The 115,343-nt window shown below is 43.1% G+C and carries 67 protein-coding genes and 2 pseudogenes (2 of these 69 cut by a window edge); 27 read left to right on the forward strand and 42 right to left on the reverse strand.

Annotation, left to right across the window (positions count from 1 at the left end; all coding sequences use genetic code 11):
- Positions 1 to 432: the 3' portion of a tRNA (adenosine(37)-N6)-dimethylallyltransferase MiaA gene (gene miaA / locus HMPREF1532_RS04365; RefSeq protein WP_005925356.1), read on the forward strand. The gene continues 477 nt to the left of window position 1, outside the view; 432 of the gene's 909 nt are visible here — the last part of the coding sequence; its start codon lies off the left edge, out of view; the stop codon is at positions 430 to 432.
- A gap of 24 nt (positions 433 to 456) precedes the next feature.
- Here miaA and HMPREF1532_RS04370 read toward each other — a convergent pair whose 3' ends face one another.
- The 9 genes and pseudogenes from HMPREF1532_RS04370 to HMPREF1532_RS04405 form a co-directional block, all read right to left on the reverse strand.
- On the reverse strand, positions 457 to 2,493 hold the full coding sequence (locus HMPREF1532_RS04370; protein ID WP_005925359.1) for a tetratricopeptide repeat-containing sensor histidine kinase: 2,037 nt from the start codon (positions 2,491 to 2,493) through the stop codon (positions 457 to 459).
- Positions 2,494 to 2,740: 247 nt separating this feature from the next.
- Entirely contained in the window at positions 2,741 to 4,888 is a 2,148-nt protein-coding gene (locus HMPREF1532_RS04375) for a M56 family metallopeptidase (RefSeq protein ID WP_005925362.1), read from the reverse strand.
- Positions 4,889 to 4,912: 24 nt separating this feature from the next.
- Positions 4,913 to 5,281 carry a BlaI/MecI/CopY family transcriptional regulator gene (locus HMPREF1532_RS04380; RefSeq protein ID WP_005925365.1) on the reverse strand — a complete coding sequence of 123 codons (369 nt, stop codon included), beginning with the start codon at positions 5,279 to 5,281 and terminating at the stop codon, positions 4,913 to 4,915.
- Positions 5,282 to 5,483: 202 nt separating this feature from the next.
- Complete coding sequence (locus HMPREF1532_RS04385) at positions 5,484 to 5,681, reverse strand: type II toxin-antitoxin system antitoxin (protein ID WP_025819216.1); 198 nt, start codon at positions 5,679 to 5,681, stop codon at positions 5,484 to 5,486.
- An 80-nt stretch (positions 5,682 to 5,761) separates the two neighbouring features.
- Positions 5,762 to 7,039 carry an alpha/beta hydrolase gene (locus tag HMPREF1532_RS04390; protein WP_374693090.1) on the reverse strand — a complete coding sequence of 426 codons (1,278 nt, stop codon included), beginning with the start codon at positions 7,037 to 7,039 and terminating at the stop codon, positions 5,762 to 5,764.
- Between the two features lie 21 nt (positions 7,040 to 7,060).
- Positions 7,061 to 7,192 (reverse strand): annotated as a pseudogene (locus HMPREF1532_RS22005) (SPFH domain-containing protein); the annotation flags it as partial.
- 449 nt (positions 7,193 to 7,641) lie between these two features.
- A complete protein-coding gene (locus HMPREF1532_RS04395; protein ID WP_005925374.1) occupies positions 7,642 to 9,243 on the reverse strand; it encodes a sensor histidine kinase in 1,602 nt (533 codons plus the stop codon).
- A 564-nt stretch (positions 9,244 to 9,807) separates the two neighbouring features.
- The gene (locus HMPREF1532_RS04400) at positions 9,808 to 11,046 is read right to left on the reverse strand and encodes a PLP-dependent transferase (RefSeq protein WP_005925377.1); all 1,239 of its coding nucleotides are present in this window, start codon (positions 11,044 to 11,046) and stop codon (positions 9,808 to 9,810) included.
- A 37-nt stretch (positions 11,047 to 11,083) separates the two neighbouring features.
- A complete protein-coding gene (locus tag HMPREF1532_RS04405) occupies positions 11,084 to 12,250 on the reverse strand; it encodes a MalY/PatB family protein (RefSeq protein WP_005925379.1) in 1,167 nt (388 codons plus the stop codon).
- 185 nt (positions 12,251 to 12,435) lie between these two features.
- Here HMPREF1532_RS04405 and HMPREF1532_RS04410 point away from each other — a divergent pair, with 185 nt between their 5' ends.
- The 4 genes from HMPREF1532_RS04410 to HMPREF1532_RS04425 all read left to right on the forward strand — a co-directional run bounded on the left by HMPREF1532_RS04410 (position 12,436) and on the right by HMPREF1532_RS04425 (position 18,591).
- Positions 12,436 to 13,221, forward strand: a complete 786-nt coding sequence (locus HMPREF1532_RS04410) for a Cof-type HAD-IIB family hydrolase (protein ID WP_005925382.1) — start codon at positions 12,436 to 12,438, stop codon at positions 13,219 to 13,221.
- Between the two features lie 21 nt (positions 13,222 to 13,242).
- On the forward strand, positions 13,243 to 15,285 hold the full coding sequence (locus HMPREF1532_RS04415; RefSeq protein WP_005925385.1) for an AAA family ATPase: 2,043 nt from the start codon (positions 13,243 to 13,245) through the stop codon (positions 15,283 to 15,285).
- Between the two features lie 149 nt (positions 15,286 to 15,434).
- Complete coding sequence (locus tag HMPREF1532_RS04420; RefSeq protein ID WP_005925388.1) at positions 15,435 to 17,948, forward strand: AsmA family protein; 2,514 nt, start codon at positions 15,435 to 15,437, stop codon at positions 17,946 to 17,948.
- Between the two features lie 28 nt (positions 17,949 to 17,976).
- On the forward strand, positions 17,977 to 18,591 hold the full coding sequence (locus HMPREF1532_RS04425; protein WP_025819215.1) for an L-threonylcarbamoyladenylate synthase: 615 nt from the start codon (positions 17,977 to 17,979) through the stop codon (positions 18,589 to 18,591).
- Between the two features lie 134 nt (positions 18,592 to 18,725).
- Here HMPREF1532_RS04425 and nagB read toward each other — a convergent pair whose 3' ends face one another.
- From nagB to HMPREF1532_RS04450, 5 genes are all read right to left on the reverse strand, one after another.
- Complete coding sequence (gene nagB, locus HMPREF1532_RS04430; protein ID WP_005925393.1) at positions 18,726 to 19,535, reverse strand: glucosamine-6-phosphate deaminase; 810 nt, start codon at positions 19,533 to 19,535, stop codon at positions 18,726 to 18,728.
- 65 nt (positions 19,536 to 19,600) lie between these two features.
- Positions 19,601 to 20,806, reverse strand: coding sequence for an FprA family A-type flavoprotein (locus HMPREF1532_RS04435; protein WP_005925397.1), 1,206 nt, complete (start codon positions 20,804 to 20,806; stop codon positions 19,601 to 19,603).
- A gap of 119 nt (positions 20,807 to 20,925) precedes the next feature.
- The gene (gene mnmL / locus HMPREF1532_RS04440; RefSeq protein WP_005925399.1) at positions 20,926 to 21,885 is read right to left on the reverse strand and encodes a tRNA modification radical SAM protein MnmL/YtqA; all 960 of its coding nucleotides are present in this window, start codon (positions 21,883 to 21,885) and stop codon (positions 20,926 to 20,928) included.
- Positions 21,886 to 21,960: 75 nt separating this feature from the next.
- Positions 21,961 to 22,788 (reverse strand): LytTR family DNA-binding domain-containing protein, encoded by an 828-nt coding sequence (locus HMPREF1532_RS04445; protein ID WP_005925402.1) that lies wholly within the window; start codon positions 22,786 to 22,788, stop codon positions 21,961 to 21,963.
- A gap of 9 nt (positions 22,789 to 22,797) precedes the next feature.
- Positions 22,798 to 23,538 carry a LiaF transmembrane domain-containing protein gene (locus tag HMPREF1532_RS04450; protein ID WP_005925406.1) on the reverse strand — a complete coding sequence of 247 codons (741 nt, stop codon included), beginning with the start codon at positions 23,536 to 23,538 and terminating at the stop codon, positions 22,798 to 22,800.
- 508 nt (positions 23,539 to 24,046) lie between these two features.
- Between HMPREF1532_RS04450 and HMPREF1532_RS04455 the strand changes: the two genes are divergently transcribed.
- The 3 genes from HMPREF1532_RS04455 (at position 24,047) to HMPREF1532_RS04465 (ending at position 28,369) form a co-directional block, all read left to right on the forward strand.
- The gene (locus tag HMPREF1532_RS04455) at positions 24,047 to 26,257 is read left to right on the forward strand and encodes a S9 family peptidase (RefSeq protein WP_005925409.1); all 2,211 of its coding nucleotides are present in this window, start codon (positions 24,047 to 24,049) and stop codon (positions 26,255 to 26,257) included.
- Between the two features lie 95 nt (positions 26,258 to 26,352).
- Positions 26,353 to 27,192 (forward strand): lipoyl synthase, encoded by an 840-nt coding sequence (gene lipA / locus HMPREF1532_RS04460; RefSeq protein WP_005925412.1) that lies wholly within the window; start codon positions 26,353 to 26,355, stop codon positions 27,190 to 27,192.
- A gap of 58 nt (positions 27,193 to 27,250) precedes the next feature.
- Positions 27,251 to 28,369, forward strand: coding sequence for a hypothetical protein (locus tag HMPREF1532_RS04465; RefSeq protein ID WP_005925415.1), 1,119 nt, complete (start codon positions 27,251 to 27,253; stop codon positions 28,367 to 28,369).
- Here HMPREF1532_RS04465 and HMPREF1532_RS04470 read toward each other — a convergent pair.
- From HMPREF1532_RS04470 to HMPREF1532_RS04480, 3 genes are all read right to left on the reverse strand, one after another.
- Positions 28,335 to 29,039: an SAM-dependent methyltransferase gene (locus HMPREF1532_RS04470; RefSeq protein WP_005925418.1), complete on the reverse strand. Its 705-nt coding sequence runs from the start codon at positions 29,037 to 29,039 to the stop codon at positions 28,335 to 28,337. The two genes, HMPREF1532_RS04465 and HMPREF1532_RS04470, sit on opposite strands and share 35 nt — an antisense overlap.
- Before the next feature lie 207 nt (positions 29,040 to 29,246).
- On the reverse strand, positions 29,247 to 30,251 hold the full coding sequence (gene gldB / locus HMPREF1532_RS04475; RefSeq protein ID WP_005925421.1) for a gliding motility lipoprotein GldB: 1,005 nt from the start codon (positions 30,249 to 30,251) through the stop codon (positions 29,247 to 29,249).
- Positions 30,252 to 30,256: 5 nt separating this feature from the next.
- The gene (locus HMPREF1532_RS04480; RefSeq protein ID WP_005925424.1) at positions 30,257 to 31,114 is read right to left on the reverse strand and encodes an enoyl-ACP reductase FabI; all 858 of its coding nucleotides are present in this window, start codon (positions 31,112 to 31,114) and stop codon (positions 30,257 to 30,259) included.
- 331 nt (positions 31,115 to 31,445) lie between these two features.
- Here HMPREF1532_RS04480 and HMPREF1532_RS04485 point away from each other — a divergent pair, with 331 nt between their 5' ends.
- The 5 genes from HMPREF1532_RS04485 to HMPREF1532_RS04505 all read left to right on the forward strand — a co-directional run bounded on the left by HMPREF1532_RS04485 (position 31,446) and on the right by HMPREF1532_RS04505 (position 37,883).
- Positions 31,446 to 33,059 (forward strand): glycoside hydrolase family 28 protein, encoded by a 1,614-nt coding sequence (locus HMPREF1532_RS04485; protein ID WP_005925427.1) that lies wholly within the window; start codon positions 31,446 to 31,448, stop codon positions 33,057 to 33,059.
- Between the two features lie 139 nt (positions 33,060 to 33,198).
- Positions 33,199 to 34,419 (forward strand): DUF4861 domain-containing protein, encoded by a 1,221-nt coding sequence (locus tag HMPREF1532_RS04490; RefSeq protein WP_005925430.1) that lies wholly within the window; start codon positions 33,199 to 33,201, stop codon positions 34,417 to 34,419.
- 113 nt (positions 34,420 to 34,532) lie between these two features.
- Positions 34,533 to 35,231, forward strand: a complete 699-nt coding sequence (locus tag HMPREF1532_RS04495; RefSeq protein WP_005925433.1) for a hypothetical protein — start codon at positions 34,533 to 34,535, stop codon at positions 35,229 to 35,231.
- A gap of 193 nt (positions 35,232 to 35,424) precedes the next feature.
- Entirely contained in the window at positions 35,425 to 37,101 is a 1,677-nt protein-coding gene (locus tag HMPREF1532_RS04500) for a glycoside hydrolase family 43 protein (RefSeq protein ID WP_005925436.1), read from the forward strand.
- A gap of 131 nt (positions 37,102 to 37,232) precedes the next feature.
- Positions 37,233 to 37,883, forward strand: coding sequence for an HAD family hydrolase (locus HMPREF1532_RS04505; RefSeq protein ID WP_005925439.1), 651 nt, complete (start codon positions 37,233 to 37,235; stop codon positions 37,881 to 37,883).
- A 128-nt stretch (positions 37,884 to 38,011) separates the two neighbouring features.
- Here HMPREF1532_RS04505 and HMPREF1532_RS04510 read toward each other — a convergent pair whose 3' ends face one another.
- Positions 38,012 to 38,926, reverse strand: a complete 915-nt coding sequence (locus HMPREF1532_RS04510; RefSeq protein ID WP_005925442.1) for an alpha/beta hydrolase — start codon at positions 38,924 to 38,926, stop codon at positions 38,012 to 38,014.
- 167 nt (positions 38,927 to 39,093) lie between these two features.
- On the opposite strand from HMPREF1532_RS04510, the gene HMPREF1532_RS04515 reads away from it, so the two are divergent.
- The 7 genes from HMPREF1532_RS04515 (at position 39,094) to HMPREF1532_RS04545 (ending at position 52,948) form a co-directional block, all read left to right on the forward strand.
- Positions 39,094 to 40,401, forward strand: a complete 1,308-nt coding sequence (locus HMPREF1532_RS04515) for an acetylxylan esterase (RefSeq protein ID WP_005925445.1) — start codon at positions 39,094 to 39,096, stop codon at positions 40,399 to 40,401.
- 150 nt (positions 40,402 to 40,551) lie between these two features.
- Positions 40,552 to 43,812, forward strand: a complete 3,261-nt coding sequence (locus HMPREF1532_RS04520; RefSeq protein WP_005925448.1) for a SusC/RagA family TonB-linked outer membrane protein — start codon at positions 40,552 to 40,554, stop codon at positions 43,810 to 43,812.
- Positions 43,813 to 43,832: 20 nt separating this feature from the next.
- Positions 43,833 to 45,755: a RagB/SusD family nutrient uptake outer membrane protein gene (locus HMPREF1532_RS04525; protein ID WP_005925451.1), complete on the forward strand. Its 1,923-nt coding sequence runs from the start codon at positions 43,833 to 43,835 to the stop codon at positions 45,753 to 45,755.
- Positions 45,756 to 45,778: 23 nt separating this feature from the next.
- Positions 45,779 to 47,452 carry a DUF5123 domain-containing protein gene (locus tag HMPREF1532_RS04530; protein WP_005925454.1) on the forward strand — a complete coding sequence of 558 codons (1,674 nt, stop codon included), beginning with the start codon at positions 45,779 to 45,781 and terminating at the stop codon, positions 47,450 to 47,452.
- Positions 47,453 to 47,588: 136 nt separating this feature from the next.
- Positions 47,589 to 50,075, forward strand: coding sequence for a tetratricopeptide repeat protein (locus HMPREF1532_RS04535; protein ID WP_005925457.1), 2,487 nt, complete (start codon positions 47,589 to 47,591; stop codon positions 50,073 to 50,075).
- 17 nt (positions 50,076 to 50,092) lie between these two features.
- Positions 50,093 to 51,856 (forward strand): HSP90 family protein, encoded by a 1,764-nt coding sequence (locus HMPREF1532_RS04540; RefSeq protein ID WP_005925460.1) that lies wholly within the window; start codon positions 50,093 to 50,095, stop codon positions 51,854 to 51,856.
- A 9-nt stretch (positions 51,857 to 51,865) separates the two neighbouring features.
- The gene (locus tag HMPREF1532_RS04545) at positions 51,866 to 52,948 is read left to right on the forward strand and encodes a hypothetical protein (protein ID WP_005925462.1); all 1,083 of its coding nucleotides are present in this window, start codon (positions 51,866 to 51,868) and stop codon (positions 52,946 to 52,948) included.
- An 83-nt stretch (positions 52,949 to 53,031) separates the two neighbouring features.
- On the opposite strand, the gene HMPREF1532_RS04550 is transcribed toward HMPREF1532_RS04545, so the two are convergent.
- The gene (locus HMPREF1532_RS04550) at positions 53,032 to 54,531 is read right to left on the reverse strand and encodes a glycoside hydrolase family 28 protein (protein WP_187373819.1); all 1,500 of its coding nucleotides are present in this window, start codon (positions 54,529 to 54,531) and stop codon (positions 53,032 to 53,034) included.
- Between the two features lie 202 nt (positions 54,532 to 54,733).
- Between HMPREF1532_RS04550 and HMPREF1532_RS04555 the strand changes: the two genes are divergently transcribed.
- The 5 genes and pseudogenes from HMPREF1532_RS04555 to HMPREF1532_RS21700 all read left to right on the forward strand — a co-directional run bounded on the left by HMPREF1532_RS04555 (position 54,734) and on the right by HMPREF1532_RS21700 (position 65,982).
- Positions 54,734 to 59,089 carry a hybrid sensor histidine kinase/response regulator transcription factor gene (locus HMPREF1532_RS04555; protein WP_005925468.1) on the forward strand — a complete coding sequence of 1,452 codons (4,356 nt, stop codon included), beginning with the start codon at positions 54,734 to 54,736 and terminating at the stop codon, positions 59,087 to 59,089.
- A 151-nt stretch (positions 59,090 to 59,240) separates the two neighbouring features.
- Positions 59,241 to 61,793, forward strand: a complete 2,553-nt coding sequence (xyl3A, locus tag HMPREF1532_RS04560; RefSeq protein ID WP_005925470.1) for a xylan 1,4-beta-xylosidase — start codon at positions 59,241 to 59,243, stop codon at positions 61,791 to 61,793.
- A gap of 4 nt (positions 61,794 to 61,797) precedes the next feature.
- Positions 61,798 to 64,263 carry a glycoside hydrolase family 95 protein gene (locus HMPREF1532_RS04565; protein ID WP_005925473.1) on the forward strand — a complete coding sequence of 822 codons (2,466 nt, stop codon included), beginning with the start codon at positions 61,798 to 61,800 and terminating at the stop codon, positions 64,261 to 64,263.
- A gap of 789 nt (positions 64,264 to 65,052) precedes the next feature.
- A complete protein-coding gene (locus HMPREF1532_RS20765) occupies positions 65,053 to 65,325 on the forward strand; it encodes a DUF4372 domain-containing protein (protein ID WP_005925476.1) in 273 nt (90 codons plus the stop codon).
- A gap of 177 nt (positions 65,326 to 65,502) precedes the next feature.
- Positions 65,503 to 65,982 (forward strand): annotated as a pseudogene (locus HMPREF1532_RS21700) (IS4 family transposase).
- A gap of 258 nt (positions 65,983 to 66,240) precedes the next feature.
- Here the strand turns inward: HMPREF1532_RS21700 and HMPREF1532_RS04575 are convergent.
- From HMPREF1532_RS04575 to HMPREF1532_RS04665, 19 genes are all read right to left on the reverse strand, one after another.
- Positions 66,241 to 66,921 carry a ubiquitin family protein gene (locus tag HMPREF1532_RS04575; protein ID WP_005925479.1) on the reverse strand — a complete coding sequence of 227 codons (681 nt, stop codon included), beginning with the start codon at positions 66,919 to 66,921 and terminating at the stop codon, positions 66,241 to 66,243.
- A gap of 1 nt (position 66,922) precedes the next feature.
- Entirely contained in the window at positions 66,923 to 70,261 is a 3,339-nt protein-coding gene (locus HMPREF1532_RS04580; RefSeq protein ID WP_005925482.1) for a DUF6443 domain-containing protein, read from the reverse strand.
- Positions 70,245 to 73,619 carry an RHS repeat domain-containing protein gene (locus HMPREF1532_RS04585; protein WP_005925485.1) on the reverse strand — a complete coding sequence of 1,125 codons (3,375 nt, stop codon included), beginning with the start codon at positions 73,617 to 73,619 and terminating at the stop codon, positions 70,245 to 70,247. Before HMPREF1532_RS04585 ends, HMPREF1532_RS04580 begins: the two co-directional genes overlap by 17 nt.
- Before the next feature lie 14 nt (positions 73,620 to 73,633).
- The gene (locus HMPREF1532_RS04590) at positions 73,634 to 74,797 is read right to left on the reverse strand and encodes a hypothetical protein (RefSeq protein WP_005925488.1); all 1,164 of its coding nucleotides are present in this window, start codon (positions 74,795 to 74,797) and stop codon (positions 73,634 to 73,636) included.
- A 582-nt stretch (positions 74,798 to 75,379) separates the two neighbouring features.
- Positions 75,380 to 79,168 (reverse strand): pectinesterase family protein, encoded by a 3,789-nt coding sequence (locus HMPREF1532_RS04595; RefSeq protein ID WP_005925491.1) that lies wholly within the window; start codon positions 79,166 to 79,168, stop codon positions 75,380 to 75,382.
- Between the two features lie 264 nt (positions 79,169 to 79,432).
- The gene (locus tag HMPREF1532_RS04600) at positions 79,433 to 81,013 is read right to left on the reverse strand and encodes a hypothetical protein (RefSeq protein WP_005925493.1); all 1,581 of its coding nucleotides are present in this window, start codon (positions 81,011 to 81,013) and stop codon (positions 79,433 to 79,435) included.
- Between the two features lie 28 nt (positions 81,014 to 81,041).
- Entirely contained in the window at positions 81,042 to 82,652 is a 1,611-nt protein-coding gene (locus HMPREF1532_RS04605) for a DUF5123 domain-containing protein (RefSeq protein WP_005925496.1), read from the reverse strand.
- Between the two features lie 21 nt (positions 82,653 to 82,673).
- Positions 82,674 to 84,689 carry a RagB/SusD family nutrient uptake outer membrane protein gene (locus tag HMPREF1532_RS04610; protein ID WP_005925499.1) on the reverse strand — a complete coding sequence of 672 codons (2,016 nt, stop codon included), beginning with the start codon at positions 84,687 to 84,689 and terminating at the stop codon, positions 82,674 to 82,676.
- A gap of 12 nt (positions 84,690 to 84,701) precedes the next feature.
- Positions 84,702 to 87,911 (reverse strand): SusC/RagA family TonB-linked outer membrane protein, encoded by a 3,210-nt coding sequence (locus HMPREF1532_RS04615; protein WP_005925502.1) that lies wholly within the window; start codon positions 87,909 to 87,911, stop codon positions 84,702 to 84,704.
- A gap of 250 nt (positions 87,912 to 88,161) precedes the next feature.
- Complete coding sequence (locus HMPREF1532_RS04620) at positions 88,162 to 89,178, reverse strand: zinc-binding alcohol dehydrogenase family protein (RefSeq protein WP_005925504.1); 1,017 nt, start codon at positions 89,176 to 89,178, stop codon at positions 88,162 to 88,164.
- Between the two features lie 47 nt (positions 89,179 to 89,225).
- Positions 89,226 to 90,152: an amidohydrolase family protein gene (locus tag HMPREF1532_RS04625; protein ID WP_005925506.1), complete on the reverse strand. Its 927-nt coding sequence runs from the start codon at positions 90,150 to 90,152 to the stop codon at positions 89,226 to 89,228.
- 36 nt (positions 90,153 to 90,188) lie between these two features.
- Positions 90,189 to 91,121, reverse strand: a complete 933-nt coding sequence (locus HMPREF1532_RS04630) for an aldo/keto reductase (protein WP_044097418.1) — start codon at positions 91,119 to 91,121, stop codon at positions 90,189 to 90,191.
- A 26-nt stretch (positions 91,122 to 91,147) separates the two neighbouring features.
- Complete coding sequence (locus HMPREF1532_RS04635) at positions 91,148 to 93,331, reverse strand: alpha-L-rhamnosidase-related protein (protein ID WP_005925512.1); 2,184 nt, start codon at positions 93,329 to 93,331, stop codon at positions 91,148 to 91,150.
- The gene (locus HMPREF1532_RS04640; RefSeq protein ID WP_005925515.1) at positions 93,328 to 95,190 is read right to left on the reverse strand and encodes a right-handed parallel beta-helix repeat-containing protein; all 1,863 of its coding nucleotides are present in this window, start codon (positions 95,188 to 95,190) and stop codon (positions 93,328 to 93,330) included. Before HMPREF1532_RS04640 ends, HMPREF1532_RS04635 begins: the two co-directional genes overlap by 4 nt.
- A gap of 341 nt (positions 95,191 to 95,531) precedes the next feature.
- Positions 95,532 to 97,622, reverse strand: a complete 2,091-nt coding sequence (locus HMPREF1532_RS04645) for an aceric acid hydrolase (protein WP_005925518.1) — start codon at positions 97,620 to 97,622, stop codon at positions 95,532 to 95,534.
- A 137-nt stretch (positions 97,623 to 97,759) separates the two neighbouring features.
- The gene (locus tag HMPREF1532_RS04650) at positions 97,760 to 101,563 is read right to left on the reverse strand and encodes a family 78 glycoside hydrolase catalytic domain (protein WP_005925521.1); all 3,804 of its coding nucleotides are present in this window, start codon (positions 101,561 to 101,563) and stop codon (positions 97,760 to 97,762) included.
- Between the two features lie 268 nt (positions 101,564 to 101,831).
- Positions 101,832 to 103,289: a glycoside hydrolase family 140 protein gene (locus HMPREF1532_RS04655; protein WP_005925524.1), complete on the reverse strand. Its 1,458-nt coding sequence runs from the start codon at positions 103,287 to 103,289 to the stop codon at positions 101,832 to 101,834.
- A 19-nt stretch (positions 103,290 to 103,308) separates the two neighbouring features.
- Complete coding sequence (locus HMPREF1532_RS04660) at positions 103,309 to 104,511, reverse strand: glycoside hydrolase family 88/105 protein (protein ID WP_021936489.1); 1,203 nt, start codon at positions 104,509 to 104,511, stop codon at positions 103,309 to 103,311.
- Between the two features lie 14 nt (positions 104,512 to 104,525).
- The gene (locus HMPREF1532_RS04665; RefSeq protein WP_025818945.1) at positions 104,526 to 106,970 is read right to left on the reverse strand and encodes a glycoside hydrolase family 95 protein; all 2,445 of its coding nucleotides are present in this window, start codon (positions 106,968 to 106,970) and stop codon (positions 104,526 to 104,528) included.
- A 138-nt stretch (positions 106,971 to 107,108) separates the two neighbouring features.
- On the opposite strand from HMPREF1532_RS04665, the gene HMPREF1532_RS04670 reads away from it, so the two are divergent.
- Positions 107,109 to 108,122: a uroporphyrinogen decarboxylase family protein gene (locus HMPREF1532_RS04670; protein ID WP_005925532.1), complete on the forward strand. Its 1,014-nt coding sequence runs from the start codon at positions 107,109 to 107,111 to the stop codon at positions 108,120 to 108,122.
- A gap of 8 nt (positions 108,123 to 108,130) precedes the next feature.
- Positions 108,131 to 108,817 (forward strand): vitamin B12 dependent-methionine synthase activation domain-containing protein, encoded by a 687-nt coding sequence (locus tag HMPREF1532_RS04675; protein ID WP_005925535.1) that lies wholly within the window; start codon positions 108,131 to 108,133, stop codon positions 108,815 to 108,817.
- Positions 108,818 to 108,826: 9 nt separating this feature from the next.
- Here the strand turns inward: HMPREF1532_RS04675 and HMPREF1532_RS04680 are convergent, their stop codons facing one another.
- The 4 genes in view from HMPREF1532_RS04680 to HMPREF1532_RS04695 are tightly spaced (at most 41 nt apart) and all read right to left on the reverse strand, a layout consistent with a single transcriptional unit that may run on beyond the window.
- Positions 108,827 to 110,401: a sodium:solute symporter gene (locus HMPREF1532_RS04680; protein ID WP_025818946.1), complete on the reverse strand. Its 1,575-nt coding sequence runs from the start codon at positions 110,399 to 110,401 to the stop codon at positions 108,827 to 108,829.
- Positions 110,402 to 110,442: 41 nt separating this feature from the next.
- A complete protein-coding gene (locus HMPREF1532_RS04685; RefSeq protein WP_025818947.1) occupies positions 110,443 to 112,254 on the reverse strand; it encodes a corrinoid protein in 1,812 nt (603 codons plus the stop codon).
- 25 nt (positions 112,255 to 112,279) lie between these two features.
- Positions 112,280 to 114,529 (reverse strand): glycoside hydrolase family 31 protein, encoded by a 2,250-nt coding sequence (locus HMPREF1532_RS04690; RefSeq protein ID WP_005925545.1) that lies wholly within the window; start codon positions 114,527 to 114,529, stop codon positions 112,280 to 112,282.
- On the reverse strand, positions 114,516 to 115,343 hold the 3' end of the coding sequence (locus HMPREF1532_RS04695; protein WP_005925548.1) for a right-handed parallel beta-helix repeat-containing protein. 1,056 nt of this gene lie beyond the right edge of the window; the window shows 828 of its 1,884 coding nt (coding positions 1,057-1,884); its start codon lies off the right edge, out of view; the stop codon is at positions 114,516 to 114,518. The genes HMPREF1532_RS04690 and HMPREF1532_RS04695 overlap by 14 nt, the downstream gene beginning before the upstream one ends.

Genomic DNA, 115,343 nt, shown 5'->3' on the forward strand with positions numbered 1-115,343 from the left:
AAACGAGTCATCCATGCCCTCGAAATTTGTTATATGACAGGGAAGACCTATACTTCTTTCCGGACACAAAAAAGAAAAGAACGCCCTTTCCGCATTATAAAAATAGGATTGACACGTGACCGGGCCGAACTTTACAATCGCATCAACCACCGGGTAGATGTAATGATGGAAGAAGGGTTGCTTGAGGAGGTCCGGAATGTATATCCCTATCGCCCGCTTAACTCACTCAATACAGTAGGCTACAAAGAAATCTTCAATTATCTGGACGGAACTTGGGAACTCCCTTTTGCCATTGAGAAGATAAAACAGAACTCACGTATCTATTCGCGTAAACAGATGACCTGGTTCAAACGGGACGAAGAGATACAGTGGTTTCACCCTGATCAGGAAAAAGAGATCATGCAAGTACTACAAAATATGGGATATCATTAAAGAAACGACAACTCACCGATCAAGTCACAAATCACCGGTAGAAAGTTCTACCTGTATTTTTGTACCTTTTCCCGGAGCAGTATCTATTCTTAATTGTCCTTTCAGATTGCGGACTCGCTCTCTAATGATATTCATACCAATACCTGTGCCTTTGCGTTCTTTATCAAAACCTTTCCCGTTATCAGCAACCATAATCTCTATTCTGTTCTCATTCCATAATAAGCTTATGTCTATCCGGCTGGCTTCCGCATGTTTCAACGCATTTCCGGTGACCTCCTGTATGATGCGATAAATCTCCAATCCTGTATTTTGCGGTATGTTTTCCCATCCTTCTTCCGGTTGAATCGATAATGTGATTTCTGTCTTGCCCGGTTTATCGCGTTGCGATACATAATCCTCCAATATTTCCGGTAGGGTGGCATACTTAAACACAGGCGGCATCAGATCATGCGAAATAGCCCGTACTTCCGTATGCAATGTTTTAAGAGTATTCATTATTTCTTGAGGCGTACTTTTACCTCCCTCTATCTCCATACGGATAGCCACCAATTCATTCGATACATTATCATGGAGTTCACGGGCAAGACGATTACGTTCTACCTCCAATCCTTCCAGATAAGACTGCACCCTACGTTGCCGCGCCTCGTTCACCATAACTTGAAATTCATTTTCTTTTTCTTCCAATTTGGCTTTCTGAAGTTCTATAGTCAGATCAGCCTCCTGTTGTTTCAAATCGGCAATCTGTAACAGATGAGCATTCAACCTCTGACGCGAACGGTAACGAACGGCTAACAGGAAAATAACAACCAATGCCAGTACCATCATCCCTATCACAAGTTGGTTGATACGTGCACGCTGTTCACTAAGTACGGTAAGCTGCTTTACGTTGCGTTCGGCCTGATCCAGATTGTACTTCACGCGAAGTGTGTTTATCTCTCTTCGCGTATTTTGTTCATACAGCCGTCTGGAAAACAGCATGGATTGGCGTTCGGCTTCCAACGCTTTATCATAAAGTTTCTGTTCCTCATATACTTTGGCAAGTATCAAATAGCTGGAAACAATGGATTCATCATAATTTATCTGTTTTTCTTCACTTAACGATTCCAGTTGTTCCAACGCAGTCCGAAGACTGTTTTCTGCCTGTGAATAATCTCCTAAATAATAAGAGATCATTCCCGAAATATATAAGATACGCGCATCCGAATCGAACTGTTTCGGATTCATCAATTTCCGCCCTGTCTCAAAGCAGTTTCTCGCTTCCTGAATCTTTCCCTGAAAGCAATAAATGAGTGCCTGACTAAGATAATTATCCGATATCTGATGACCTACATCATATGGATTATCCGTCGTATTGTATACATCAAACGCTAAATTATTGTACATGGCAGCCGAATCGAGGTAAGCAACATCTTTCGTATTCGCATAATGTACATAATAATATTGAGCCTGCACGGATAATTTCAAAATCTGCTGAACCGGAAAGTCAACCGGAGTCTGCTCCAAGTCTTTCATCAGTTCGGCTAATCCCTTTTCATCCTGCCACAAAACATAAATGACAGACAAATTATAGAACACATCCGTCAAGATACCCGGTTTATGTTCATTCCTATTAAAGTATTCTGCAGCTTTATAATAATTCTTTTGAGCTTCTACAAAATCAGTCAGTGTCACGTGATAAACCCCTGCCGCATAATACATCATTCCGGCAATATTATTGTTAGAAAAAGTCCCTTCATAAACAAAGGCGCTATCCAGATAGTTCTTAGCAGCTTCCATATGACTTAGCTGAGTCTCCGACAAAGAAATAATGGAATACAAACGAGTAATAACCGCTTTATCCTCCCATTCTTTCGCTTCGGGTACTAACTGTTTCAAAACTCCGATCTGATGTTCCCGTGAAAGATTCTCTATATTCCCGGTCATGTAATAACGCTCCATCAAGGGGATAGATTTATTTTTCATTACCGACAAGATTGAATCATACTGCTGTGTTTCATCATTTTGTGCAGCAACTGCAAAAGAGGAAAGCAGAAATAGAAAAAGGAATATAAATTTTTGCATAATATTAAAATTCGTTTGCCTTGCAAAGAAATGTATTTTCTATAAATATTCCTAAAAACTCATTCAATTTTTATATACGAAGATACAATTTTCGGAAACTCAAGGTAAGGAATAAGAATACAATACAAAAAGAGCAAGGAGCATCTTGCCTTCAATGACCGACACCCCTTGCTAAAACAATTAAGAGAGAGAGTTAGAAACTGTTTTGATTTTTATAGGATTTCTTTTTGTGTTTCTTAGATTTTTTTCAATCTGCTTTCAAGGTAATAATCAGCGGACCGGCATCTTCTACCTTAACTTTTGCCGTTTGCATATCGATATAGCTGACAGAAAGAACAGAACCTTTCAGGGTTTCCAACTTAAAAGTTCCATTAAGATCGGTAACTGTTCCTATAGTTGTTCCTTCAACTAACACACAAGCTCCGATAACCGGATTACCATCCGTATCACAAACTTTTCCTACCACCCTATTTTCATTATCGGATGTATCCGGGAATACAGGTGTACCATTGACGCTTTTAACTGTACCTTTAAGACCACGTATCGTAATATTGGATACAGGTTTTGTTTTTATTTTCACCGCCGGTTTACCGTCTGTCTCTACAGTCACTACATCATATTCACTTGCCTTATTTTGTCTCAATGTCTGGAGTTCGGTATCAGATACTTCTTTATCATCCAAAAAGTAAGAGACTTTTTTTACATCATTGGAATTAAGCTTATTTTGAAGAGCATCTATCTTATCACCTAACGTCTTTTCATTTTGTTTGGCCTGATATTCTTCCTTGGTCATCAAAGTTATGATAATAGCCCCCTCTTTTGCACGAGAACCATAGATTGCCGTTGCCGATGCATCTTTCAAGACACTGATTGATTTTATCCAGTTCGGATCGATCGCATTGATTGTATTTGGAGCCGCTTCTTTACCGTCGATTATGAAAAGTGGTCCGCCCGTTTTCTCTTCCGAAGAAGCGGTATTGGCATTTGCCGAACTGTCGCCATCAAGCCGGAAAGATACCGGAAGTGTATATTTCACATCTACTGCTTTACCTCCCTGCGTTCCAGGTATCCAATCCGGCATGCTCTTTATGAGCCGGATAGCTTCTTTATCCAAATCAGGATCAACGCTCCGGGCTACCTTTGGAGAAACAATCTTACCTTTCTTGTTGACAACAAACTGTACGATAACACGACCTTGTGTACCCTTCTCTTTCGCTATCGCAGGATATTTCATATTCTCCCGTACATATTCCGCTACAGCTCCATTGCCACCCGGAAATTCAGGCATTTTCTCTGCAACCCAAAAGACACCGTCTTCAGACGATTTTCCAGCAGTCTCCTTTTTCTTCACATCTGCCGTGTCCTTTACTACAGAAATCTCCGGAACATCAGTAAGATTCACCACTGCATTTACCCCGGAAGCAACATTTTCCACCGTTTTTGTTTCTACAATTGCCGCTAAATCATTAACTTTGACAGCAGAAATCTCTTTTGCTTTTTGAGAGATTTCGGGACGGGCAAAAGCAGTTACTGCAATAGCTGCTAACGGAAGTACATACAAATACTTCAAACGTGCCCAAGGATTTGATTTTTCTTTTAACATCATAGTGATACGTTTTTTAAGTGTACTGTGATTAAAGCTGTTGGCCATAGAGTAGAGCCTTGTGCCGACAGCTTTTTTTATTAATAATAATTGATATTGCTTTGCATCAACACCTTCTTTGATCACTGTCTCATCCGCTTCGTATTCATGAATGTTTTGCAGTTCTTGTTTCAGTAACCACGATGCGGGATTGAACCATTGAAAAAAGATACATAGATCTGCAACCAACAGATCAACAGAATGATGATTGCTGATATGGGCAGTTTCATGAATGAGTATTTCACGTCCATTCTCCTCAAGATCGGCCTCAGAGATAACGATATATTTCATCCAACTGAAAGGAGCGATTTCTTTATTATGTATAATGAGCCTAATACCGGAATGAAATATCTCCTTTCTGCCCGAACGGAGTAACAAAAACAAACGGATAAGCGAATAAATATTACGGCAAGCGAAAAACACGATACCGGCAAGGTAAATGACCAGGGTGATCTGAATGCCGGATAAAGTAATCTCTTTTACCTCAACCGGAGCGACAGCCACAGTATCCTGAGAGTAGAAATCAACCATTGCAAGAAGCTGTTCCAAAGTCAGCATGGTATGCGCCATCTCTGTGGGTTGCGCAGTAGTCACCTCAAGCAATGGGATAAGCAACGACAAAAAAAGTATTCCCAATAAAGCGACCCGATTAAAGCGATGAAAAGTTTCTTTGCTCAGCAACAACCTATAAAAAAGATAGAATAGTGCGAGGCAAACAGATGATTTCAGTATGTAGACAAAAAAGGTTCCCATAAGTTTTTTCTTTTATGGCACATTCTATTTTTTATTATGTGCATTTTCCACTTCACGTATAAGCTGCTTAAGATCATCAAGCGAAATGTCTTCCTCACTGACTAATGAAGAGACGGCACTGAGATAAGAATTATTGAAATACTTACGGATAACATTTTTCAGTGTTCCTTTATGAAAATCTTCTGCACTGACCGTTGCATAATATTGATAGGTATTTCCATAAGTTTTATGGGCAAGGAATCCTTTATCCTCCAATCCCCGGACAATAGTAGATAATGTATTGAAATGCGGTTTCGGTTCATCATAAAAAGCCAGCATTTCTTTCACAAACAGAGGGCCTTTCTTCCAGAAAAAGCCCATGATTTCTTCTTCTTTAGCAGTTAATCCTTTCATATCTGTATCAATATTTAAGGCAAATAACGAGATTTTTTAGTTCATAAACTAACTTTTATAGTTAACAATATCTAAAGCGCTATGGAGAGAAGGAAAGAATGAAGGAATGAAAGAAGAAAAGGCCGAAGGAATGAAGGAAGGAATGAAAAAATGAATGAAAGGCTGCGCAATGATCGTGATTACATTTACATAGCGTAGCCTTTCATTCTTTCATTATTTCATTATTTACTTCTTTCATTCCTCTCATCCGCCCACTCTTTTTCAAGGCTTCGGCAATAATCCATTGAAGCTGACCATTTGTGCTGCGAAACTCATCGGCTGCCCACTTTTCGATGGCATCCATTGTTTCAGCATCTACCCGCAGGACAAAACTCTTGGTTGAAGATTCTTTTTTAGCCACAATATTAATTCCTCTCATTCATTCCCAATTACCAACCATTTCATTCTGAAAAACGAGACCAATGGGAATTCACTATTTATTTACTGTTTAAATACTCCGTTTATAAAATCAGCAATATCCTTTATGACATATTCCGGTACAGGACTGAGATGTGTATATTCAAAAGGGGTAGATTTCCCACTCCCCTCCTGTAAGGCATGGTTCAATTTAGGATACGACTTAAAAAGCACATTCGGATTACGATACAATCCAAAGCGCCACATTCCGAAATCCTGCATCGTCACCTGATAGTCACGTTCACCCTGTAACACAAGGAAAGGAAGTTTCAACATCCGGGCTACCTCGACCGGTTGGTATTCTGTTTCCATTTTCCGGTATGACTCCGGAAGCGAATTCATCACCTGCTCTACCGCCGCTTTCACATCCGGCTGCGTACCCGAAAGAGAAGAGATATATGTCATTTGCTCGGTCAATAGCTGTTCCATCTTCCGCACCGGTCCGGCCAAACTGATAATACCGCCCAAACATCCCTCACCGGCCCGTTGTGCGATACGCGGGACTAACATCCCGCCTAAACTATGCCCCAACACATAGACTCTTGCAGAGTCAATCTCCGGCAATGATTTCACTAAACGAACGGCCGAAATCACATCATCTACCACTTCATTATCGAAAGTCGCTTCCACTCCTTGAGGATATGCTGCCGTACCATACACCTTGGTACGCTTATCGTAACGCAAAACAGCTATGCCTTGTTCAGCCAATCCCCAAGCTATATCGCGAAAAGGTTTATTAGGGCCCAATGTTTCATCGCGATCATTCGGGCCGGAACCATGTACAAGGATCAGTACGGGAAGACGGGAACCTCCTTTAGGGAGAGTTAATGTGCCGGGTAGCCGGAAAGTATCGGTAGAAATCTCCACACTTTTTTCCTCCAACCTCTTTTTATTGAACTTCATAGGCTTAGCGTCAACAACAGAAGTAGCCGGGGTAAAGGTAAGCGTGCTTGCCCTGCCGTCCTCGTCGAATACGACGGTGAATCGCATAGAGTTCTTTTCAAAACGTACATCGCAATGATACATCGTGATCCCTTCCGCCATTTCCGTTTTCCACTTTCCCCGGGATTTAAATTTCCCCATCTGTTTCTCCAACTGCCGGAAACTGTCACTAAACACCACCGGGGCCACCTTCTTACGAATGGTATCACTCATACGCACATGTACGCTATCCCCTTGCCCTGCAACAATAAACTTATATAAACGTTCGGCACTTTTTAAATTTGCTTTATGATTTTGGGCATCCGCAGGTTGCAGAATTCCTAAAAGAACAATTAACAATATTACAATCCGTTGTAACATGATTCCTTCCAATATTTTAATTAATGATTCGTTAATCTCTTCACCGCCGGAACGAAGAGTAAGTTCTTCCGTATTAGTTTCGCTATCATCATAAGCATATTGTCCGGCTACCTGCCAAAGTGCCGCATCACTCTGGATCATCACAAAGTTTTCAATGATATCATTTTGATATCACAAATATATTATTCTTATATTCAAACGAGCAATAGAAAACAGGAAAAAGAGCGTGCTATTAACGTTTATTACAGAAAAACGACGTAGCAATCTACTAATGTACCCATATACCAACTGGCTGCGTTACATACCGTATATCATTGGTACGTTGGTACATCGATATATTGGCATATTGGTACATGGATCCATTACCATATAATGTGAAGAAAAGTCGTATGATCAGTTTTTCCGGATAAACATTTCAAGAAGGAAAAGACAGACACCCGGTAACCGACCTCTTGCCATCCCCGACTCAGACCTTTGTAACAAAATAGGGAGTATGCCCTAACGACTATCACAGTTAATTTTGTCAAAAGCCGTTCCCGAAAAAGATTTAAAAAAGCGATGGAATGCCCACAAATTAAAAAAGATAAAAATAAAATGTTTTTTTATTCGACTTCATAAGGATGTGTAAACCAAAAACGGCTGCCAACCCCCAATTCTGATTCAACACCGATACTCCCCTTCAAATGATCAACAATACTCCGGCAGATAGAAAGCCCTAACCCGGTACCTTTTGAAAAGGTATTGAGCTTTACGAAACGGTCGAAAACTTTACCGGCTTTTTCCGGAGCAATTCCTATGCCCGTATCTGTAACCGAAAATTCGATTTGATTATCGTTTTCCTCAAAATGATAGTCAAGAAGAACCTGCCCCTCATGCGTAAATTTCAAGGCATTGTTGATAAAGTTTATAATAACCTGCATCAAGCGTTTTTTATCACTATAGATGCGATAATCGGGCAAATCGGGAGCAAGTACAACAGGAACTTCCTTATCCTCTTTAATATCATAGTAACGAACAATATCCTCACATAAATCCTTGACGTTCAAATAACCCATATTAAAGTCAAGCGTACCTGCCTCTATCTTCGACAAATCCAGAATATCGGATATCAATTGCAAAAGCAACTCCGAATTTTCTTGCATGATGGCAAGATACTCCTCGCGTTCTTCTTTGTCCTCCGACTCGGCCAGAAGGCTGGCAAAGCCTACAATCGAATTTAACGGAGTACGAATTTCATGACTCATATTGGCCAGAAAAGCCGACTTCAAGCGATCCAGATTTTCTGCTTTCTCTTTCGCAATTCTTAATTCTTCCTCTATTTTCTTTTGATGGTCGATGTCGACACTGGTAATGACATGTGCCATTTGTCCGTCTATCCAAGCAAAGGCAGCACTGAATACGCGAAACCAGCACTTATCAAACGGACGCTGATAATCCCAGGAATAGACTTTGGTAGGCAAACCGTTCTCATCGATCAAATGTCTCTTCGGACAAAACTCGCACTCTCCCGTTTTATCGGTATAAAGCGCCTGCCAGCACTTCTTCCCCTCGAAATGCTCTATACCGCCGTAGGGAGCCGCCATAGATTCATTGGCATACAGCATATCATGAGAATCAAACGAGTTGACGTATATATCGACTCCCATATTATTCATGATACTGCCCAATGTCTTACTCGCACGTACTTCTCTTTCTTTATACTCTCTGATCGATATTTCTTTAGAAAGCGCACCCAACGCAAGATAAATGGCCTGCGACTCCTCTTTGGTAAAAGAAGAAGCGCCCTCTTCCCTGTCGGCAAATCCGATAAAGCCGATTATTTTCCCTTCGGTATCTTCAAAGTGCCGGATCAATAAGGATTTTACCTTATAAAAATCCATGATATCGATATCAGCCAACGAGCTACCCTCATAACCATCGACACAGAAAGGTTCCTTCTTATCTTTTGCACGTGCCAAATGTTGTTTGGTCATCTCGCCCATTTCAAAACGGGATCTCAGAGTATTATCCTCATTCCCAACCGTCTCTTTCAAATAAAAATAACGGAATCCGTCTGTCTGATAAACAAATCCTCTCTTGAATCCACAATAATCACAAATATCCGTTAATGATCCCATCACCTTTTTCTCGATCGATTCATAGTCGTTCAATCTCTCTAAAAAATGAAGTAGAAATGTACTCAAACTCTCTGCGCTCTTGCTCATATAACTTTTAAACCTTAGGGTTAGAGACGTTCAAAACAAGCATAAAAACGCCTCCTTTGCATAGTCTTCAAGCTGCTAATATACAAACTTTTAGAGAAAAACGGTCGCATTCCATCCTGCCTCGGTCCGGGCATCCTTCCCTTTTTAAGACAAGAACAAAATTCGACAAAGCTAATTTACTTTACAAGACAAAGAGAAGAAGGATTTCAAGAAAGAATATTCTTTTTCAAAAAGTTATTGAAATAAATTACATTAGGCTTTCCCGCCGCATCCTGTCAATGCAACCTATCGTATTTTATTAATCAACAAGGATTTTCAGATGCTCCATCCGGTAGTACTGTCATGATATCGGATAGCAGTACCGGTATATGAAACCAGTCAGCCCGGTAGGATGAATTCAGTTTCACACCGAGAAACGATCGGTTCCACACCGGGAAACCATTGGTTTCATACGGATGAAACGGACAGTTTCATACAGTTGGAACAAATGGTTTCATACGGTTGGAACGATGAGTTTCATACAGTTGAAACATTTAATAAGAAGGATACATACCGATCTGCACATCAGTCCGCCGTGAATGCCCGGCCCATATCAGCCAATAAGTCTTCTATATTTTCAAGACCGACGGAAAGGCGGATTGTTTTCTGGCTGATATCCATACTTTGCCTTTGTTCTTCGGTGAAAGTGCCATAAATAGTGCTGGCAGGATGAATGGCAAGCGTTTTATTATCAAACAGGTTAGTTGCCCTGCGGATAAGTTGCAGACGATTCATAAAACGGAAACAGGCCTCACGCGAAGCGAGATCAAATGTCAGCATCGCTCCGGGATAAGGGCCAAACTGCTCCGTACTCAACCGATAAAACGGATTGGATGCAAGTCCGGTATAATTAACCGCCTCTATCTGAGGAAAATTCTGCAAGCGTTCTGCCAATTCCAGACATGTGGACGCCTGCCGTGCATAACGAACTTCCATTGTTTCCAAGCCAAGACTTTGCATATAAGCCACCTGCGGAGTCATATAAGCTCCTAAATTGCGATGAATCTCTTTACGAAGTTTGGCTGTAAAAGCAGCATTACCGAATTGCGCCCCCACCGGGCCCAGTTTCTTCGAACGGCTCCAATCCAGCGTACCGTAATCAAGAATAAGCCCACCCAAACTGGTCGCGCCACCGGAAATATATTTGGTACTGGAAACAACCTCAATATCTATCCCGAATTCACGGGCATGGAATGTATGAAAAGGAATAACAGTCGTATCTGCTACCAAAGGGGCTCCCACCTGATGGGCAATGCCGGCAAGCGCTTTCAAATCGGCAACCTCGAGTTGAGGATTCGTGATAACTTCAAGAAAAACCGCACAAGTATTTTCATCTGCCCGCTCACGGACTTCGTCCGGATTTGTAAGGTCGCAAAAACGCACTTCGACTCCAAATGCCGCTAAAGTACTTTTGAAAAAAGAATAAGTATTGCCAAACAGATGGGGAGAGGTGACAATGTTCGCACCGGATCGGGCCAACGTAATGAAAACATTACTGACAGCCGCCATACCGGAATTCAGAGCCGTCACACTCAGCGCACCTGTAATGGTCCGGATGCGTTTCTCGAAATACTGAACAGTAGGATTGGTTATCCGCGAATAGGCATGATCGGCCGTGCGTCCGCAAAAAGCCTCTTCCATGGCTTCCGCCGTGTCGAATTCATAAGCAGCCGTATTGTATACCGGCATGGAAAGAGAATGATAAGCATCTCCTTTATCAAAAGGAGTATGCAGAAGTTGTGCTTCAAAACTGTTCTTATCCATGAGATTTTCAATTTTGTTGTATGTTGTATAAAGTGGACTATCTGTTACAGGCTTCCCGCAGTTGCCCCAATGCCTTTTCGAGTACACTGCGCGGGCAAGCTACATTCAACCGCATAAATCCTTCGCCTTCTTTCCCGAAAGTGGTGCCGTCATTAAGCGCCAGATGTGCACCGTCCACAAAAAGACCGACCAATTCTTTCTGAGCCAGTCCCAAGCCCCGGCAATCGAGAAATATGAGATAAGAAGCCTGCGGACGAATCATGCGGATGGCCGGAATATACGCCCGCAGATATTCATCGGTAAAATCGATGTTGGCCTGAATATAGGCAATCGCCTGATCGAGCCATTCGGTTCCGTTGCTATATGCAGCAGCCACGCTGAGATAAGCAAACAAATGCCCCTCGCTTAATTCACCGGCCTCCATATACTCCTGAAAACGATGTCGTATTCTGCTATCTTCAATGATACAATACGAACTTGCCAGTCCCGGCATATTGAACGCTTTGCTGGGAGACATAAACACAAGGGAGTTCCGGCGCGCCTTGTCCGATACCAACGCAAAAGTAGAATGCCTGTATGGCGGTAATGTCAAGTCGGCATGAATCTCATCAGAAATGACCAGTGTACCGCTTTCATAACAAATTTCCGCTATCTGTTCCAACTCTTCAAGCGTCCATACACGCCCGCCCGGATTGTGAGGATTACTTAAAATAAGCATTTTACACCCTTGCACATCTTTACGGAAACGCTCGAAATCAATCTGGTATTGACCGTACCGAAGCACCAACGGGCTGTAAACCACCTCACGCTGATTCTTCTCCGTCACCAAAAAGAAAGGATGATACACCGGCGGCATTACCATTACCTTATCCCCTTTTTCCGTAAAACACTGTATGGCAAACGCCAATCCGCGAACAATACCGGGCATAAAAGTAAGCATCTCGCGGGTCACTTCCCAATGATAGCGCTGCTGCAACCAATTTATAATGGAAGTATACCATTCTTCGCAGGCAAAAGTATATCCCAGTATCTCGTGCTCCAAACGTTTCTTCAGTGCATCCATCACAAACGGAGGAGTACGGAAATCCATATCCGCCACCCACATGGGAAGCAAATCATTTCGTCCCCAACGCTCGCTGACGGCATCCCATTTTACGGAATCCGTTCCGTGACGATCTATTATTTCATCGAAATTGTATTTCATCTTACATTTCATTTTTGCGGTTATCTGCTTGCAAATGTACAACTCATCTGTTGCAAAATGAAAGCAGGAGAGAGAAATTTACTTTAAGAAGAACAAAAATACCACAATTGTGGTAGAGGATATGACATAAATCAAGCTCGCCTTGATTTCTTTTTCGTATTTTTGTGCACTCTAAAAAACATAATATGACGAAAGCCCTGTTTTTTGATATTGACGGAACATTGGTGAGTTTCGAAACTCATGCCATTCCTGCATCTACCATCGAGGCACTGACCATTGCCCACGAAAAAGGCATTAAAATCTTTATTGCCACAGGACGCCCCAAAGCGATTATCAACAATCTGGCGGATATACAGGACCGGGGATTGATAGACGGTTACATCACGATGAACGGTGCCTACTGTTTCGTAGGTGATGAAGTGATTTACAAAAGCGCCATTCCTGCCGGAGAGGTACGGGCACTGGCACAGGTTTGTGAACAGAAAGGATACCCCTGCATATTTGTAGGAGAACATACGATATCCGTATGCCAGCCCAATAAATTGGTTCACGATATCTTTTATGATTTCCTGCATGTAGACGAAATTCCCGTAAAGACTTTTGAAGAAGCCGTGCAGGAAGAGATTTTCCAGATGACTCCGTTTGTCACCGTAGAAGAGGAAACAGAAATACAACCTCAAATTCCCAATTGCGAGTCCGGCCGTTGGTTCCCGGCTTTTGCAGATATCACGGCAAAAGGAAATACGAAGCAGAAAGGTATCGATGAAATAATAGCCCGTTTCGGCTTCAAGCTGGAAGAGACGATGTCGTTCGGTGACGGCGGTAACGATATCAGTATGTTGCGCCATGCCGCTATCGGTGTAGCCATGGGCAATGCCAAGGAGGAAGTGAAACAGGCGGCAGACTATGTGACTGCTTCCATTGATGACGACGGAATTGCCAAAGCATTGAAACACTTCGGAATAATTTAGCCACCGGAAAGGTACTTCCATATGACCGTAGATACTGACAACAAAGAGTTTCAGGATGCGCTGAACCTCATCCAATATACCCGGCAGTCCGTCTTTCTGACAGGAAAAGCCGGTACGGGTAAATCCACATTCCTACGGCATATCTGTGCCAATACGAAAAAGAAATATGTCGTTCTTGCTCCTACCGGCATTGCCGCAATCAATGCCGGAGGAAGCACGATGCACAGCTTCTTCAAACTTCCTTTTTATCCCATCCTGCCGGACGATCCGAACTTGAGCCTTCAACGCGGACGCATCCATGAGTTTTTCAAGTATGCCAAACCACACCGCAAGCTGCTCGAACAGATCGAACTGGTCATCATCGATGAGATCTCGATGGTACGTGCGGATATCATAGATGCCGTAGACCGCATCCTGCGCGTTTACTCCCGTAATCTGCGCGAGCCGTTCGGCGGGAAACAAATCCTGCTCGTCGGCGATGTATTCCAACTGGAACCGGTCGTAAAAAATGACGAACGGGAAATTCTGAACCGTTTCTATCCCACCCCCTATTTCTTCTCCGCCCGCGTATTCAGCGAGATAGACCTCGTATCCATCGAATTACAGAAAGTATACCGGCAGACCGATCCGGTATTTGTCAGCGTGCTCGACCATATCCGCAATAACACTGCCGGTGCAGCCGATCTGCAACTGCTGAACACACGCTATGGCACGCAGATAGAACAGAACGAGGAAGATATGTACATCACCCTTGCCACCCGGAGAGACAATGTAGACTACATTAATGATAAAAAACTGGCGGAACTTCCCGGTGAACCGGTCACCTTTGAGGGAGAAATCGAAGGAGATTTTCCGGAAAGCAGTTTGCCTACCTCCAAAGATTTGATATTAAAACCGGGTGCACAGATCATTTTCATCAAAAACGATTACGACCGCCGTTGGGTAAACGGAACGATCGGTACCATATCCGGCATCGACGACGAGGACGGCACCATCTATGTAATAACCGACGACGGAAAAGAATGTGATGTAAAACCCGATTCCTGGCGAAACATCCGATACCGGTACAACGAAGAGAAAAAAGAGATTGAAGAAGAAGTGTTGGGCACTTTCACCCAATACCCTATCCGGCTGGCATGGGCCATCACAGTGCACAAAAGTCAGGGACTGACTTTCAGCCGGGTGGTCATCGACTTCACGGGCGGTGTCTTTGCCGGCGGACAAGCCTATGTGGCACTCAGCCGTTGCACCTCACTGGAAGGTATCCAATTGAAGAAACCGATCAACCGCGCTGATATTTTTGTACGGCAGGAAATCGTAAACTTCGCCCAACGTTTCAACAACCGGCAGGCAATAGACAAAGCTTTGAAACAAGCGCAAGCCGATGTGCAATATGTAGCGGCTGTCCGTGCATTCGACCGTGGAGATATGGAAGAGTGTCTGGAACAATTTTTCCGTGCCATCCATTCGCGGTATGACATAGAGAAACCCGTGCCCCGGAGATTTATCCGCCGGAAACTGGAAGTAATCAACACACTGCGCGAGCAAAACCGGCAATTGAAAGAACAAATGCGAAGCCAACAGGAGTATCTGAAAAAATACGCCCGCGAATACCTGTTGATGGGAAACGAATGTATCACGCAGGCACACGATGCGCGCGCCGCACTGGCAAACTACGATAAAGCGCTGGAACTTTATCCGGATTATACGGATGCTTGGATCCGGAAAGGAATCACTTTGTTCAACAACAAGGAGTGGTTCGATGCCGAAAATTGCTTCAATACCGCCATACGCATCAGCCCGGCTAATTTCAAAGCTTTTTACAACCGGGGGAAACTCCGTCTGAAAACAGAAGAAACAGAAGGAGCAATCGCCGATCTCGACAAAGCAACTTCACTGAAGCCGGAGCATGCCAAAGCACATGAACTTTTCGGTGACGCCCTGCTGAAAGCCGGTAAGGAGGTAGAAGCCGCTATCCAATGGCGTATCGCCGAAGAACTCAAGAAAGCACTTTCGGAGCAGGGAAGTACGACAAGCGATGGGAATAAGGATGATAAAAAGTAATATATAAATACCTCCGGGACTCCATACCGGATTCCTTTCGGTAAATAATATGAATTTAGAACTTAAATTCATAAGCCACAGACTAATAAATAGAAAACTTTTCATTAGTTTTGCACGAACAATAACATATTAATCATAAAACCTACAAAATGAAAAAGGGTCTGAAAATTACAGCTATTGCATTGGGAGTACTCCTACTGCTGATGCTTATTCTTCCTTTTGCTTTCCGTGGAAAAATAGAAAGCATTGTAAAAACCGAAGGAAACAAAATGCTCAATGCACAGTTTGATTTCCGTAGTCTCGACATTAGCCTGTTCCGTAACTTCCCCAAAGCATCTATTACACTCAGCAATTTCTGGTTGCGGGGAGTAGGCGAATTTGAAAACGATACACTTGTTCAAGCAGGCGAAGTGGTTGCCGCGATCGATCTTCTGTCACTTTTCGGAGACAGTGGATATGATATCTCCAAAATACAAATCGAAAATACACGCCTGCATGCCATCGTTCTTGCAGACGGACGTCCCAACTGGGATGTGATGAAACCGGACAGCACTTCTACCGATACAGAAGAAGAAGAAACTACGGATGATTCACCTTTTAAAATACAACTCCAACGGTTCGTGATCAAAAACATGAATCTGATTTACGATGACCGACAGGGTAATATGTACGCTGATATCCGTAACCTCAATGCGCTCTGTTCGGGCGATTTAGGCAGTGACCGTACAACCTTGAAACTGGAAGCCGAAACGGAAGCGCTTACTTATAAGATGAGCGGAATTCCTTTCCTCTCTAATGCCAACATCTACACCAAAATGGACGTGGACGCCGATCTGGCAAATAACAAATTTACCCTGAAAGACAATGAGTTCCGGCTGAATGCCATCCAAGCCGGTATCGACGGTTGGGTAGAATTAAAAGATCCCGCCATCGACATGGATCTCAAACTGAACACAAACGAAGTAGGATTCAAAGAAATTCTCTCGCTGATCCCTGCAATCTATGCAAAAGATTTCGACGGACTGAAAACAGACGGTACCGCTACCCTTACTGCCAGTGTGAAAGGCAGCATGGTGGGCGACAGCATCGTTCCGCAGTTTGACATAGCCATGGCTGTGAAAAATGCCATGTTCCGCTATCCCTCCCTTCCGGCAGGGGTAGACCAAATAAACATCCATGCCGAAGTTAAGAATCCGGGTGGCGCCATCGATCTGACTACCGTCAACATCCAGCCGTTTAGTTTCCGGCTTGCCGGTAATCCTTTCAGTCTGACTGCTGATGTAAAAACACCTGTCAGCGATCCGGATTTCCGTGCAGAAGCAAAAGGAGTGCTCAATTTGGGTATGATAAAACAAGTATATCCATTGGATGATATGGAACTGAACGGTACCATCAATGCCGACATGCAGATTGCCGGACGATTGTCATACATCGAAAAAGAGCAGTACGACCGTGTACAGGCTTCAGGTACGATCGGGCTTACCGATATGAAGTTAAAAATGAAAGACATGCCGGACGTAGATATCCACAAGTCGCTCTTCACCTTTACACCGAAATACCTGCAACTGAGCGAAACAACCGTCAATATCGGTAAAAACGATCTCACTGCCGACAGCCGTTTCGAGAACTACTTAGGTTATGTACTGAAAGGTACCACGCTAAAAGGCACACTCAATATCCGGTCCAATCATCTCAACCTGAATGATTTCATGACAACGACAGCCGACAGCGCCGCACAGGCGGAAACAACGCCGGAAGCAACAGCAAGTATCATCGAAGTACCTCGTAACATCGATTTCCAAATGGATGCCAACTTGAAAGAGGTATTGTTCGATAAGATGGCTTTCACAGATATGAATGGAAAACTAATCGTGAAAGACAGTAAAGTAGATATGAAAAATCTGTCCATGAACACGATGGGAGGAAACGTGGTCATGAACGGATACTACTCTACCACCGACGTGGAAAAACCGGAAATGAATGCAGGTTTCAAACTAAATGCCCTGAGTTTTGCACAAGTATACAAAGAATTGGATATGGTACAACAACTTGCACCGATCTTCGAAAATCTGAAAGGAAACTTCTCCGGCAGCATGAAAGTACAAACGGTGCTGGATACCTCCATGAGTCCCGTATTGGAAACCATGCAGGGTAATGGCAGCCTTTCCACAAAAGATCTCAGCTTGAGCGGCGTTAAAGTGATAGACCAGATTGCCAAAGCAGTGAAGAAACCCGATCTGAAGGATATGAAAGTGAAAGACATGACATTGGACTTCACCATTGAAAACGGAAGAGTGGCTACACAACCGTTTGATATCAAACTCGGAGATTATGTCATGAATCTATCCGGCAGTACGGGGTTGGATCAGACAATAGACTATTCCGGTAAAATCAAACTTCCGGCTTCTGCAGGCGACCTTGCCAAGCTGACCACTCTTGACCTGAAAATCGGTGGCTCGTTTACTTCACCTAAAGTATCCATCGATACCAAAAGTATGGCAAATCAGGCAGTAGAAGCCGTAGCAGACAAAGCTGTCAGCGAATTAGGAAAGAAACTGGGACTGGACTCTGCGGCCACAGGCAATAAAGAAGAGCTGAAAGAGGCAGTCAAAGAAAAGGCCGCTGAAAAGGCACTGGATTTCTTAAAGAAGAAACTGAAATAACAATAAGTGATTAGTGATTATCAACATCATGCTGCTGAAACTTTACGAAAAGAACAATAATCCACAAGACTTGCAACAGGTAGTGGATATTTTAAATGACGGAGGACTTATTATTTATCCTACCGATACGATGTATGCCATTGGTTGTCACGGACTGAAAGAACGTGCAATCGAACGCATTTGCCGTATCAAGAACATTGATCCGCGAAAAAATAATCTCTCTATCATTTGTTATGATTTGAGCAGTATCAGTGAATATGCGAAAGTAGACAACAACACTTTTAAGCTGATGAAAAGGAACCTCCCCGGACCTTTCACTTTTATTCTGAACGGAACCAACAAACTGCCTAAGATTTTCCGGAATAGAAAAGAGGTAGGTATCCGTATGCCGGACAATCATATCATCCGTGAAATAGCGCGGCTGCTCGATGCGCCTATCATGACAACGACGCTCCCTCACGAGGCAGATGAAGATTTGGAATACATGACCGATCCGGAACTGATCGACGAAAAATTCGGGGAGACGGTAGATCTCGTAATCGATGGAGGAATAGGAGGAATAGAACCGTCAACAATAGTAAGCTGTACGGAAGATACTCCGGAGATTGTCCGTCAGGGAAAGGGGAGGCTTGAGGAGAATTAGGGAATGAAAGATTTAAGAAATTAAGGAATTAAAGAATGAAAGGCTGCGCTATGTGAATGTACTCACCGCGCAGCCTTTCATTCTTTAATTATTAATTATCCATTATTAGGCCCTGCCTTTCATTATTCATTTTCTTAAATCAATGATTCCGGATCCAGATGGTCAGCTTCAATATCCTTGAAGTAACGATACGTTCCTACCTTCAGTTCTACCGTAGCCGCATCGTCACAAACAATAATACCCTTTTCATGCATCTGCAATGCACTGATTGTCCACATCTGAGTGATGGCACCTTCCACTGCATGATACAAGGCACGGGCTTTGTTATGACCATTTACAATAATCATCACTTCTTTGGCAGAAAGCACTGTTCCCACACCCACTGTCAAAGCCGTCTTCGGCACTTTGTTAATATCATTATCAAAGAAGCGCGAGTTAGCGATAATTGTATCCGTAGTCAGCGTTTTCTGACGGGTACGTGAAGACAAGGAAGACCCCGGTTCATTGAAAGCAATATGTCCGTCCGGACCGATTCCTCCCATGAAAAGATCGATACCGCCATAAGACTTGATTTTTTCTTCATAGCGTGCACATTCAGCATCCAGATCAGCGGCATTACCATTCAAGATATTGGTATTTTCCGGTTTGATATCGATATGGCTGAAGAAATTATTCCACATAAAAGAATAATAACTTTCGGGATGTTCTTTCGGCAAACCTACATATTCGTCCATATTGAAAGTAACGACGTTCTCGAAAGAAACGATGCCTTTTTTGTTCAGGTCGATTAAGCCTTTGTACATACCCAAAGGAGAAGAACCGGTAGGACATCCCAAAACGAACGGTTTTTCTGCTGTAGGATTAGCAGCTTTGATTTTAGCAGCAACATAGTGTGCCGCCCACTGAGATACGGACTGATAGTCCGGCTGAATGATTAATCTCATTGTTCTTAATTTTATTAGATTAATAAATAGGTTGATTCAATTATTAATTTCTTGATTATTAATTATCAATTGCCTCCCCTGTCTTTTTTTAAACGTTCGGCCATCGCACGAGCCAGATTTTCACACTGCTCATAGGTAATGTCTTTCATCGCCTGTTTCATCTCTACCGGGTCGCCTACTACCTCAAACTTACTCTTCTCGGCGAATTCCGCCATACGCTTCACTGCGGCACCTGCCCAAGTGAAAGAGCCGAAAAGCCCCAAATAGCGTCCTTTCAACTCGCGGACAAGTATTTTAGAAAGCAAAGACTCGATTTCCGGATAAATCTGATTGCTATAAGTCGGCGAACCGATAATAAGCCCCTTATACTTGAATATATCGGCCAAAATATAAGAAGGATTGCTCTTGCTGACATTATGCATGACAATATTCCGGATACCCTGTGCCGACAGTTCGGCAGCAATGGCTTCTGCCATCTGTTCGGTATTGCCATACATACTTCCATAAGCGATTACCACTCCCTCATCGGCTGCATAGCGGCTTAACTTATCGTAAATACCCACTACCTTCGGGATATTTTCTGTCCATACCGGACCGTGAGTAGAACAGATAACAGAGATAGGCAGCCCGCCTAATTTCTGCAATGCCTTCTGTACAGGGCTTCCATATTTTCCTACAATATTGGAGTAATAACGCACCATTTCATCCCAATAACGATCAGTGTTGATACGAGTATCAAGAAAACCACCGTCTACCGTACCAAAACAACCGAAACCGTCTCCGGAGAAAAGAATTCCGTCCGTTTCATCAAATGTCATCATGGTTTCGGGCCAATGCACCATCGGAGTAAGATAAAAACGAAGTTTATGTTTCCCCAAAGCAAGGAAATCACCGTCTTTCACCAGATACTGCTCACCTGTCACGCCATAGAAACCCTCGATCATTCCAAAAGTCTGTTTATTACCGACAATGACAATATCGGGATAATGCTGTTTTATCAAACGGATAGATCCGGAATGATCCGGCTCCATATGATTTATTATTAAGTAGTTTATAGGACGATCACCTATTACTTTCTTTATTTTATGAAGAAATACTTCAAAATAACAGATGTCTACCGTATCAACCAAAGCCACCATTTCATCATCAATCAGATAAGAGTTATACGAAACCCCATATGGTAACGGCCACATCCCCTCAAAAAGATGTTTGTTACGATCATTCACTCCCACATAGTGGACATTTCCTTTTATTCTTGTCTTCTGTTCCATCTTATTATTATTAAATTAGTGATTAGCGGTTAGCGACAGGTAATTAGCAAGCCGGTCAAATATCTTTCGGCGTCGGTCACTTATCACTAACCGCTAATCATTCATTGCCAAACATCAATTTATTGTCCGGCAAATATACCTTTTTTTTCTGAAAATTTATACATCCTCCCTTGATATGCCCCCCTTTCTTTCATTCTTTTTTGAACACGGGCGGTAAATTCATAATTTTTTAATCCCCAGTCGGGAGCTATCAGTAATTCACGGGGAGATTGGGATACAAAGCGCTCCGGCACAATATCCGGTCGTAAGTGTTCGATATAATCTATTACGAGCTCGATATATTCATTCACATCATTAAAAAAATGAAAACCAGCGGGATTCTGCTCATATTCATAAGCCATACGGGTGCCATGAATCAATTGAAGCTGATGCATTTTCAAGGTGGTAAGCGGCAATTCGGAAAGTACTCCGGCTTGCGATACCATGTCGTCGTGAGACTCTCCCGGAAGCCCGAGAATAACATGTCCGCCAGTCAGAATGCCTCTGGCAGCCGTGCGTTGCACTGTTTCCACCGTATCCGCATAGGTATGCCCCCGGTTGATGCGTTTCAGTGTTTCATCACAAGTTGTCTCGATTCCATATTCCACTAAAAGAAATGTCTGCCGGTTAAGGTTTTCAAGATACTGGAGAAGTTCATCCGGCATACAATCCGGCCGGGTACCGATCACAAGTCCGACAACGTCGTCAACACTCAACGCTTCTTCATATTTTCGTTTCAGGCTCTCCAGCCCGGCATAAGTATTAGTATAAGCCTGGAAATAAGCGAGGTATTTCATCTCAGGATATTTATGGGCAAAGAAACGCTTTCCCTCTTCCAACTGTACCTTAATCGTTTTCTCTGTCCGGCAATATTCCGGATTAAAAGTCTGGTTATTGCAATAAGTACATCCCCCCTGCCCTTTAGTACCGTCACGATTAGGACAGGTAAAACCTGCATTCAGAGATATCTTCTGTACCTTATAAGGGAAATAACGCTTCAGAAATAGCGGAAATTCATTATATAAAAATTGTTGAGCCATGCTGTTCCTTCTTTATGAGGAACAAACATAAGAAAATCCGGGGAGACGAAAAAGAAAAAAACGAAACTTTACTGTTTATAGTGCCAATCTTGTCTTCAACAATTTATAACCGGAAAGACTCACTCTCAACTTATCACCATTCTTCAGCAACAGCCTGTAACTCTCCTTGCCGAAAAGCTCTACCCGAGAGATTTGCGTTACATTTACAATAGTCGAACGGTGTATGCGCACAAATCCGGCCGCCGACAAATGAGTTTCCAGATATTTCATAGTAAGCTCTTTTACGTACTGCCCTTCAGGAGTAACCAGAGTAACATAATCTCCACACGCCTGCACATAAAGTAAATCTTCCGTATTTATTAAATGAATGCGTGTTCCATCTTTTACCGTAATACGGTTCAGAAACTCTTCCACCGGTTGTTCTGTCTCTTCGACATTATTTTCTTTGACCGGTTCCTCTTCTTCCGGCATCACCTCCTCTTTAGAAAGGGATTGTCCTGCCTGCAAAGCCAACAATCTATACCACATCATTATCACTATCCAGCACAAAATGCCGGATAACCCCCTGAAAGGAGCGGTTACCGCAAAGGGAGCATAGGCAGTTGTTCCTATAAGCTCAATCCACTCCTGCATAGCAAACCCGCCGGCCAGCCAAAACAGTATGGCCAATACCGATACGACAATCTCCGTCTGTACCGACGATACAATGCCGATAGCAAACCATGACAAATATGCCAAACTGCAAAACAGTACGACAGAAACCGTACCATCTGTCAATGCCGGCCATAAACCGGCACCTGCATAAGTCATCAACAAACCGGTATATATCCCTATCGCGGCCGCTACCAATAATAAAACAGATATCCACCGCCGGGAAGAATCCATAATCGGATGTGCTTGCATTTTATTTAATTAACCTTTAATTTCTACTCCTCCAAAAGAAACATTCCCAATAACTACCAGTCTACGACTCTGATCGATATTCACCCCCGGCACACGTTTATCCTCACAACCGCCCAAGAAAGCATTGGCCTGCAAATCTACCCGCCAATCCAACGGAACATATATCTCCACACCTCCGAAATTACACTCTACATCAATATACGTCTCACCCTGTTCGATGTTCGTGCGCCGTAAATCAAGCACGGTCCCCCCAAAACTGTTACGGATTTCCGCGCCTTTAAAGACCTCATCGAGCACAACTTGCTTCACACCGCCAAACACATTGTCCGAACGCACAAAGCCATCACCGGAATGATGTTGCCGGGTAGTAAAATCTGTTTCACTCTGTATCTTCCTTTCTCTTTTTTTGCACTGCGGACGATAAAAAAAGGCGATTCCCACACATACCAACAACACAGGCCAAAGCACAGCGCTCACATTCGCCGGCCCCCACGGCAACCATCCGAGTCGCGGCAAAATGAAACAAAGTCCGATAGCGAACAAAACCACGCCCGTAAATGCCTGTCTGCGCAGGAAAGAATAAGCTCCCAAAACGACCAAAAGCATCGGCCAGGATACAATAATATGAAATATCCTATTGGGGAAAATTCCCAAATTACGTCCCAACAATAAAACACCACATGCTATAAGAATAGTAGCCATTAATTGCCTTCCCGTGAAACCCGAAGGCGTAGCAGATTTCTTTTCCATAATTCTCTTAATTTATAAATTCGATGATACGTTCGATTTGATTACAGGACAAAGATACGCTGTTCAACCTCCAAAAGAAAGGTTTTTCCGACCAAATACGATACAAAATCGATGAATACCGGACTGAGCCCCGTTAAAAAGAGAGACAATAATTATTTAATCAGCAAGTACCAATTTTTTCCTTAATAAAAAAGAGATCGGATCCGAAGAGCAGATCACGGTATAACTACCTAATAATCAACAAGCAAACCAAATATATAGTTCCCTATATAAAATTATACACTTTACATTGCGTTAAATACATACTTTTACTTCATAAAAATATAAACTCCTGCATACACAAAGTATATACTTCTACAAATAGAGATATAAGTGCGTTAAATATCCCGTTAACAATGTTAATTCAAGAAGGATGATCATAAGAACTCTATAAAAGAGTTTCCTTTTTTTGAGGTATTTCAGTTTATTACTAACTTTGCAGACATAAGAAGTTCAAAAACAAGAAAGAATGAAAAAGATAACCCTGTCTCTCCTGCTCTGTCTCATTTGTCTGAGTGGTATGGCGCAAAGTAGTAAAAAGTTAGACCTGAAAGATATAACTTCCGGAAAATACCGTGCGGAAAATATTCGTAACGTAGTGCCGATGCCCGACGGAGAGCATTATACACAAATGAATGAAGAAGGTACGCAAATCACCAAATACTCTTTCAAAACAGGAGAACCGGTAGAAGTCATCTTCGATGTAACCAAAGCCCGGGAATGTGATTTCAAGAATTTCGATGGTTACCAGTTTTCACCGGACGGGGAAAAGCTGCTTATCGCAACCGAAATAACGCCCATTTACCGGCGTTCATATACAGCCGTACATTATTTATACCCCTTGAAACGTAATGAGAAAGGAGTGACGACAAACAACATTATTGAACGGCTTTCTGACGGGGGACCTCAACAAGCCCCCGTCTTCTCACCGGACGGTACCATGATCGCTTTCGTACGCGACAATAATATCTTCCTGGTAAAAACCCTTTATGGCAACAGCGAAAGCCAAGTGACGGAAGACGGCAAACCCAATGCAGTGCTCAACGGTATTCCCGACTGGGTATACGAAGAGGAGTTCGGCTTTAATCAAGCCTTAGAATTCAGTGCAGACAATTCTATGCTTGCTTTCATCCGCTTCGATGAAACGGAAGTACCTCAGTATCAATTTCCCCTATTTGCCGGTGAGGCACCACGTATCGATGTATTAGAAGACTATCCGGGAGAATATGCATATAAATATCCGAAAGCCGGATACTCTAACTCCAAAGTAGAAGTGCGCACGTTCGATATCAAATCGAAAGTTACCCGTACAGTGAAGTTACCATTGGATGCCGATGGATATATCCCGCGTATCCGTTTTACAAAAGATGCCAACAAACTGGCCATAATGACATTAAATCGCCACCAGAACCGTTTTGATATGTACTTTGCCGATCCGCGTTCAACGGTCTGCAAATTGGTATTACGCGACGAATCACCTTATTACATTAATGAGAATGTATTCGACAATATTCAATTTTATCCCGAAAACTTCAGTTTTCTGAGTGATAAAGACGGATATACCCACCTTTACTGGTATAGCATGGGAGGCAATCTGATAAAACAAGTTACCAAAGGCAATTATGAAGTAAAATCATTCTTAGGATATGATGAGGCGGACGGCAGTCTCTACTTTATAAGCAATGAAGAGAGCCCGATGCAACAGGCCGTGTATAAAATAGACCGCAAAGGAAAAAAAACAAAACTATCCCAAAAAGCCGGTATGAACAGTGCATTGTTCAGCCCGACTATGAAATATTACATCAATACATATACCAATCTCGATACACCGGCAGTCATCACCCTCAATGACAACGAAGGGAAACCTTTGAAAACATTGGTTACCAACGATGCATTGAAACAAAAATTAGCACAAATCGCTCTACCGAAAAAAGAATTCTTCAAATTTAAAACAACGGAAGGAGTAGAATTGAACGGCTGGATGATGAAACCGGCAGACTTTTCGGTATCTAAGAAATATCCGGTGTTGATGTATCAGTACAGTGGACCGGGCTCACAACAGGTTTTGGATAACTTCAATGTAAGTTGGGAAACCTATATGGCCAGTTTGGGTTACATCGTCGCTTGTGTTGACGGACGCGGAACAGGCGGTCGCGGGGCAGAGTTCCAAAAAAACACTTACCTGAACCTCGGAGTAAAAGAAGCCAAAGACCAAGTGGAAACCGCCAAATATTTAGGAACATTGCCCTATGTAGATAAAGGACGTATCGGAATCTGGGGATGGAGTTATGGCGGATACATGACAATTATGAGTATGAGTGAAGGTACGCCGGTTTTCAAAGCAGGTGTAGCAGTAGCCGCCCCTACGGACTGGAGATTTTATGATACGATCTACACGGAACGCTTTATGCGTACTCCCAAAGAAAATGCCGAAGGATATAAAGCCGCATCCGCCTTTACACGGGCAAACAAACTCCATGGCAACCTTTTGCTCGTACATGGAATGGCTGACGATAATGTACACTTCCAGAACTGTGCCGAATATGCCGAACATCTTGTTCAACTGGACAAACAATTCGATATGCAAGTTTATACCAACCGTAATCATGGAATTTATGGTGGTAATACCCGTCAGCATCTATACACGAGATTAACCAATTTCTTTTTAAAGAACCTTTAAAGAGTTATGATTTATGAATGATGATTTATGGATTATACAGAAGTGCTATCCATAAATCATCATTCATAGCCCATAATTCATAAATCATAATTCAAATGAGAAAGCCTGAGTGGCTGAAGATCAGCATTGGCGCCAATGAACGCTACACGGAGACTAAACGTATCGTAGAGAACCATTGCCTGCATACGATTTGTAGCAGTGGACGCTGTCCTAATATGGGAGAGTGCTGGGGAAAAGGAACCGCAACTTTTATGATAGGAGGCGATATCTGTACCCGTAGTTGCAAATTTTGCAATACGCAAATCGGTCGCCCCCTTCCATTGGATGCTGACGAACCGACTCATGTAGCAGAATCCATAGCCTTGATGAAACTTTCTCATGCAGTAGTCACTTCAGTAGACCGGGACGACCTTCCGGATTTAGGAGCAGGACACTGGGCGCGTACCATCACTGAAATAAAAAGGATAAACCCGGATACTACCATTGAGGTGTTGATACCCGATTTTCAAGGACGAATGGAATTGGTAGACAAGATTATCACCGCAAATCCGGAAATCATATCACACAACATGGAGACCGTACGCCGCATCAGCCCATTGGTGCGAAGCGCAGCCGACTATGAAACCAGTCTCCAAGTAATTCGTCGGATAGCCGAAAGCGGTATTACCGCCAAAAGCGGCATCATGGTCGGACTGGGAGAAACCCCATCGGAAGTGGAAGAACTGATGGATGATCTTCTGGCAACAGGATGCAGCATACTCACTATCGGACAATACCTGCAACCTACTCGCCGACACTATCCGGTAGAGGAATACGTTACTCCTGAACAATTTGCCCAATACAAACAGACCGGACTCGAGAAAGGTTTCGAACAAGTAGAGAGCGCCCCGCTCGTACGCTCATCTTATCACGCAGAAAAACATATTAAGAAATGATCTAAACATAAATACCCCCTTGTTTGTTTTATAGGAAACAGGCAAAATGTACACTAAAATGAATCATAAAGGAATATTATCTTCCGCATTTAATATGTCATTGGGATACCTCCCCGTTATTATCTCCATTATATTATGTGAATTTATAACGCAAGACACAGCAATCTATATCGGAACCGGTATCGGAATGCTATACTCATACTATTCAATGCACCGTAAAGGTGTACGGATTCCTAATTTTATTCTTTACATTTCGACATTTATGCTGATGTTACTCACATTGGCCGCCCTTATCCCGGGAGATTATGTTCCCCCCGGAGCACTTCCGCTTACATTAGAGGTCAGCATACTCATCCCTATGTTAAGTCTTTACCTGCATAAAAAAAGATTCATCAACTATTTCCTGAAAAAGAAAGATATCTGCAGCAAACGAATGTTTGCTCAAGGTGCGGAATCAGCTATCGTATCGGCACACATCATACTGATATTGGGATTTTTGCATTTTATCATCATCAGTCTGGCCATATTTTTCTCTCATCCGATGGGAAAGACGACAGGATGGGTCATATTCAACCTCATGCCTCCCGCTATTTTCATTTTATGTATCATCTTCAATCAGATAGGCATCCATTATTTTAATAAATTAATGGCTCACACGGAATATGTACCTATTGTCAACACTCAGGGAGATGTCATCGGAAAGACGATGGCGATGGAAGCCCTTAATTACAAAAACACCTATATCAACCCGGTAATCCGTATCGCTGTAGCCTCACACGGCATGCTTTTCTTATGTAACCGTCCGCAAACAGCCATTCTGGATAAAGGAAAAACAGATATACCGATGGAATGTTATCTTAGCTACGGAGAATCACTTGCGGAAGGATGTCGAAGAATATTACGCAATACTTTCCCAAAAGCCGATGGACTGAAACCTACTTTCAGCATCATGTATCACTTTGAAAACTCAGTAACCAACCGCCTTGTCTATCTTTTTGTTCTGGACGTAGAAGATGATTCCATCCTTTGTGACCCACGTTTCAAAGGGGGAAAACTCTGGCAATTTCAACAGGTAGAACAAAACTTGGGACACAAGTTCTTCAGCGAATGTTTTGAAGAAGAATACGAACACCTGAAAAACGTTATTGGTATAAGAGAAAAATACAGGGAATTTTAGAAAGCTCGGGAAGATGCCCTTTCCACTCTTTCACCGTCCGGGTTCGGATATACTCTCCTTCACAGGTGATATTGGCAGCAATACAGAGCCGTGTCTGCGGACGGCAATTGTTCAAAATATCCTCTACCATCTTATTATTACGATAAGGTGTCTCAATGAAAAGCTGCGTCTGATGCTCGGAATATACACGCTGCTCCAATAACTTAATTTTCTTTGCACGTTCTCCCGGTTCAATAGGCAAGTAACCGTGAAAGGCAAAACTCTGTCCGTTAAATCCGGAAGCCATTACAGAAAGTATAATAGAGGAAGGCCCCACCAGCGGAACTACACGCAGCCCCTTACGCTGGGCAATCGCTACGACATCTGCTCCGGGATCGGCAACGGCCGGACAACCGGCTTCCGAAATCACTCCCATAGAAGCTCCTCCCGCCAATGGTTTTAAATATCCGGAAATATCTTCAGGAGAAGTATGCTTGTTTAATGTATAAAAAGCCAGGGCATCGATATCGATCTCACGGTCTACCTTCTTTAAAAAACGACGGGCCGAACGGACATCCTCAACAATAAAATGGCGGATATTCAAAATAACTTCTTTATTATAGGACGGCAATACGGATTCGATAGCGGTATCTCCCAAAGTCACGGGAATAAGATAAAGAGCTGTTTCCATAAAAATAATTGATTAATGTGCCAATGTGCCAATTTAATAATATGCCAATATACTAATGCGCCAATGTACCAATTGGCTGCGCTATAAAACAAGACGGAATGTGTCAATTGAATAATAATTTGCTGATGTTTCCAATTGGTGAATTTCTTTATTCTTTCATTTTTTCATTCTCCAATTGGCACATTGGCACATTATTAAATTGGCACATTATTTATAACCGGATTCTTGTAACATATGATGATAATCGGTCATCTGCAACAAATCCTGCAAGCTGACATCTTTATGGTGTTTCATATAAGAAGATACAATGCGTGTCCCCATCCAGGTTCCAATCAATGCCGGTGCATTCTCACCGAAGAAGGCGGTAAACGGTGCCGGCTTCATATACTTGCGCACAATCATCGGATCGCGGACGTAGAGATGTTTATTCTTCAACATATACTCCCACACATTCTTTTCATTCTCGCTGCACCATGCTTCTTCTTTCTCTGCATATCCCATCGCTTCGCCCGGAGAGCGATACCCTAATAGCATCTGGACAGCATAATTTATCTTTCCCGAATGCAACATCATATCGAGCAGGCAAGTCCCTTCCTGAAACGGAAAAACATACTTACTCATCAGATAAAACACCAAACAATCGGGTACAATACGATCGGGACGCATAGAACGGCACTGATAGTCGTAATAAAAACGCTTGTACAAAGCATAATCTTCTCCCATGTACTTATCCAAGCTAATGCCCAGCAACGTATCGGACAAGACTATCGACTCATTAAATGCGGATACTTGCGAATAAACAAGAGGTATTTTTATCTCAGGAACCTCTTTTTTCAATTTCTTGAAACCTTTCGTCAAGCCTTTTTCCACTTCGTCCAGATTAGGGAAACGTGTCTCCACATCGGCCATCAGACGAAGCAAGGTAGTATCCGAATAAAATGTCTTAAGTTTCTGAGAAATGGTATCGTCACTCACTTGTCCTAACCCAAGCACCTCTTCAATCAGAATCTTGGTAGGTTGACGATATTCCATGTTCATCTTTTGCAGAGCAGAAAAGCTATTGGAACGAACATATTCGTTCAACAACTGATCATACCGAACAACGGAAATCCCCTTCTCTTCATTATGCAACAACCTGTTCTCTCCCGTACCCATCCGACAGGCAACGGCGAGCATGCATATAATAAGGAGAAGAGGATTCCGCAGTTTCATAATTATTATCCGTAAATGATGTTTCCGTCTTCATCTTTGTACTCGTCGAGGCCTTTCTCATAAGTAGCCATAGCACGAAGACTCATACCGACACTCGAAAAACCGCCATCGTGGTAGAGGTTCTGCATCGTTACCTTGCGGGTAAGATCAGAGAACATCACAATACAATAATCGGCACACTCGTCAGCAGTAGCATTTCCCAACGGAGACATACGATTAGCAAAATCGAAAAGCTTATCCATCCCCTTCACACCCGATCCGGCAGTAGTGAATGTGGGCGATTGAGAAATCGTATTCACACGTACACTATGCTCGCGTCCGTAAATATATCCAAAACTACGGGCAATAGACTCCAACAGAGCTTTGGCATCTGCCATATCGTTATAACCGTAGAATGTACGTTGTGCGGCTACATAACTCAAAGCAACAATCGATCCGTAATCTGCAATCGCATTCAGTTTTTTGGCAGCCTGAATCATTTTATGGAAAGAAACAGCAGAGATATCCAATGTTTTCTCCAACATTCCGTAATCAAGGTCGTCATACGTACGTTTCTTACGCACATTAGGAGACATCCCGATCGAATGAAGAACAAAATCGATCTGACCATGCAATACATCCATAGATGTCTTGAACACATTCTCCAAATCTTCCACATTGGTAGCATCGGCAGGGATTATTTCGCAATTCAGTTTCTCGGCCAGAGCATTTACTTCACCCATACGTATGGCCATGGGCGTATTTGATAATGTAATAGTTGCACCTTCTTCTACGGCTTTCTCCGCTACTTTCCAGGCAATAGACTGGTCGTTCAGGGCACCGAAGATAATACCTCTTTTTCCTTTCAACAAATTGTAACTCATACCTTTTAAAATAGTTAAATTAGGTTGCAAAGATAGGAACTTTCTGCATAAAAACACGAGAAGTGTGCAAAGAAAAGACTAAAATGACAAAAAATCCACCTAAACCAACAGTTTATACACATCTAAGGGAATTTTCACGTCTATATTTGCATCAGATAATTAAGAGGTTTTTTCATAATATTTATTTAAGGTTAGAATTAGGTTAACATGAATCATTATTATCCCTTCCGGTAGATGGCTCGGGAGAGTAATCTGCCAAAGGATAATAAATCTCTTTATTTATCGGAAGTAAATAACCCTTTAGTATTAATCCATAGAAACATAATTTTAAATGAACACATTAACGAAAAAACTCCTGTTGCTAACGGCGATATGCCTGCCTTTCCTTTCCGGGAATCGAATATGCGCTCAGGAAGAAAATTTAATAGACAACAGTATTTATAACGATCTTCCATTCGAAATGCCCGTTGTAGAGCAACCTACTTTCCCCGACTATGAGGTGAACATTGTTGCATACGGTGCCAAAAATGATGGAAAGTTTCTCAACACGGAAGCAATCAACAATGCCATAAAAGCAGTAAATGCCAAAGGCGGAGGAAAAGTAATTATTCCGGAAGGATTGTGGCTGACCGGCCCTATCGTACTCTTGAGCAATGTAAACTTATATACAGAGCGTAATGCACTGATTCTTTTCACCGATGATTTCGAAGCCTATCCTATTATAAATACTTCATTTGAAGGCTTGGAAACCCGTCGTTGCCAATCGCCGATCTCGGCACGCAATGCGGAGAATATCGCAATCACAGGTTATGGCACATTCGATGGCGCGGGGGATAGCTGGAGACCGGTAAAAAAAGACAAACTGACTGCTTCCCAATGGGGCAAACTTGTAAAATCGGGGGGGGTAACCGATTCAGCAGGGAAAATATGGTATCCCACAGCCGGCGCCCTGAAAGGTGCATTGGCATGTAAAGACTTTAATGTCCCCGAAGGCATCAATACCGATGAAGAATGGAATGAAATCCGTCCATGGCTCCGTCCCGTACTGCTCAATATCGTAAAAAGTAAAAAGGTGCTGTTGGAAGGAGTGACATTCAAGAACTCCCCCAGTTGGTGTCTGCACCCGCTTTCATGCGAACATATTACCGTAAACAATGTAAAGGTATTCAACCCTTGGTATTCTCAAAACGGAGATGCGCTGGATTTGGAATCATGTAAAAACGCACTGATTATCAACAGCCTGTTTGATGCCGGAGACGATGCGATTTGTATCAAGTCGGGAAAAGACGCTGACGGCCGCCGCCGTGGAGAACCTTGCCAGAACGTATTGGTCAAAAACAACATAGTATTGCACGGACACGGTGGCTTCGTTGTAGGAAGTGAAATGTCCGGTGGTGTAAAAAACATCTATGTGACCGATTGTACCTTTATGGGAACCGATGTCGGCTTACGCTTTAAAAGTACTCGCGGGCGTGGTGGCGTGGTAGAAGGTATTTATATCAACAACATCAACATGATCAATATCCCGAACGAACCGTTATTGTTCGACCTGTTCTACGGCGGTAAAGGTCCGGGTGAAGAGACTGAAGAAGAGCGTGCTGCCAATACCAAAACCGATGTTCCTCCTGTGACAGAAGAGACTCCGGCATTCAGAGACATTCACATCTCGAATGTTTATTGCAAAGGTTCCGGACGCGCCATGTTCTTCAATGGATTGCCGGAAATGCCTATCCGGAATGTAACTGTAAAGAATGTAGTCATTACCGAGGCTGCTGAAGGTGCCGTCATCAGCCAGGCCGAAGATGTGCAATTGGAAAACATCCGTATCGAAACGAAGAAGAAAGGCGGACATACACTCCAAATGAAGAACGCTAAAAAGATCAAAGTTGACGGTAAGACCTATAAAGAGGCAGATGCCAAAGGGACGAATCTGAACTTCAAATAAACCACATTTTCATATTATAACAGCAAAGCAGGCAGTCCTTTGATCATTATTGACAGGACTGTCTGCTTTTTTTAGATTACATTTGCGGAGAAATAAACAAGAAAGAATATTTACTCATCATAAAACAATAGAGAAAGATATGAAAAGAAACCTTTTTATCCCCCTGTTTTTCCTTTGCTCATGCCCGTTAGCGACACTGGCACAGGCAAATGAAAAGACGCTTACTGTAGAAGTCAGCAATCCTTGGAACCGGGCAAAAAGCGATGAACCCGTAGTTATCAAGTTGAATGAACTCAATGCCGGATTCCGTATCAAATCCGCTACCGTTATGGACGGCAATACGGAAATCCCTTCACAACTCGACGACCTGAACGGAGATCGCCGCGCAGACGAACTGGCATTTGTCATCAACCTGCCCGCTCAAGGAAAGAAAACGCTAAAAATCAATCTGTCATCGGAGAAAAGCGATAAAAAATACGAGCCCCGAGTATATGCAGAGATGTTAGTAAGCGACAAAAAGGGGAAACATGTACCGGTACATTCGGTCACCATCCCCGGCAATGTCAACATCTACAACCAAATGCATCATCACGGCCCGGCTTTCGAATCGGAACTGGTGGCCTACCGTCTCTATTTCGATCATAAGCAGACAGTAGATATCTACGGAAAATTCAATAAGGGTTTTGAAATCAAAGAGTCACAGTTCTATCCTACCGACGAACAATTGGCACGCGGTTTCGGTGACGATGTATTGCGTGTAAGCGGCAGTTGTGGTGTGGGTGCACTAAAAGGCTGGAACGGCAAGAAAGCTATGCACATAGAACCGGTAAGCACATTGACAGAGAGTATCATTGCTTATGGACCTGTCCGCACTATCGCAGAAATCAAAGTAACCGATTGGGAGTATCAAGGTTCGGAACTGAATATGACCACCCGCTATACACTTTATGCCGGACATCGCGACTTACAAATAGAAGCATTCTTCGAGGAACCGCTCAAAAATGAAATCTTCTGTACCGGTGTACAGGACATTAAAGGATCGGTTTCTTATTCTGATCATAAAGGACTTATCGGCTGCTGGGGGACAGACTGGCCAGTGAACGATACAGTAAAATATGCTAAAGAAACCGTAGGGCTCGCAACCTGTATTCCTCAAAAATATGTAGTAGCAGAAGTGAAAGACAAACCCAATTATCTCTATACGCTGACAGCCAAAGGAGACAACTATTTTTCTTATCATACTACATTTACTTCGATGAAGGAAACTTTCGGCTATAAAACACCGGAAGCATGGTTTGCCTATATACGTGAGTGGAAAGAAGGACTGGAACATCCTTTTGTCGTTACAATCAAACAATAAAACAATTTATCCACTCTATTAGACAATTATTACCCATCGCGGGAGGATGTGCTTCGTAATTTTGTGCAGTAAAATAGAATAAAAACATATTGTACAACTTAAAAATTATTATTATGAAGAAACAATTACTTCTCGTGATGGCTTTCGTAGCCGCAACTTTTACAGTTAATGCACAAGGTACCTATTCTGTCGGAGAACAGTTTATTGGTGATGATGGTCAACTTACAACAACTTCTATTACAAGTACCGATTTAGGTAGTATTACTTCCGTACCGGGTGTCGTTCTTACGTTTGGAAGTAATACTTATACTATAAAGATACATAATAATCCATTTAATGAAGTGTTCACTGCACGCCTTGAAGGAGGAAGCAATCCAACCATAGACGCAGGAACCGGATGTTTCTATAAATTCGAAATAAGCGAAGACGGAGAACTTGATTTAGCCTATCAATTAGGAAATGGAAAACCAATGTATATTCTTGATAATGGAACAAGTCTAACAGAAAATGTGATGCCCGGCTTCCCTTATGAAGTTCCGGAGAAAGTTACAGAAGGAAAAACAATCAATGTACAGGCTGGGCATACCTATTATCTATTCGGTACAGGAACTAAATTAGGATTTTATGGTTTCACATTCCGTAAATCCGGTAGTACAGGCATCACTGATACAACAGCAGGTAAACAAGTAGTTGCTACAGAATACTATAATGTTCTTGGTATGAGACTGAATGAACCCACCAAAGGTTTGAATATCATCAAAAAAATTATGGATGATGGTTCTTCAGAAACGACTAAAGCATATATGAAATAACATTTCATTTGAAGTATAAAAGTAAAGCCCCTACTTGTATTTTAAACAAGTCTGGGGCTTTTTACATATAATTATTACACAACAATGCACAATAAATACACCAAAGCAATCGATTATTCACCTCCGGTTTCACCCGGAACATCTATATTTGCAACCAGGAATTCGATAACATACTAATAATAAAAAACAATCCATGAAAAAATTAGCACAGACCTTAGGCCTTTGCCTATTTATGACCCTCTCCGCTACGGCACAAAAGAACTACGTATCCGAAGTTTGGGTTGCAGATCAAGGAAACGGAACCTACAAGAACCCGATTCTTTATGCGGATTATTCCGATCCGGATGCTTGTCGCGTAGGAGACGACTTCTACATGACTTCATCCAGTTTCAACTGCTTGCCCGGTTTGCAGATCCTTCATTCCAAAGACTTAGTCAACTGGACGATCATCGGTGCTGCCGTTCCCTATGCCCTCTCTCCTATCGAAACTCCCGAACGCCCTGAACATGGCAATCGCGTGTGGGCACCGGCCATCCGTCATCATAACGGAGAGTTCTACATCTTCTGGGGAGATCCCGATCAAGGCGCATTCATGGTGAAAGCACGTGATCCGAAAGGTCCCTGGTCAGAGCCTGTACTCGTAAAACCGGGAAAAGGTATTATCGACACATGCCCTTTATGGGATGAAGACGGTAAAGTATACCTCGTGCATGCCTATGCAGGCAGCCGTGCCGGACTCAAAAGCGTTATCTCTATCTGCGAACTGAATTCAGACGCAACAAAAGCCATCACACAATCCAGAATCATATTCGACGGACACGAAGCCCACGAAACCTGTGAAGGCCCCAAATTCTACAAACGCGGTGAATATTATTATATTTTTCACCCGGCAGGCGGAGTGCCTACAGGTTGGCAAGTAGTGCTGCGGTCAAAGAATGTTTACGGTCCTTATGAGTGGAAAACCGTTTTAGCTCAAGGAAATACCCCGGTCAACGGACCTCACCAGGGAGCATGGGTTGATACTCCGACCGGTGAAGATTGGTTTATGCACTTCCAGGATGTAGGAGCATACGGCCGCATCGTACACTTGCAACCGATGAAATGGGTGAATGACTGGCCCGTTATCGGCATCGATAAAGACGGAGACGGCTGTGGCGAACCGGTATTAACATATAAAAAGCCCAATGTAGGAAAAACTTATCCTATCTGTACTCCGCAAGAAAGTGACGAATTCGATGGATATACCCTCTCTCCGCAGTGGCAATGGCATGCCAATATCAATGAGAAATGGGCTTATTACGCAGGCGATCACAGCTATGTACGCCTTTACTCTTACCCGGTAGTAAAAGAATATAAGAATCTTTGGGATGTAGCCAACGTTTTACTCCAAAAGACTCCATCCGATAACTTTACGGCCACTATGAAGTTAACTTTCAAACCGACCACCAAATACAAAGGCGAACGTACCGGGCTTGTAGTAATGGGCATGGATTATGCCGGCCTGATCCTTGAAAATACAGACAAAGGATTAGTACTTTCACAAGTAAGCTGCAAAAAGGCAGATAAAGGAACGCCGGAAACAGTAAACGAAGCAATCGACCTGAAAGACAGTACGGTGTACCTGAAAGTAAAATTCAGCAGTGACGGCCAAAAGCTCGGTAAGAGTGAAGGCGGACACGATCTGCTGGTAATGTGCGATTTCAGTTATAGCCTTGATGGCAAAAAGTTCCAAAAGTTAGGTAAACCGTTCCAAGCCAAAGAAGGAAAATGGATCGGAACCAAAGTAGGAATGTTCTGTACTCGTCCTGCCTTAGTTACCAATGATGGTGGATGGGCTGATGTCGACTGGTTCCGTATAACAAAGAAATAATCTAAAAGAGAGTTTACAGTACTCTTTCTAATAAGTTTCAGCCAACAAATTCGTGCCCCTGCAAAAGAAAACTATTGCAGGGGCATATTTGTTTTTCTACATTTGCAGAACATTTATAAAAACAGAAAACAATGAAAAAGCTCGTTATCTTCGATTTGGACGGAACATTGCTAAATACAATTGCCGATTTGGCCAATAGTACGAACTACGCCCTGAAAGTATTGGGATACCCCATCCATGAACCTGATAAATATAATTTCATGGTGGGCAACGGCATCAACAAGCTTTTTGAGCGTGCGCTCCCCGACGGAGAGAAAACAGAAGAGAATGTACTCCGTGTCCGCCAAGAGTTTGTGCCTTATTACGACCAGCATAATGCGGATAAAAGCCGCCCGTATCCCGGAGTTACGGAATTATTGGAAACATTGCAGACAGCCGGTATGCAATTGGCAGTTGCCTCTAATAAATATCAGGCAGCTACGGAAAAACTGATCGCCCACTACTTTCCGAATATCAAGTTCACTGCCGTATTCGGTCAACGCGAAGGCATACCGGTGAAACCGGATCCGATCATAGTGAAAGAGATATTACAAATAGCTAAAGTACAAGAAGAAGAGACCCTCTACGTAGGAGACTCAGGAGTAGATATGCAGACTGCAATCAATGCAGGCGTGACATCCTGCGGTGTTACTTGGGGATTTCGCCCACGTACCGAATTGGAAAGTTTCCATCCGGATCATATCGTAGATAATGCAGAAGAGATAAAGCTGCTCTGTCGCTAAAACTCTTATCCATTGTCATTAAAACACTTATTCTTTTTAATCGTTTCACAATCATGAGACGCTCGTTTCACAACTGTGTGACGCTCGTCGCTCAACCGTGAGACGAGTGTCTCATAATTGTGAAACGATTAAAACTTCTCCAGCATTCCTATTTCTTGCAACCATTCTTCCGCCAATACAGGCCATTGAGCGGTCGTTCCCGGATTATTGCGCAAAGCAATACTATGCCCTCCCTCCGGAAAGATATGTAAAGTAGATTTCTTCACATCAGCACGTTTCAACGCCGTATAATAAAGAATACTATTAAGCGAAGAAACGGAACCGTCATTGGTAGCATGAACAATAAAAGCAGGAGGCGTATGCTTCGTCACCCGTTCATCACAAGAAAATTGATGCAATAGCTTCACCGGCGGATTCTTACCCAACAGGTTATCCCGACTTCCTCTATGCGCCACTTCTCCCATTGAAATCACCGGAGAAATAAGTATCGTAAAATCCGGACGGAAAGATTCCCTGTCCAGCGTATCGCCTCCACACCCCCAGTCTTCAGTAAAAGTAGACAGACAAGCAGAGAGATGCCCACCTGCCGAACATCCCATTACCCCTACTTTGTGCACATCAATACCATAATCCGCAGCGTGCGATCTGATATATCTCATTGCCCGTTGTGCATCCTCTAACGGTGCCTGATAACTCACTTTTACGTCGGGCGACTGAGGCATACGATGATTAAGAACAAAGGCTGTCACTCCAAAAGTATTGAACCACTTCGCCAACTGCCATCCGCTAATCTGATAAGCCAAGCGGGCATATCCCCCACCGGGAATAATCAGTACAGCGACTCCTTTGTTTTCGGCTATCGACGGTTCAAACACATATACACCCGGTGTACCTACCTGATATACCCGTTCGTTGGCAATGCTATCTTTTACTGTAATGCCTTTACTATTCGGCATATTATCTTTCCATAACGAATGAAAACTCTGCGCGGAAGCGCATTGAATGACCCCCGCAATCAACCATAAACAGATTCCTTTCTTCATCTCATTTATTTCTTATCAAATTATCGGATAGGACAAAGATAGTGCTCCTTTTTCATTTTAAGGTAGAATAATTGGTACATATACACGCTAAAAGAAACATTATTTCCACAATAGACTCAAGAAACTCCTCTACATTTGTTCCGTCATTTAAAACAAATCCACATGCCATGAAAAAGAGTCGTATCCTCCTCCTTTTTTCTCTAATCCTCCTGTGTTATCATACGGAATCTGCTGCTCAGAGAAGCAACATCAAAGACTATGTCCGTATCGAAATCACTCCCGATCATGACGATTGGACTTACCGCACTAACGAACAAGCATCGTTTACCATCCGGGTAATACGTGGAAACGTAGCCTTGAAAAACATTCCTCTGACCTATGAAATAGGTCCTGAAAAAATGCCGCCCGTACAGACCGGGAAGAGCCGGATGGAAAAAGGTTTTCTGACCGTAAAGGCAGGAACGATGAAAACACCCGGTTTCACCACCTGTCTATGCCGCACGGAAGTAGACGGCATTGTGTATTCCAATTATGTAAATATCGGTTTTAGTCCTGACAAACTGGAACCGACAACAACACTCCCCAAAGATTTTACAGAATTTTGGGAACGTGCCAAAGCAGAAACGGCCCTTATACCGATAGCACCTCTTATCACTCTCCTACCGGAACAATGTACTCCGGAAACCAATGTATACCATGTGCGCCTGCAACACTACAAAAAAGGAACTTACCTCTACGGCATCCTTTGTATCCCTAAAAAAAGTGGCAAGTATCCCGCAGTTTTGCGTGTACCCGGAGCCGGTGTAAAAAAGCAACCGGCAGAAATGGCATTGGCGGAAAAAGGAATGATTACTTTTGCGATCGGTATTCATGGAATCCCGCAAACTTTACCGGACGATTTGTATCCCAATCTAAGCAAAGGCGTACTGGATAACTATGCTTTTTACCATCTCGATGACAAGGACTGTTATTACTACCGCCGCGTCTATACAGGTTGTGTCCGTGCACTCGATTTTCTGTGCAGCCTGCCCGAATATGACGGAGAAAATTTAGGTGTCATCGGTGGTAGCCAGGGAGGAGCGTTAGCGATAGTAACTGCCGGACTCGATACACGTGTAAAAGCACTCGTAGCTTTCTACCCGGCTCTATGCGATCTGACCGGTTATCTTCATGGCCGTGCCGGAGGTTGGCCTGCCATGTTCGCCCCTCAAAATCAGAAATTGAACAATAAACCGGAAAAGGTAGCCACTTCCCGCTATTATGATGTGGTTAATTTTGCCCGTTTCATCAAAGCTCCCGGTTATTACTCATGGGGGTATAATGACCCTACTTGCCCTCCTACGTCAACCTATTCGGCCTACAATGTCATCACTGCTCCCAAACAGTTATTCATAGCCCACGACACGGGACATTGGCGTACCAAAGAGCAGGATATCATAACCAACAATTGGTTCTGTAAACAGTTGATTAAGTAATACTTTTCGTCTTAAAACAAAAAATACTACCGTAAAAACAAATATTGCACATCCACTTGTTTACATCCGTATACTTTTGTAGCGATGAATTAACACTCAACGTGGGTGTAGTTAAGAAAAACAATCTATATTAATAAACTAAAAGTAAACATGCAAAGAATGTCTAACCAAGTGAAAAACATGCGCGCCCTGCTGCTTATGTTATTTGCAGCCTTATCGCTCAGCGTTTCAGCGCAGACGGTTTCAATAACCGGTAATGTGAAAGACGCGACAGGAGAACCCATCATCGGTGCATCTGTCGTAGAGAAAGGTAATGCCACAAACGGTACAATTACCGACCTTGATGGTAATTTCACTCTAAAAACTTCTGCCAAAGCAACTCTTGTCATATCTTATATCGGTATGAAAACACAAGATGTAGCCTTAAAAGGACAAACCAAAATCGATGTAACTTTACACGATGATACCCAAGCGTTGGACGAAGTGGTTGTTATCGGTTATGGTACAGTACAGAAAAAAGACTTGACCGGTTCGGTAGCCTCTGTCAGTGCAAAACAGTTAGAATCGATTCCTGTTTCCAGTGCTTCTGAAGCGTTAACCGGAAAATTGGCAGGTGTTAGTATCACCACAACAGAAGGTTCTCCTGATGCCGATATTAAAATCCGTGTACGTGGTGGAGGTTCTCTTTCTCAAGATAACTCTCCGTTGTATATCGTCGACGGTTTTCCCGTAAACAGTATCAGTGATATCGCTCCCAGCGACATTCAATCCATTGACGTACTAAAAGATGCTTCCTCAACTGCCATTTACGGTTCACAAGGAGCCAACGGTGTTATTATAATCACTACCAAATCGGGTAAAGAGGGTAAAACTCAAGTAAACTTCGGAGCGTCTTACGGTTGGAAACAAGTAACCAAAATGACCAAAACGATGGATCCGTATAATTACGCATATTATCAATATGAAATGGGATCTACTTCTTATGGTAATTATGATGACCTTGAAATATGGAAATCCGTAGAAGGAAATGATTTTCAAGACCAGATATTTGGTAATACCGGAAACCAATTACAATATAATGTAAGTGTCAGCGGTGGTACGAAAGACACCAAATACTCCATCTCCTACGCCCGTAATGAAGAAAACAGTATCATGCGTAGCTCCGGATTTGCCAAAGATAATATTAATGCCAAAATTAATACCAAACTGAACAAATGGATTAAACTGGACTTTAATGCTCGTCTGACAAATACGAAAATCAACGGTCTGAGTGGTGGAGCCGACACGAATGAGTCGAATGCCGCCAATTCTATCGTTGCCAATTCCGTACGTTTCCGCCCCATCAACCCCATAGATTCATCAAACGACGATGATGATGAGAGTAATACAACCAGACAATACAATCCGCTTGAACGTCTGGATGCAACCTATAAAAAGAAATACGATTTCAAGCAAAATTATAATGCCGGATTGGACTGGACTCCTATTAAAGGACTGACTTTCCGTTCTGAATTCGGTTACGGATGGAGAAGAGTAGATACCGACCAGGTATGGGAATCGCCAGCCGTACAAAACTCATCATTGGGTGACAATGGTATGCCTCAGGTAGTATTGACCCGCGTAGTCAACAAAAACTGGAGAAATGCCAATACCGTGACTTATGACGGCAAATTATTCGAAGGACGCGACCGTATCAATGTCTTGTTAGGTCATGAAGTTCAAAGCAGCAGACAAGACCAGCACATCAATACAGCAACCGCATTTCCATCTACAATGACACGCGATGAAGTGCTTGCCAATATGGGAGCGGCAGGCACAACTCATCCTGTTCAAAGTACATTAGGAGCTGAAGATAACATGCTTTCATTCTTCGGACGTCTTAACTATACAATGATGGATAAATACTTACTGACCGTAACAATGCGTGCCGATGGTTCTGCAAAATTTGCCAAAGGTAACCGTTGGGGATATTTTCCATCCGCAGCAGTCGCATGGCGTATTATGGACGAAGACTTCATGGAAGGCAGCAGAGACTGGTTGTCCAACTTAAAACTCCGTCTTTCGTATGGTACAGCCGGTAATAACCGAATTGGATCAGGGTTGATGTATACAACATATTCCATGGCAGCAGCCACTTCAAAGGGGCCGTATTTCGATGAAAAGTTCAACTCAATGCTGGAACATGGTTCAACACTTTCTAACCCGGGCCTAAAATGGGAAACAACCATCACACGTAACCTCGGTTTTGATTTCGGCTTCTTAAACAATCGTATATCCGGTAGCATTGATGCTTATTGGAATTCGACAAAAGATCTATTGATGAAAACCGAAATACCTTCGAATACCGGTTACTCTTACCAATACCAGAACTTTGGTAAAACATCCAATAAGGGAGTCGAATTGCAAATGAATGCCATATTGGTACAAAACAAGAACTTCAATCTCGATTTCAACTTCAATATCGCATGGAATAAAAACCGTATTGACGAACTACCCATCGACAACCCATGGCAAAGCTCTAACTGGTCCGGATCAACTATATCCAAATATGAAGATTACCGCGTTGAAAAAGGAGGTAGCCTCGGTGAAATATGGGGATTTAAAACCAATGGTTATTACACGGCATACGATGCGGTTAACAACCCTAACGGAGAATTAGTTTGGGGTAGTGGCGGTTGGCAGCTACGAGATGGAATCAAAGACAATTCAACAACAATAACCGGAGGTAAATATTATCCGGGCGGTTTGAAAGTAGAATGTGACGAGAACGGTGATCCTATTAAGCAAAAATTAGGTAATACCATCGCCCCGATCAATGGAGGTTTCGGCATCTCCGGTAACTGGAAGAACTTCGACTTTACAGCATTCTTCAACTATTCCATCGGAAATAAAATCATCAATGGTACTAAACTCGCAACTGCTTTCCGCGCAGGTTCGGCACTTGGTTATAACTTGAATTCAGATTTCGATCTGAGCAATCGTTACACATGGATCGACCCGGCAAACGGCTTGAATATAGGAAATCCATCTAATAGCACCATCAATACTTATGGCGGCATAGACAATGTCATCACCCGCCTAAATGAACTAAACCAAGGTGCCAATATGTATCATCCTGCTGCTGTTACAACCATGCAACTGATTGATTATGCAGTAGAAAATGCTTCATTCCTGCGTGTAAACAATATCTCTATCGGATATACGCTACCTAAACAAATCGTTAAAAAAGCATGGATAGAAAACGTACGTATTTACCTGACCGGATATAACCTTTTCTGCTTTACCAAATATAGCGGTGCAGACCCGGAAGTAGATACTTCAAGTAAAAAGAATGCAATGTGCCCGGGAGTTGATTACGCAGCTTATCCGAAAAGCCGTTCTTTCGTAGGTGGTATCAATGTTACATTCTAACCCATTAACAGAAAACTAAAATGAAAAAGATATTTAAAACCTTATTAATTGGTGGTGTAGCCTTAAATATGATGACCTCATGTTCCGATTTTTTAGATCAACGTTCACCATCTGAATTAACAGAAGAAACTGTTTTCAACTCTATATATTATGCCAATAATGTATTGAACAAAGTATATGGTAGCCTAACCAACGACCAGACTTATTCACAGTATTTCGCCTTTGTATGGTGTTTGAATTCTGATTACGAATTAGTAGACGGTTTCGGTGCCGATGCAAGCAACACTTCCAGTGAGCGTGGTAATATGAACTATAATCAAAATCCAGGATGGGCCAACTTATCCAAGGCTTGGGATGCCATGTTCAGTGCAATCGAATACGCTAATATCGTAGTGGACGGCATAAACAATAGTGAACTGATCACTGCCGGTGGTTCTACACAGACAGAAGCAGAACGTATTAAAGCTGAAGCCCAAGTTCTTCGCGCCATGCTTTATCTTGATTTAATCCGCAACTTCGGTGATTTGCCTATGAAAATGGAATCATCAAAGCCTGATTTAAGTAATGCTTACTTGGCTAAGACAGACCGGGATGTTATTTTGGATTACCTGATAAACGATTTGGAAGATGCAGCCGAACATTTGTCATGGGCAGGCTCAGTGTCTACAGAACACGTCACTAAAGGATATGCACACTCTTTGTTAGCAAATATCGCTTTGACACGTGCGGGATGGGCCATTCGCGAGAGTGCTAAGGCTGGTTATGAAACAGCCCCCAACAGCGATGCGGCTTATCCGACACAACGTCCGGGAACTGAAGAACGCCAGAAATTATATGAATTAGCACTCAAACATTTGAATATAGTTATCGGTTCTGGTAAACATCAACTGAATCCATCTATTGAAAACCATTGGGATATGGTCAATAAACTCAAATTAGACGAAACATATCGTGAGAATATTTTTGAAATACCAATGGGACTGGGTAGATCGGGCGAATTAGGCTATACTGTCGGAGTACGTATCAATGGCGCTTCTTCTAAATACGGCGAAAAAGGTAATTCATCCGGTAAGATGAAAGTATGTGCCCCGTATTTCTGGTCATTTGACCACAATGACTTACGTCGTGACTTGACATGCGCACCTTATACACTAAAAGAAACCGATGGAAAAATGGTAGAAAGCTTCGACGGAAACAAACCTTTCGAAATCTATCTTGCAAAATGGGATATCCGTAAAATGAGTGAAGAATGGCGTACCGTGGCAATCAATACCGGTAATGCAAAATGGATGTCGGGAATTAACGTCACCAAAATGCGTTATCCTTATGTACTGTTGATGTATGCCGAAGTAATGAATGAACTCCATGGAGCAGATGTAACGGGAGAATGCGGTCTTACGGCACGCGAAGCTTTGAAAATGGTACACAGACGTGCATTCAGCGATGCTGACAAAGCTGCCGCCGAAACATACATAAATAACATCTCGGCCGATAAAGATGTATTCTTTGATGCTATCGTTCAAGAAAATGCATGGGAATTAGTAGGGGAAGGCTATCGTAAATACGACTTGATCCGTTGGAATCTCTTGAACGACAGAACAGAGAAAATGAAAGCTGATTATGAAAGACAATTATCGGAATATCCGGCTAAATTATATTTCAAATATAAAGAAGACGGTGGTACCATAGACATGTCTACAGTGCAGTGGTATGCGACAGCCGAAGAACAGGAAGAATTAAAGAACGATGAAACATATTCAAATAAAGCTTTCTGGGGAGCAGAATTAACAGATGCCACTCAAAAGAATCTATTGGATTATCTTCCTAAAATAAATGGCGGCTTAAATGCTTCAGTGAAGAATCGATATTTAATGCCTATCGCTTCTACAACAATTTCCGCATCAAACGGAACTCTGCACAATTCTTACGGATTTACGGATTAATCATTTAAAATCTAATGAATAAGATGAAACATATAATAAATAAAATCGTGGCAGGAGCTTTTATGCTCCTGACCACTGCAGGAATAATATCTTGTACGGATATCAATGAATGGGAGACGGACAGCCAGTACGATCGACTGTTCAGTCCCGGTAGTTTTAGTGTTAGCGCCACTACCACTACTGCTGAAGTTACCTGGAAAGCTACTCCCGGAACCAACTATTATATCATTGAAGTAAGTACGGATTCATTATACGGTAAAACAGAAGAATGTCGTGAAAATTCAATCGTATACGGAACAAATAAAGACATTAAGAAATCTCCTTATACCCTTGAAGACCTGAATAGTAACACCAAATACTATATCCGTATCATGGGATGTTCCGAAACAAAAGGAAACTCTCATTGGAATTATCTTGAGAAATTCTCTTTTCAAACAAAGAGTGAGAATATTTTCGAAACCGTAGGAAGCAAAGACAAAGGTGAAGACTTCATTACCTTACGATGGGATGCCACATTGGCTGTGACTCACCTTGAATATGCACAGGTGACCGGTATAGATGAAAATGGAAACTCTATTTTAGGTGAAATAAAAACAATTGATCTCAGTAATGCAGAAGGTTTTGTTAAAATCACAGAACTACAAGCATCTACCAGCTATCAGTTCACTATTTATAACGGTACCCACCCTCGTGGCACCCGCATAGTTTCTACAACTAATCCCACTCCAAGCGCCAATGTGAAGAAGTATCTCTACCAAGGTGACGCACTTACTCAAGAAGATATAAATGCATTAGCATCTGCAGGTAGTGTAACCTACATTATGGAAGCCGGAATGGAGCTCGTTTGGGAAACACTTGATGAAACCACCGGTGAAATGGCAGCGATAGTAATTCCTGATGGATTATCTGTTACATTCTTTGGTGCATCCGGTGGAGAAAAGCCAACTATTAAATCGAATAAAACGATTGAAATAGACGGAAATCATAATTATATATCATTCGAAAACGTTGCTTTCATAAATACAGGAAGCACTTATTTGATTAACGAAGGAAACACATCCAGCTTGGAAACACTTTCTTTCACCGATTGTACATTCGATGATTATAGCCGTTCTATCATACGTTTAAAAGATAATGCTTCTATTAGCATTGATAATCTGATCATAGACAATTGTGTTATAACCAATCAGGGATCTGATAATTATGCCTGTTTCTATTGGAATAATGCTGCATACTCGATAGCTAATTTTATTATGAGTAATACAACTGTCAATACTGCGTTACATAACGTTATGGACTTCCGTAGTTCTAACACAACGAATATTGAAATTGAAAATTGTACTTTCTATAATGTAATAGGTGCTTCACGTTATTTCTTGGATTGCCAGAATATAGCTCCAACAATAAAGCTCACTAACTTGATTTTTGCAAAAGCCAATACGGCTGTCTTAGCTGAAGGTGTATGGACTTCTACATCAAGAGGAGTCAGAGCCAATTCTACCCCGACCATTTCGGGAGTATATTTCACAGCAGACTTTGTATTCGGCAGCAATGCTTTCAAACCCACGTATGAGTATAACAACACTTCCGAAAACTTATTTACGGATCCGGAAAGCGGTAACTTTACTATTAAAGATTCATCCTTTGATGGCAAGAATAGTGCCGGTGACCCACGTTGGTATATGAGTGCAGAATAATATTAGAAAAGCGTAAGTAAAAATCCTCTGATTAGTTATAGTCAGGGGATTTTTTTATTTATTTTCTTCATAGTCTTTTTTGTTACAATCCGGCAATATTCGTACATTGCGACAAAATCATAAAAAATCAGTTTATATGGAAGCCATTAAAGAACGATTTGAAAAAATACTCGACAGAATTGAAACATCCGGAAAATCTGCAACCGAATGGTTTGGCAAATATACCCATGAGCTATTAATGAACCCAGACAATTGGTGGGAAGCTTTAGCCGTGTGCAAATATGCATTAGATCGCAAAGAGAGCCAAAAGGAAACAGCCGATTTCTTCCGCCTGATATTTGAAGCCTACGATTGCAATGTAGAGGTAGACCTTAATGAAGAAGAATATGCTTTCTGGTGGGAAAAAGTACAGGAAACCTGTGACCGGGTAGGAGAATTTGACGGTGCGGGATGGACACAAAAAGGTTCCCAATACGCTGAAGCACGTTATGGACTACGTGATACCGGAAAATTATTGCCATACTATGAAAAAGCAGCCGGGATGGGAGACGAACATGCCCAAGCCACTGTTGCTTTCTGGAAATACATGGGGTATTATTGTCAGCCGGATCGGGAAGAAGGTAAACGTATCTTTGCCAAACTTACAACTCCGGAAGGTTTGCGCTGGAAAAAATTCTATCAGGCATGTATCGAGAATTACGCCGGTAATGAAGGGCAGGCACGACAACTTCGTCAGGAATTATTGGAAGTACTCTCCGAAAAAGACAGAATGCGTGCCCACATATACGCTGTCATAGGCGATGAACTCGACAACGATGAAACAAAAACTGCAGAGCAGGCGGAATATTACAAAAAAGCACTGGCTATTGTTCCGAACTTCTACGTCCAGAAAAGCTTAGGCACTCTGTATATGCGGAATCCGGAATTAGGAAAAAAGCCGGAAGAAGCATTCAAACTATGGGAAAGCGCCTGGAAATCCGGAGTATGGTCGGCTGCCAACTTCTTGGGATATTATTATCAAGACGCCCCCTGGACCAATATCCCCAAAGCAATTGAATGGCTGGAAAAAGGAATGCTTTATTGTGAATCATACAGTGCTTACGAACTTGCTTTAATCTATCTGTACAATGATGAATATCAAAATGTGGAACGTGGTTTATACTGTCTTGAACGTTGTGTAGAAGATAATTACGTACAAGGAGTCGAAAGCCTGGCAATGGTCTACTTCAATGGAGAGTTGGTAGAAGAAAATATCGGACGCGCCCATGAGTTGTTACAGAAAGCTGCCGAACTGGGTTCCGGAAGCGCTATATACCGCATCGGATGGATGTATGAACGCGGTTGCTTATCTGAAAATCCGGATTATGTAAAGGCATTGGAATACTATGAGAAAGCAGCCGCATTAGGAAATAATGACGGTTATTGCCGTGCAGCCCTCTATCTGGCTAATGGATATGCCGGAGTGACAGACGAAGCCAAGTCTAAAGAATATTACGAGAAAGCTGCTGCACAGGGTTCTGCCTATGCAATGGTGGAGTTGGGCTTTCTTCAAGAAAACGAACGGAATTACGAACAGGCCTTCGAACTGTTCAGCAAAGCCGCAGAACAGGAATATCCTTATGGCATGTATCGCACAGGCTTTTATTTAAGTGAAGGTATCTTGGGTGAAGCCAAACCCGAAGAGGGATTTGCATGGTATCTAAAAGCTGCCGAGGCGGGAGATACAGATGCGATGTTTGCAATTGGCCGTTGCTACAAAAACGCTGTCGGAGTAGAGGAAGACCCCGACAAAGCACTCGAATGGTATCACAAAGGAGAAGAGAATAATGAACCCCGTTGTATTACAGAATTGGGATTGGCTTATGAAAACGGATACGGAGTAGAAGAAAATCCACACAAGGCCGTAGAATATATGACCCGAGCAGCCGAAACAAACTATGCATATGCCCAATTCAAAATGGGAGACTATTATTTCTACGGATATGGCCCATGCATGGAAGACAACAAGCAAGCAGTGGAATGGTATGAAAAGGCAGTTGCCAATAACAGTCCTATGGCTATGCTCCGGTTGGGAGAATACTATCTGTACGATTACGACAAACTCAACGAATCCGAAAAAGCATTCGTCTATTTCAGACAAGCAGCAGAACAAGAATTCTACAGTGAAGGAATAGGCATTTGTTACGAAATGGGTATCGGAGTGGAAGAAAATGAAACGGAAGCATTCAAATATTATACCCTCGCCGCAAATAATGGCAACACAATGAGCATGTATCGCACGGGGCTCTGCTACTATAACGGTGTAGGTGTCAAGCAAAATCTACAGGAAGCATTTCGCTGGTTCAACGATGCGGCCGGTCAGGAAAGTGTTCACGCTTACTACTACTTAGGAAAAATGTTAATGTACGGAGAGGGTTGCACACCCGATGCGGAAACCGGATTGCAATGGCTGTTGAAAGCCGCAGAAATGAATAGTGACAAAGCGCAATTCGAACTCGGTAATGCCTACCTAAGCGGTAACGGTGTAGAAGAAAACGATGAAATAGCCATGGAATGGTTCGAGAAAGCAGCAGAAAACGGCAACGAGAAAGCGTTGAAAATTACAGGAAGACGAAAACGATAAGATTCACACATCTCACAATGGAGAACGAAAATAACAATCTGTTCCAGGTCAATCTAAAGGGGATGATTGCCCTGCTATCGGAACACATTTACAGCAACCCCAACACGTTTGTACGCGAACTACTTCAAAATTGTGTGGACGCCATCACCGCACTACGAAATATCGACGAAAATTATGCCGGACGAATCGACGTATACCTCAATGAAGATGGTTCGCTGGTTTTTCAAGATAACGGCATCGGTCTGAAAGAAGAGGAAGTATACCGTTTTCTTACGGTCATCGGTGAAAGTTCCAAACGTGACACTCCCGATGCGGACGACTACATCGGCCGTTTCGGCATCGGTTTACTATCATGTTTTGTAGTAACCAATGAAATCACAGTAGAAAGTCGCTCGGCAATGGATAAGCAAGCGGTTCGCTGGTGTGGTAAAGTGGATGGTACTTATCAGACAACTCTTCCCAATGAAGAATGGCCGATAGGTTCACGTGTCATTCTGGTTCCGAAAAAAGAATGGGCCCACCTTTTTGAATACGAAACATTCAAAAAGATACTGCGCAACTATGGAGAAATACTGCCCTATCCCATCTATCTGCATCGGCAAGAAGAAGAATTGGTTAATACCCCCTCTCCCGTTTGGCTGAATCCGAAAGCATCCCGTAAAGAGTTACTCGAACACGGAGCCAAAGTATTTCAATCTTCCGCTTTAGACGCCTTCCATATCCATACAGAAAACGGTAAGGTAAACGGAGTACTTTACATACTTCCGTTCCGCACTCAATTCTCAACACGTAATTCTCATAAAATTTATTTGAAACGTATGTTGCTGAGTGAAGATGACTGTAATCTTCTACCTTCCTGGGCCTTTTTTATCAGATGCCTGGTCAATGCCGACGGTTTGCAGTCCACTGCTTCCCGCGAATCTCTCGTAAGCAATGATCTGTTGAAAGATGCCCGAAAAGAGATCGGAACTGCCATAAAAGAGTATTTAAAAGGACTGGTCGGTAACAATCGGAAAATATTCAATAAAATTCTCGATGTACACTATTTCCATATCAAAGCCATTGCTGCGGAAGACAATGAGTTACTCCGGCTTTTCATGGATTATCTGCCATTTGAAACCAGCAAAGGGATGAGAAACTTCGGAAATATCCGCGCAACTGATCATGTAATCCGTTACACCCGTAATCTTGAAGATTTCCGACAAGTACGCCGTATTGCCGGAGCACAAGGTTGGCTGGTCGTCAATGCCGCATATACATTTGATGAAACACTATTAAAGAAGTCTGCCCGCCTCTTTCCCGGACTGACACTGGAAGAAGTTTCTCCGGCCCGCTTGCTCGAACAATTTGCAGAAGTAGAAGCCAACGAAGAACATAAGGATTTCGAAAAGAAAGCCGGCGAATTATTGAAACGTTTCGGATGTATCTGCAAACTTAAACATTTCACTCCGGCAGATACTCCGGTAATCTTCGTCGCTGAAGAGAAAGAAACCAATACCAAAGCTGCCAATAACCCGTTGGCAGCCGTACTGGGAACAATCAACCCTCAAAAGCAGACACCACCTACACTGACATTCAATGCCGACAATGAAATGGTACAGACGCTACTGAAAATAAAAGCAGATAACAAACTTTTCCAGCATATCGTATATATACTATATGTACAAGCCTTGTTGCAAGGACGTTATCCGGTCAACAGTGAGGAAATGACTCTCTTCAACCATTCACTCAGCGAGCTGATGACTACCAAAATGAACGAATTTATCAACTTCTTAAATTAATGTAATCCCATGAAGTACACACTTGAAATACAAAAAAGACTGTTGCAAGTAGAGAATGGCAACCTTTCACCACGTGAAAAGTCCTCTTTACTCAGAGAAGCCATACGCATAGCGGATGAAAATGATGACGTACAATGGGCGGTAGAAATGCGTTTAGATCTCATTTACGAACTAAATCAACTCTCCGAAGATCAAGAAGAAATCACCGTATTCTCACGTATACTGGATGATTATGAAAACAATAAAGACCTTATTCAGGAAGATGACATTCTTTGGAAATACAAATGGATATGGGGTTGTGCTTTCGATCTTCCGGAAATCCCTAAAGTACAGGTAGATGCCATTGCCGAAGACTTCAAAACCCGTATTCTACGCAACGGATATTCCGCACGTTCTTATTATCACTTATTGTCTGTACAAAATACGAGAATGCGACAATACGATAAAGCCAAAGAATATGCCGACAAGATGCAAAATGAAAAGTTGGATGACATGATGTGCGAAGCCTGCGAACTGAACTTCCTGTTAGACATCTATTTGGAAACCGGAAAATTTGATGAAGCCTATCACCGTGCCCAACCACTTATCAGCAGACAAGTAACCTGCTACGAAGCTAACTTAAGAGCTTTCCTCAAACTATCCTACTATGCGCAAAAAGCGGGAAAAGCAGAAATAGCAGCCGATATGTGCGCACGTGCCGAAGAAGCCTTGGCAGGCCGTGAAAAGGATGAATACCTATTACCCTATCTGGGCAATTTCATCACATACTACTTCATGACAAACCCACAACGAGGCTGGGAATATGTAGAATGCTGTGTTCCCTGGAGCTTAAGAACGAGTAAGTATAAAAAATACCGCTTTGGATGTGATATGGCGGAAGCACTGAAATATGAATCACGTCCGGAGGTGAAACTCCGGTTACCCGAAGAATTTCCTCTTTATAATGCAGAAGGTACCTATCAGGTTGCAGAACTGCGCGATTATTTCTATAAACAGGCCGAAGGACTGGCACATCAATACGATACACGCAACGGAAATAACGGATATATGGAGAGGATACTGTGTCAATGCGGCAATATGCCAATACAATAACTTAGAAATGAAAAAAGAATGTGCCAATGGTATACGTTTATCCCTACGCAGCCAATTGGCACATTTACACATTACGATATTACTTATTTCCCCGTCACCCTGAAGAAATCTTTCACCGATTGTATCTGAAAACAATTATTTATCTGAACATTCTCCGCTTTATCCACTTCAATCACAGCCTGTCCGGGAATAGGTTTCTTCGAACGGACTCCCTCCAATGTAATTCCGCTACTTTCTCTGAAAGTGAGCGACGGCCCTTCGGATACGGCAAAGTCCACATTGAAGAAACGGATATTCGTTGCTGTTTCAACATTAAACCCTTTTTCCGCCTCCATATTTATATTTGAGAATGAAAGCTCGTTTATCGGCATCTCCTCAATACCTTTTATATAACCGATCTGCTTCACATCCGAACCTGTAATATTACTCAAATGAATATTACGGAATACGGGAGTGCGTTCGCTCACCGGTTCCGGTTTGGAAAGCTTATCATAAAACAAATCAAAGATAAATGCATTCCGGCCGATATTTTTCATCACGATATTATCCACCCGGATATCTTCTACTACTCCACCACGACCACGGGAGGCTTTCAAACGAATACCAGCATCTGTCCCATCAAAAACGCAATTGGATATAGCCACTCTCTTCACCCCGCCGGACATCTCACTACCAATCACAACTCCACCGTGCCCGGAAAGCATGATACAATTAGTGATTGTCAGATTCTGACAAGGTTTCCCATATTTACGTCCATCAGCATCACGTCCCGATTTTATGGTAATACAATCATCTCCTACGCTGATAAAGCAATCAGAGATACGCACATTGCTACAAGAAGTCGGGTTAATACCATCTGTGTTAGGACCTTTGGGGTTCTTTGAAGGGTTATTGATCGTTACGCCATGAACCGTTATGTTGTCACAGAATGCAGGATTAATGGTCCAAAAAGGAGAATTGATAATCTTCACATTTTCTATTACGATGTTACTGCATTCAAAGAACTGAATGAAAGGCGGACGGAACATACGGCGCTCCAAAGAAGGTTTGTAGTAATCAGAGATTTCCAAATCCTTATTAGCGTCCACCCACATTTGCTGAAGCTTGTTCAGAGAAGGCAGTTTTCCTCCGTTCTCCTTTATCAACCGACGGGTATCGACTTCCCAAGCCCACCATTTGAACCCGTTTCCATCCAGAGTACCTCTTCCGGTTATCGTCAGGTTATCGGCATTGTCGGCATAAATTAATGGCGACAATGTATTCATTACCGTTCCCTCCCAGCGAATCTTCACAAAAGGAAGATAATCTTCAAAGCGATCCGAAAAACGAAGAGTGGCACCGGACTCTATATCCAAAGTAATATTACTTTTCATACGTATGGTAGCAGTCAGATAAGTACCCGCCGGAAAATAAATCGTCCCTCCCCCTTCGGCGAAAGCCTCATCAATCGCTCTGTTTATTAAATCGGTACAAGGTTTTATGCCTGTAAGATCGGCTCCCAACCGTTTCATATCAAAAGTACGGGCATGGGTCACGGCAGTAGTTAAACACCACAATGCCATGCAAAGAAATAAATGTTTCATCGACATACAAATATTTATTGATTACAAGGGCAAAAGTACATTCTTTTATTACTCCACATGAGGAATTTCCGTGCTTCATAGAGGAAGATTCAGTGGAAAAACTGGGCAAAAGAGGGTATTTTTAAGTTATTAAGAGGATACTGTTATTTTATATAGGGTGTTTTCCTTATTTTTGTGATACGAAATCACAAAACAAGATACTATGAAAAAAATCTTTCTCGTCATCGTTCTGCTTATAGCCGTTTTTACAACTATCGCGCAGCCGCTTTGCCAGATAGAACATTTTACGGTGAACAATGGGCTGGCTCAAGGAGTAGTCACTACTATATTACAAGATAAAAAAGGATTTATCTGGTTCAGCACCTGGAATGGTCTGGACAAATTTGACGGATATACATTCAAAAACTACAAGGCTTTTCCTGGAGACGGTTGCATGTTGAGCAACAATCGGATCACCTTCATTGCAGAAAGCCGATCCGGAGATATCTGGTGCCAGACCTACGATGGCCATATCTTCTTATTCGACACGAAAGAAGAAAAGTTTATCGATATTCTAAACCCCATTGAAGAAGAAACCCGGCATATCAATATTGTAGACCAAACTTATGTGCTACCCAAAGGAGTCGTGTGGGTGGCCTGCGACAAAGGATACAATTTCAGGATAGACGAAAAACTTTGTAAAGAAAGAAAAGGAATCACTCTCTACAATTCTTTCAACCAGACTTTAAAAGGAGATCAGATCTTCAGTGTTTATCAGGATTCTGAAGGAGATGAATGGATATTGACTGATAAGGGAGTAACGGTAATCGGCCAAAAGAAAGCTGACAGCGACTTTCCTTTCTATCATATTAAAGAGATGAAAGGGAAGATATTCCTTGCTTCGACTTCCGGCAAACTGGCGATTTATGACATGCAAACAGAAAAGATAAGATTTGCAGAAATTCCTTACGATATACAGGTAATCAACGGAATACATAATATTGGAAATAACGATTTAGCTCTTGCCACAGACAAAGGAATTGTTATCTTCAATGTCGAACAAAAAAGTTTCAAACAGATCGATATACGAACAGTTACTCAGACCTCAAACACCGCATATTCTATCTATAAAGACAAGCAAGGTGAATTATGGATATTCTCCAACACCCCGGGAATCGTACGTCTCAACTTAAATACCGGTGAAAAGCAACATCTTGCAACTCCTTCAAAAGAAATTATAAACTATGGACGCCCCAACCGTAATATTATCTTTGAGGATAAAGCAGGTGTACTCTGGATGATTCCTCATAAAGGAAATTTCTGTTATTATGATCGTGCTGAAAAACACTTAAAACCATTTTATACAGATCCTACTAATCCTAACTCCATGTTTACCCCAAATGTTCGTTTCTACTATACGGACAGACAAAAAAATCTATGGTTTACTGGTATACGAGGAGTAGAAAAGGTGTCTTTCTTTCCTTACTCTTACAAGCATACTCCTATAGACTACGGTTTGGAAGTACGTGGATTATGGCGAGATAAGCAAAAACGCCTTTGGGTAGCCTCTAAAAAAGGAACAATCCGTATATATGCCCCCGATGGACAATTACAGGGATACTTGAACCAACAAGGAACCATAAGCAAAGATATGGTGATATTCCCGGATAACATTTACTGCTTCATGGAAGACAAAGATGGAATTATCTGGATGGGAGGTAAAGAGAAAGGTTTATTCCGACTGGAAAAAAAAGACGAAACTCATTTCTCCATACAGCAATTTACCAACCAACCGGAAAATAAATACAGTTTAAGCAATAACAGTGTCTATTCCATCTGCCAGGATAGCCATAACCGGATTTGGATCGGATGTTTTGGCGGAGGAATTAATCTGTTGACTAAATCTACAGATGGTAAAATCCGGTTCATACACAGCAACAATGAATTAAAAAACTTTCCGACCAGCCATTTCATGAAAGTCAGATGCATTACCGAAGTATCCGGAGGAGTGATCATTGCAGGCACAACAGAAGGACTGTTGACATTCTCCAACAACTTTGAACAACCGGAAGAAATCAAATTCCATCAAAATATACGCAACCCGGGTATAGCATCCAGTCTGGGCAGCAATGATGTCATCAACATCTATACAGACAGCCGAAAAACGATATATATATCGACATTCACCGGAGGAGTCAGCAAGGTACTCTCCCGGAATCTTCTCAATAGCGACATAGAATTCAAGACTTATACCATCAGAGACGGATTAGCCTCGGATCTTGTACTGTCCACTATCGAAGACACGGAAAAGAACCTATGGATCGTGTCGGAAAACACGTTATCCCGCTTCAACCCGCAACTGGAAACGTTTGAGAATTATGGAAGTAATTTCCTACAACAAGAATTCAACTTCTCCGAAGCAGCTCCCTCCTTAAATGCAAAACAGCAATTAGTATTCGGGACAGACAAAGGATTCATTGAAATCAGTCCCTCCGATATGAAAAAAAGCGACTATGTCCCCCCTATCGTCTTCACCGGTTTAAAGATACAGGGTAGCCCGTCTCCTACGGGGATTGACGATCTGCAAGAACTGGTGTTAAATCCTTCCCAAAGAAATATCACCTTCCAATTTGCAGCCCTCGACTATGTAGCACCGGAAGAAATACAATACGCTTATCGTTTGGAGGGCTTGGAACATGAATGGAACGATGCAGACAATAACCGTTCTGCCAGCTACATTAACCTACCGGCCGGAGAATACCGGCTTCAAGTTCGCTCAACCAACAGTGACGGAGTATGGGTAGACAACACACGTACTTTAATAGTAAAAGTATCGCCTACTTTCTGGGAAACGGCTTGGGCATGGGGACTTTATGTCGTCCTATTTATCCTGTTTACCTGTACCATCGTATATATCCTATTCTATATCTACCGCTTAAGACATCAGGTAGACCTTGAGCAACAATTATCAAATATCAAGCTTCGTTTCTTTACCGATATTTCTCATGAACTGCGAACACCACTTACACTGATAGCCAGTCCGGTAACAGAAATACTGGAAAATGAACCTCTTTCGTCCAAAGCGCGCGAACATCTGACTTTAGTGCATAAAAACACAGAACGCATGCTACGGTTGGTAAACCAGATATTGGACTTCCGGAAGATACAGAATAAAAAAATGAAATTACTGGTAGAAGAGAGCGATATTATCGCCCTGCTGCGTAAAATAACAGACAGCTTCCAATTGGTTGCCGAAGAAAAACAGATTGACTTCAAAGTAGATACCGATTGCAAAGAGCTATATATATGGATAGATCGTGATAAATTTGAGAAAATATTTTTCAATCTGCTCTCCAATGCATTCAAGTACACCCCTTCGGGGAAAGCAGTTACCGTACGCATCACTACCGATACGGAAAACGTAACCATATCCGTGATAGACGAAGGTATAGGAATCGAGCCCGGTAAGCAGAAATCTCTTTTCCAAAGATTCGAGACACTGGCCAGGTATAACATATTACAACCATCGTCAGGAATCGGTTTATCATTAGTCAGGGAGTTGGTAGAACTACACCACGGAATAATAGAAGTATCCAGCCAGCCCGGTAATGGCAGCTGTTTCAGCGTACAATTTCCCACCAGACGTGATATTTTAGAACAAGACCCGCAAGTGGAATTTATCCTGGCCGACAGTTATCAGGCTGCAATTGCAACAGATCAGAATACATTCGACATGAAACCGGTAGCAAGCTCCCCAACCAGCAACCAACAATCGGACAATAAGGACGCCCTCACCATCCTTATTGTGGAAGATAATCCTGAATTACGTACATTCCTACATAATATACTGACTGATAAATACATCGTAATCGAAGCCGGCAACGGACAGGACGGATTGGAACAAGCCTTGCAGGAAGTACCCGATTTAATAATCAGTGACGTTATGATGCCTGTCATGGATGGGCTCGACATGGTGAAAAACATTAAAGAGAACCGTAATATCTGTCATATACCCATTATTCTGTTATCGGCAAAGTCATCGTTGGACGATCGCATTGCCGGACTGGAACAAGGTATCGACGACTACATTACCAAACCATTCAGTGCCACTTACCTGAAAACCCGGATCACCTCACTACTTCAACAACGCCAAATGTTGCAGGAGATTTATCTGGCCAATCTGGCAAAAGGAAAGCAACTCCCCGACCGGCAACAGGAGCTGACACCGTCACAACCGCAAATCACACCCTTTGACGAAGAGTTTATGCAACAAGTCATGGAATATATGGAGGAACAAATGGACAATTCGGAACTTACCATAGACGACTTTGCCAATAAACTGCTACTGAGCCGTACGGTATTCTATCGGAAACTAAAATCAATAGTAGGCCTGACCCCTGTAGATTTCATACGCGATATCCGTATCAAACGCGCAGTGCAATTGATCGACAGTGGCAGGTTCAACATATCCCAAGTAGCCTATATGACCGGCTTCAATGACCCGAAGTATTTCAGCAAATGCTTCAAGAAACAAATGGGAGTGACACCAACAGAATATAAAGACAAACAGAAGCAATAGTAACGCATTTCCCCTTTTTCTACCGGATATTCCCCCGATATCCGGCAAAAAGTACGTACTATTGCAAACTGAATTCATAACGTACATAATTAAAGAATCAATCATGAAACACACGTTTGTGCATATTTTATGTAAAAAGGTAACCGTATTAATGTTAGGTGTCGGACTGGGAACTACCCTTTCGGCCCAATTACCCTATCAAAATCCGGATCTGACCCCGGAACAAAGAGCAACTGATCTTCTGCAACGTCTGACTGTGGAAGAAAAGATATCGCTCATGCAAAACAATTCACCGGGTATCCCCCGATTGGGTATCCGGCCTTATGAATGGTGGAACGAGGCTCTGCACGGAGTAGCACGTGCCGGACTGGCCACGGTCTTCCCTCAAACGATCGGTATGGCCGCCTCCTTCAACGATTCTCTTGTTCAGAAAGTATTTACCGCCGTATCTGACGAAGCCAGAGCAAAAAACCGTGCATTCAATGATCAAGGACAATACAAGCGTTATCAGGGACTGACCATGTGGACCCCCAATGTCAACATTTTCCGTGATCCACGATGGGGACGCGGACAGGAGACATATGGTGAAGATCCTTATCTGACCAGCCGCATGGGAGTGGCAGTAGTCAAAGGATTGCAAGGACCGGACAGCGCACGTTACGATAAATTACATGCTTGCGCCAAACATTTTGCCGTCCATTCCGGTCCGGAATGGAACCGTCACAGCTTCAATGCCGAGAACATTGCTCCGAGAGATTTATGGGAAACCTATCTACCGGCATTCAAAACCTTAGTACAAGAAGCGGATGTGAAGGAGGTGATGTGTGCCTATAATCGTTTTGAAGGTGATCCCTGCTGTGGAAGTAACCGCCTGTTGACACAAATTCTACGGGACGAATGGGGATTCAACGGAATTGTGGTTTCTGATTGTGGCGCTATCTCCGACTTTTGGGGAGCCAAAAAACACAATACCCATCCGGATGCCGCCCACGCATCGGCTGATGCCGTCTTAAGTGGAACAGACTTGGAATGCGGCAGCAATTACCGGAAATTGACAGATGCCGTCAAAGCCGGAATCATCAGTGAAGAACAGATAGACATTTCCGTAAAACGATTGCTAAAAGCACGTTTTGAACTGGGAGAAATGGAAGAATCCCATCCATGGGCTCTTCCATACAGTATTGTAGACTGCCCGGAACACCGCCGCTTGGCTCTGCAAATAGCACACGAAACCATGACGCTCCTGCAAAACAAAGAAAATATACTGCCGCTTGACAAACATGCCAAAGTAGCCGTAATAGGCCCCAATGCAAACGATTCTGTAATGCAATGGGGAAATTACAATGGAACTCCGTCACATACAAGTACACTTCTATCTGCCCTCCGATCCAAACTACCGGCTGCGCAGCTCATCTACGAACCTGTGTGTGGACTGACTGATGATATTACTTTCAATAGCCTGTTCAACCAGTGCAGTTACCATGCAAAACCAGGTTTTACCGCTACTTATTGGAACAATCCGGACTTTAAAGGAGAAGCGGATGCAACCGTTCAGCTTTCTACTCCTTTTCGTTTCACGACCTTAGGTGCTACTGCATTTGCCCCGGGGATAGAATTAACCGGATTTACCGGCCGTTATCAGACTGTATTTCGTCCGAAAAAGTCGGGCAATGCCATCTTCCGTTTCCAGACAAACGGTGATATCCGGGTAAATATCAATGGAGAAGAAGTAATCAAGACCGGTAATATCAAAAACCCGGAAAATTTATATACTTTACAGGCCCAAGCCGGAAAAAGCTATGAAATCGTCATTGAGTTCAAACAAATAAAGGACGGTGCTTATTTCAATTTCGACTTGGTGGAAGATATTCCTCTGAATATGAATGCAACACTTGAAAAGTTGAAAGATACGGAAATCGTAATTTTTGCAGGAGGAATCTCTCCATTGCTCGAAGGAGAAGAGATGAAAGTTTCCGCCGCCGGATTCAAAGGAGGCGACCGGACCGATATCGAACTTTCCGCCGTTCAGCGCAATGTATTGGCAGCACTGAAAAAAGCAGGAAAGAAAGTCATATTCGTCAACTTCTCCGGTTCGGCCATGGCACTGACTCCCGAAACGGAAAACTGTGATGCCATTCTGCAAGCTTGGTATCCCGGACAGGAAGGAGGAACGGCCGTTGCCGACGTACTTTTCGGAGATTATAACCCTGCGGGACGGCTTCCCGTCACTTTCTATAAGAATATGGAGCAACTCCCGGATTTTGAAGATTACTCCATGCAGGGCCGCACCTATCGCTATATGAAAGAAGCACCTCTTTTCCCATTCGGTTACGGACTCAGTTACACCACCTTTACTTATGGTAAAGCCCGTGCGGATAAAAAACGTATTTCAACAGGAGAAAAAATGACGCTTACCATTCCTGTCAGCAACACCGGCAGCAGAGACGGTGAAGAAGTAGTACAGGTATATCTCCGCCGGGAAGATGACCCAGAAGGACCGACAAAAACGTTGCGTGCTTTTAAAAGAGTGGAAATTACCAAAGGAAAGAGCCTGAATGTAAAGATAGAACTACCCTATACAGCTTTTGAATGGTTTGATAACAGCACCCATACCATGCATTCCATGAAGGGAGAATACGAAGTACTATATGGTGGCAGTTCCAGAACCGAGGATTTACAATCGATAAAAATACAAATACAATAAAAACATGAAAAAACTGATTATTGCCTGTTTCACTGTCTTATCAGCTAACAGTGCACAAGCCCAGGAAACTGGAATGAAACTATGGTATGACCGGCCTGCAACCCAATGGGTGGAATCCCTTCCATTAGGAAACGGACGTTTAGGAGCTATGGTTTACGGTGATCCGATACATGAAGAATTTCAATTAAACGAAGAAACCATATGGGGAGGTTCGCCATACAACAATACCAACCCGAAAGCCAAAGAAGCCTTACCACAAATCCGGCAATTGATCTTCGAAAGCCGAAACAAAGAGGCACAAGCACTTTGCGGTCCCAATATCTGCTCACAGACAGCCAACGGTATGCCGTATCAAACGGTAGGTTCCCTCCATCTCGACTTCGAAGGAATCAGCAGTTATTCCAATTATTATCGTGAGTTAGATATTGAAAAAGCTGTCACCACCACCCGGTTCACCGCCGGAGGAGTGACCTATACCCGGGAAGCATTTACCTCTTTCCCCGATCAGTTACTGATCATCCGGCTGACGGCCTCGGAAAAAGGGAAGCTCTCTTTCACAGCCCGTTACAGTACGCCTTACCAAGAGAATATCACTAAAAGCATCTCCTCCCGGAAAGAGCTTCAAATGGATGGAAAAGCCAATGACCACGAAGGCATCGAAGGTAAAGTGCAGTTCACCGCACTGACACGTATCGAACGGAACGGCGGACACATGGAATCCGTTTCAGACACGTTACTCCGGGTCCGTAATGCCAATAGTGTAACCATCTATGTATCGATAGGTACCAACTTCATAAACTACAAAGATATATCAGGCAATGCCCGGAAAACCGCTCAAACTTATCTGAAAAATGCCGGAAAGAATTATCTGAAAGCCAAAGAAGCCCATTGCGCTACTTACGGAAAGTGGTTCAATCGTGTCTCTCTCGATCTGGGCAGCAATGCACAAGCTGCCAAACCGACCGATGTACGGGTGCATGAATTCGCTTCGGCTTTTGATCCGCAACTGGCCGCTCTGTATTTCCAATTCGGACGGTATCTGCTAATATGCAGTTCCCAACCCGGTGGACAAGCCGCCAATCTTCAAGGTATTTGGAACTATCAGCTACGTGCTCCTTGGGATGGAAAATACACCACCGATATCAACGTGGAAATGAACTATTGGCCTGCCGAACCGACCAACCTGACAGAAATGCACGAACCTTTTCTGCAACTGATAAAGGAGGTAGCCGAACAAGGCCGGCAAAGTGCCGCTATGTATGGCTGCCGGGGATGGACGCTTCATCACAATACGGACATCTGGCGTTCCACCGGTTCTGTAGACGGTCCGGGATATGGTATTTGGCCTACTTGTAATGCCTGGTTCTGCCAGCATTTATGGGATCGTTACCTGTTCTCCGGCAATCGCGATTACCTTGCCGAAGTATATCCACTGATGCGTAGTGCCTGCGAATTCTATCTGGACTTCCTGATACGTGAGCCACAAAACAACTGGTTGGTAGTATCGCCCTCCTACTCTCCCGAAAACCGTCCGTCGGTAAACGGGAAACGCGATTTTGTCGTCGTGGCAGGTGCTACTATGGATAACCAAATGGTAAGCGACCTTTTTCATAACACATTGGAAGCCGCATCCTTGATGGGCGAATCATCCACTTTCATGGATAGTCTGCAAACAGTCGTTCAAAACTTAGCTCCTATGCAAGTGGGACGCTGGGGACAGCTACAAGAGTGGATGGAAGACTGGGATAATCCGAAAGACCGTCATCGCCACACATCTCATTTATGGGGATTGTATCCGGGACGCCAGATCACCCAAAACACCCCCATCCTTTTTGAAGCAGCCAAACGCACACTCGAAGGTCGCGGAGACCATTCCACCGGTTGGTCTATGGGATGGAAAGTCTGTTTTTGGGCACGGCTTCTCGATGGAAACCATGCTTATAAGCTAATTACCGAACAACTCCACCCTACTACCGACGAAAAAGGACAGAACGGAGGAACTTATCCCAACTTGTTCGATGCCCATCCTCCTTTCCAGATAGACGGTAACTTTGGCTGTACGGCAGGAATCTCCGAGATGCTGGTACAGAGTCATGCCGGTAGTGTACATTTGCTACCCGCACTACCCGATGTGTGGAAGAAAGGAAGCGTAAAAGGGCTTCGCTGCCGTGGCGGATTTACAGTAGAAGAACTGAATTGGGAAGACAACCAACTCCAAACAGCCCGTATCACCTCATCCATAGGAGGAACTCTACGTATTTGCACTGCCACCCCGTTATCACTTAACGGAATTGCATTAAAACCGGTAAAGCGTTCCGAATGTGACAATTCACTATTGAAAAGTCAACCGATACGTCGTCCTCTGATTGCCGCCGATGCTCCAATCAATACGACCGTGCAGCCCAAAACTTATCTATATGATATAAAAACGGTAGCTGGAGAAAGTTATCTGATAACGAAAGAAAAATGAATGAATAAATAATTTAAAATCCCCAAAAGAAAGGAGTTAGAAAACCATTAGTCTGCCATCAAAGACTCGTTTTCTAACTCCTTTTATTTTAAATCAGAGATACTTCCAAACTACAAAACATCCATAAGATATAACTTTTTCAGTTCTTTATAATTCTCGATAAAATCAAACTCCAAGAATCCCTTATTATATATAGTATGTTATCCGGATGAACTTCATTTATTATCCATAATCCAACATTTCCTGCAACTATACTATTTTTTCGATTATAATCGTATCAAATGACAGTTCTCAATTAAAACAATCTATATTTCTCTTTATTTCCCCCCTCATTTCCAATAAAAAGCACCAACTTTACAAGTAGCTAAGACAAAGATTCTTTTACCTTATAAAGCCTTGAAATATGAACTATCGCCTATTTTTCTTTTCTATATTTTGGCTTTACTTGAATAACATTCCACTATTTGCCCAATCCCCTCATGTATCAGCCCGATTTGTGGATACAGAGAGAAATCATCCGCATGCCCCAATTCATGAGCAAGCCCAATAACAGGAGGTCTGAGGCCTGATCTTGTTGATTTGGAATTCAAATCAAAATAGATGGTAGAGCCCTGTTTTACTGCCGCATTTCGATAATTCTTTACCGTTACATTTTTTGATATTTCCTTTCATTGCTATCCCATTAAAATCTAAAATTGTTCTTTGAAATATTTGAAATTTAGTTAGTTACAGAGGTTTTCAAAGCGCGATGATTTCAATTTATACCTTTGCATCCCAATAAAAACTGCAATGAATAAAGAGAAATATGTGTTTTCCCAATTTATCTCATTCTTGAACGAAGATAAGTTTCGACGCATTGTCGACAAGTATCACGGGAATCGTTATGTGAAACACTTCACTTGCTGGAATCAACTACTTACTTTGATGTTCGGTCAACTTTCTAATCGTGAAAGTCTGCGAGATTTGATAGTTGCTCTTGAAGCTCATCATTCCAAATGTTATCATTTAGGAATGGGTAAAAAACATATCAAAGTCATCGTTAGCAAGAGCAAATCAAGATAGAGACTATCATACTTTGAAGAATACGCATACTACCTGGTTAGTGAAACACGACAAAAGCGTGTTAATCATATTTTCAAACTTGGTGGCAACGTTTATGCTTTCGATTCGACAACTATTAACTTGTGTCTTTCAGTCTTTTAGTGGGCTAAATTCCGCAAGAAGAAAGGGGATATCAAAGTGCATACATTATATGATGTAGAAACACAGATTCCTGCCTTCTTTCATATCACGGAAGCATCCGTACACGATTCTAAAACTATGATTGACAATCCTTATGAATCAGGTTCTTATTACATCTTTGATCACGGTTATAACAACTTCAAGATGCTATGTAAGATTCATCAGATTGAAGCCTACTTTGTTGCCAAAGCAAAAAAGAACCTCCAATACAAATCCATCAAATGGAAGCGTAGGCTACCCAAGAATGTGCTTTCAAGCGCAAGTGTACTTCTGGTTGGATTCTATCCTAAATAATATTATTCAGAGCCACTTAGACTGATTAAATATTGGGATGAAAAACAAAAAAGGGAATTCGTTTTCATAACCAATGCCACGCATATATCTGCTCTTCAAGTTGCCGAACTTTATAAAAATCGCTGGCAGGTAGAGCAGTTTTCAAAATGGCTCAAGCAGCACCTTGAAGTCAAAATATTTTAGGATATTACAGAGAACGCTGTTCGAATACAGATATATGCTGCAATACCCACTTACTGCTTGGTGGCAATCGTTCAACACGATATACAACTGGATAGAAGTACATACGAAACACTGCAAATATTGAGCATCTCATTGACTGATAAAACTCATCCGAGAGCCCTCTTTGATAAAACTAAATTTCAAAATGACAAAGAACGATTCGGACCAAATGGGCCAAGTTTTTTTTAATTTTTAATTTGTCCCAATTTTAATGGGGCACTAATGATTTTTGAATATAAAAACTTCCCCTTTCCAAGTAATGGTGTCTTTCGATATTTTAGCGTAATCGCCTTTAACATAATATTTTTCAAAAAAAGAATCATCTATTGCAGGGATTTCTATCGAAATATGGTTAATGTTCTTTTCAATTTGATACTCTTGAAATGGATCAAATCCAACTATACCATAAAATAGACCATCAGAAGTATGAGGTATTATATGCTCAGGTACAATATAAAATGTTATTGATTTAACATTATTAGGTAGCATTAACTCTCTACTACTCTTGGAGTAAATTAAATCAAATGTTTTAAAAGTATTAGTATGCACATTTATTTTAAGATTCCCCCTTTGATAAGGTATTAAAAAAGAAACTTTGATACTGTCATTTATAGTAGAATCCAAAAATTGAACTACTTTTAATCCTTTAAATCCAAAAACATTCGGTGGAGTTGAGTTTAATTCAATAAAATTAGCATCAACCCACATAAAAGTACATTTTGCCAATGTATCATTATACCAAACAGGAGTATAAATATGAGGTTCAATGTAATTAAAATTATTTCCTATTATTTCTATTTTTGTTCCAGATTTGCTAAAATAAGTTCCTGATATATCTTTTTGTCCAAACACATAAAGGCTAAAACAAATACAAAGAAACAATAAAGCTCGTACTTTCATATTACTTCCCTCCTCCTATTAATTTTTTTTGCTGTTTAAAGAATTTATTCAAGTCAATAGAATATTGATAAATAACCGGATAAACATGTTTTCCGTCATTTGTTATACCACCCACAGAATGTACATCTATACCTTGTAATCCCCTTCCTCTTAAACTACCAGGGAAAGACCTATCATAGGAGTATTGCATTTTATAGGCTTCAATTTCCATATTTGATACACTTCTTATACCGACTCCTGCATTAAGCAATTCTCCATTAGTGGAAAACCTTAACCCTCCTGCATCCAATGATTGTCGAACATGCGTGACTTCATGTATGGATAGAGCATCCGAAGAAGTTTCAATATAAACCTTTCCATCGCTACCTTGACGCACTTTATGTTTTCCACCACTAATTGAGCTTAAAGCATACACATTGCTTTGATCTGCTCCCAATAGATCAATGTCTGCCTTACTTGTATTCAAGTTTGATATACGGTTATTGGCTTCTGATATTCTGCTTTCAAGTTTACCGATTTGTTTTTCGCTCAAACCTCCTTTGTCAAGTTTATCTTGATTTCTAACTATGTCTTTATTAAGAGAAGTAATTCTATTATCTATATTCCTTTTTAGCCGTTCCGCTTCTTGTGGGTCTTCCCATATCATGCCTGTCGGATCAATAAACCTTACCGGATTATTCGCACAATAAACATATGGACTTATATCATAATACTTTTCCAGCAAAGGATCCATCGTTGAGAATCGTGGAACGAGTGTGTATTGCAGGCGAGCACCGGAATCATACATGTTGAAACCATGCATTGACAATTCTTCTTTTCCACAAAACCGGCGATTCTGAATATCATAACCTGTTCTACGGAAAATAGCTCCCGAAGGGAGATATTCCATGCTCTGAAGCACCTCTCCTGTCTCATAATCACAAGTCAAGCGAACGCTGCCCAAATAATCCTTGATATAATAATACCCTCGAATTCGCTTCTCACCTGTAGTATCATTGCGCAAAGAAACATATCCTCCGGGAGTTTCAAGTCTGGAAAGGCGGCCGTCACGAAATAGAAAATCGCCATCCCGCACCTCCTCCGTCTCGGAAGAAGGATCGGATAGAAGTTGCAAATCATCCCAAGGGACAATAAGGGCTGTACGGTAAGTTTTGGTATTCGTACGAACACGACGACCATCCGAAAGATAATCCAGCAGTAATGTATTACCTCCGGGAAAGCAGACGCTGTCCGGTAAATTATGGTTATTATAATGTGCATACTCCACATTTTGTGCAAGATTCCGAGTCTCATTACCATTATCATCATAGCCAAAAGCCCCCTCCGGTTCCCAGGAATGATAAAGAAAAGAATAAGCATCCGGCCAACGGGAGGAACTATGGTCATAAGAAGACTTAAAATGATTGCCGGTATATTCGAAAGAGAGCACATTGACATCTCCCAATGGCGTTTGCCGGGTCAAAGTACGAATATTTCCCATAATGTCATAGCCCATACTCTCTTTGAAACGTAAATAACCGGTACCGTCATAAGTATACATAGCCATATCGCACAGGGATTGCCGGTCTCCATAAGACAAAAACATGCGGTAACTATTGTCCAGCTGCCGAATAGAAACCGCAGAGATGCGCCCGTTAAAATACTCGTTCCAAAAACAAGAAGGCACATCCGAATAATGCAATGTCTGCGAAAAACGGGCGCTTTCCAAACTGCCCAATTTACCGTCGGTACGATAGACCGTGGAGATCCGTTCGCCAGAAGTGATCTGCTCGAAAACCGGACGGCAGAATTCGTCATAGGTAAGCTCACGGGAAGGGAAAGTCCGGCTTTGATTAGTCCGACCGTCAGAAAGAGATACTGTAAGAGCAGAAGCCGTCTCACGACCACCGTTATCATAATGATAAGACATATCCGAAAGGCAGGTTCCGTCAGGACTCACAAAACGCCGGTTAATGAGGACAGGAGCGTTGAGTTCATTATATTCGGTAAAAGTATAAGTAGTAGCACGGCTGACAGCATTGTAGATACTACTCCCTATAAGACGCTTACGCTTATCGTAACTGAAAGACTGGAGTTCACCGGTACCCTCTCCATCATTCAATGATAAATAACAACCGGTCAGTAATGATTGACAAGAGGAATAAGTGCCTTGAGGGCGAACCACATTCAAAGAATGGAAAAGAGGTAAAAAAAGAAAAGATTCCGTATCATAGTAAGAAACCTTCGTGATACGAGGAGATTCCCCGAGAGGAAAGCGGTTTGTATAACCGAAAGTACCTGTACCATCATAGGATTCACATACCAGTGTATCCATATAGCTACGCACCAACTCATGATGTGAGTTGGAATTCCGAACAGTGCCTTCCAAAATGATCCGGTCCAAAAGATCGTACTTGCAGAAACTCCACTCGCTGCGGAAACGCTGGTTGGGGCTTTGACTGAGAATCATACGATGGTCGCCGTCGTAAACTTTATAATACCAACCGGCACCGGGCAGCTTTGAAGAAATACAATTATTAAAATAGTCATATTCATAAAAGTACGCATAGTGATCAAGCAGATTACCGGAAGCCAACACATAACTTCCGGCAGATGACTCCCAATTCTCAGATACTGCGGGAGGAAGAACACAAACCAACTGGTCGAAACGATCATAAAGGAAATAAGTGTCATATGTATAATCCAAACCGACATGCCGTTCCAAGACCACTTTTTCGTGAGCATTTGTAAAAACATAATCACTTTCACCATCCTCGTTTGTACGTTTCACGCAAGTAAGACTACCGTCAGGATAATTTCCGTTTCTCGTCACCATAAAACCAGAAAGGGTATAATGAGTCACACAAAGGAAACCGGTTGAACCTGCATTCAATAAATACTCCGTTGTAACAGATCGCCCGGGAGTATTACGCCCTATTTCGGCTGTAACACGATTCCAAACAGAAGGCTCGTATTCATAGTCCACATGGTAATGGTCTTTATACGGAGAAGAATCGAATGCAGATGCCTGTTTATAAGAACCGTCCGAACTGTCAAAAGGCAATAATTGCCACTCCCGTTGGCAACGCCCGACATGATCATACACAATAAGATCAGCCATATCTTTTCCAGAGGGCGTAATGCCATGGTGCACCGTTTGAACCAAGCGTCCACCCGAATCGTAATAGGCTGTACTAACCAACGCATTGCTTTCATTCAAGGAAATACCCGGAGAGACCGGCTCTTTAGGGACATAGGTACGGACATAATTCGACTGTCCACAAAGATCGGAAAGAAAAGAAATGAAGATGCAAGACAAAATGCACCTGAGAAAAAGGGAATGATTAATACTCCGTCGCATATTTGTACTCTGTTTTACGTAATACATGTTCCTGTTCTCCTGTCTCTATCACTTCGCACAGCCGGTTGAATTCATCATACGTATAACGGTAAGTCACTCCACGGGCGTCAGTCTGGGAAACAATCCCTACCAATGGTTCATACCGGGTTGTCACAACCTGTGCATTAGGCAACCGGCTCCGCAACTGATTCAACAAACGCCAGTCTTCCTCCGTCGGCTCCTCACGAGAAGCAATCAAGTCGGGAACAATTCCCTGAGACTTCACCTCTTCTAATGAAGACCCGTCAATTTGGGCTATGATGTGTTGTCCCTGATATCCCCATATCAATACAACAGAGCGCCCTTGACGGGTTTGCATCGAAACCGCTTGCCCATTAGCACTGTAAGAAGAGTAAATAAGTTCCGGCACTCCCAAGTTCTGGTCCACATTTCCAGTAAACTCAGGTGGAAACGAATATCCCTCTTTATTATAATGCACATATTCCTTCCACGGTTTTATATAAGAATCCTTATAATGCAAGTGATGCAACCGCTTGACCAGAACTCCATCCGTATAGAAAGATTCCTCAATGGGAACAGTTACCAGATTATTCTGCTGAAAAATGCCGTCATTGTAGTTAGGATAATCAATAGAATAACGAATCGTATGCTCTTCCTTCGGATGTCCGGTTTGCGTAACCGTCGACTTGTTCACTAAAAAATTAGAAGAATTATACTCATAAGTCGTATATTTGTTGAAAGAAAGGCTGTTCTCTTTGCCAGGAATATGACTATAATAAGATTCATTACAATTCAGCAAAGGAATGTGATAACCTTCTACATTATATCCATGTCCATTCTCATCAACCTGCAAACCTTTCAACCGAAAAATCATCCGTTTGTCATATTTATAAGATTTGGCAGATAAACTTTTCCCATCTGCCAAGACTCCTTGCCAAGACAATTTTCCATTTAACGGCATCGGAATACTGGGGTCTTTCCAGTAAACCAAAGCAGGTTCCGCCAAATTATAAAAATTACTCGTCTCACAAATACTCTTGCCCTTATCCTCTTTCGTCACACTCACCTCCGTGTATCCCATAAAATAACTATTGTATGGATTCTCTAAAGGACGAACCGCCGACGAATTATATTCAATAAACTGATAACGGCCAACAATATTATTAGTCCCTATAGAGGATACGACATCAAGTATACCGGTCGTAGAATATTCAGCATTCCTGTGAAGAAGTCCCGAACAAAGTCCTCTTGCCCGATCCCGATATACAAACTTACGTGTAGATAAGGGAGATTTTATTTCCGCAACACGTACCCCTCCGACAAAAGGTTCACGATTTACCCAACGGGCTTTATATCGTTTCACCTGAATAGTAAGACGCCCCCACTCCGCCGTTCTCGCTGTGATAGTGGCGCTTTTCATCTTCTCAAGGCACTTCAAACGGGTTGTAAATGTATATTGCTCATGTATCTTGCTGCCTGTATTCTGAAGTCCTTCCGGAAGGCCATATTGATGAAAAGAAGGCATATCCAATTCAAACAAGCAAGTATTTTTTTCCACTTCATAGCCATATCCCTCTCCTTTACCGTCATATGTACAAACTACATCTATGTACCCATCGAAAGGAAAATCAAAACTAATTGTTTTTTCAGTCTCATTATAATCTTTTACAAGAGTAACCACTTGGGCAGAATCTTCCACTTGCCATTCATATTCATATTGAGACCACACTTGATTAGGTTCATATTGAAACTCCGTCCTTCCCTCCAAAGGAGAAACCAATCCGGTCAACATCCAAGTTCGAGACAGTGAATTTGATTCACGCATATCCTTAGGGCCTGCAAGGTGTTCTTCTCCTTCCTTAATACAAACCTGAGATTTTATTGGATAAATATAACAATATTGTTTCCCATTCTCTGTTCTCCATTCTCTTTCGTAATGATAGTAATCCTTGCGAGCCACAAAAGGGACAAAGGGAAATACCTCTTTAGAACTATCATACCCGTTATAATACCCCCATTTATCACAACAAAAACTATTTTTCATGGGCAATGCATCGGACATCTCATATTCCATGCGATATTTTTGTTTTGTTTCTCCTGTTCCTTGTATTGAAACGGAATCTAATTTTAAACGGTGAGTCAGATACTTTGCCGTATTATCTCCAACTTTTCCACTTGATCCCCTTCCCTCAAAATAGGAATGGTGAAATGTGTAAGACAAGTTGGGAACCGATTTATTCTTTGCATAAAGAAGAATCTTTTCCAGTCTTTTAGGGCGTTTAGCAGAAGTATTTCCACGCGGGACACGAATATCCAGACGTACATCGTCCGAGGGTACCAAATCTAAAGAACCGTCTTTCCACACAATCCTTCTCAACACAGGTTCACAATCCGTCAACTCCATAGAAACGGAAGTCGTGGATTCAGGTCTCATTGTTCGAAATTCATTCCAAGTAATACCCGGATTCGAAAAAAGATCCTCTGATATCATCCTGAGTTCCTTCAGCGAATGATTTATAGGACTTAAATAAGAATCGAAATATATGTCATACTCAAAGGTTATGACATCACCGGTCGGATACTCGATACGAGTGAGCAGCCACGAAGATATTGTCCGTGTCTCCGAATCAAAATGATCCGGCTCAAAAGCGGAAGCCTTACCCGGATATGATCCTACATGCTCATCAATTGCCTCCCCATACACCATTCCATAACTTTCCTTTGTTTCCCGGATACCGAAAACGTATTTCACATTTTCAGGAGTAACCACCACAAAGCTCCCATCCATTTCATCTCCTTGATACTCTATACGAAGATTTCCCTCCGGGTCCGCCAAAAGAAATTTGGGTACTATACTTGAACTTCCCGCTCCCTTATTCGCATAAAACTTACCGGAAAATCCATCAAAATTATAATGAAAAATATCCGGTTCGTAATCTTTCCGATCATGATATACCGAATACCAAATATATTCGGAATCTTCGTTCGGAATCGTATCCGTTTGCGTCCAATACCCCTTAAGATCATCCCAACCACGAACAGAGCGGGAAATAGCTCCACCAGCATGAATACTCCACCCCAAACCGATCCGACTGGCTTCCTGCCCCACTTTAATCCCTGAGGCATGATAACGTAACGATATGGGCAAACTATAATTACCTACACGAATAGTATAAATAGGAATACTTATATCCGGGACTCCGGTATATAAAGATACGGGAATTTCCGAATACTCCATCAATGAATACGCTTCCGGAGAAGGTGTATAGTTTTTCAAAACAATCTCCTGCGTCTGTCCTTGAATATCATTACCCCAATATAAGAAAACAAATAAGAGGAAAAGCATGCATGTCTTCATAATACATTTACAGGTTATCTATTCTTCAATATCTTTTCACTGTTAACTTCACCATTAATAATAACAGATAATAAATAATCTGCTGATGGTAAAGAGGTTAAATCAAATGTTTCCTGATACATACCGGCATCACATTCCGACAAGGTTTTCTGAAACAAACAAATGCCCGATAAGGAACAAAGTAACAAATCCACACTGCCTGGACCATCAAGAAGAATATCTATCTTTAGCAGTCCTCCATCTGGAGAGAAATAACTGTTATATGCGTAATTTCCCGATTTTTTTCCAAAGCTTTTTTTCTTTGTATAAAGTTCCTCTTCGTCTCTTTCTGCTTGCGTGGCAAGTGTCTCACGAATGGCCATGTTTACCCGATCCTCCGACAAATATTTCTGTTCCTCCACAGGATAATAATAAGAACGTTGAAAATGCCGGACAGGAATACCGGAAGCACAAACAAAAGTCTGTACAGTTTCAAAAACCGGATATCTGTAACCGGGAGCATACCACCGATAAGCATCTACCCGCCAGGTAATACTATCATGAGTAAGATGATAAATAAGTGAATCTTTCGAATAGGAAGACGTTTCTCCAAAACTCAATATAGCCGGAGAAGAAGCTATGCGCTGTCCTGTCCGGACAGATTCATGGACACGCAAGACATCAGACAATACTTCACCGTCAGGCAAAAACAGTATCCCTTCCGCATCCGCTTTACGGACTGTTTCACCATAGACAGCCAAATTCAATGTATGACTATATTTTCCTTCTCCGTAATAAAAAGAACAAATAGAATCCGAATAAGTCAAAGGATAATGCATAATTAATTCGGGAAGCAAATGACGCACCTGTAATAATTGATTGAAATAACCGACACATAGCAATGAATCGCCGGAAAAACGATACTGATAAGTAGCATTCATTCCAGAACAGGTAAACAAACTGTCCATTCGGTCATAAGATTCCCGATATTCATTTTCCAACGGAGTTAACTCACTGAAATCCCAAACAACATTTTTTCCGCTTCGCCCCGGAGACTTATACTGTACCTCCTGTTTAAGAATGACATCGCCCTCCCTAAACATATGAGTATCTTGCTGTAAAACGGTTTGTGCCTGCGCAGCTGCCATTCCTCCGGAAAAGAGTAATGGCAATAGCTGACTTTTCACTTTAAAATCCATGACATGGCATTTAAGGTTAAAACTGTCACCCATCTGTAAAGATAAAAAGCCGGGTAACTTTTATATATAATACAGCCGAGAAAAGAATTATACTAAACAAAACTACTTTAGAATACAAAATCTTTAATTTTTATATTCACATTTATATTCCTCCTTAACTGCCAAGTCAAAAATTGTGCTTTCCTAATTATGGATAACCTACCTATCCGCATTGATAAAGCACACATATATATAAAAGTTGTTTCTTCCTAAAATTAATCTATCTTTATAGGAAGTAAATTCTTTCTCAGTCAAAGAAAAACTATAATTGAAACTTTTGATTATAAAAGAAAAAGAAGAAGAAGTTTTCTACCTACAGAAAGGTAGTTTATATCGAATCAAAAGGCAACTTTTTATTCATATTACAAAAGTATATATTCCTATACCACAGAAGTATACATTCTTATATAGAAAGAGTGTACACTTTTGTATAGTAATAGTGTACACTCTTATTTGCCTCATCATAAGGCTTATAAACATCTGATTATCAAAGGAGAAACAATATTCATTCAAGTACGTTCCACCTGCTGTATCTCAGACAGTTCAAAACATAATTTTAACGGAACGGTCACCTGCTTTCAATACAAATACTCCTTTCAATGAGGGAAGTATCAAAGTTACCTTATCGCTCGTGCTCGTCATGCTTCTCACTACACAACCGTCTACACTTGCTAAAATAACAGGAACACCGGCAGAAACACCCAGAACAGACAGTTCATTTCCATTAATCAGAACTTGAAGCCGATTATCGACCGTCTCATTCCGGACTCCCGTACCTTTTGATGCAGTGGCCGGTTCACTCAAGCTACCGTATTCATTGGCAGCTTTCACTTGATAAGCGGAAGCATCTTTGCCGGATGCAGGAACATTAAAGAAGGTATCCTTAGTCATTCCTATCATTTCATCATCGCAGAACACCAGATAGCAAATAGCATATCGGGATGCCTTCCAAGAAAGCTGCTCACCATCTAAAACAAGATCATCCGGTTTATCCACTTTCTCCATAAACATTCTCGGGTTCCAGTTGTCATTCTCACAAATCACATTTTCGTAGGTGTATTTCACTACCTCTTCGGCTGTCAGCACGGCCTTGCAACTACCGGTCTGTCCGTCTCCATGTGTATAAGTAGTCTTACGATTATTCAAATCAATCGGATTACCGTCTTTGTCCATACTATTGTATTCGGCAAACAGAGCAGGAACTGCTCCCATATCAGTCCATCCTTCGGGAGCAATCGGAATATTCATGGTCGTATTCAGATATACGGTAATAGGAGAATTGTGCCAGGGACGACCTAACTTTTGCTTACCATCAGCAGCCGAAGCATTACCATCTACCGTACAATGATCGAAAATATACCCCCATCGTGTACCCGCTCCATGGCTGGGAGCTACAATAACAGCACCACTACGCAAATTATAGAAGGTTGTCTTCTCGACATAGGCATTACCGCCACCATAGAAATAGTCGACAGCACCCTCCAGCCAACAATCGGTGACATACGTACGGTGATTATTGTCATTTGCAGAAGAGGTCATCCAAGTATCCTGATAAGAGCGGAATTTACAGTTAAAGAAAGCCGAACGGTCATTCTGCGTACTCATTGCAAGTGCTTGCGGGCCGGCCTGGCTATCAATACCCCAGTCGTTCACATAAGAAATATTCTCCGAGTAGAAATCCGTTGAATTTATTTTCACGACTGTACCTTCAAACTGATAAACTTCGGATGCCGGATTATGAACGGAATATTTCCAGAACTCATCATTGTCACCCTCTGCAGGCTTACCACCTACATTCAGTTTATGATGAATAATTGTCTTCTCTTTATCTTGCCCGATTAAATGAATGAATGATTTTTCTTTCGGCACAATCACCTGTTCTCTATAAGAACCGTTTTTCACAAAGATGAGCCATGGCATCGAACGTCCGGCCGGTGCTGCATCGATGGCAGCCTGTACGGTTGTATAATCTCCTGTTCCATCTGCAGCAACAATGGCGTCGAACACACGTGCAATAGGATCGGGACGCGGCACCGTAGAGAAATGAAGTGTCACTCCGGGGAAAGAATTACCTACAAGATTGGTAACGGCTCCTTCCGGTAATACAAATTCATACTGAGTACCATAAGACAGATTCTTATAAGTATAAGAAGCGGTCTTACTACCGAAAACCGGAGTTATCGTCTCTCCATTGAATACAACCGGAACAGTACCGGCTTTCACTTTTTTATCAAATGTAAAAGTGATAGTTCCGTTGGCAGAGGCAGTAGACGAACCTTCGACCGGGGTAGTACTCAATAATACAGGAGGTTCCGGATCAGCGTCATTCGGATCAGCATATACAAAGAGATTGGCCAGATAAAAACCCTCGGTAGCATTATCGGCAGGCTGCCCCAACAATTCACTGCTCAAATCGGGTATCCAACGAATATAGATTGTAGATTTCTCTTCCTCTGTCAACGTTACAGGCAACACGGCATCACAAGCAATCCATTCCGTACTGATTTTTCCGGTCATGTCAATCGTTACAAGATCAAAGAACGTCGTACCATCCGTAGAATACTGCATCTTTTGTAATTTGTGTACGCATTCATTATCTGCAGCGATCATAGACTTCACATGGATATTATTATATTCACGGGCCGAGAATTTAGCCTGGAAATAACGGGGAGCTGTCTTGATATCGGCTGCAGCTGTATAGCGGCGGGCACAATCATAAGTTACACCACCGAAAGTACGGTTACTACCTCCCCAATTGGTAGAGCTTCCGTCGTAATTGTATAAACTCAGGTTTCCGGTATTATCCGTCTGATAGTAATAGTCTCCCGGACGATTGCCACGAGGTTCGGATACGGCGAAATCCCATCCGACAATAAACGGAATCACATCGAAAGCAGCAGTCAATTCCCGATCGGCATCCATAATCACCTGGCGCGATACCTCGCTGGACTGATCCTCCCAATACATAAAAGAAGTAACCGGATTATTCACTATAGTAACTGTTACAATAGTTCCTTTCTCATAACGGTTTCCTTCTGCCTCCGGACTCAATGTCACTTTTCCCCATTTTGCACCATCTCCGGTTAAGTTAACGGTCAAAGTCTGCATATCCATGGCATCAAATACAGCTACCACCTTCATATCTTTATCTATTTGGAGGGTCGCCGGATTTTCCGTCGAAAGAGTTTTACCCGATCCATCCTGCCAAAGTTTGAAACGGAAACCATAATTGGCCGTAGCGGTGAATGTTGCATTGTCTCCTTTTTCGACAGCAATACTAACCGGTGAAACACTACCGGCCTCTTTGGGTAAAGCAGCAGTCTCTACATGTACAGCATCTCCCAATGACTTTATCCAGCGAGGATCACCTACACACTGGCCATCCACACCGGCAGTAGCCAGTGGAGAACCGGACAGGATCGTAAAATCACCGTTGTCCGGATCAGGGAAACTTAAAGCAGACAGCCCCAGACCTTCCAAGGTAAGATCATTCACCTGTTGCGAGACGGCATTACTAACTTTATAACCTCCATAATTGACTATCAGGTTATTTTCCCCTATCACATTACCCCCGGTAGCTTCCAGTAAACTCGGAGTTTGTCCTGCTACACCCGGTTCGGCTATGATATTGTTACGAAAAACATAATTGGAATTAACACTGTAATTTTTGGACGTTTTACAAAGTGCACGATCGGAACTCTTTGCCCATTTATATACCGTATTGTTTTCGAACAAAAACTCCATTACATTATCCGTATCCGAAGCATTGGCTAAGAAAAAACTCTCCCCACCCGGATAATTATACAAGGTAGAGTTACGTACGGATACTTTACGGACAATGTGCTTTGGATATAGGAAGTTCCAACCTTTATCACCACAATTGCGGATGATACAGTTGGCAAACTCTATCTCACCAATGCTATATCCATTATTATTAGTGCGAATAAAACAACGGTTCACAGATTCAATCGTACAATTAAGAACCCGGATGGCAGCAATATCGCCTACCTTATCTACGCTGATAAAATAATCACCGGACGGAACGATTTTCAAACCGTCAAAAATCAATCCGCCATTCATAATTGCCTCATCATTACCGGATACACCGAACCGGATCTCCGGAAGCTCTGTTGCAGAAGCAGACTTCAAAGTAATTGTTTTTCCGGAAGGAAAGGTCACGGATGAAGCATATATACCCGGTTCGAGCAATAAAACATCTCCATCACCTGCATTGGTATACGCATCATTAAAAGTTATCGGATCCACAGATATCTCTGTCGCTCCCAAATAAGAAAACAGAAATAGAAAACAAAGAAGAAAATGTGTTCTCATGATTCAATTTTTTAGTTTAACAATATAGATATAGAAACCTACCAGATTGCAATATTAACGCAACCCTAATCGTTTAAAGGGGAATAATTAGCAGAATAGGAGGATTTTTAAAGTAAGTAGTTAAGGGAAATACATAAGATAAGCTATTTCTATTTAGCTGACTCATCACTTAATCACTTAACCACTTACTATTTACTATTTAAACACTTAATCACTCAGTTACTTACTACTTAACTACTTGACTACTTAACTACTTAACTACTATTACATAGCCTTATTCTGATTTTCCGTAATATCGCTGACAAGACTGTTCAGATAAACTTCCAAATTAGTATATCCATCTTCACTCAATGTAGTCGTAATACCATCGGAAGCATCATTCGGATTCAATCCGTTGGCAGTCTCCCATACATCGGGCATACCGTCTCCGTCCGTATCTTTCAAAGCATCAGCCGCTACACCGCCATCACTCAACTCGGGCCATGGACTTGCCTGCCCTGCGGGCATCACATCCGAAGGCAAATCAATTAATCCGGGAACATTAGCCGCACCTTCGGTAACACTACCTATATAAGTAGCCGTACCGTCTTTAGTCTCTTTAGCAATACGCTCGTCAATAATATCCCGTTGTTTTGAACATCCTGCATAAGCCACTACCAGATTGAAAGCCTGCTCTGCGGTATGAGTAGTAATGACATCGGTTTCCAAAGGAGCATCCAGACGAATCGTATCACGTGTAACAGTAGTAAACAAACCGTCACATTTACTATTGTCAATCTGTTCGTAGATACCTTTTGTCCAATTATCATTCGTTACTTCATCACTTCCTTCCACCACATTTCCATCTACGAAGAACTTTCCCCAGACATGCAGCATGGGAGCAAATGACGGGAAAGTCTCGATATATTCCGTAGTACGGATGCCAATGCCGGCAATACGATAGCGAACTGCTTTATTCTTAGGAGTGGCAGGTCCCGGTTTATAATAATTGTTGACGATATTCACTTTCATGCCTTCACCACCGTAACATCCGTTTCCGGCCCAATTATAGAATACATTGTTCCGTAAATCCATATGTTCGCGTTCCTGTGTAAACGGACGTGGGCCAAGGCGCGGGACACGACTTTCATGATGAGCCATCAAATTGTGATGATAAGAAGCGCCGGCACCTCCCCAGTTGCCACCATATCCATGTTTGCCTTTTCCATGTCCGGCAGTACGAAGGCTTTCGGAAATAATGCACCACTGGATCGTCAGATTCTCGCCACCATATACCGAACAACATTCATCCACCGACCAACTGATGGAACAATGGTCCACAATCACGTTTTTATTCTCCATTCCTCCCAATCCGTCAGGTTCTCCGCCGGATTCATTACCTACACGGAAACGAAGATAACGAAGAATGACGTTGTCCGCTTTAATCGTGACCGGATATTTGGCAATACAGATACCTTGTCCTGGCGCTGTCTGTCCTGCAATCGTCAAATCACCGTTGGAAATGGAAAGATCCCTATCCAGAAAGATGGTACCGGCCACATCAAAAACAATCGTACGTGCTCCGCTTTGCGAAACAGCATGCCGCAAAGTTCCGGATTGTGTTCCATCTGCAAGAGTAGTCACATGATATACTTTTCCACCACGGCCACCGGTGGTATTCCTTCCGAAACCTTCGGCACCGGGGAAAGCACAAAGCTCTCCCGATGGCTCGGGTTCTGGTTCCGGCTCTTCCACAGAAGTACCCGGTTTTACGGGACTGTCAAAAAATTGATTGGTCTCGGTGCATCCCCCACATACTAATGTGAGGAATGCTGCGCTAATACTAAATATCAATGTCTTATTCATTTTCGTTCGTTTAAACTGATTATTACTATTACCACCATCTCGGGTCACCGGCAGTTTCCTTACCGGGGAACTTAGCCGTCGACTTCAAATGGAAATCACCATTTGCAGGATCGACAAACAAATCTTCCGACGTTCCGCTATACGGAGTGATATCGGTAAATCCATAACGGTCTATAATGATATCCGAAGTCATATAAGAAGACGTGAAAAGGAAATAAGTGGAATAATTGCTATAGGTAGCATTAAACTTCTGCCCGTTGTTCGAACCGGCAAAGATCGTATTGGTAACAGATATTGCACCGGGTTGCTTGTCAATGCGATAATAGTTTTTAGTAGCAAACGTATTATTATAAACAATACACTGATCCATCACCACCTTTTCAATTCCATCGTTGAGCTGCATCAGACTTCCCATCTCGGTCAGAGTAGATTTTGTGACCGAAACCAAGCCCACGCGGGTCTGTGCCTTTCCAAAGACAATCATGCCATAACCATCGTGTGCAATATCGGTAATCATACAATCATCGAACAGAATCTCATCTATTTCGAGTTTATCGGTATTGAAACGCAATATACTACGATTATAATGAGCAATCGTACAACCCGTAAAACTGATAGACCGGAAACAGCTTGAATTACCGATACCGAACAAATAATTCTTTCCGTCGTTCAGACCGTCCAAATGAACGTTTTCAAAAGTGATGCCATTCATAACTTCTTTCAAGGAAATAGTCGGAATTTCCAATACCGGCAGTTCACCGGCATCAGAGGCAACCCCTACAAAGACCAGATTCTCAATGCCACCCGGTATGGTCACCGAACCGGAATTATACGTCACTCCACCTTCAAACACCAATGAAACATCCGTCACTTTACGGGCGGCACAGTCATCCAACAAATAGGTAATCGTATCTGCTTCGGTAACATGAATTACTTCACCGCTCTGCATACCCGATGTACGGAATTTAATTTCTCCCCGTTTCACTTCTCCGTCAAAAGCCTGAGCCATATAGCCCGTACCACCGACCAGACCGGATACCACTATACTACATGCATCTACCATCTCCTGTGTCAACGGAATCTCTCTCGGATTAGAAAGTCCATCGTTTTCATCTCTTTCCGAGATAACCAGATGAGTGAGCGATTTCACCGGTGTCCAGGTCAGAGTCACATTATCTATTTCCGGGGTAGCTTTCGTAAAGATCTGTTCTTCCGGAGTCTGAAAGAAGAAACTGACATATCCGGACTGACGTCCGCTGATACTGCTGATAGCTTTCATACGTACGGAATACTTTGTGACTCCTTTCAGATCTTCAAAAATCGTACGATATTCGGTTTTCATCTGAGTAGTCGATTCGGCAAACGGTGTCAGAGTATCCGCCTTGATAGTAACCGTCCGGGTTATGTTCTGAAACAACATACTGTCTTCACTGAACTCAAAAATGTAATCTGTGGCGTTCACCACTTTCGTGTAACCAATCTCGATGGAGGTAGGCATTACTTTTTTCTCTTCGAAAGTCAACGAACGGAACAAACCGTCCTGGCTCCCGTCCACCGGCCAATTGTTTACTTCATCTTCGCAGGCAGCTGCCAGAAGCAACATACAGGAAAGAAAAGCATATATAATTTTTGTCTTCATATCTTCTGTAGAATAGTAAGATTAATAACCATAAGAATTTGACAGATATCCTTTCGACTCATAGATATCTTCATAATAGATTGCATATACATGACGATAATTACAGGTCTTGTTTCCTACTTCATATTGCACAAAACGACTTGATATTTCAGAGCCATGCTGTAACTCGCCGAACAAAGAGGAATAATCATAATCAGCCATCAGACCGGTAGCCGCTAACAGTACCTTCACCGGGCCGTCCACATGTGGTGTCTTGTCTCCCTTTTCGGGTTTCTCAAAGTTCTTGGAACACCACTTTGCTTCCTGATATACAGTTTCATCCGGGTTAGCCGGCAATTCTTCATAGAAATTAATCGAGTTTATGTCGATAAATTCGTTGTCATCTTTAAACTTATAATAAACCATTGTAGGAATATCAGCAGGCTGATAAGTTTTGTCGAAAATGGTCACAGGCTTCGAGCCGTCCATCATGTAGCAAAGAGCGCGCTTCATATCTTCAATCTTCTTGTCGAGCAATCCCCAACGCACCAAGTCCTGTTTACGAATGGCTTCTCCACCGAATTCCCAGGCACGTTCATTAACAATCGCCTCAAAGAAATCGGGATCATACTCTTTAACCTTAGGAGAACCGGCACCAAAAGCTCTTTCGCGTACCTGCTCCAAAGCCTGACGGGCAGAGATCTTTGCTACCGTGCTTACTTCATCCGCACCTACCAATGCATTACGAGCCTCGGCAAACATCAGCAACACATCGGAATAACGCATCACAATCCAATTGATACCGGTAGAGATACGTGAATTTGCCGTTTTATGCATGGATTTATAAGTATCATTCGTCCAGAAGAAGTTCCATTTACCCAGCATTACTGTCAGAATATCATTTCCCATCTTCTCTTTATTCTCTGAGGTATAGCTGAACCACGTAGCACCATAATCACGGCGCAGGTCCTCTCTGTCGAACGAATAAAAATAGTAACCGGTAGTAGCTACATAAGAGCCACCGAACCCACGGCTTCCGTATTGGGTATTCGCCCCTAACGAATATCCCATCAAAGAACCGATATCCCCGTTCTGTCCTAAGCCAAAACCTACTTCAAACAGATTCTCATTAAACTTATTATAATCCAGATGGCAAACAGTTTTCCAGATATTGCCAAAGTCAGGATCCAAAGCATGAGGATTTTCCGGATCACCGATCATTTCGGCACATTGTTGTTCGGCGATCTCATAAAAGTCTCTCCAGTTCTTAGGACGGCCTACGTAATACCCATTTATCTCTTCTATATCCGGATGATGTTCCACATTGGCATCCGAGAACTGATTACCGTCACGAACAGACCAACCACCGGCAAAAAGAGCAATACGTGCCAATAAACCTTTGGCAAACCCTTTCGTTATCCGTTCACAATTGTATTCGGATTCTTCGCCCAGCCATGGCAAATACTCAATGGCTTCCTGCATATCTTTTACAATGGCCGCATAGGCGATGTCTTTGTCCGTCTTATTCATGTACACATTAGACAGGTCGGATTTGGACGGTTCGTCTTTGAAAGGGACATCTCCCCACCAACGCAACAATTCGAAATATCCCATAGAGCGTAATACTAATGCCTCCCCCAAATACCGTTTCATCACATCCGAGCTACCCAATAATGAAGATTTACGGATACCATCCACCGCGGTACTGGCCAGTTCGGTCAGTTTGAACAATTCCCCCCATTGAGTAGTTTTGTTATACCAGTTACACCAGAAGTTTCCGGCTCCGGAGTCACCGGTTTTATCAATATATCCGGTGTCGGAGAATCCACGATTGGTTTCGATGTCCGAAACTCCCTGCCAGTTTACCGACAGTTTCTGTCCATAAGCATACGTACCGCACAAAGAAGAGTATATACCCATCAAAGCCGCTTTCGCCATAGACTCCGTTTCAAAAACCACCTCACTGCTTTGCTTGGAAGGAGAATCCGTATCGAGAAAATCGCTGCACGAAGTAAAGGTCAATGCTCCGCACAATAATATAGATATAAGTTTTTTCATCGTTAATAGTTTTTAGAATGTTACATTTAAACCAAACACATAAGAACGGGCTTTCGGATAAGCAGAATTATCGATACCCGGACTCAGGTTACTTTTTGAAGTACTGACTTCGGGATCCTGTCCGCTATAAGCAGTCCAGCAGAACAGGTTGTTTCCGGTAGCATAGACACGCAGATTCTGTACACCGAACTTACGGGTAAATATCTTCGGCAATGTATAACCGATAGTCAGGTTACTGAAACGGAGGAAAGAACCATCTTCAACAGCCCAATCCGTCAGGATGGTTTGTCCCATAATAGGACTCCAGATTCTGGCATTACGGTTCAGTTCCATCAATAAATCGGGGTTAGCGTTGTCTCCATAAAAAATATTGTTTCCGGTGGCGGGATCAATCGTTGTAAAACGGTTCTCAAGACTCATAAGAGAGCTTACGTTCTGATAACGTTTGGAACCGGCATAAGTCGTAAAGTCTATCTTATTCGCATTTAGAATATCGTTACCATATGACCAATTGAACATAGCCGCCAGATCGAAATCCTTCCATTGCACATTCAATCCAAAACCACCGGTATGCTTCGGAAGTGCATTTCCGATAACTGTACGATCCACATCCGGGTCAATTTGCGTTCCTTCACCTCCGAGTTTTCTCAATTTGATGTGTCCGGGGCCAAAATAACTGCCACTGGTGGTAATGACACTCGAACAATCGGGCACTCCTTCATTAATCACCCATTTCTTGGTTTCCGGATTGTATGTGAAATCATCGAACGAATACATACCGTCTGTCACATAACCGTAAATCAGTCCTAATTCCTGTCCGACAAAAACACGATAATCGTCTTTTCCGATATCAGCACTACTACCCGAAGAGTGAATCATTACAGAATTGCCATCCAAAGCATCGACACGGTTTCTGTTGAAAGCAATATTGAAGTTGGCAGCTATATACAAATCCTTCGTATCGACAATAGTTCCGTTCAACGACAATTCGATACCCCGGTTCGTGGTCTGCCCTAAGTTCTGGTACTGATTATCGTATCCGGAATTGGAAGGAAGATTAATCTGAAGAATCAAGTCCTTCGTGATATCCTTATACATATCGACCGTCACATTCAACCGGTTATTAAACAAACCGATATCCAAACCGGCATTAGCCGAGTATTTAGTTTCCCATGTCAGATTTTCATTACGTAATGTCTTCGAGGGTTTCAATGCACTCTCCACTGATTCATTCGGATAATATAAGTTCTTGGAAGCACTTTCAAAGCTATAATCCTGACGCCAATAAGAACTTACGCGGGCATTACCTACGGTACCGTAGCTCAGACGCAGCTTCAAATTAGAGAGCCAATCCTGCGTGTTCTCCATAAACTTCTCCTGCGAAATTCGCCATGCAGCAGAACCACCGGGGAATACACCCCATTTTTTACCCGGAGCAAAGACGTTCGTTCCATCAGCACGCATATTGAACGTGAACAGGTAGCGGTCATCGAACGAATAGTTTACACGTCCCAGGAAAGAATTCGTACGGCTCGGCTCGCCAATTGTCGTATACGTAGGTTGTGCCGATCCATAATTCCACATCGCCAAGATGTTCTCTGCAGTAAAATCTATCGGATAGAATTTTGAGTACATCTTCGTTTCATTCTTCTGACGGTGGTTGTACTCCAAACCGACCATTGCATCGAATTTATTCTTACCAAAAGTAATCCCATAGTTCAGGCGGCTTTGCACAGCCCATCGGTTTCCTTTCCAGTTCTGACGTTGCGCCACCGGTTGTCCGGCATTGCTGGCAGCCTCACCGGTATTGTTCAGCCAGATATTATCGGTATCTTCAAATTCAAATCCATACATCCCTTCGGCACGTAAAGACAGTCCTTTGACAATATCCCACGTAAACCCTCCATTATAGATATTGGAGAATTTATTCTGTTGCTTATACTCGTTTACAATATTATAATAAGGATCATTCAGACTGCTGATGTTCTCCACTTCATAACCATTATTACCCAAATCATCTTCAGTCAAACCATCGAGCGTACTGATAGGAGGGTATTTCACCGTATCTCTCAACTTCTTTCCTCCCGATACACTCGGACCGTCGATTACGGTTTTACTCAGTTTCATGTTAAAATCGAACTTCAACGCCTTGTTTATGTTCTTCTTTATCTTCAGGTTCAAATTATCGCGTTTGAAGCGAGAAGTATTCATAATATAAGTTTCATCATCGTGCGTATAGCTCAAGCTATATTGCAAATCCTGCGTACCGCCGGAAATAGATAAGTTATATTTTTGCTGTACACCGGTGTTACCGAACATTTTTTCCTGCCAATCGGTCCCCTCGGACGCTTTATAAATTCCTATATCCTCCCACACCCCATAACGTCCAAAGAAAGCACCGCTCTTACTACTCGGATCGAGCTCGCGTTGGTAATATACATATTCATAAGGAGAAAGTACATCATACAGATTATATACATTGCTCAAACCGACTGAGGCTCCGAATTTAATTTCCGTTTTCCCCGCCTTTCCGCTTTTGGTAGTGACAAGAATAACACCGTTGGCACCCTTCGCACCATAGATGGCAGTAGAAGAAGCATCTTTCAATACATCGATCGATTCAATGTCACCGGGAGGTATATCATCGATATTGTCGACTTGGAAGCCATCCACGATAAACAACGGAGAGTTATCCTGCGTAATAGAGCCACCACCGCGTACACGGATATTAATGGTAGCATCCGGCGAACCTTCGGTAGTAACTACATTTACACCGGCAAGGCGTCCGGTAATCGCACTTGCGGCAGATGTAACGGGAATATCTTTCAGCGTTTTTGCACCTACCGAAGCAACGGAACCGGTCAGGTCTCCCCGTTTGCTCGTACCGTAACCGATCACTACGACTTCATCCAAAGCCTGGGCATCATCATGAAGCACTACCTTGATTACTTTTCCGGTAGCGGCATCTACCTCTTGAGTTGTCATACCGATATACGATATCACCAACTTCTTGTTTTTACCAGAAACATTCAGAGTGAAATTACCATCCAGATTTGTAATGGTGCCGTTCCCGCTTTTCCCTTTTTCTATTACGGAAGCACCGATAATCGGTTCACCTTCGGAGTCGGTCACAACTCCCTTCACCGTGATATTCTGCGCAAACAACCCCAGTGGAATTGTCAGAAGCATGAGTAATAACCACGCAATACGCCTGTTCTTCATTTTACAAGATTTTCGTTTCATGTTAACAATACTAAATTGATTATGTCGCAAAGGTCTGCAATTTACGAGAAGCGATGGAGGAATATTTAGTAGAAAGAGGGCATTTTTTTGACCTATAGGCATAAAAAAGAGGATATAACAAATGTTACACCCTCTCGTATTATACCGATCAATAATTCCTATATAATGGCAAACAGTCTAATCAAGGCTTTGTTTATGAGCAATTTATCCATATACATTTTGTCCCTGTTCAAAATTCTACCAGAATGCGGAATATTTTACCCGGTGCTTCTATCCACTCTTGCATGGCTTGCAAAGCAAGTTCGGGTTTCACTACTTTGGAGATCAATCGGTCGGTCGGGAAATTTCCTTTCTTCAACAAGTTGATTACTCCACGGAAGTCGGCCGGTAAAGCATTGCGCGATCCGCAAATATTCAATTCCTTCTGAACAAAATATTTGGTTTGAAACGCCACCTCGTTTTTAGCATAACCGATACAGACAACCCTTCCCGTAAAAGCAACTTCATCGACTGCCATCACATAGGTGACCGGACTACCTACCGCTTCGATTACCACATCCGGACCGAAACCTCCGGTCAGTTCCATCAAGCGGGCATGCACATCTTCTGTCTTCGAATTGATGCCGTGAGTCGCTCCAAGCCTGGCGGCCAAAGCCAGTTTCTCGTCATCTACATCCACAGCTATCACATCAGCGCCCCGCAAAGCCGCTCTTACCACAGCCCCCAAACCAATCATACCGCATCCGATCACCATTACCGTGTCGTTATCGGTTACCTGTGCACGCGATACCGCATGGAAACCGACACTCATCGGTTCGATCAACGCACAATCACGGGGTGAAAGGCCGATAGCAGGAATCACTTTAGTCCAAGGCACAGCAACATATTCGCACATCGTTCCGTCACGTTGTACACCAAAAGTTTCGTTATACCGGCAAGCATTCACCTTTCCATTCCGGCAAGATGCACATTTACCGCAATTGGTATAAGGATTTACCGTCACACTCATACCCGGCTCCAAACCGGCCGGGGCACTTTTGCCTACCGCTTCGATCACCGCCCCGACTTCGTGTCCGGGAATGATCGGTAACCGTACCATCGGGTTTTTCCCTAAAAAGGTATTGAGGTCGGAACCACAGAAACCGACATACTTTATTTTAAGAAGAACTTCATCCTCCCCCGGCACCGGTGTATTTATGTCCACCACTCCAAGTTCTCCGGGCGCACTGATTTGTATTGCTTTCATTCTATTTTTCTATTTTATGCTTACTATGTTAACTTATCCGAAGCTTCTCATTCCGACATGTTCTTTATATAAGGCAGTTTTTTCAGATTCTTGAAACCATAAAAAGCCTCAGCATTCCGCCCCAAGAAAAGAACTTTCTCCTCCTCTGTAAGCAAATCCGATTTCAAGATAAAATCGTATGACATGCGATACGTTATCGCAGTAATCGTACGGGGATAATCCGATCCCCACATCAACTTTTCCATCCCCACCAGACCGGCAGCTTCCTTTATGGCTCTCACGGCACCGGTGAACGGATAGAACTCATCATTGAACAGCCAAGTGATTCCTCCCGATTCAATCCGGACATTCGGGGCAGAAGCCAGCCGGATCTGCTCTTTCCAATCTTTACGGGTCACCATGCCAAAATGTCCGATCGCTATTTTCAGATCGGGACATTCGGCAATGACCTCCCGAAGTTCCTCCGTCTGTAAAGCTCCATCCGCCAGATCAATCGAAAGAAGGATGTTTTTCCTCTCCATCAGATGAAACATTTTCATCATCTCGTCCGTATTCAGATAAACACGCCCTTTCGGAGTCAATAAGCGTTGGGCAGGAATCTTAATTGCTCTAAAACCGGAATCGATCAGTTGCCGGGCTTCTTCATAGAAACCGGGACGACGGAACTCGCACATCCCGCAAACGAAAAAACGATCGGGATACAAAGCGGAAACTTCACGCAGATACTCATTTTGAAACCCGTCAATAAATTCCTGTGTCACTACGGCAGCCGATACCTGTGCATAATCCATATTCGACAAGAAGACTTCTGCCGTATTTTTCCCGTCGATCATGAAAGGAGGAAGCATCTGCCGCAATTCTCCCATAAACTCCGAACGGCCATTAGCCAATGCACGTATACGCATCCCGTCCACTACCGTGTCTTGTTTCAGCCACAAATGAGAGTGGGCATCTATAATTCTCAGATCATTCATATTGCAGGTTTATCTTATTCCTGTTTCAGTTTCCGATTACGAATTGGCCCAACTCACATAACGCTGATTGCCAATAATTTCCTGAACCTCCCTTACTAAATCCCAATCAATGGGCTCTTCGGCAAAAGCGATATTCTTTAAAACATTATCCGGGTTGGCCGAACTGAATAAAGTGGTCGCAATACGAGGATTACTAACAGCAAACTGTATAGCCAGTTTCTCAATGGGATACCCTTTGCTTTCACAATGCGCCACCGCTTTCTGACAAGCCTTGACCAGACGTTTTGGGGCCGGATGCCAATCCGGTACTCCCCGTTTGGAAAGCAACCCCATCGAAAGAGGGGAAGCATTAATGACACCAACCTGTTTAGACTCAAAATAATCCAGGAATTCGGTCAGCCTGTCATCGTTCAGACAATGATGGCAAAAACTGAGCACACTTTCTACCGTGCCCTCGGGCACACAATCAACCACCCACTTGAGATTCTCCAACTGTAAATCCGTAATACCGACATGACCGACAACACCTTTTTCACGAAGCCCCACCAAAGCCGGAAGAGTAATATTGACCACCTGTCTCATATCCGCAAACTCCACATCGTGCACATTTATCAAATCGATGTAATCGACATGAAGACGTTCCATACTTTCGTATACGCTCTCTATCGCACGTTTCGCCGAATAATCCCACAAATTCACTCCATCCTTCCCGTAACGTCCCACTTTAGTAGACAAGTAATATTTATCACGCGGAATATCTTTCAGCGCCTTTCCTAATACAATTTCCGCCTTATAATGTCCGTAATAGGGCGATACGTCAATAAAGTTCATCCCATTATCGACCGCCGTGTGTACAGCTTTTATCCCCTCTGCTTCACGGACATTGTGAAATACCCCGCCCAGGGATGAGGCTCCGAAGCTGAGGTTTGATACCTTCATTCCGGTTTTTCCGATTTCATATTGTTTCATCACTATTCAGTTTGTAAAATTTGGTTTCAACGGTAACTTACCCGTACTTCATCCTTCGTATCGATCCGAAGACGGTACTGATTACCGCCCAACTTCTCGACTTTTCCGATATTCGATTTAGGAGTCTTTCGCGATGTAAAGTATAAATATCCCTTCCCTTCTCCGGCTTTCACTTTGATGTGACTGGTATCCATATAGACCGAGATATCACCGTTCGGAGTAGGTACACTTCCTTCCATCCATTTCAGACCTCCCAAGTTGGGAGCGATACGAAACTCACGGTATCCTGCTTCCTCGGGAGTAACTCCTAAGTAATACTTTCCCAACAGATAAATGGGACTGGCTCCCCATGCATGACAAAGACTTTTTCCGTAAGGACGTCCATACATGGCAAGATGCTGTGTACCGGTCTCCTCCGGATTGTACTTCTCCCAAAAAGAGGTGGCTCCCTCGCGTAACATTCCACCCCAATAATCCTTGATCTCCTGCATTACAAGTTCCTGTTCGCCCAAAGCGCACAAGGCTTCCAACTCATAAAACCGCATGTAAGGGGTAGTTATCTTCAATATAGAGTCATTGAGCAATACATTCTGTTTAATGTCTTCCTGCTTCCCGGCATCCGAATACCCGAAAATAACAGAAAACATATTGGAATACCGGGTTACGGATTTGCTTTGAATGCCATCGATACGATTGTGTACCATTGCTTTCCGAGTGTCATCCCAAAAGAACGGTTCCAGTTTTGCACGGAGGGAAGTTGCCATGCCGGAATATCTGTCCCGGTCGTCCTGCTGATCGAGTAAACGTGCGCAAAGTGCCATCGTTTCCAGACTTTTGCATAAAAGTATCTGTTCAAACGAAAGTTCCCCCTTCTTATCCAAATACCCGTCTGCCCAGTCTACAAAAACCCAGTCGCCAGCCAATCCTTCCACCATACCATTCTCATTGGTACGTCCCAACACATACTCCATCATCGTCTGCATACGCGGATAGATTTGAGCCACAAAAGCTTTGTCTCCGGTATACATATAATAATGATAAATACTCAGAAACCAATAAAAAGTATAATCCATGATGGTATTGGAATGGCTGGTCACCGGATCTTTTCCGCGCAGTAACCAAATAGTACGTTTCACTGCATCGCTGTCGAAAAACAGGTAATAATTCATCAAATAGCTCTGAATCGCATCCCCGCTCCATACCCAGCGATCACGCTTAATGCCGTCGATAAAGAATTCACGGGTAGTGAGATGCATTGTGTACGCACCTACCTCCCAGATACGGTTGACTTCTTCATCGTTGCAACGGAAAGCCCCGCGATATTCAACGGGAAGATATTCGTATTCCATTCCCACATTATCGAATTGTACGTCCGGTTCTTTCTCTATATATACATAGCGGAACGCTTTGGAATTACCCAAACAGAAATCTCCTGCGGCGGAAATTTCGTTAGTAGCCAAATCAATTACTTTGCCTGCCCGGAGTTGGATTCTGTCAAGCGTTTCGCAATACGCCGTATCCAACGCCTCCTCTTTACTTTCACCATAATAAAGGCTTAAACTCCCATTTCCGGAAAGATTCTTAAATGTTATATAGCCAAAGGTTTCTTTCCCGAAATCGAGCAGTTCCCCTTTTGAACTCTTTTCACGGGAAACGGCCTGCAACGGTTCCCGACACAGCATAAACTGAGAAGGACGCTGATCGGCCCGGTCAAAGTTCCAGTATCCGGCATTCATGTAAACAGTGGCCGAAGTATCACTGGCTTTTCCACTCTCGTCAATCCACTCTTTATCCTCATAAGTAACTTTCCAGGAAGAATCGGAATGGATAGTCTTTCCTTCGACATAAATGGCGGGAGGAGTTGCCTGATTCCAGACTTTGATATTCAAATTGTGTTTTCCGGCCGGAAGTGTCAAAGTGGACGGCATACCGAACTGTAGTTTGCCATCCAGTTTCACATTGTATTTTCCTTCAGCCGTAATGAATATGTTTTCAGCACGTTCCAAATCCACCTGCTTGCTAAACTCGATCACCACATAATGACTGTCTGTCTTCCAGAAAGGCGGGAAAAAAGCTCCTCTCTCCGTCCGGCGGTTGTTCATCCGGTTACCCAGCCATATTTCATAATCGCCGGGGTACCATATCCAAGTCTGTGCCTGCAATACAGCAACATAGAACGCAATCCCCACAAAACTTATTATCTTTTTCATCGGTCGGCTTTTTTTATTAAGTATTTATATTTTTCAGTCAGGCCGGCATTTCTCCGGATGCTGTCAGACACCATCGGACCGTTATTCTCCCACACATTACCGGGACCGTTGGCGTTCTGCAGAAACTTTTCGCTCTCTGTCCAGTTGTCTTTTACTGTAATAAAAGAAGAACCTTCGTCTGTATACAGATAAAACCAATGATTCGGATCGTGTGCATAACCGGGTGAATAAATACTGTGAACACAGTTTTCCGTCAGGTAACTTTTGGGCTGTGCCCCCAACGTATAGATACCGGCAACATCATACATGTGTTTGGCATAATGATGAATCAAGTTGGCATGTACCCGATTGTTACGCATACAATTCACAGTTTGCGTCCATCCCCATCCCAGACTGATGCCCGAATAAGAAACTTCACAAATTTCATTGTGCTCGATATTAATATCGGCCACATAGCCGGCACAGATAGCCAGACATCCCCAATCTTCGTTAGTGACATCGGTAAAATAGTTGTTCATGACCTGCAAATGGGTACAAAGTTCACGACGGTCGGCAGGATCATAAGGATAGTGCGTCTCATGTCCGGCGGGAGAGAAGCTACCGGCTACTAATCCGTTTCCTGCAATATCGCGAAAAAGACATCCTTCTACTTTTCCGCCGTACGTTCCCATCTTATAATCCAAAGCTGTTGAGCCGAGATGTTCAAAAGAGCAATCCAAGAAATCGATGAAGTGCCCTGCATGGATCTGTACTGCGGCAGCAGGACGTCCCAACCACCCTTGATTATCCAATTTATGGTTCCGGTAATCGCGGATCATCTGAGGCCGGAGTTTATAAGCATCCGTCAGATACATGCCGGCCTGCAAAGGGACGTGTCCCTTAAGGGAAGGACGCATCCAGGTGGTATATCCGAAAGTAAGATTATCAAAGCGGATATTCTCCACCGGCCGGTCGAGTGTACCTTCTACCCGGACCAGAGTCTCCAATGCAGGAACAATTACTTCCGCCCGGCTCATATCTTCACCGGAACGTGGATAATAATATACCTTACGGGAATAAATATCATGAAACCATTCTCCCTGTTCGTCTAAAAGTTCTTTTGCATTGGTCAGATAAAATGCCGAGTTGTGTCCGTCCGTAGTGACCATAGGACGCGGCCACGGGTGAGCAAACTGGATACGGCTCTCCGGTTGGTGAAAACGAACCGCAGCCGAATCTCCGTGTACTTCAATCGACTTTATACGCAGATAGGCTACACACCACATCTCATGCAATACCATCTCCGGACGGGGAGCCTTCAGTATCTTTTTCACCGCAGCCGTAGGAACCCAAAGAATTTCATTGACAGGATCATTACTTAAGATACGATACATCTTTTCAAAATCAGAAACATCACGTGCCCGGATTGCTTTCTTACCGTTTACCCAAAGCTGCCGAAAATCCAAAGGATACCCATTAAACTCAGGAACATCGGCTACCCATAGTTTACCTTGCTTTTTCCAACGGGTGATAGACATGCCACCATGTAACACGGAAGCCTCCTCTCCCATTCCTCGAATAATAGTAGGCGAATCGGCCGTACCGCTGTCTTCCGGACGAAGAAAAATCGGCTCTGACAAAGGATATGCTCCATTTTCCAGACAGATATGGATACCATCGGCTATAGCCGGATCGGACAAGCGGCGCCATTCACGCGCCTGTTTCAGTGCTTGAGTCAGGGTCAATACCGGAGCTTGCCGAGTTCCCGTATTAAGATCGTTTCCATGAGGAGACACCCATATCTCTCCGGCAAATGCGGAGGATAAGGAAGAAAAAAGCCCCAAAAGAATTCCAATGCAAATAGACAATTGATATTTCATATTTTTAGAGTTCATTGTTATAAAAAGAAGACGAAAAAAGACCGATTTTGTAATCACTTTTACGAAACGATTCGATAAGTTAGCCAATGAACCAAACCCGATACAATGCATACAGCAGGTAAACACCGTGTTTACGACAAGTATGAACCGTGCTTACGACAAGTATGCACCGTCCCTACAGCAAGTATGCACCGTCCTTGCAACAGGTATGCACCGTGCTTACGGCAACGCTATGCCGTACTTGCAATAGTTTTGCAGTATAATATGTGGTAATTTCATAGTATATACAGCCGGAATACCAAGTACTCCGGCTTAAATATCATCCATATAGAAGGAGGGGTTTATCGTTCTAAAAGCATCCAGACAGTCATTTCACTTTCTCCCCGATTGCCCCAGGCATAATAGGGAATCAAGCGGATAGGAATCCGATCACCGTTCTCCGCCACCTTGCGATATAGTTTACCTTCCCATGAATCACTGTCTACAGAATGAGCGATACCGTCGAGCACAGTAACCCGGCTTCCCGCAATTTCCGTTTTGACAGGAGAAAACTTTATATCGGCAGGAATCAGAATATCATCGATCCTTTTTCCGGCTTCGACATCCATACTTTCAAGACAATATACCACAGGGCCACGTTTGACAGCCACTTGATTGCGCGTTTCCTCCACCAATGGATGCGATTCCAATAAAACCGGTTCCATACCCATCACAAACGCTACCCGGTCTCCCTTCTTCCAAATACGTTTTATTTCGGCATACGTACCGGCTTTCAAATCGGTTGTAACAGGAACATCATTCACTGCTAACGTAGCTTTCGTACACCATTCCGGCACACGTAAAAAGAGAGACAACGATTTCTTCTCCGGCACCTCTTTCAGCGTAATACTAACTGCACCATCCCAAGGATAATCTGTCTCTTGTAATAATTGAATATGATTTCCCACCCATTCGGTATCGAGTTCGCTGCCACCATACAGATTGCACCAAACGCCCTCATCGCTCAGCGTATAAACATAATTCTGAACTTCACACAAGGTACGGAGCGTATTGGGAGGACAGCAAAAACAACTGATATATTCCGTCCGTTGCTTCGGCCAGCGAAGAGTATAAGGCAGATCGGCACTGATCCGTAACGGATTGGTATAGAAATAACGTTTTCCATCCAAGCTGATACCACTCAATATGCTGTTGTAAAGGCAGTTTTCTACAATATCAACATATCGGGCATTACCACTGGTCTGAAACATACGCCAATTGAAAAGCAGATTACCTATATTTGCACAAGTTTCATTGTGTGCCGTACTATTGGGCAGTTGGTAGGGACGGCCATAGCTTTGATGTACTTTCTGTATGCTATCCGGCTCATAACAAGTGCCATCCGGTGAGGTCCCGTCATAAAGGGCCCCACATGCACCGGTGATATACATTTTACGGGAAGTAATATCCTTCCAGATACTTTCGAGATTCTCCATCAAGAGCTTCTCGCCTGTCTCCGCATATACATCGGCAACACCCGCATACAGATAATTGGCACGGACGGCATGCCCCATTGCCTGCTTCTGGGCACGAAAAGGAATACGGTCCTGATTGTCATCCGTCCCGTTTTCAACCATGCCGCGAATATTTATCAAATTCCGGGAAAGCTCCAGATACCGGGGATTTTTCGTTGCACGATACATTTCCACTACACCCATATAATGAGAAGGGCAAATAGCATTACGTGCCAATTCAGCCGAAGCCGTTTCATAAAAATGGCAAAGGAAATCGGTCGCTTTAACGGCAGCATCAAACAATGTACGTTTTCCGGTAGCACGGTAGTGAACGATTCCCGCCATCATCAGATGTCCCAAATTATATGTCTCGAAATTCAGACGGTTGGCAAAAGCCCCTTTCTCATCTTCATCTCCTACTTTCGTACCGATCACCGCCTGCCGATGCGCCTCCGAATGCGAATCGATTCCCTTATTCCGTTCTTCGATAATCACCGGAGTATGGATATACCCATCAGCACGTTGTGCTTTCACAATGGTTCCGATCACATGATCCATCAGCTTGTCCAATTCCGGATCTTTATTGACGGCATATATGGCAGCTACCCCTTCCAGCCATTTATACAAATCGCCATCGTGAAAAGGTGGTCCCCAATGCTCACCTTCGCATGTTCCGGCAGCTATCTCAAAATTACGAAAGCCATGACTTACATCCGGATTATTCCATGTATTCCACATACTTTGCAGACTCGTATGGCTAAACACCCCGAAACGTTCTTTCCAAAAACCGTCTGTCCATTTCGTCGCATCGAGAGGGACATTGGTAATACTTGCATATTTACTTTCGCTCATGTCTATCAAACCGGAGCTTTGAGCGAAAGCACCGGTTGTCAGTACGCAAGCACAAAGCAATGTTCCCCTTAAAATCTTCGTATTCATATCTATAAAGTTTAGAAGCCTCTCCCCAACCCTCTCCGTGGGAGAGGGAGTACAGATACTCTTGTTTATTAATTAGTTACAAAACCAACTTAGCTCCCTCTCCCACGGAGAGGGTTGGGGAGAGGCTTTATTTTTTATTATAATTGATCAACGTCTAATTCTACATATTTAATTCGCTGGCGTCGCCAGGTATATACAATATGGACCTTACCATCCTTACCTTGAATCACGGACGGATAAGAATACTGGCTTATCGGGCTATCTTCCAATACAACCGCAGCATCCCAAGTCATTCCATCTTCGGAAATAGCAACGCTCAAAGGAGTACGTACTCCTTTACGGGTTCCCGGCAGTGCTCCGAAATCGTTATATACTAACAGGTGACGACCGTCTTTCAACGTGACAGCATCCGTACCGGAGTTATTGTTAACCACCTCCGTCAACCGCAGCTTCGTCCATGAGTCCCCATTGTCTGCGCTCCAGGCTTCCGCTAATTTTCCGTTCCGGGTACGGCAAAGGATTTGTAGACGACCGTCTTTATGCTTCAACAAACTCGGCTGAATAGCATAAATAGGTTTCAGATTCTTGTCACGAACCACCTCTCCGCCTTCCGGATCATCTTCCTCTTCTGCTTTACCGGCATTACTCCCTCCCTGATGCTGGGTCAATAAAGCCAGATCAGCTTCCAATGGTCCTACTTTACGCCAAGTCTTCCCCCGGTCGTCCGAAATTTCAAAATGAATTCTCCACCCGTTCTCACCTTCTGTACTCGAAGGACAGATAATGCGTCCATTGATATATTCGGGCTTGTTCTTCACTGGTCCCAAGAAACCGTCCGGCAACTTCTCGGGAGAACTCCAAGTTTTGCCACCGTTTTTAGAACGTATCAGCCATCCCGTCCAGTTGGCTACCTTATCTCCCCTTTTATAAAAAAGCATCAACTCGCCTTTCGGTAGTTGAAACAACACAGGATTCCAGCAGGCTTCACGCAAAGTCGGTGTAATTACCCCATCAGCCACCTTTACCGGAGGCGTCCACACATCACTTCCCTTTACTTTTCGGCAAACCCAGATACAGCAATCAGGATTCCTTTCCTTCGTTCCGCCAAAAAAGGCAGCTACCAGATCTCCTTTCGGAGTCTCGGCAACAGTTGCTCCATGACATTCGGGAAAGGCGGCCTGTTCATACAAGAACTGATCCTTCAAAATAGCCTTGTGCCGGGTAGGTATCTCCACATCGTAATGATAAGTCCCTGACCCCAATGTCTCCACTTTTCCATCGGGAAAGTAGACTTCAGCCGTGGTATTGACAGGAATAGTGATGTCCCATTGCAGATGAGTCAGCGTCTTGTTCCAATGGCTCTCCACCACCCCGTAAGGAGTTTTATAAGAAGCATTCACCCGGCTCACACCCTGTATCTCAAAACCGGGCTTCATCACAATCTGCTTGAAACCGACCTGCTGACGGCTACTCCGGATTCCTCCCAAACTTTCGTAACACCAAGAAAGTAAATCGCCCAACAACATAACATGATTGCCACTGTTCATCTCCGGACGAGCCGTATTTCCATTCCATAACTCCCAGATAGTGGTAGCTCCTTGTTCCGCCATATATCCCCAACTGGGATAAGTCCGGTTTGAAGCAAGCAAATAAGCGACATCGGCATAACCTTTCCGAGTCAACTCACGCAATAACCACTGCACTCCGATCACTCCGCAACAGATATGACCCCCATTTTTGGTAATGATAGCAGTCACCACATTCTTTACTACTTCCGGTATATATGGTTTCGGTACCAGCCCGAAAGCCAAAGGCAAGATATTGGCAGTAGCTGTATTATTGCCATAATAAATGCTATCCGGATAAAGCGGATGACCTGGCACGGGTGAAGTTCCCGTTTTTACTGTCAAGAAACGGGCATTGAAAGCATCTTTCATCTTCCGTTCCAATGCTCCCCATTGGCGGGCTTCTTCTTCCAAGCCCTGCACTGAAGCAAAACGATGCATCAGTTGTAACATCTTCAGATAATAGGCCGTTGCAATCAATGAGCCGTCCGTCTTACGCTCTGGATCCCGACTATGGATCAATTCTAATGATTCCGGTGGAAGGCACCAGTCGCCATATTTATCTTTTGTCAGAATAAAATCTTCCGTCATATACTCCTCACGCATATGTTTCAACCAACGTTTCATGGCATCATAATGCCTTTCTATCGGCTGTTTATTGCCATACTGCGTATACATCATATCACAAGAAAGTAAAAGAGCTGCGGGCCACGTCATATTATCCGAATAATAATTCCAGTAAGCCGGAGCCACATCAGGGATACAACCGTCTTCACGTTGGGCATCACAAATATCTTTTGCCCATTTGGCATATAACGGACCATTCCCGAACAGATAGCTTTCTCCCCAACATCCCATTACCCGATCGCCCAGCCAAGGCTGACGTTCATTACGTTGCGGACAGTCGACCGGCATTCCTTTATAATTGGATAGAATCCCCCAATAAGCATTCCTGTAAATCCGATTCAACGTACTGTCAGAACAAGAGAAAGTTCCCAAATGCTCCATCTCGTCACTTACTACTTCACCTGTAAAATCAGTTAACTCGGGAGAGGGATACCCCGTCACCTCCACATAACGAAAACCATGATAAACAAAGCGAGGTGCCCATGTCGTTTCTTTTTCAATCCCCCGGCATATATACGTATCAGTCACCCGGGCATCCCGCAGATTGTCCATATACAATTCACCGTCGGATTGTAATAACTCGGCAAAACGAAGCCGGATGCTGTCTCCTGCCGCCCCTTTTATTTTCATTCGTATCCAGCCGGCCATATTTTGTCCCATATCCAAGATATACTTTTCACCGATTTTATGAATGGCCACAGGGGTGATACGATCTACCACTTTCATATTAGGCGTCATGGACGCCCGCAATGTACCTGTGGGAACACTCACCCGTTGAACAGGCAACCACGACGCATCATCATATCCTATCTTATTCCAGCCATCCATTTCTTTACGGGCGTCATATTCTTCGCCATCATATTCATTATTACTGCGGATAGGACCGTCAGCCGTCAGTTTCCAACTTAAATCACTGGCAATGGTTTCCGAACTGCCATCCTCATACTCCACGATCAGATTAAGACGCATTTTAGGGTATCCGAAATTAGCGATCTTATAAGGTTTGTAATTCTGACGCATCGTATAGAAACGACCGTTACCCAATGTCACGCCAATCGCATTTTTATTTTGTGTAAGCAATGAAGTGACATCAAAACTATTATAAAGAATCGTTTTACGGTAATCTGTAGGAACCGGTGCCAATACTTGCTCTCCTACTCTTTGCCCGTTTATAAACAGTTCGTACAATCCCAGTCCGGCAATGTGGATAGTGGCCTGCTTTACCGGTTTGCCCACCATAAACTCTTTACGAAGATAACGCGCACTCAATCTGCTCCATTGTGTCTCGCTATCCCACTCGAAAGCTTTATCCATACCGATCCAAACACCTTTCCAACGGTTTTCCGAAAGCAACCCCATAGTCCACATGGAAGAGGTGCTCCACGGGGTTTCACCGGCAGTAGTATAACTCTTTACTTTCCAATAACAACGCATGTTGCTTTTCAATTGCTTTCCGGCATAAGGTACCCATTGAGAATCCTCACTCTGCACTTTACCGGAATCCCAAAGATCTCCTTCGTTCTTATTTAATTTTTCCGGTGAAGAAGACACCAGAATATGATAACCCGTTTGCATTACATTTCTCTCCGTCGACGTAATTTGCCAACTCAAACGGGGAGCCGGAGCATCGATACCCACCGGTGCCACTAACTGCTCTGTTCTGATTTCTGTAATAACCGTATCCGCCCGTAACTCTTCACATAGAAAAAAAAACAATAGCAAAGAGAGGGAATAAAAAAATTTGTTCATAATTCGATGTTTTATAAAAAGTCAAGAAAGTAGTTAAGTAGTCAAGTAGTTAAGTAGTAAGTAGGAGATAGACCGGTGAGTTATTAAGTAATCAAGTAAATGAGTGGCTAAGCAAAAGTAGGAGATAAGAGATAAACAAATAATTGATAATCTGTTATTAAACAACGATCCACAGAATAAATCCATCCTACTTGACTACTTAACTACTTGACTACTTTCTTGACTACTTGACTACTTTCTTGACTACTTTCTTGACTACTAATTACAATCACTGTTCAAGTGTCCTCCAATCCTTTCCAATATAATTCTTATCGGTATCGATCGCAATAAGTACCTGATCATTACCACTCATATAACCGGCATCATATTGGAAAGTAGTTATCTTATTATCATATTCGCCGATGTAAGTCAACTTTCCGTTTTTGGTGTTATACCACCATACATTTTTCTTTGCACCACTGATCTTGGTCAGGTCGATCTGCATCGGACGACCGGTATAGTTGTAGACCATCAGATAATCATTTCCCCGAGTGGCTATGGCACGGTCATAACGTTCACCGTTTACTCCGGCAATCACACTCTGATCGGGAATGCGCTCGAAATAGGGAACACTCAACATCAGACTCTTCAAATATTTCATCTGATTGTATCCGGGATCTTTCAATGCATCCACCCATGTCTTTTTAGAACCGTCTGCCCCAAAAGCACCGATCACTCCGGGTTTAATGAACTGCATAATATCGTTATGACCATAAGTATGCCCGAATGAACCTGCAAAAACCGACCAATAAGCATAACGCCGCACATCACCATCATGCCAGCGAGTCTCATTCGGATCATGAAGTCCCTGGGGAATATCTTCATAGACCGGCTCACCGTCGATCACCGGTTTCATAGGTTTCATAGCCATACTGCGTTCTACAAAACGCCAGTTATCCTCTTCCGTATTTTCCTCAATCGGATAATCACCATCTCCCTTACGTTGTCCATAACGCCTGTGCCCACTCTGAAACATATTGAAATCCAACCAGTCCGCATTATTAAACCATGCAGCCGAAGTGGTTCTTCCCCGTGGATGGAAAGTCATCAGATGATGAGTATCAATGTCCCGGATAGTACGGGCCAACGCTTCCCAAACATCCGTCTTCACATCTCCGCGTATATCTCCACCGATCATCCAGACGATATTGGGTGCATCTTTATAGCGTTCCGCAAGAAATTTCCCATAGGCTTGTGCTTCTTTCACATTCATTAATCCGTCATCGACAGGTGTCCCCCAAATGCACACCATACCAATATAAATTCCTTTCTTCTCGGCTGTTTTGATAATATAATCCATATGATCCCAATAGCCGTAAACTCCTTTCTTGTCGATGTTTTTGAAATTAAACCCATCAGGCAATGAATATTGACCGTATATATTTATGGAAGGAACTTGATTCATGGTCTGTATCTGCACCACATTATATCCGGCTTGTTTACAGTTCTCCAGATAATAAGCGGCTTCCTCCCGGTTCAGACATTCCGGCAGCAACCATCCTGTTTCTCCCAGCCAGAAGAACGGTGTTCCGTTTTCATGTTTCAGATAACGCCCCTCTTCCGAAACGACCAACCTCCCATTTTCCCATGGCAACCGTTCTCCCTTCTTTTGCGCAGCAACGTTCTCACCGAATAAAGACAAAGCCAATAAAACCAGCCAGCTAAAAAAAAACTCTTTTTTATCCATTAGTTGTTATATTACGTAATTATTTATGGTTTAACTTTTCATATTCGATAGCCGCAAGAATAAAACTTCCTACGGATTTAGGATCGTTCTCGATAACCGGTTCAGATATATAATATTCATAACTTCCGTCCCGATATACCGGTTCGCCACCCAACCCGGCTACCGCACAGCAATTCGTTATCGTATAAGAGCCATCCTGCTCCTCTTTGATGAACTCCTTCAACATACCGTTGAAAGCCCTGTCTGTCATCGTTTTATAATCCGTAGAGATATATCCTTCACGAATAGCCTTACTAAAGAAATAGACAAATAAAGCAGTAGCCGAAGACTCTAAATAATTTCCTTCGCTGCCACCTTTGTCGATTACCTGATACCACACGCCCGTCACCGGATCCTGATATTTTACTAATGAAGCCGCCAGACCGTTGATCAACGTCAATATCGTATCTCTTCCGGCCGTTTTTCCGGGCAGATAATCGAGTACATCTACCAAAGCAGCAGCATACCAACCGATACTACGGCTCCAGAAGTTCGGTGAGCACCCCGTCTCCTTATCAGCCCAAGCCTGCTCACGGCTTTCGTCCCAGCCATGATAATACAATCCGGTGGCAGGATCATACGTTTTACGGGCTATCAAAGTGATCTGATTCACGACATCGGCAAATACTGTCGTATCACCAAACACCGTCCCATATTGTGACAGATAAGGAGAAGCCATAAAAATGCCGTCCAGCCACATTTGGTGAGGATACCTCTGTTTGTGCCAAAAACCGCCTTCCCGGGTACGGGGTTGTTCCGCCATCTGCTTGCGCAACGTGTCCATCGCTATTTTATACCGACTATCGCGTGTGCGTTCATAAAAATCAAACAATATCTTTCCCGGATTCACATTATCAATATTAAATGAAAGATAATTCATCGTCCGTATCCTTCCGCTTTCATCAATCAGACTATCGGCATAGATCTTTGCATATTCGTAATAAGTACTGTCTCCTGTATGTTTCCACAGCTCAAGCATAGACTTTACCACCAGTCCGTGTGTATATCCCCACCGGGGTTTCTTTGCTTTCTCGATCATCCAGGGCTCCGGGAAACGTTGTATCTCCGAACGCGCCATTTTTACACTCCAAGTCTCTTTTTCCTCTTTTCCGCCATTCGTACAGGATATGAAACCTCCGATCAGCAAGAGAGGAATTATCCATTTAATCATCTTTTTATCCATATTTGTCATCTGATTTATTTACCAATAATCCTATATTCTTTTCCCGGCTCTGTATGCAAATCGTACAAATAGGTTTCAGGTAAGTTCACTTCATGAAGTTTAGCTTGTACATTAATCAATGGAGCCGCTATTTCAGGAGTACGATACAGGGGATTCGGATTATTCCCTTCCGCCGGTTGCAACTCCTCTCCGGTCAATCGATTCAAGGAACGCAACCGACAGTTTCCACCGTGTCGTGAACGGATAACTACCTGCTCTACTTTTCCTTTTTTCCACCGGATATCCATTTCAAAGCCACCGCGCGCCACGATACCCTTTATTTCTCCCTCTTCCCATACATCCGGAAGAGCAGGAAGCAGATAAATAAAACCATCATGACTCTGCATCAACATCTCCACAATACCGGCAGTACATCCGAAATTCCCATCGATCTGAAAAGGCGGATGAGCATCAAACAGATTAGGGTACGTACCTCCTTTTTTCTTTTCATTCCGTACAAGAGTCAGTTGTTCTGTAATCAGTTTATAAGCATGATTCCCATCGAGCAAACGTGCCCACAAGCAAACTTTCCAGCCCATACTCCATCCTGTAGACGGATCTCCGCGATGAATCAACGAAGTACGTGCCGCGTCAAACAATTCAGGAGTGCGATACGGTGATATTTGGTTACTGGGAAATAAACCATACAGATGAGAAACATGCCGGTGAATATCATCCGGATCATCCCAATCGAACATCCATTCCTGCAACTGCCCCCAACGGCCGATTTGCATAGGTGGCATCTCCTTCAGGCGTTCTTCCAGATGACTGGCATATTCAGTATCGACTCCCAACAACCGGGCAGTAGCAATGATTGATGTCCATAAATCAAATACCAACTGATTATCCATGGTACACCCGGCAGCAGTCGTGGCTTTACCACCGCTTCCGGCATGCGTGTTCTCCGGAGAATTGCTCGGACACACCACTAACCAGTTATGCAACGGCTCTTTCACCATAGTTTCATCAAAAAAACGCCCCGCCTCTTTCATAATAGGATAAGCCGAACGTAAAAACTCTACATCGCCCGTATACAGATATCGCTCCCACAAGTGCCGGCAAAGCCAAGCTCCACCCGAAGGCCACATTCCCGAAGGTGCTTTATCCAAAGGACCGGTAATCCGCCATATATCCGTATTGTGGTGAAGTACCCATCCTTTCGCACCATACATGATTTCGGCCGTCTCCTTTCCAGTCTCGCTAACTTCACGCGTCATCCGAAACAACGGTTCATGGAGTTCACTCAAATTGGTCACCTCGGCAGGCCAATAATTCATCTCCACATTAATATTACAAGTGTATTTGCTATCCCACGAAGGGAAAAGTTTATCATTCCATATTCCTTGCAAATTGGCTGGTTGTCCGCCCGGTTGGGAAGAACAGATCAGCAAATAGCGGCCAAACTGAAAATAGGTGGCCACCAAACCGGCATCATGGGTTGTTTTAAATTTTTCTACCCGCTTATCGGTAGGAAACTGCTCCGTACTCCCCGTTCCCAGATTTAAACTGACACGATCCATATACGCTTTGAAAAAATCGATATGAGACTGCTTTGCTTCCGTATAGTTCTTTTGCATAGCCTTCTCCAAATACTGTCTGGCACGTTCCACTTGATCAGCGCTGATATCCTTGTAATTGATGAAGTTGGTGGCAAGCGAAACATATACAACTGCTTCATCGGCCCCTTCCACCGTGAGAACGCCATCTCTACATGAAACGGCGCCACCCTGTACCCTTGTGGCCAAACGTCCCTGAAATTCGACTTTCCCTTTCAACCCTTCATGCCACGAAGACACTCCGGAGAGCGTGACACATTCTCCATCCGTATCAACCAATGCATCCTGATGGGGCGTAGTCAACACGGCATTAAACGTTATCTTTCCGGGTCTATCGGCTGTCAACCGTACCATGATCACCTGATCGGTAAACGAAGTAAACATTTCACGCCGGTAATTAACATCGTCTACCCGATAGCCTACCTTCACACAGGCCGAATCCAAATTTAGCTCCCGATAATAATCCCGATACCGTGTATGCCCGGGAAACGAAATACGCAGATCTCCGAAGCTTTGATAAGGCATACCGGAATTTGTTTTAGACATTACTTTTTCTGTGGCAAGTGTTTGCGCTTCCAAGTATTTACCGGCAAAAACCAATTCCCTTACTTTCGGAATATACTTCAACCCTTCCGGATTTGCATTATTATTAGGACGACCGGCCCAAAGAGTTTCTTCATTCAACTGTAACTGTTCCACAGCCGGATTTCCAAATACCATAGCACCCAAACGCCCGTTTCCCAAAGGCAAAGCCTCTGTCCATACCTGAGCCGGACGGTCGTACCATAATTTATGTTCCTGTGCGGAAAGCCACTCAAAAGAGATCGCCAGTAAAAGGCAAAAGCTTATCGATATTCTTTTCATGTATATGTGGTAGTATAATTCTATATCGAATAGACGCAAATACCGGTATTTTGTACTTATTCCGCATAAAAAAAGTAAATAGAGACAGTACAAGAGATGCTTATAATACGTCCTTTAGCAAAAGTAAAATCAAACGATATGGGAAAGATAAACATGCATTCCTGGATACAGGAAAAGATCGATACCCCTCAACGATGTGCCATTCCCATCATGACACACCCGGGTATCGAGTACATTCATAAAACTGTACGCGATGCCGTCACTAACGGACAAATACACTATGAAGCCATACAGGCACTGTGCGACCGATACCCGTCTGCCGCAGTCACGGTAATCATGGATCTCACGGTAGAAGCAGAGGCTTTCGGTGCGGAAATTGTTTTTCCGGAAGACGAAGTTCCCAGTGTAAGCGGACGTCTGCTTCGTGATGAAGCAGCCATTGAATCATTGGAAGTCCCCGCTCTAAACAAAGGACGGATTCCCCAATATTTGAAAGCCAATATGCTGGCGGCGGGACACATTACCGACCGGCCTGTATTTGCCGGTTGCATAGGTCCCTATTCATTAGCAGGACGACTTTACGACATGTCCGAAATCATGATGCTCATTTATATCAATCCCCAAGCCGCCATCACATTATTGCGCAAATGTACAGACTTCATACTCCGCTATTGCATGGCTCTGAAAGCTACCGGAGCCAATGGTGTCATCATGGCCGAACCGGCTGCCGGATTATTGTCCAATGAGGATTGTATGCAATACTCGTCCATATTCATTAAAGAGATAGTCGACAAAGTGCAGGATGAATATTTCTCTGTGATACTACACAATTGCGGAAATACCGGAAACTGTACGGCAGCCATGGTTTATACCGGATCGGCAGGCTACCATTTCGGGAATAAAATCGACATGGCAGATGCATTGAAAGAAGTTCCTTCCCGGACATTAGCCATGGGAAATCTTGATCCGGTAAGTTTATTCAAGGCCGCTACGCCTGAAAAGATGAAAGCGGAAACCTTGCACTTGTTGAAAGAAACCGAAAAGTACCCTAATTTCGTCCTTTCTTCCGGTTGCGATATTCCTCCTTGTACACCATCTGAAAACATCGATGCCTTTTATGAGGCACTAAAAGAGTTCAATCAAAACAGATAACCCAGAAAATGATTGAACAACAACTCACTCTTTCCAATTTGCCTGTCTCATCATCCGAAATCTACGAGATGATGGGATATGGCAATCAAACGGTTCCTGAGCCGGAAATAGAAGCAGAGACACAAAAGTTACTAAAACAAATTTCCGCCATTGCCCGTCCGTCTTTTCTTTTTTTTAGTATAAACGGACAATTAGACACAATGAAAGAGACATTAACCGTGGAGCATATCACCTTTCATTTAGGAAAGATCATAACCCGGCAATTAAGAAAATCGGAAAGTTTTGTTTTTTTTGTTGCCACAGCAGGCTACGATTTCGAGCGGTTTCAACAAACATTACGGCAGGAGAACGATCCCTTAAAAAACTATATTGCCGATACAATAGGTAGCGTCATTGCCGAAAAGACAGCAGACTGTATGGAGCTTGCATTAGAAAAGTACATTGCCTCCCAAGAGTGGAAACATACCAACCGGTTCAGTCCCGGCTATTGCGGATGGCACGTTTCCGAGCAGCATCTTCTTTTCTCCTTATTTCCATCCCCTCATCCTTGTGGTATCCACCTCTCGGATTCCAGCCTGATGATTCCTATCAAATCGGTAAGCGGAATCATCGGAACCGGTTCCGCCGTACATAAAGTTGACTATACCTGCGGTCTGTGTACTTACGATGCATGCTATCGCCGGAAAAAGAAATAACTAAACAGGCTATGAATGTCCATTGAAAAAAAGATAAAGCCCCAACATGACAACAGCAAGCAATACCCATGCCACAACCACCCCTTTCGATGTTTTCTCCATCACCTGTTTTATATCAAACACCTGTTTTGAAGAACGTTTATCAAACAGACTGATTAATACCATACCCATACTGATAATTACAAACAGATAGAATGATAACATCATGAAATGAGGCCAAAACGAATATTGTCCGACAGGAAATACCCATAAATAAAGGACACCGACTCCGATGCTGAAAACTGTTCCCAAGGTCAAAGCCAGATTCGCCGCCAACGTAGTAGTACGTTTCCAAAATACACCAAGCAAAAATACTGCTGCCATCGGAGGAGCGATAAATCCTAATACAGACTGGAATATATTGAATAAATTCAATCCCTTGATGCTATCGATGGCAACTGTAATAACCACAGACAACAAAGCACCAACCAACGTCACAACATGCCCTGTACGGATAATCTCCTTCTGACTGGCCTCCGGGTTGAAGTTTTTCACATATATATCCATTGTGAACACCGTGCTCAATGCATTCAGAGCCGACCCGATAGTGCTTACCAGCGCCGCCGTCAACACCGCCAGAACCAAACCCACCATACCGGTCGGAAACAAATTCGTCACCATAGTCATATATGCCTCATCCGGATTGGCTAACTCCGGATAAAGTGCCAGACACAAAATACCGGGCAAAATATACAAAGGAACATCCAATATCTTCAACCATCCTGTAAAATTAGCTCCTTTCTGACCCTCTTTCAGATTCTTTGCAGCCAGAACCGGTTGTACCATCGACTGATCCGTACACCAGAACCAGACCCCCATAATGGGATACCCCAATATAATGGGAAGCCAAGGGAAAGCCGGATCATCCTTCGACAAAAACAGATTCCAGTAATTTGCCGGTACGGCATCCACCAGCGCGTCAATCCCCCCGACCTTGTATATTCCTGCAACTGTAAGTGTTGCCGACACAAAGATCAACAACAGCATTTGATATACATTGGTATAAGCCACCGCCTTTAATCCGCCCGCCATCGTGAAAAATGCAGATATAACCAATAGAATCAATGCTGATTGCCACATCGGTATATCAAAGACCTGCCGGATCAAAACTCCGCCGGCAAACAAAGTCAACGCCAGCCAAGAAATCAAAATAGTAACAATGGTGTACCAAGCCAGAATATTACGGGTAGACTGCCCGAAGCGGTATCCCATAAACTCCGGCAAAGTGGATACATGCATTCCTAAATATCGTGGAGCAAAAACAAAAGCCAATAAAGCAATAAATACAAAAGCATACCAAGCATAATTGCCTGATACAATGCCGGTAGTGAAACCGGCACTGGCCGAGGCAATCAGCATGGAAGGCCCCACATTGGTTCCCCACATGGAAAAACCGATGTGATGCCATTTCAATGAGTTCTCTGCAAGAAAAAGACTGCTCCCTTTCTTCCTTTTCAGGCTGGCCCATATTCCAATCGCTACTAATATAAAAAAATAAGTGATCAGGATACCCCAATCCAGCGTATCTAAAAATTTAACATGCATCATTCCGGTCGGTATTAAATAAAAAGTTCTACATCATTTATCTATTGACGATGAAGGCTCATCAATTCCTTTGCCACGGAAACAGCCGTGTTGGCATTGTCACTATATCCGTCGGCCCCTATTTCGTCGGCAAATCCCTGGCTGACAGGTGCCCCGCCAATCATCACTTTAACCTGCCTGCGAATACCGGCAGCCTCCAACGCATGTATCACCTCTTTCATATACGTCATGGTAGTGGTCAGCAACGCACTCATACACAAAATATCCGCATGATTATCTTTCACAGCCTCAACAAACTTATCACACGATACATCTATACCGATATTAATCACTTCAAATCCACAGCCTTCCAACATAGAAGCTACCAAATTCTTGCCGATGTCATGCAAATCTCCTTTCACCGTACCGATCACAACTTTACCAATTGTAGTAGAAGCCGTTCCTTGCAACAATGGTTTCAATAATTCCAAAGCACCTTTCATCGCACGACCGGCCATCAACAATTGGGGAACAAAAGCCTTACCGTCCTGAAAACGCTGTCCTACTTCTCCCATCGCCTTTATCATATATTTATTTATGATTTCCTGGGGAGCAACCCCATCGGCAATAGCCTGTTTCGTCACTTCCACGGCAGATTCCAGCCTTCCGCCTACAATAGCGTCGAACAACGGTTGCAGAGCCTCGTCAGATTTCTCCGAAACCCGGTCGATCTTTATTTTCTCAAGCTCGGTGTCATTGACGGAGTTTTGCTTCTCTCCGGTTTCGCCAACAGCTTCCGAATTTACTTTCGACGTATACTCTTCCACTATCTTCATGGCTTGTTCCACCTCTTTTTCATTATGAAAATCCATCTCGATATGCACCCCGTCACCACCGATGGCATCGAGTAAGGGTTTCAACTCGTCAAGTGTAACCCAACAAGCCATCACACTCTTACCGGCAGCCAATATTTTTCTATACAGATCGTACCACTTCGGCGAGCCTCCCTGCGGTTCGCCTACCCCCGGCGTCCATTGAATAGCATTCAGTTCGTCTATCTCAAGCAAAGCAGGCAGATGGTGCATCGCTCCTACTCCATCCAAATGATACAACGTATACTCGATTTTTCGACATTGCTCCCGGATAAATGGTTGCACGAAACGACGATAATCATCTTCACTGATCATAGTCGAAATATCGCTTTGCAGTTTAGTCATCTTACCCGGTGCCCACGATGAGAAATAACAGAAAGCCATTTCATCTCCTTCACGGATAATATCGTATAATTCATCGAATACCTTAAAATAGATATCATTGATTTGCTGCATCTGATATTCCAATACCTCCGGCTGCATGACGGTATCCAGCAAAACTTTGTCTGTACCTTTTAAAGCGGCCAACACATCGAGCCCTTCCATCAAATCGGGCATACCTACATAGTAATGTCCGGCAGCTTTCTTTTTACAAGCCTTCAAAAGCTCTTTATGCAATATCCAGTTGGGATGCTCCGAATTAAAAACAATATCCTCTTTGAAGTCCGGATCGGGATGTATCCAAATCGTATCCTCTCCCCCTTCGAACACACCTCCCAAAATAGCGGCTAACGAACCAGGTCCCAACTGCGTATTGGCTACGGGAAGTATATCCGCCATCAAACTGCTGTGAGCCACATACCAATCCAGATATCCGGCTCTCCATTCCGGATCAAACCATTTTTGATTCAGATCCACGGGGGGGAGAGGAGTTGCCACCCCGGCATGCGGTTCCACTCCTTCCTGAAAGTGTTCCCACATATTTAATACGATTCCTTTATGATTCCACCAATCCAAATAATGCTGTTTGGTCTCTTCTAAATTGCTTTTCCAAGTTTTCATACACTCTGCCAATGTTTTATGAATGTTAACGATCTGCCCAAAATCCCCTATAGGCATCGTCTATTTTTACCAATATGCTTTTACTCAAATCCATCTCATCCGTACAATCCACCTCTTCAGGATACATCGGAATAGTCGCGCCTCTACGTACATATACAGGCATTTCTTCAAGAGGAACGTCTACCTTCTTCAGCCAACACTCCCCTTCAAAACATTCACCTGTAAAGAAGTTTACCCATTCTCCTTTAGGAAGATAAACATCCCGGTATCCCTCACTATTCATAACCGGAGCTACCAGAAAATCATCACCAAAGTAATACTCATCATCTATATGCCAACAAAGCTTATCCTCCGGATGATGGAAAATCAATGCACGCAATACCGGATAACCGGTACGGGTTGCCTTTTCACTTTGTTCCATAATATAAGGAATCAATGCATATCGCAGTTTCCACCATTTCTTTACAATCGAAGCAATCGCCGGATAACTCCAAGGTTCCCGTTTGCTGGTCCCATGATAACGAATGTGCGATGAGAAAACTCCGAACTGCGTCCACCGCACATATATATCATCAGAAACGGGAGAATTCATAAAATCGGGCAAGCTGTGAAAGCCCGGCACATCGTGACTCCAAAAAGCAAACCCCGAAAGTCCGAAATGCAACCCTCCTTTTAGAGAACCTGCCATTCCGTCCCATGTACTGGCCGAATCTCCACCCCAATGAAGCGGATAGCGTTGGCAACCGGCCCAGGCAGCCCTCGCCCACACAATACCGTCACCAGTCACTTCCTTGGTAATTTCATAAGCTGCCTTTTGATAAAGTAATGCATATAAATTATTCAGCAATTCGGGTGTCATGCCGTAATAGGCCGCATCCATATGAATATTCTCTCCAAAATCGGTTTTAATGCATACCACTCCCATATCGAGCAGTTTTTTCAACAATCCTTTATACCATCCGACTGCCTTCGGATACGTAAAATCAATAGTACCGGCATAATCGAGCGCTGAAAAGTTCGACCCCTCCGTATCCTGTTTCTTCGTCAACGGACCGATAAAACGATTGGCTTTCGCTTCCTCTATCTGTTCGGCATCATCTGCCACATAAGGCAATTGCCAAAGAGACACCCGGTATCCTCTTTCTTTCAATCGCCGGATAAAGTTCTCCGGTTGCGGAAAACGTTCTTCATTAAATTTCCATTCACATAACCAGTCGGTTTTAAACCACCCCGTATCCAGATGAATAACATCACAAGGATAATGTTCGGCACGCATACGGTCACAAATAGTATTTACTTCGTCCGCACTAAAATAAGTCATACGACTCATCCATACTCCATAACTCCAAAGCGGCAACATTGGCGGAAAACCGGTCAAGCAACGATACCCGTAAAGAATTTCCTCCGGCATATCTCCACCGATCAGAAACACATCCAATTGCGCCTGATCATTCAGAAATTGTACCGAGCGTGTAGAGTGATCGGCTAATGAAAGTTTACAATGTGAACTGGTATGATAAAATACTCCATACATCCGGCTCGACAGATAGAAAGGTATATTTTTATAAGCACGGCGGTTATTTACACCTTGTCCGTCCTGATTCTTCAACTGAAACGTATGCCCGCTCAAATCCATCTTATAAAAACGTTCGCCTGTACCGGCAAATGCTTCATCGGGCAAACATTCGAATGAAACGGTAGCCCGTTCCTTACGCCCGTTCTTTGTGCAATATGCCAAAGGAAGAGCATCATGTCTCGGAGGAGAAAAATGATCATAGGCACTGAGCCGGACCGACTTCTTGGTATCCGGGTAAAAAGTAATATCCAACGTTTCCTGCGGGGGCGGAAGCAGATTGCTCCAATGCTCAAGTACAGGTTCGCGCAAATTGATAAGGGCACGCAACTGACCATCTTCATCACATACACTCCACAAACCGTGATCCTCACTCACTGTCAGCGGTACCTTACGAACGTCGGAAGCCATTTTCAACATTTCTGTCTCCTCCTCCCAATCGGCCTCTCCCAACCCAGTATATAAACGAAGGATATGGGGCGAATAATAACGGATTTTCAGCGTATATTCTTTCCGTGAAACATTCACGTCCGCAGCCATATCGTTTGAAAGCATTTGTTTCTGAAAAGGAACAGTCAAATATATATCCCCCCCCTTTTCATAGATAGAAGTAGGTTTACAAGCTTTCCAAAGGGATTCGTCGGTCTTCAGTTCGGTATCGAAATCCAGAAAATCGAACAAATGATAATTAGTTTGTTTCATGGATACTATCTTTTAAATAATTATATTCGGGTTGCAGTCCGGCTGCCGATTTTATTGAATCCGATACAGTCGGGCCGTTGTTTATCCACACATTAGCAGGACCGGGACGGTTGGCATCAAACAAGGGTTCCGGACACCAGTTATCTTTCACCCGGTATCCATCGGTAGCTTCATCAAAATAAATATAAAAAGCCCGGTCGTTGGTAGCATAAGGGGCATTTCCCAACTGTTCGATCCGATTGGCGGTCATCTCCGAAGACGGCTGATTGGATAAAGTATACAAACCGCCGGCATCATACAATTGCAAGGCAAAATGATGTACATAATTCGCATGAATCCGGTTATTTTTCATTCCGCTATCCAACGGTGTCCACCCCCAACCGACACAGATACCGGAATAGTTCACATAACTCACTTCATTATGTTCGATCGTCATATTACGCACGTATCCCGCACCGATACCCACACATCCCCAATCTTCATTGGTCACTTCCGTAATCAGATTATTGGCGATACGAATGTCAGAGCAATATTCTCTTTCATCTTCCGGCATATAAGGGACATGCGTCTCAAAACCGCCGGCAGGGAACGCTCCCAATGCCAAAGCAGTTCCTCCGATATCGGTGAACAAACATCCTTCTACACGACAATTATTTACCGCCCATTCATAATCCAGCCCTGTGGCTCCCAAATGTTTAAAAGTACATCCTGAAAAGTTAATTTGCCGGGCTCCTCTAATTTGCAAAGCTGCTCCCGGACGTTCGATCCAGGCTTGGTTTTCCAATTCCGCCTTTTCCGGTAGTCCGGGAACAGC

This window comes from Bacteroides salyersiae WAL 10018 = DSM 18765 = JCM 12988 (genome assembly GCF_000381365.1).
GTDB lineage: Bacteria > Bacteroidota > Bacteroidia > Bacteroidales > Bacteroidaceae > Bacteroides > Bacteroides salyersiae.

What these genes read in the sequence shown, in the direction of transcription:
- HMPREF1532_RS04380 (WP_005925365.1), bottom strand. Translation starts at nt 5,281, where the DNA reads ATGAAAGGATTAACTGCTAAAGAAGAAGAAATCATGGGCTTTTTCTGG.
- HMPREF1532_RS04390 (WP_374693090.1), bottom strand. Translation starts at nt 7,039, where the DNA reads ATGTTACAACGGATTGTAATATTGTTAATTGTTCTTTTAGGAATTCTG.
- HMPREF1532_RS04630 (WP_044097418.1), bottom strand. Translation starts at nt 91,121, where the DNA reads ATGAAACAATATGAAATCGGAAAAACCGGAATGAAGGTATCAAACCTC.
- HMPREF1532_RS20765 (WP_005925476.1), top strand. Translation starts at nt 65,053, where the DNA reads ATGAATAAAGAGAAATATGTGTTTTCCCAATTTATCTCATTCTTGAAC.
- HMPREF1532_RS04495 (WP_005925433.1), top strand. Translation starts at nt 34,533, where the DNA reads ATGAAGAAACAATTACTTCTCGTGATGGCTTTCGTAGCCGCAACTTTT.
- HMPREF1532_RS04685 (WP_025818947.1), bottom strand. Translation starts at nt 112,254, where the DNA reads ATGAAAACTTGGAAAAGCAATTTAGAAGAGACCAAACAGCATTATTTG.
- HMPREF1532_RS04505 (WP_005925439.1), top strand. Translation starts at nt 37,233, where the DNA reads ATGAAAAAGCTCGTTATCTTCGATTTGGACGGAACATTGCTAAATACA.
- HMPREF1532_RS04465 (WP_005925415.1), top strand. Translation starts at nt 27,251, where the DNA reads ATGAATCATAAAGGAATATTATCTTCCGCATTTAATATGTCATTGGGA.
- HMPREF1532_RS04405 (WP_005925379.1), bottom strand. Translation starts at nt 12,250, where the DNA reads ATGAAATACAATTTCGATGAAATAATAGATCGTCACGGAACGGATTCC.
- HMPREF1532_RS04575 (WP_005925479.1), bottom strand. Translation starts at nt 66,921, where the DNA reads ATGAAAGTACGAGCTTTATTGTTTCTTTGTATTTGTTTTAGCCTTTAT.
- HMPREF1532_RS04655 (WP_005925524.1), bottom strand. Translation starts at nt 103,289, where the DNA reads ATGGATAAAAAAGAGTTTTTTTTTAGCTGGCTGGTTTTATTGGCTTTG.
- HMPREF1532_RS04555 (WP_005925468.1), top strand. Translation starts at nt 54,734, where the DNA reads ATGAAAAAAATCTTTCTCGTCATCGTTCTGCTTATAGCCGTTTTTACA.
- HMPREF1532_RS04605 (WP_005925496.1), bottom strand. Translation starts at nt 82,652, where the DNA reads ATGAAGACAAAAATTATATATGCTTTTCTTTCCTGTATGTTGCTTCTG.
- HMPREF1532_RS04370 (WP_005925359.1), bottom strand. Translation starts at nt 2,493, where the DNA reads ATGCAAAAATTTATATTCCTTTTTCTATTTCTGCTTTCCTCTTTTGCA.
- HMPREF1532_RS04500 (WP_005925436.1), top strand. Translation starts at nt 35,425, where the DNA reads ATGAAAAAATTAGCACAGACCTTAGGCCTTTGCCTATTTATGACCCTC.
- HMPREF1532_RS04545 (WP_005925462.1), top strand. Translation starts at nt 51,866, where the DNA reads ATGAAGTACACACTTGAAATACAAAAAAGACTGTTGCAAGTAGAGAAT.
- HMPREF1532_RS04610 (WP_005925499.1), bottom strand. Translation starts at nt 84,689, where the DNA reads ATGAAAAAACTTATATCTATATTATTGTGCGGAGCATTGACCTTTACT.
- gldB (WP_005925421.1), bottom strand. Translation starts at nt 30,251, where the DNA reads ATGAAACTGCGGAATCCTCTTCTCCTTATTATATGCATGCTCGCCGTT.
- HMPREF1532_RS04645 (WP_005925518.1), bottom strand. Translation starts at nt 97,622, where the DNA reads ATGAATACGAAGATTTTAAGGGGAACATTGCTTTGTGCTTGCGTACTG.
- xyl3A (WP_005925470.1), top strand. Translation starts at nt 59,241, where the DNA reads ATGTTAGGTGTCGGACTGGGAACTACCCTTTCGGCCCAATTACCCTAT.
- HMPREF1532_RS04400 (WP_005925377.1), bottom strand. Translation starts at nt 11,046, where the DNA reads ATGGATAAGAACAGTTTTGAAGCACAACTTCTGCATACTCCTTTTGAT.
- HMPREF1532_RS04525 (WP_005925451.1), top strand. Translation starts at nt 43,833, where the DNA reads ATGAAAAAGATATTTAAAACCTTATTAATTGGTGGTGTAGCCTTAAAT.
- HMPREF1532_RS04640 (WP_005925515.1), bottom strand. Translation starts at nt 95,190, where the DNA reads ATGAAATATCAATTGTCTATTTGCATTGGAATTCTTTTGGGGCTTTTT.
- HMPREF1532_RS04395 (WP_005925374.1), bottom strand. Translation starts at nt 9,243, where the DNA reads ATGAGCAAGAGCGCAGAGAGTTTGAGTACATTTCTACTTCATTTTTTA.
- HMPREF1532_RS04530 (WP_005925454.1), top strand. Translation starts at nt 45,779, where the DNA reads ATGAAACATATAATAAATAAAATCGTGGCAGGAGCTTTTATGCTCCTG.
- HMPREF1532_RS04635 (WP_005925512.1), bottom strand. Translation starts at nt 93,331, where the DNA reads ATGAAAAAGATAATAAGTTTTGTGGGGATTGCGTTCTATGTTGCTGTA.
- HMPREF1532_RS04510 (WP_005925442.1), bottom strand. Translation starts at nt 38,926, where the DNA reads ATGAAGAAAGGAATCTGTTTATGGTTGATTGCGGGGGTCATTCAATGC.
- mnmL (WP_005925399.1), bottom strand. Translation starts at nt 21,885, where the DNA reads ATGGCTCAACAATTTTTATATAATGAATTTCCGCTATTTCTGAAGCGT.
- HMPREF1532_RS04415 (WP_005925385.1), top strand. Translation starts at nt 13,243, where the DNA reads ATGACCGTAGATACTGACAACAAAGAGTTTCAGGATGCGCTGAACCTC.
- HMPREF1532_RS04665 (WP_025818945.1), bottom strand. Translation starts at nt 106,970, where the DNA reads ATGAAAAGAATATCGATAAGCTTTTGCCTTTTACTGGCGATCTCTTTT.
- HMPREF1532_RS04480 (WP_005925424.1), bottom strand. Translation starts at nt 31,114, where the DNA reads ATGAGTTACAATTTGTTGAAAGGAAAAAGAGGTATTATCTTCGGTGCC.
- nagB (WP_005925393.1), bottom strand. Translation starts at nt 19,535, where the DNA reads ATGAGATTAATCATTCAGCCGGACTATCAGTCCGTATCTCAGTGGGCG.
- lipA (WP_005925412.1), top strand. Translation starts at nt 26,353, where the DNA reads ATGAGAAAGCCTGAGTGGCTGAAGATCAGCATTGGCGCCAATGAACGC.
- HMPREF1532_RS04550 (WP_187373819.1), bottom strand. Translation starts at nt 54,531, where the DNA reads ATGAAACATTTATTTCTTTGCATGGCATTGTGGTGTTTAACTACTGCC.
- HMPREF1532_RS04490 (WP_005925430.1), top strand. Translation starts at nt 33,199, where the DNA reads ATGAAAAGAAACCTTTTTATCCCCCTGTTTTTCCTTTGCTCATGCCCG.
- HMPREF1532_RS04580 (WP_005925482.1), bottom strand. Translation starts at nt 70,261, where the DNA reads ATGCGACGGAGTATTAATCATTCCCTTTTTCTCAGGTGCATTTTGTCT.
- HMPREF1532_RS04585 (WP_005925485.1), bottom strand. Translation starts at nt 73,619, where the DNA reads ATGAAGACATGCATGCTTTTCCTCTTATTTGTTTTCTTATATTGGGGT.
- HMPREF1532_RS04615 (WP_005925502.1), bottom strand. Translation starts at nt 87,911, where the DNA reads ATGAAGAACAGGCGTATTGCGTGGTTATTACTCATGCTTCTGACAATT.
- HMPREF1532_RS04375 (WP_005925362.1), bottom strand. Translation starts at nt 4,888, where the DNA reads ATGGGAACCTTTTTTGTCTACATACTGAAATCATCTGTTTGCCTCGCA.
- HMPREF1532_RS04590 (WP_005925488.1), bottom strand. Translation starts at nt 74,797, where the DNA reads ATGGATTTTAAAGTGAAAAGTCAGCTATTGCCATTACTCTTTTCCGGA.
- HMPREF1532_RS04520 (WP_005925448.1), top strand. Translation starts at nt 40,552, where the DNA reads ATGCAAAGAATGTCTAACCAAGTGAAAAACATGCGCGCCCTGCTGCTT.
- HMPREF1532_RS04485 (WP_005925427.1), top strand. Translation starts at nt 31,446, where the DNA reads ATGAACACATTAACGAAAAAACTCCTGTTGCTAACGGCGATATGCCTG.
- HMPREF1532_RS04565 (WP_005925473.1), top strand. Translation starts at nt 61,798, where the DNA reads ATGAAAAAACTGATTATTGCCTGTTTCACTGTCTTATCAGCTAACAGT.
- HMPREF1532_RS04435 (WP_005925397.1), bottom strand. Translation starts at nt 20,806, where the DNA reads ATGGAACAGAAGACAAGAATAAAAGGAAATGTCCACTATGTGGGAGTG.
- HMPREF1532_RS04455 (WP_005925409.1), top strand. Translation starts at nt 24,047, where the DNA reads ATGAAAAAGATAACCCTGTCTCTCCTGCTCTGTCTCATTTGTCTGAGT.
- HMPREF1532_RS04425 (WP_025819215.1), top strand. Translation starts at nt 17,977, where the DNA reads ATGCTGCTGAAACTTTACGAAAAGAACAATAATCCACAAGACTTGCAA.
- HMPREF1532_RS04675 (WP_005925535.1), top strand. Translation starts at nt 108,131, where the DNA reads ATGATTGAACAACAACTCACTCTTTCCAATTTGCCTGTCTCATCATCC.
- HMPREF1532_RS04600 (WP_005925493.1), bottom strand. Translation starts at nt 81,013, where the DNA reads ATGAATAAGACATTGATATTTAGTATTAGCGCAGCATTCCTCACATTA.
- HMPREF1532_RS04595 (WP_005925491.1), bottom strand. Translation starts at nt 79,168, where the DNA reads ATGAGAACACATTTTCTTCTTTGTTTTCTATTTCTGTTTTCTTATTTG.
- HMPREF1532_RS04535 (WP_005925457.1), top strand. Translation starts at nt 47,589, where the DNA reads ATGGAAGCCATTAAAGAACGATTTGAAAAAATACTCGACAGAATTGAA.
- HMPREF1532_RS04515 (WP_005925445.1), top strand. Translation starts at nt 39,094, where the DNA reads ATGAAAAAGAGTCGTATCCTCCTCCTTTTTTCTCTAATCCTCCTGTGT.
- HMPREF1532_RS04420 (WP_005925388.1), top strand. Translation starts at nt 15,435, where the DNA reads ATGAAAAAGGGTCTGAAAATTACAGCTATTGCATTGGGAGTACTCCTA.
- HMPREF1532_RS04660 (WP_021936489.1), bottom strand. Translation starts at nt 104,511, where the DNA reads ATGGATAAAAAGATGATTAAATGGATAATTCCTCTCTTGCTGATCGGA.
- HMPREF1532_RS04445 (WP_005925402.1), bottom strand. Translation starts at nt 22,788, where the DNA reads ATGCAAGCACATCCGATTATGGATTCTTCCCGGCGGTGGATATCTGTT.
- HMPREF1532_RS04620 (WP_005925504.1), bottom strand. Translation starts at nt 89,178, where the DNA reads ATGAAAGCAATACAAATCAGTGCGCCCGGAGAACTTGGAGTGGTGGAC.
- HMPREF1532_RS04690 (WP_005925545.1), bottom strand. Translation starts at nt 114,529, where the DNA reads ATGAAACAAACTAATTATCATTTGTTCGATTTTCTGGATTTCGATACC.
- HMPREF1532_RS04410 (WP_005925382.1), top strand. Translation starts at nt 12,436, where the DNA reads ATGACGAAAGCCCTGTTTTTTGATATTGACGGAACATTGGTGAGTTTC.
- HMPREF1532_RS04650 (WP_005925521.1), bottom strand. Translation starts at nt 101,563, where the DNA reads ATGAACAAATTTTTTTATTCCCTCTCTTTGCTATTGTTTTTTTTTCTA.
- HMPREF1532_RS04670 (WP_005925532.1), top strand. Translation starts at nt 107,109, where the DNA reads ATGGGAAAGATAAACATGCATTCCTGGATACAGGAAAAGATCGATACC.
- HMPREF1532_RS04625 (WP_005925506.1), bottom strand. Translation starts at nt 90,152, where the DNA reads ATGAATGATCTGAGAATTATAGATGCCCACTCTCATTTGTGGCTGAAA.
- HMPREF1532_RS04540 (WP_005925460.1), top strand. Translation starts at nt 50,093, where the DNA reads ATGGAGAACGAAAATAACAATCTGTTCCAGGTCAATCTAAAGGGGATG.
- HMPREF1532_RS04450 (WP_005925406.1), bottom strand. Translation starts at nt 23,538, where the DNA reads ATGGAAAAGAAATCTGCTACGCCTTCGGGTTTCACGGGAAGGCAATTA.
- HMPREF1532_RS04680 (WP_025818946.1), bottom strand. Translation starts at nt 110,401, where the DNA reads ATGCATGTTAAATTTTTAGATACGCTGGATTGGGGTATCCTGATCACT.
- HMPREF1532_RS04470 (WP_005925418.1), bottom strand. Translation starts at nt 29,039, where the DNA reads ATGGAAACAGCTCTTTATCTTATTCCCGTGACTTTGGGAGATACCGCT.